This is a genomic window from uncultured Flavobacterium sp., from assembly GCF_963974175.1.
Classification (GTDB): Bacteria; Bacteroidota; Bacteroidia; order Flavobacteriales; family Flavobacteriaceae; genus Flavobacterium.
On record NZ_CAXBBR010000004.1, the window covers coordinates 1 to 115,343 of the forward strand.

Sequence of the window (115,343 nt, forward strand, 5' to 3'; positions counted from 1 at the left end):
TTCAAAATGACGAAAAAGAAAAACGCGCAGCTGAATTAGTTGTTGCTAATAAGGAGCTTGCTTTTCAAAATGATCAAAAAGAAAAACGCGCAGCTGAATTAGTTTTGGCTAATAAGGAACTTGCTTTTCAAAATGATCAAAAAGAAAAACGCGCAGCTGAATTAGTCATTGCTAATAAGGAACTTGACTTTCAACACAAACAAAAAGAAAAACGTGCAGCTGAATTAGTCGTTGCTAATAAGGAACTTGGTTTTCAAAATGATCAAAAAGAAAAACGCGCAGCTGAACTAGCCGTTGCTAATAAGGAACTTGGTTTTCAAAATGATCAAAAAGAAAAACGTGCAGCTGAATTAGTTGTTGCTAATAAGGAACTTGCTTTTCAAAATGAAGAAAAAGAAAAGCGTGCAGCAGAGTTAATTGTTGCCAAAGAAAAATCTGAACTTTATCTAGACATGGCCGGTAGTGCTTTTGTATCATTGGATCAAAAGGGTAATATCCTCTTAGTAAATCAGAAGTGTTTGGAAATCCTGGAGTATGATAAAAGTGAAGAATTGAAAGGTAAAAACTGGTTTGATACCTGTATTCCTTCTGAAATTAATAAGGAGGTAAAGGAAGACTATTCTAAAGTCATGAAGGGGAAGGTAGAATTAGTAGAGTATTTTGAAAATGAAGTTGTTACAAAATCAGGCAAGCGAAGATTAATTTACTGGAATAACTCGCTCATCAAAGACGAGGACGGTCAAATTAATGAATTACTTAGTTCAGGTATTGATATCACAGAGCGTAAGTATTCAGAAGAAGCTTTGGCTAAGATTAAAGATGAGTTTCACTTGTTAGCTGAATCAATGCCACAAATCGTATGGATTACTCTTTCTAATGGAATGAACATTTATTTTAACCAGCAATGGGTGGAATACACAGGTTTAACATTAGAAGAAAGTTACGGTGAAGGCTGGATTAAACCTTTCCATCCGGAAGACCAACAACGTGCATTCGATGCATGGCAGAATGCTGTTGTAAACAATGCCGAATATTCTCTTGAATGCCGTCTGCGTCAAAAGGACGGTGACTATTTTTGGTGGTTAATTAGAGCGGTACCTATTTTCGATAAAAAAGGAAATGTCATCAAGTGGTTTGGGACTTGTACAGATATACAGAACATCAAAGAAACAGAAATTGAATTATTAAAGGCAAAAGAAAAAGCCGAAGAATCAGATCGATTAAAATCTGCATTCTTAGCTAATATGAGCCACGAGATACGAACTCCAATGAATGGTATCCTAGGATTTTCAGAATTATTGAAAGAACCTGGATTAACGGGAGAAATGCAACAAGAGTATATCTTAATCATAGAGAAAAGTGGTGCTCGCATGCTCAATATTATAAACGATATAGTAGATATTTCAAAAATTGAAGCTGGATTAATGGAGGTTCATATAAAGGAATCGAATATTAACAAGCAAATCGAATTCATCTATGCTTTCTTTAAACCTGAAATTGAAGAAAAAGGATTGCATTTTTTAATTAAAACTACGTTAGCTGACAAAGAAGCATTTATAAAATCCGACAGTGAAAAGATCTATTCTATACTAACCAACCTGGTCAAAAATGCTATTAAATTTACTGACGAAGGAACAATAGAATTGGGGTATGCTTTAAAAACTAAAAAGGCGGTAGCTGAATTTGAGTTTTATGTGAAAGATATGGGTATTGGGATACCTAAAAATAGGCAAAAAGCCATATTTGAGCGATTTATTCAAGCTGATATATCAGATAAAATGGCACGTCAGGGAACAGGTTTGGGTTTGTCAATTTCTAAAGCGTATGTTGAAATGCTTGGAGGAAAAATATGGGTTGAAAGTGAAGAGGGGAAAGGTTCAATATTCTATTTTACTATTCCGTATCAGACTGAAGCAGAAGAACAAAATGGTTCTGATAAAGGTATATTGTCTGAAAAATTGGGCTGTGAGGATAATTCTAGTATTTCGAGACTTAAAATATTAGCTGTGGATGATAATAAAATATCGAGATTGTTGATATCTGCAATATTAAAAGAGAATAGTAAAGCATTGCTAGAGGCAAGTACGGGTATTGAAGCTGTCGATATTAGCCGCAACAATGCTGACATTGATTTAATTCTAATGGATATACAAATGCCTGGGTTAAATGGATATGAAGCGACGCGACAAATACGGGAATTTAACACAGATGTTATTATCATCGCACAGTCAGCTTTTGGTTTGTCTGACGACAGAGAAAAGGCAATATTGGCAGGTTGTAATGATTATATCTCAAAACCCTTTGTCAAAGTGGAATTACTTGCATTAATAAATAAGTATTTTTAGTAAATAAAGTAGTTGTTGTCGATTAAAAAACAGGAAATAAACTACTGATAGCAACGCTAGCGTGAGACTTGTTTTAGTGTAATTGCTTAGTCCCTCGCGATGACAAGATTGCGGAAAAGTTATTGTGAAAATTACCCGTGATTAGTAGCCCTGATGGGAGCGGCATCCTCGTAACGTAGAGGAGTGATACAGCGGACAGAAGAAGTATAAAATTAACAAAGGTGAAATGTACTGTTCATATGCTAACGAGAGTAAAAAATCACTATATTTACTCTTTAAAATAGAACAAAGGTAAATAATGCCCTTGTTCAAAAGGTATACGATGAGCAACAAAGCACTATACAATCCAGAAACACCTTATAATGATTTGCCATTATTGCCACCTATGGCACAAGTGGAGAATACGATTGTATTAAAAAAAACAATTAGTGCAAGTAGGGCTTTATCTGAATTGAAAGGTGCAATAACCAACTTGCCAAATCCCACACTTTTTATTGACACTATCAATCTGCAAGAAGCACAAGCCAGTTCTGCAATAGAAAATATAATTACTACTCAAGATGAATTGTTTAAGGCTTCGATAGCAGAAAAAAAGAATGATAATTGGGCTACAAAGGAAGTTATGCATTACAAAGATGCTTTATGGTATGGCGTTGGGCAAATTGAAAAACGACCTATCTTAAACACGAATTTATTTATATCATTAGTTCAAATAATAAAAGAAAATCAGTCTGGTATTCGGAATACTTCTGGAACACAATTGAAAAACCCAGTTACAGATACCGTTGTCTATACTCCACCTGAAGGAGAAAAAGTAATTAGAGATAAACTTAAAAATTTAGAAGATTTTATTCACGCAGAGGACGACTTAGATCCATTAGTGAAAATGGCAATTATTCATTACCAATTTGAAGCAATTCACCCTTTCTTTGATGGAAATGGACGAACAGGGAGAATTATCTTATTGCTATATCTAAAAATGACTGGATTACTGGATTTACCGGCTTTATATCTTAGCAATTATATTATAGAACATAAGAATGAATATTATGCTAATTTGAGAAAAATCACAGAGGAAGCAAATTGGCAAGACTGGATTTTGTACATGCTTGATATGGTGGAGCAGACTGCTTTGAAGGGAAGATCACAAATTACAGCAATCGAGAAACTGATGAATGAAATGGCGGTAACGATACAACAAAAACTACCAAAAATATATTCAAAAGACTTGATGGAAGAGCTATTTAGATTGCCTTATACAAAAAGAGGCCAATTAGAAAAAGCAGGTTTAGGAAATATAAAGACGGTGGGGAATTATCTAAAAGAATTAGAAAATCAAGGCTTCTTAAAAAGTGAGCAAGTAGGTAAAGAAAAGTTATATCTCAATTTTCGATTATTAGAGGTTTTAAAGTCAAATGGGCATTAGGTGTGACGTTATGTAATGTGTTGATTGCTAGTGAGAAAGTTATTATGAAAATTACCCGTGATTAGCAGCCCTGATGGGAGCGGCATCCTCGTAACGTAGTGGAGAGATACAGCGGACAGCAGGAGGAGAAGTTCTTGAAAACGGCTATCGTACTGCTCCTAAAAATAAAACCACTGATTTAAAGCTTTCTATAGAAAACGAATTGGTCTGAAGGTGTTTATGTTAGTAGTTTTCTTAAAATGATTGTAACACATTTTGATTTCTACACTCTTATTACAAAATCTAATATTAGGTATCTAAAATTATATACATGAAAAAAATTGTTTTAAGTGGTCTTGTACTTTTTTCTAGTTTGCTGGTTCAGGCACAGTCTATAGATAAAATTATTACCGTAAACAAGGTAACCGAGATTGAAAAAGTACTTGCTGCTGATGATATGCAAGGGCGCAGAGCCTTTACTCCTGGAATTGATAAGGCTTCGGGATATATTGAGTCACAATTCAAGAAAATAGGCTTGCAAACCTTTAACGGTGCGAAAGATTATAAGCAGGAATTTGCGATGACGGAGTCCAAAAGGAAGAGTCTGGAAGTTACAATTGACGGAAAAGCAATTGATGCGGGTTCGATGATTTCGTTCTCTTACCAACCTCAGGTTTCCTTTACGGAGAACAGTCCAGTTGCTGTAGTGAATATTAGAGCTGGAGATTCTTTTGGACCTAAGTTTTATGAGTATTACCAAAGCGATAAAAACCTACTGGTTCTTGTGGATGATTCGTTTAGAAAAGTAATTCCAAATATCCAACATATAGGGCAAATGGCCGCGACTCCAGGAAAAAATACGGTGGTGTTTGTTTTTGGTCCAACGGAGGCAGAACATTTTTCGATTGAAGCCACCAATACGATTACAACTAATAAACTAAATAATGTGGTTGGAGTTTTGAAAGGGAAAAGTAAACCGAACGAATATGTTGTGTTTTCTGGGCATTACGATCACCTGGGTGTGGGTTCACCTGCAGAAGGAGAGCAACACGATGCTACTGATTCTATTTATAATGGCGCCAATGATGATGCTGCGGGAACAACGGCCGTAATACTACTAGCGGACTATTTTAAGAAAATGAATAACAACGAGCGTTCAATCATTTTCACTGCTTTTGTAGCTGAAGAATTGGGAGGTTATGGTTCCAAGTATTTTTCGAAACAATTAGACCCAGCCCAAGTAATGGCGATGTTCAATCTTGAAATGATAGGAACGGAATCAAAATGGGGGAGGAATTCTGCTTACATTACTAGTTTTGAGAAATCGAATATGGGAGAAATTCTTCAGAAAAACTTAGAAGGTTCAGTTTTTAAATTTTATGCAGATCCGTATCCAGAACAGCAGTTGTTCTATAGATCTGACAATGCTACTTTGGCAAGATTAGGAGTTCCTGCACATACTATTTCGACATCTAAAATGGATAATGAACCGAACTATCATAAAGCAAGTGATGAAATTGAGACTTTAGACATGAACAACATGACCGAAATCATTAAGGCCATCGCAATTAGTTCGTCAACGATCATCAGCGGAAAAGACACGCCAACAAGAGTGGATACGGCTAAGTTGAAATAAGATTAAATTTTAGCCACATAGAGGCTTAAAAAAAAGGAATACATTGCACAATTCTTGTTTTTACATAGTTATGTTTTTTTTAATCCAAGTGAAACGCGATTTAGATAAAGTAAAATCTATGTTTCTATGTGTTTAGAAAAATAAATTTAAAAAATAATGGGTACTATTTTCACAATGATTGCGTGAAAGTAGTACCCATTTTTATTAGTGTGGATTGCTTTAGCTACTGTAATTCGATTTGTACTTTATATTTGTTTGAACTTACAATAGATTCAATAGACCCAAAGGAAGCGATGCTTTGATGTAGGTCTTTCTCTCTTTTTAAAGCAATTTGTTTTAACGCATTTTGAAACCGTACCACTTCTTTTATATTAGTTAAAATAAGTCCTGGAACCGCTGTGTTTTTACCGCTACCGTCTTTAGAAACCATTGTGAAATAAGAAGAATTACAATGATTCACTGTTCCTGTTTGAATATTTTCAGACTCTACACGAATACCCACAATCATAGAACTGTTTCCCACATAATTGACACTGGCTTTCATGGTAACTAATTCGCCCACTTCAATAGGTTTTAAGAAATTAACTGTATCAACTGAGGCTGTAACACAATAATTTCCGCAAAATTTAGAACCACAAGCAAATGCAATCTGATCCATTAAGGATAAAATATAACCACCATGAATTTTCCCGCTAAAGTTGGTATGTGAAGGCAACATTAGTTCAGAAATCGTGATGTGTGAAGAACTTACGGGTTTAAAAGTTGTATTCATGTTGCAATTTTTTTATAATATAAGGGATTATGAACCACCAAAAATAATTGTTTAATTTTGATAAAGTAGGAAGTAAATAGTAATTAAACTTAATTTCTTTCTTTTGTTTTAAAAGGTAGAAAACATCGACTCAAAATACAGAATAGCTTATAAAACCAGAAGCCATAAATTTTTCAGTACATATAGACATAGGAAGCAAAGGATGAGATAGAACAATTCTGTTTCTATGTAGTAAAAAATGCAGCTATAATTCAACTAACGCTTTAATCCCCATTCTTTCATTGTACTAAACAGCATCTAATTTTTCCCCTTTTAATTCGATATAATTGGCTTTTGGAGAATCGCATAAAGAACAACAATAATTTTCAGGCAGATCCTGAAACAGTACTCCTTTTTCAATTCCTTGAACAAGGTCTCCATATTCTGAGTTATAAACCGTAAGACAGTCTTGGCATTGATGTACCTCTTGCTGTACTTTTTCTTTTATCGCCATTGTAGTCGTTTCCTCTTGTACTGAATTCCCTAATTCGTCAAAATATTTTCGACTTAACTCAATCAATATAGTTGGCAACTCCAGTTTGTCGACATCTTGCGCATGAACAATATACTCTCTGCTGTTTGGGTCAAATCGTTTGGCGTATAAAACGTTAAAGGTGTCTCTGATTTTAATCGATTCTAAATCTTTAGGCAAGATATTTTTTTCGACTACAATCGAGGTGAAGTAATGCCCGGTACGGTTGTATTCAGAAATACCAAAAGTAAGTCCGTAGGTACTAATGTCAAATTGGTCTAAGGTACGAACCAAAAATGTTTTAAGATTTAAAGCCCATTCTACAGCTACTGGTAAATGCCAGTTTAGTTCTAAAAGGGAATGTCTGATATTGATTCCTTTTTTACCCAAGAATTTTTCCCAATCTAGTTTTCGGTCTTTTGGAATCCCTTTTACGATAAATGATTTCCAAGGCGTGATGCATATTTTACCTATTTTACATTCAAAACATAAATCGCACATTTCTTTTAGAAATTCTAAATCATACAGGTTATTTCTCCAATACAAACCCAACCAATATTGATCAATCCCCAATCGATTCATCCCTTCGTAATACGGGAAAGGGTAGAAGGGAATGTTCAACGGTTTGTCTATAGTTCTATTATTGGTGTCTAAAGCTTCACTGACCAAACTAAAAAGCATGTCTATTCCGTGTGATTCTTCTCGAACAATTTTTTCGATTTCGTAATAAATTTTGGAAATATCCCAGCTGTAGATTAATACCGGATATACTTCCATGCGTTCCCAATTAGGCATTCTGATGTATAAAAACCAATAGTCTTCATGCTCAGAAGCTATGAAGTTGATGTGCCCCGTAAACAAAGGAACTAACTGCTGTTTGGGATCTGTGATGTTGACTTTTAAATCGGGTTGCTCTTTAAATTGTTCTAATACATACAGGAATTTATTTCCAGTTAGCCAAGAGGTATTTCTGAAAATATCTGTCGAAACATAAGAAGACACAATGTTATTACCGCTTTTTTCATCTGGGAAAACAAAATGATGCTTGCTTGTTTTATCTGGATCAATATTTTCAAACCCTTTTGGAAAAATAATATCTTGTCTGGATCCAAAGGAAATACTATCTAAACCTTGCTCCGAAGCTAAATTTACAATATCACGTAATTCACCTGGTGAAATAACGCCTCCTTTTACTATTAATCTTGTTAGTTCCATTTTTTTTAGTTTACAGTATTCAGTAAATTAGTGTTCAGTTATTGCCTATAAACTGAATACCAATCACTGATCACTATTATTTACACTTAGCTAAAATTTCTTTTACTTCTGTTTTACAGCTTCCGCAGCCTAAACCAGCTCCTGTGGTTTTACATAATTCAGTGAAATTAGTTGTTCCGCTTTTTATAACTTCTTCAATGTTTCCACTACCCACTTGGCTACAAGAACAAACTAATCTTCCCAGAACTGGTTTAGCACTCGAAGTTCCTCTTAGTAATAAATCTCTCTTATCAGATAATTCAATTTTGCTTTCGATCATGGTTTTGAATTCGGCAAACTCATTTTTATCTCCCATCAAAATCGCGCCAACCAATAAATCGTTTTTGACTATACATTTTTTGTAATAGCGTTTCTTTAAATCAGAGAATACTATTTCCTCATAAGAATCGTCATTTTCAGGAATCTCCACTTGGCCAATACTACAAAGATTGATGTCTTCGAGTTTTAAAATATTCATCAAAACCGAACCTCGATAAAAACTGCTAATATCACCACCCAAATAGTTGGCTAATACATCGGCTTGTTCCTCGGCTGCTGAGGTGATTCCGAATAATTGATTGTTATATTCTGCTATTTCTCCAATGGCATATATGTTTGGATTTGATGATTGAAGATATTTGTTCACCTTAACACCACGACCGCAGGAAATACCGGCTTCTTTGGCAATTTCAATATTTGGAATGGTTCCAATAGTGTAAACGATGGCGTTAGCGGTGATGATTCGCCCACTTTTTAAACCAATTTCAATTTCGTTTTGACTATCAGTTTCGAATACTGTACTCACTTCATTGTCAAAATAGATTTGGATATCTCTTAGTTGTACTTCTTCGGCCAATAATTTACTGGAAATACGATCCAGTTGACGTTCCATCAATCGGGAGGCGCGCTGAATAATCGTAATTTTTACTTTTTTATGTTTTAGTGCTGCGGCTAATTCTAGTCCTAATAATCCGCCGCCTACAATGACAACATGTTGTTCCTGTGGAGCTAAATTAGTGTTATCTAAGTAGTTTTTAAGTCGGTCAGCATCTTCTTTTTTTCGAATAGTAAAACGTCCCGGTAAATGCAATTGTGCGTTTTCAGGAACAAAAGGTCTGCTTCCTGTAGCCAATATCAAAGAATCGAAAGAATGGACAACGCCATCACTGTCCAGAATTGTATTTTCGGAGGTATTGATAGTATCAATAGAAACTCCAGTTTTCATGGTAATATTTAACTTCTTTAAGGAGTCTTCTTTTATTTTTAAAAGTTGTTCCCATGAAAGCTCAGCTGTCACATATTCTGGTAATAAAACCCTATTATAAAATGGGTTTTCTTCATTCGAAAACACAATAATTTCATCAGTGGTATTGATTTCTCTATAGTTCTGAATAAATCGGAACGCTGCAGCTCCGGCGCCCACCACAGCAATTTTATCAAATGGTTTTACGTATTTTGCAACAGAAACAATGGTGTATTTAAAATCCGGTTCTTTAGACACGGGATCAACTATTGTATTGGTGACATTATTAGTTCGGTTTAAATCATTGTCCAATTGTTTACCCCAGTGCATCGGCAGGAAAACAACCCCCTCTTTTATCAAGTCGGTTACTTTTGCTTTTACGCGCACATTTCCTTTTGTACTGGTTACGACAACAATGTCACCATTTTTTATAGAAGATTTATACGCATCAATAGGATTTATTTCAAGAAACGGACTCGGGATATGCGTCATTAATCGGGACACTTTTCCAGTTTTCGTCATCGTATGCCATTGATCTCTTATTCTTCCTGTGGTCAGAATAAGCGGGAATTGATCGTTCGGTTCTTCGGATGTATTTTCTAATGCGGTTGGGATATTAAATATTGCTTTTTGCGAAGGCGTATAAAATTTTTTGTCGGTAAATAAACGCGGAGTTCCAGGATGTCCATAATCAGGAACGGGCCATTGAAAAGTACCTTCGTTTTTTAATCGATTGTAATTTAAATAAGAAATATCCATATTCGTGTTTCTTGTCATCTGACAATATTCCTTGTATACTTCTTCGGTATTATTGAAATTGAAACCGTTGAAATTCATTTTTTTAGCGAAACGGAGCAGAATCTCGACATCCGAAAGTGCTTCTCCAGGAGCGTTGATTCCTTTTGGCAAATAAGAAATCCTTCTTTCCGAATTGGTCATGGTACCTTCTTTCTCTAACCAACCCGCTGCTGGTAATAGTAAATCCGCATGTTTTGCAGTATCGGCATTATGAGATATTTCTTGAACGACAACAAATTTGGCATTTTGTAACGTTTTTTCCACTCTTCTAGAATCAGGTAAACTCACCAAAGGATTGGTACAAATTACCCAGATTGCTTTCATTTTTCCAGATTCTAAAGCGTCAAACATTTCAGTAGCCGTTAGCCCGGGTTTTTCTGAAATTTCGTCTACGCCCCAAAAATCAGCTACTTCTCGTCGGTGCTCCGGATTGGCTAAATCCTTGTGAACGGCTAGTAAGTTGGCCATTCCGCCTACTTCTCGTCCGCCCATAGCGTTGGGTTGTCCTGTCAAAGAAAAAGGCCCTGATCCAGGTTTTCCTACATGACCAGTTAATAAAGATAAATTAAGTAAAGCCGTGTTTTTATCAACCCCTACCGCACTTTGATTCAAACCCATTGCCCAAAGGGACATAAAGCCCTCTGATTTTCCTATCATATCGACGGCCAATTCAATTTGGCTTATCGGAATACCGCACATTTTTGATGCTTTATCTAACGAAGTAGCAAGAACAAGATCTTTGTATAAGTTATAATTTTCGGTGTGTTTTTTAATAAACTCGTCATCGCTATAGCCTTTTTCGATTATTCTTTTTGCCATAGCATGATAGAGAATAATGTCGGTTCCAGGAGTAATTTGTAAATGCAAGTCGGCAGCGACAGCGGTATCGGTTTTTCGCGGATCAATAACAATTACTTTTACCCTTGGATTTTTTTCTTTGTGTTGCTCAACTCTTCGATATAAAATTGGGTGACACCAAGCCGGATTTGCACCTGTAATTAGAAAAGTATCTGCCAGTTCAATATCATCATAGGCAATAGGAACGGAGTCCTCTCCAAATGTTTTCTTGTATCCTACAACTGCTGAACTCATGCATAGACGAGAGTTAGTATCAATATTGTTCGTTTTTAGAAATCCTTTTACCAGTTTGTTTACTAAGTAGTATTCTTCAGTAAGGCATTGGCCAGAAACGTAAAAACCTACACTATCAGGGCCGTGTTTTTTTATAATAGACGAAAATACGGCTGCGGCTCTATCTAAAGCGGTATCCCAACTCACGCGCTCCATGGGATGTGACTTGCTCCAACGCATCTCAGGATACAGAATTCTATCTGAAATGTCATTAGCCACATAATGCAGATTCATTCCTTTAGAACAGAGCATTCCCCTATTCACAGGATGGTCTTTATCTCCTTTTACGGTTACGCCATTTTTTGCATCAGTGGTAACTATAATTCCGCAACCAACTCCACAATAGGAGCAGGTAGTTTTGATTTCTGAATTTTGCATTATTTCATTTCTTTATTAGTAATAAAGTTGGCTTTTAGTTTTATCGAAACCAAGAACCTTTGAAACAAAAGTAAGTATAAATACGTAAAAACACGTAGTTTCAAATTGTTTTTTCTAAGTTTTATCAATTCGTAGAATCTGATGCTTTATACAGTAGAATTTATTGTAAAAGTGTAGTTTAATTGCAACATTAATAAATTGCACTTTATAACAAAAAAAGATTGAAGCTTTTTATGCTTCAATCTATGCACGTTTAGTTCTTGAATTGTGGGTTTTATTTTTAACCGCAGAATATACTGATTTTCACGGATTCTTTGTTGAAATTATACCGTCTGCTAACTCAATAATTAATTCATTTTAATTTGTGAAATTCGTATCAAAAATTTATGTTGTAAACAGGGATGTTTATTTTTAAAAAACTGAATTTTAGTGGTTTAAGTTGTATTTAGTTTCTAATGCTCCAAGAAATTAATCAGATGTTCACGATTATCATAGTAAGTAGGGTGTTCCAGAATTGCCTTTCTATTTCTAGGTCTTTCATAATTGATGTCTAGAATATCACCTATTTGAGCTCTTGGTCCAGATGTCATCATAATTACTCTGTCGGCTAGAAAAATAGATTCATCAACATCATGGGTAATCATTATTCCAGTCGTTTTTTCTTTGTCTAAAACTTCTAATAATACATCTTGTAATTCTCCTCGCGTGAGGGAATCGAGCATGCCAAAAGGTTCGTCTAACAGTAATATTTGTGGTTTTAGTGCCAAAGCTCTTGCGATGCCAACTCTTTGTTTCATTCCTTGTGAAAGGTCTTTTGCTTTTTTGTCAAAAGCGCCATCTAGCCCCACTTTGCTTAAATAGTATTTGCAAATGTCCAAACGTTGTTTTTTGCTTGCATGTGCAAACACCTTATCGACTCCTAATAAAACATTTTCTAAAGCACTCATCCATGGCAGTAAACTTGGGGATTGAAAGATAACACCTCTATCAGGACCAGGACCAGAAATAGGCGTGCCATCCAAAATAATTTGACCACCAGAAATGGGATTTAGACCTGCAATCATAGATAAGAATGTCGTTTTTCCGCAGCCAGAGTGTCCAATTATGGATACAAATTCGCCTTCTTTAATCTTTAAATTCAGATTTTCCAGTACGACAAAATCACCATTGGGAGTGGGATAAATTTTGGTTAAATTAGACAATTCCAACATGTATTTTTCAAACCCTTGTGGATCACGATTTATTTTGTCTTGTTCTAATATGGAATCTATCATAGTTTTTTCTTTAAATTAGTATGAATTTTTTAGTTGAATTTTTTCGGCACTAAATCGGGCAATTCATAATGAGTGATTTCTATTCCTGCCGTTCTTTCCTGTCCGATTTCCATTAAATATTCAATAATTTCGTTTCTCAATTTTTTGAAACTGTCTAAATGATTTAAGGCAATTTTATTTCTAGGTCTGTCAATTTTAATTTCAAATTTGGGGCCTAAAGTTGCTTTTGGTCCGGGGCGCAAAGGAATTACTCGGTCGGCCATAAAAACACCTTCATCGACATCATTGGTAATCAATAAGGCAGTTCGTTTGTCTTCACTCCAAATACTCAATATTTCTTCTTGAAGATTTCCTCTGGTCAAGGCATCCAAAGCTCCTAGAGGTTCGTCCATTAAAATCAACTCTGGTTTCATGGCTAATGTTCTAGCAACTGCCACACGCTGACGCATTCCTCCTGAGAGTTCTCTTGGTTTTTTGTGTGCCGCATGCGAAAGGTTTACTTTTTCAATAAAACCATTGACTTGTTCTTCAACTTGTTTCGCATTCCAGTCCTTATAAACGGTTTTGACAGCCATTGCAATATTGTCATAAACGCTTAGCCAAGGAAGCAAAGAATAATTCTGAAAGATAATTCCACGTTCGTGACTGGTTCCCTGAATGGGTTTTCCTTTGAATAAAATTTCTCCCGAATCGGGTTCTATTAATCCAGCGATTAGATTGACTAAGGTGGTTTTTCCGCTACCCGTAAAACCTACAATAGCAACAAATTCTCCTTCTTCTATTTTTATGTTTATGTTAGATAATACTTCGGTTTTATTTTTGCCTTCACCGTATGATTTACAAACATTTATTAGTTCTAAATATGCCATAATTTTTTTGTTTAAAGTTTAAAGCAAGAGGTCCCTACTACTAATTTTAATCAGTAAACGTTAGTAATTTTTGAAAAATCATCATGATGCGATCGAGCATAAATCCTATGATACCAATTACAAACATGGCAACAATGATTTTCGAATTGGAGTCACTGGATCCATTTTGGAATTCTTCCCAAACAAATGAGCCTAGTCCTGGGCTTTGCGCCAATAATTCAATAGCAATTAATACCATCCAGGCCACAGAAAGTGTAATTCGTAATCCTGTAAATATCATTGGAAAAGAGGAGGGAAGGATGATTTTAAATACTTTGCTAAAAGTTCCTAATTGCAACACTTTGGCCACATTAATATAATCTTTATCTACTGATGAAACTCCTACGCTGGTGTTTACAAGCGTCGCCCACATCGAGCATAGTCCTACGCTTATAAAAGAGATTACAAATGACTTTTCTACATCAACATCAGTTAATAAAGTTTTGACAATCATAGAGACTAGTAATAGCCATACTACCGGAGAAACGGGTTTGAATATTTGAACAATCCAGTTGAATGAAGTTCTTAGGGTTGTACTTAGTCCTAATAAAACGCCTGTAGGTACTGCAATAATTATAGAGAGTAAGAAACCTGCAAAAACGGTTTTTAAACTGGTTATAATCTGATCTACAAAGGAAGGACGGCCGGTATAAACAATCTCGATCTGCCCTTTCTCCTTACGTTCTTCATTTTGGGTTTCATATTTACTTATGAACTCCTGTTTTTTGGCAACCATAATTTTATGATCATCCCATAATTTTCCTAAAGCAGTATAAACCATGGCAGGTGAAGGTAAGGTATTTGGTTTGCAACTGATTTCCCCTGAAGCGATACAGGCTTCTAGTTTTTTAGCTGCTTCTGGTCCTTGATCTTTTAATGCTTTTTCGATTTTTATTTCCGACTCAACATTATTTAAATAATTAGAAAATGATTGCCATAACAAGATAAATAAAAGTACTGATAAAAGAGGAAAGAGAATTCTTTTGAATGCTTCTTTTCCGTTTTTTTTCAAATCTTCTCCGGTTAATAATCTAATAAGTGGCTCCAAATAACCTAATCCAATAAATTGTAGAGCTTTAATTATTTTAGTCTTCATATTTCTATTTTTATATATTTAAAATTGGTTGAAAGGACATTAATTGGTTTTGATTTAAAACTAATTTCTTTCCTAAGTAAAAAACCATTCTAAGGCACCGTTGTATTTGTAGTTTTTTAAATAAATAGTTGGGGATGCAACCACAACATCCCCAACTACATGATTTATGAATTAGCTTTTATTACCAATTTTTAAGCTTTTTATATATTCAAGTGGCATTTTTCCATCGTATTTCACACCGTCTATAAAGTCCGTCGTTGCGGGTTTATACCCATCAGTGGTTGGAATGTCTTTTGCAGATAAATTACCTTCTTTCAATAGAAGTTGAGCTGCTTTGGTCCAAATTTCGGGTTTATAGACTTCTTTGATTTTTGATGCATACCATTCAGCAGGTTTTGATTCTGTAATTTGTCCCCAACGTCTCATTTGTGTCATAAACCAAATTCCGTCAGAATAGTAAGGATAGGTAGCATTATTTTTGAAGAATACGTTGAAATCAGCTGCATCACGTTTGTCTCCTTTTTCATATTCAAACGTTCCAGTCATTGAATTTTTTAAGACATTTTCATCGGCGCCAACATAAGCAGGACTTGATAGAATTTTAACCGCTTCAAGTCTGTTTTTAGGTTCGTCTAACCATTTTCCAGCTCTGATTAAGGCTTTAGTGATTGCGATAGCTGTATTTGGGTTTTTGTCAATAAAGGCTTGCGTCATAACAAACACTTTTTCAGGATGGTTTTTCCAGATGTCACGGCTTGTGATTACAGGAACACCAATTCCGCTGCTTACTGCTTGTTGATTCCAAGGTTCACCTACACAATATCCATTTATTGTTCCGGCTTCAAGAGTAGCGGGCATTTGTGGTGGAGGCGTAACTGATAATAATACTTCGGCATTGATCATTCCTTGCGCATTGTCTTTGGTGTATTGTCCTGGGTTAATTCCTCCTGCAGCTAACCAGTAACGCAATTGATAGTTGTGCGTTGATACCGGGAATACCATACCCATTTTGAAGGGTTTGTTAGCATTTTTGTAATCTTTGATAACGGGTAACAAAGCGCTGGCACTAATAGGATGAACCGGTTTCCCATCTTTTAATGGTAATTGCGGTTTCATTTTTGACCAAACATCATTAGAAACGGTAATCGCGTTTCCGTTCAAATCCATAGAGAATGTTGTTACTAATTTAGCTTGTCTTCCAAAACCTACTGCTGCGGCGATTGGTTGTCCGGCCAACATATGAGAGCCGTCTATTTGTTCGTCAATTACACGGTCCAAAACATTTTTCCAGTTGGATTGCGCTTCTAGAGTAACAAATAGACCTTCGTCTTCAAAAAATCCTTTTTCTTTGGCTATAGCCAAAGGAGCCATGTCAGTCAATTTAATAAACCCTAATGTTACTTGTGGTTTCTCTAAAACTAATTGCTCCGTTTTTGAGGTTGAGGTAGTTTCATCTCCAGTTGTAACTTCTTTCTTGTCTTCTTTTTTACAGCTAATAACACTTAAAGATGTTATAACTAATAACGATAATCTAAACACTAATTTTTTCATGTTCTGTTTATTTAAGTAGTTGAATATTATTTTTTTGTTGAAAATATTTGTGGGTTGATGTTGATCATTATCCAAGCCCAATTGTTAGTTTTACTGGCATCACCAGATTTTAGAGTTTCTAAAGTGGAAGAACCAAACATTTGAGAATATCCGGCAACCATCATTACATCTTTATAAACTTTATATGCTGCTGTTAAATCCAGCTCTGTTCCTAAGTACGAGTCTTTTTCTACGCCTGCAGCTATTACTTTATTTGGAGCATAGAATACATGTGGTGTCAATGAAAATTTTACTTTTTTGATTCCGAAATCTAGTTTCAAATAAGCATCTTGCAATCCAACACTGTTTTTGTGATTTCCTACGTAGAAATAATCCATAAATCCATTAAAAGCATGGTTGGTTCCAAATAGTGGAGTAAATGATTTTATTTTAGTATTGGTATCATCTTGATCTTTTCCAGACAAGAATTCATATCCCAGAGTCGCTTTAAATTTAGGAGAAAGGGCATAACCCAAATTTCCTCCAGCGTTCATCGCACTTAAATCAGTACCGCTGCTTTTCCCGCATTGTCCATATACCCCTAAATCAAAGTCCCATTTTTTAGCTTTGTAAGTTATATAAGTACCATAGGTCTGAATGTAATCAGTCTGTGGATCAGTTGGTGTTTTTAGAAATTGGTAACCAGCGTTCAAAAGCAGGAAACTGGCATTTACTTTTTTAATATTGGTTTGATACCAAGCGTATTGCATTTCTTTATAGGTAGTAGCATACGCTGTTGCTGGTTCTAATAAGTTTTCGGCATTGGCATTATGGGCAAATCCTAAATCCAATTGGTTTTTCTTGTCTTTGTACGATATTAAAGCTGCGTCATGACTTTGTCCTTGTTGAATCCAGTCAATTGCTCCCATGATACGTTGGTTGTCATAAGATAATGTTTGACGACCAATGCGAGTACTCCATTTTTCATCAAAGCTATATTCAGCATAAGCTTCAAATACAGCAACTCCATTCTTGTCAGTAGTTGTAGTAGTAGGAACATCTCCCCAGGTACGAACATTTTGTAAGGATAATTTTAATTTTAATCTATCTTGTTTAAAATCTAAATTTAAACGAGAACGTTGCGATATAAATGATGTTGGGTTGTCTGTTGTTTTTAATAAACTTTTATACCCATTTCTATATTCGTATCGCGGTCTAAGTTGTAAATCGGCGTTGAATTCTTGTGCGTATGTACTAGCACTAATTAATCCTAATATTGAAAAAGCGATTGTTTTCAGTAACTTCATAATAAATAGTTTTATTTGATTTTGTTTTTAGTTCTAATTATTTACTCAGCAAATATACGTACGTAGTTTTACTTATTTACTGAAGTTTTTACATTGAATTTTAGCTTTTTTAACGGCTAATAAACGTGCAAAACACTTGATAAAAGCTGTTAAAAAACAGGTATGTTATTTAGTTTGTTCTTTTTTAAGATGTTAGGTTGGTGCGTATTGCAAAGTATTAGATGAAAAACACTTATGAGAATACGTAAGTTTCAGTTTGTCGCATAAAAAAGCCCAATTAATTGGGCTTTTTTATGGTTTATATAACTTTTATTAGATTGTATTTATCGCTTTCTTTTTAGCTACAGTTTAAACTGATTATTTTGTTTTGGGTGTGTATTTGGAAAGTAATCTTACTTATTTATTCTATTTAATACGATTGAAAACTATCGGTGTTCGGCGATTTCTTGTTTCATTTTTTCAACTTGTAGCAAGCTGATTTTCTTGCCTACAATTTTTATTAGTCCTTCTTTTTTTAGACTTGAGAATATACGAGTCACTTGTTCATCTGTAGTTCCTGCAAAATCTGCGATCTCTTTTCGGGACAAGTTGATATTTATTAAATCATTTGTTTGTCCAAATTTTTTGAGTAGATATAAAAGTGTGTCAATAAGTCTTTCACGTACATTCATCTGAGCGATTTTTTTCACATTGTTTTCGCTTTTATTGAGTTCCTCAGCATAAAATAGCATCATAGAATAGGTAAATTCAGGTATGGATTTCAGAATATCTTGCATCACTTCATTGCTAAAATTACAGAGAACAGTATCTTCAAGAGCCGATGCGCCTATCAGATATCTATTACTTGTACCGAAACCTCTAAAACCCACGGTATCGCCTTCTTGTGTCAATCTAACGATATGTTCTTTTCCATAGATTCCTGTTTTCAAAACTTTAACCTTTCCTTTATAAATAAAATATAACCCCTGCATTGGTGCTCCTTCAATCATGAACTGTTGTCCTTTTTTACATTTGTAATTGTTTTTTTGTAAAACAAAATCCTGCATTTTTTCCAGATGTAAATGTTTTTTTATAAAGCAATTAGTATTGATACAGCTCGAACAATCTGTATTTACTCCTCTCATTTTGTATCTTTTTGAATCTTTTGAATCAATTTTTATAGGATTGATCAATACGATTTAGATTAATTTAATTTCCTAGTTGTTGGTATCAAAATTAGAAATAAAAAATCGTAAGTAAGTATTTATACGTATTAATGTTTTTAATTTAATACGTAGAAAGATCTTTTTATGAATTTCAAAATCGAGAGCTATATTTCTGTTATAATAATAAAATTAGCATAGAAAACATATGAGATTCGGAGTCCTTTTTCTAGAATAAATGGGGTTTTAAACATTCGGCTTTCTATTTGGCTACTATTTAGCGAAATTTAAACCTTTATGGTTGAGGTTTTTACTCGTTTGCTTAAATGCATTGAGTAGAAGAGTCTTGTTTTTTGTTTGAATTAATATATTAGGGTACAAGCCGTGTATTTCATCGATCGGCTGTTTTGTTCTGAATTTTTAATTGTGCCAAAATTCTTTTTTTGTACCAATAAAAGAAACCTTATTGCAACAGCTTTAGCAAGTTAGCCATAGTATCAAAAACAGGGATTTCAAGTTGTTCTAAATGCGCTTGATTTGTTTTTTGGGCAAAGCCAAAAACATCAAAACCTCCTGATAAGGCGGCTTGAACACCTACGGCGCTGTCCTCGATAACGACACAATCTTTGACTTCATAACCCATAGTTTTTGCAGCATGAAGATAAAGTCCGGGATCTGGTTTAAAACTATTAATATCGTAAGCACTAAAAATATTTCCTTCAAATTTGTCAATTAATTCCGTTGCGGTTAAGTTGAGTCGTATTTTATTGGCGGGGCCATTAGAAGCGACACAAAACGGAACTTCGAGTTGGTTCAATAACTCATGAACTCCTTCAATAGGTTTTAAATCGGATTTAAAAGCTTCAAAAGAGCGTATTCTAAATTCTTCTTCAAAATTATCCGGTAGTTTTTTATCGCTATGGCTCTGGATGTAGTTGAAACAAAATGCTAATGATTTTCCTAAAAACAATCGCGTAGCACTTTCTTCATCGAGCTTAACTCCAATATTAGCTGCCATGGCAACCATTGTACCTATAGAGATTTTTTCGCTATCCACTAGGACACCATCGCAATCAAAAATAATGCATTTGTATTTCATATTTGAGGTATTAACGAGGCCTTTTTAAGATTGTAAAAATAGGTTTTTGGAAACGATTAGCTCTTATTGTTATGAAAGTTCCATTAGTGGAAATTACTGTTTGGACATTTCTAGGCGGTCGGGGGTTCTTATATCATCGCTGTCGGGTCAAAGCAGATTGATAATTAAAATAGTAATTAATTATTCTTTTATAGTTCCTGCTTTTTTTTGTCGACCATTTTCCGGTATTCTTCATAGAAATTTTTTCTATATGTTTTATTTTTCTTAATCAAATCAGAAAAATAATTGATTAGGTTTTCTTTTTCTAATGAATCATCAGTTATTAAGTCAATGTAGTTATTATCAAATACCATAACCGACGCGTAAATATGTTTCCATTCTTCCAATCCGGTTGTAAAAACATTATACTTTTTCCCATTCGAATACAAGTCAACATTTTCCCACAGTAGGATAGGAAGATTGCTGTTGTTTGGATAAATTTCTTTATCCCATTTGCCAAACTTGTCAAACATAACTTTATGAGTATATAAGGCCGAAAAGACGCATTCAAATCTTATTTCGTTAAATTTTATAGTATCATTATTTGAGATTGTCAAATATTTTTCAACAAGAATTTCAGTATAATTGGTTTTATAAATTTTGGGACACTTTTCCTGTTGAACTATCTTTTGTGCTTCCAAATTAGTTGAAAATAGAATAAAAAATAAAATTGTTTTTAAAATTGTTTTCATTGATTATTTAGTTCGTTATTTTTAAGCTTATGCTTGGTCACTTTGAGATGACATGTGATTTGTAATCGTTAATTTTTCCGATGAGCGAAAATTTGATGTTAAATGGTAATTCCACTAAACTCCATCTAGTTCAAAGCTGTTGGCAATAGTACTTTTACGATTGCCAAGTGCGTTCAATTTTTTTGATTTTCCATTTCTTATTTGTTTTCTCAATTATTATTAGGTATCCAATTCCGCATCTTGGTTCACAAAGATAATTTCCACACAAAATTCCAATTTGCTTTCGTTTATCAAAAATTATTTTAGAAAATGCAATTCCTCCAGAAAATTTAAAAGTTCCATCGTTATTTAGGATATTTGAACCGTCAGGGAATTCAGATAAATATTTAAATCTAAATTTATTATTATTTTTAAATTGCTCTAAATCAATTTTATTTTCGATAGAATTGCTAGTTGTATCAACTTGTAATTTCAATGTTTTAAAGTATGATTTTATACTTTTATATTCATATTCTGATTGTTTGTATATTTTTTCACTAACACCAATTACTAATTTAGATGTGTCTTTTTTTCTTAATTCTTCGTCACTATTGTACTTGATGATTTCAATTTTATATTCTGTTGAATCTATTCCAATTTGATTTCCTTTTTGGTCATAAATTAGATCCGGATTTGGAGGAAATGTTAGATAAATTCGTGGGTCTTTGTGAATTGAGTCCACCATTTCCACAAATAAATTGGTTATGATTTCTTTCTCAATGTCTACAATAGAATTTTTCTTTTCACAACTAAGAATCGTAAAAGAAATTATTAATGTAAATATTGTTTTTCTCATAGTATTATTGCCAACTTGTATGTAAAATCAAATATATACAAGTTTTTTGAGTTTTTGATAGTTATTGTAGCCGTTTTCGCTAGTTAAATTTTAGTAAAACATTCGTTTTAAGTGTACGTGATCCCTAGCCCTGATGGAAGCGGCATCTCCCGTTTTAGATAAACAAGGCGACAGCCGTAGTTTTTCAAAGCGGGAATACAGCGGATAGCAGGAAATAGCTCCAAAAGAAAAACCACCCTCTTATTTGCTAAATAAAAGGATGGCTCTTAGTGAGTATGATATGAACTTCGTTAGTTTTTAGTTTCTATTTGTTTAGATAAGATGGGTTGCCTGGCGTTCATCATTTTAGTGATTGTGATATGCATCCATACTAAACAGAGGCCCGAAAGGAGTAGTACAAATATCCATGAGCTTGACCATACGCCCGTGAAGGTTAGCAGGTAACTGAAGATGATGGGGCAAAAGAATCCGCCAAGACCTCCTAGTAAACCTACCATTCCTCCTACAACACCTACCTCTGTTGGGAAGTAATCTGGGATGTGTTTGTACACGGCTGCTTTTCCAATTCCCCATGAAATTCCGATAAGCACGACTAATATTAAATAAACACACATGTTTGCATCAAAATGGATGGTGGTTACTCCTTTTGCTAGTAATTCTTTTTTGGCTACTGATTGGTTTTGGGTAACTATTATTTTTTGCCAAGAGGTTTTTGTTGGGAATATAGCATTGTCTGTGCTTTTTTCTGCTTTGCCTGCAATAGGAAAATCAGTGTCTCCTACCTTAATATTTTCGGCAGTGATTGCCGTTACGATTCCTGCTTTTTTTGCCATTATTCCTGGACCAGCGGTGGTGATTTCCATTTTTGGGATCATCAATAAGGCACTTAATATTACTGAGGAACTCAATACCCAGTACATGACTTTACGGGCTCCAAATTTATCTGATAAATACCCTCCAAAAGCACGTATTACTCCTGATGGTAAACTGAACATGGTAGCAAACATTCCGCCCATGACCAGACTGGTTTGATAAACGTTCATAAAGTTAGGTAACAACCATTGTGAATACGCAACAAAACAACCAAATACTAAGAAGTAATACATTCCAAAACGCCATACTCGGGCACTTTTTAAGGTGGATAGCATTTCTGGGATTGTTTTGGGTTCTTTTTCTACGATTTTATTTTTGGCAAAAATGATGAATAAGATTCCGATAACAAGTAATGCGAAACCATAGATAATGGGAAGCATTTTCCAGCCGTTTTGAGGATCTTCTATTGAGAAGTAATTCAGTAGCGATGGCGCCATAAAGGTGGTGATTGCTGCTCCTGCATTTCCCATTCCAAAAATCCCTAAGGCTCGACCTTGCCATTCTTTTGGGTACCAAACAGAGGTATATCCAATTCCTACCGCAAAGCTGGTTCCTACAAGGCCAAAGAAGAAACTTAAAAGGGCAAACATAAAAAAGCTATCAGCAAGTGGCAAAAGAAACAAAGGAACGGAACAAAGTAGGAGTAGAGTGGAGAACACCACTTTTCCGCCTAGTTTATCAGTCAAGATTCCTATAGGCAAACGCATGATGGATCCTGTTAAAATAGGAATTCCTAGTAACCAACCTACTTGTACGACGCTCCAATGGAAGATTCCATTATCGACTAGAAAGGTGACTAATACACCATTTAAAGTCCAACACGCAAAGCATACCGTGAAAGCCAGTGTGTTTAAAAATAATATTTTATGGGACTTTGATAAGGAAGGAGAGTTGTTCATAGTACTTATATTTTTTACAAATATAAGTACTATTCGGTTTCTATACTTAGTTATAGTACGTATTAATACGTATTTATAGAAAGATTTTGGATATCAGTGTTTAAAACCCAATAAATTACTAATTTATTAAAAAAGGAAGGCTTTTTTTAAATTAGAAGTGGTTCGGCGATCACTAAAAACGTTAGTTTAGTTTATCTCAAACTTGTTTTCGGAAAAGTGTTTTTGTAAAAAAAAACTTCTCGATACATCACATAAAAAAGCTCGATAATCGAAGATTCGAATATCATAAAATAACTATTTCAAACGCGTTTAAAGTTATATTAAAGAATACTCTTTGGCTTTGTTTGAAAGTTCGATCAGGTTTTTAACTTGTAGTTTTTTCATTAGATTGAAACGATGCACTTCTGCCGTTCTTTTACTGATGTCTAATGCTTCGGCGATTTCTTTGTTCCCTTTTCCTGAAAGTAAGAGCGTAAGGATTTCTTTTTCTCTTTTAGTAATCATCATACTTTCGGTCAGGATCGCTTTCGGTGCAGCGGCTGGGGAACCATTTGTAAGTTGGTTAATCAATATAGAAGAGATATCGCCACTAAAATATTTGCTGCCGTTTGCCACCGTATGAAGTGCTTTAAGAAACTCTTCTTTACTAGATCCTTTTAATAAATAACCATCGGCACCGGCTCTGATTGACTTTAAAACATATTCTTCTGACTCATGCATGGAAAGCACGATGATTTTAACGGAATTGTTCTGACTTCTTAGTTTTTCAACTACTTCAATACCGGTTAAGTGCGGCATGCGAATATCTACAATTAATAAGTCTGGTTTTTTGTCGTTTACTTCTGTAAGCGCCTCTAAACCATCGGTTGCTTCGCCTACGACAATTATATTTTCTTCTGTTTCTAGTAACGATTTTATGCCATCTCTTACAAAAACGTGATCGTCTGCTAGTACAACTCGAATGGTATTGCTCATAACTTACTTAATTTTAGATCTAAATTTTACGTACATACACTTAATAGGTGGGCTAATATACGTATTCTATTCAAAATATTTATTTGAATAGTGCTTAAATGGGAATATTGAAAGTAATTCGGGTTCCTTCATTTGGTATCGAGTTAATAAATACGCGTCCATTGATGTATTGAATTCTTTCTTTCATGAAAAGTAAGCCCATTCCGGATTCACTATTTCTCTTTTTCTCAACGGCAACGGGATCGAAGCCTTTGCCATTATCGTCAATAATAATGCTTAAAATATTTTCGCTGTGCGAAAGCTGAACAATAATATGCGTAGAATCGGCATATTTAATTGCATTATTTATCGCTTCTTGAGTAAGACGGTAAATGTTTATTTCGATTAAAGAATCGAGTCTTTGATCAAAATCAGTTTTGTTGTAAAACAGAATGTTTTTACCGGTTAATTTGGACAATTCTAAGGTTAGTTTGGCAAGAGAAGAAACAATACCATGATCGCTCAGTTCTGGTGGCATCAAGTTGAATGTTGCGGTACGAACGCCTTTTATAATGTCCAAAGACAGTTTTTTCAAATATTCAATTTTCTGCGCTGATTTTTCTTTGTCATCCAGGTTTATGCTTTCCAGACTAAATTTGAGTCCCGTTAGCATTTGCCCTATTCCGTCATGAATTTCCTTGGCAATTCTATTTTGTTCGTTTTCTTGATTTTCGACAATTTTACTCGAGATCGTTTTTTGCTGATTCAATTTGTCATTAGTATGCTCTGTATTTAGGCGTTCGACTTCTTTTTCAGCTTTTTTACGTTCGGTGATATCAAAACAAATAATCAATAATTCTGATTCATTCTTCTTGATAATTACGGGAACGATGGATAGATCTAACCAAATCGTTTCGTTGTTTCTATTGGTAATATTTATTTCTCCCTGCCAGCCCGTTCTTTGTTTTTCCTTAATTATTTGGTCAATAGCTAGTTGTTCCTTTTCTATAGGAGTAAGTACCTGTGAAAACTTTTTATCAGAAACAAAGGGGTTGTATTGCAGTAGTTTTGAAAATTTTTCTCCAATGTGAATCACACTTCCGTCAGGAGCAACGCGGCAATAGAGTAGGGTGTTTTCCATTGCATAATTAAGCGATTTCAATTCCTTGACTGAGTTTTCTTTGACTTCGCTTAAAACCTCCGTGTCGTAGGCTAGTTTTATTGCCTTTTTTTCAGATGATAGAAGTTTAGAAATCAGTAGTTCAATTCGTTTATTAGTAGGTTTAAAAATAAATAAAAACTCTAAAAATAATACAAGAAGTGTAAATCCTAAAATAGCATATTCTGTATTGCGTTGTAGGGTTATTTTTTTGAGTGCTTCACGCTCATATTGCCCTACAATTTGGTTCATTTTAGTAAGAAACTGCCCTTCGTTATTAAGAATAGTTTGTGCTAATTTACGATTTTCATTTTCCAGTTTTAGCGTTGTATCAGTATCAATTAATAGGGTAGTGGCATTGACAATACTATCAAAGTAGGGTTTGATTTCCGAAAATAATTTGTTTAAAGCAATGCTTTTTTCTTTAGGAAAATAAAGACTGTCATTTCCTTTTTCTAATGCATTATGAGTAAATTTCCAAATTGATAGCGTTTCCCTTAGAGAACTGATTTCTTCAACTTTTTTACTTGAGTCGGTTGTTAATATCAAAACTTCTTTCGCCAGTTTTTGGCTTAACATCCTTTGTTTCCCCGAAATGTTTATCAAACGGGAATCGTTTAGCTGACGATTGATATTGTACTGGATCAACAATTGGCTTAGAAGTACAGTTATAGCAATAGTAATCAAAGCAAAAAGATACATTCGCTTTAATTTTTTAAAGTTAAGATTGTCATGAGATACTCTAGAGCCGTTTTTCATATCGAAAGAAAATTATACTAACTATAATTTTGTATAGTCTGTATTACAGTCCAATAGCCTCTTTTATCAGTTGAAGATTAGCCTCGCTGTATTTAATTTTTAAGGCTTGCTGATGACCTTTTTCAGACATTTTATTCCATGTTTTTAGAATGATATTCTTCAGTTTTTCAGCATCGTGTTTTTCAACAAAAGGTTCTAAATAATAGTCCAAGAAAACCAAACAAATGACATCTTCTAACAATTGGGTTTCTTCGTCTTTCTTAAGTTGTTTTTTCTCAATCAAGAACGAAACTCTATCAATAAACTCAGATTCGTAACCTACTTTTTCTAAAATAGCAGCAGTAGTTTCGGCATGAAATTTTTTCAAATCGCCTCTCCATGTTAAATAACCTACACGATCCATCGGGTAGGAGTCGCGTGCTATTTTCCAACGACAAATGTGTTGTGCTTTTGCAGCAATTTGAACTGCCTCAGAAGCATTTGGCTCAAATTCCATTAGTTTAATATACATTCTGTTTGAATATAATAGTTCTTTTGGATGGCTTTGTGATTGGGATATTTCGCTATTTGGATCTTGTGCATTTTGAGCATCAATTAACTCACTAGCGTTAAAAAAGGGTGTTTTTGTCATTTGAAAAGTATATTATCAAAGATACATATTTATTCTAAAAAGCCAATCATTACTTCACCTTCAACAATTTTCACTGGGTAAGTTGCAATCGAATAATCTTCACCGTTTAAATTGCTACCGTCAACAAGTGAAAAAGTTTTCTTGTGCATCGGACAGGCAATTTTAGGTACGTTATCTGCAGAACCAGTCATTCCTCTTGAAAGTACCATTTCCATTTTATGAGGACAAATATTTTGGCACGCATACCATTCATTTCTTCTTTCGAAGTTAAAAATAGCAATTTGTTTGTCTTTGTATTTAATACAACCACCTCTATTACTTGGAAAATCTTTGATAGTTCCAGCTTTAAACCAAATTTTCACATCTGCAATAGCAACAGTTTTATATTTATCTAATACATTTTCCATATTCTTAATTTTTTAGCTTGTGGCAAATAGCTTTTAGCTTAATTTATAACTTTTTTTAGTTCTAAAAATTCCAAGATTTCGGCATTTTTTGGTCTCTTACCGGTACGTATTCGATGTTATCATCTTTGTCATCAGAATTCACAAAGTGACTAAAACGCTGCATCAACCTTGGTTTTTCAAGTACTTGTTTCCATTCGCATTCATATGTTCCAATAAGCGCTTCCATTTCTGATTCTAATGTTTCACAAATACCAATACGGTCGTGAATGATTACTTCTTTTAAGTAGTCTAATCCACCATCTAGTTTTTCTAACCAAGTAGCAGTACGTACTAATGGCCCCGCCGTGCGTATGTAATACATTAAGAAACGATCCATGTATTTGAAAACAGTTTCTTTGTCTATTTGTTCTGCCAAAAGAACGGCATGTTTAGGATTTGCTCCTCCATTACCACAGATGTATAAGTTCCACCCACCTTCAACAGCGATTAGACCAAAATCTTTTCCTCTAGCCTCGGCACATTCTCTAATACAAGCCGAAACACCTCCTTTTAACTTGTGAGGAGAACGAATTCCTCTGTAACGGTTTTCTAATTCAATAGCGAAAGTCGTACTATCATCCATACCGTAACGGCACCAAGCGTTACCCACACAACTTTTTACAGCTCTTAATGATTTTCCGTAAGCATGTCCGCTTTCAAAACCATTATCGATTAGTATTCTCCATATTTCAGGAAGGTCATTTAAGGTCGCTCCAAATAAATCAATACGTTGTGCTCCCGTAATTTTTGTATATAAATCAAATTTCTTGGCTACTTCACCTATTACCATCAATTTTTCAGGAGTAATTTCTCCTCCTGCAATTCTAGGTACCACAGAGTACGTTCCGTTTCTTTGAATATTAGCTAAGTACCTGTCATTCGTATCTTGAGTAGTTACGTGTTTATTAGCCGTATCGTTATAAATACTAGAGAATATAGAGGCAACAACTGGTTTACAAACCTCGCAACCATCACCGTTTCCGTGATGATCCACCACTTCATAAAAATTCGTGTATTTGTTAATTTTTACAATATCAAATAATTCTTGTCTGGTATAATGAAAATGTTCGCAAATGCTTTCTTTCACTTCTTTTCCAATTGATTTTTGAGCCGCTTTGACAAGGTCAACTACCATGGGTTTACAACCCCCACAACCCGAAGTTGCTTTGGTTAATTTTACCACATCGCCTAAGGTTTCACATGTTGCATCGGTAATTGAACAACAAATTGCGCCTTTAGTTACGTTTTCACACGAGCAAATTACCGCTGTATCAGGCAAATCCATTGCGTTTCCAAGGGTAGAGCCTTCACCGCCTCTAGAACCAAGAATCAAGTCTTCCGGATTTGGAGGTAAGGCCATGGCATTACTATATATTTGGAACAAACCATTGTAGTCACTTGAATCTCCTACTAAAATTCCGCCTAAAAGAGTTTTTCCGTCTTTGGTAACGTTGATTCTTTTATAAGTTCCGTTGAATTTATTTTCAAAAATTATAGCAGTAACGTCTTCGTTTTCTATAAACGGATCGCCAAAACTTGCTACTTCGACACCAATCAATTTCAATTGAGTCGACATATCGATAGTGTCTCTCATTACTTTATCTGAACCTAAAATTTGCTCAGCAGCGACATCGGCCATTTCGTATCCAGGAGCTACAAGACCATATATCATGGCGTTATATAAGGCGACTTCACCTATTGCATAAATAGATGGATCTGATGTTTGCATTTTATTGTTTACCACGATACCACCACGAACACCAACTTCAAGTCCAGAAACTCTCCCCAGTTCGTCACGTGGCTTGATACCTGCGGATACAACTAACATATCCACTTTTAGTAATTCTTCTTCGGCGAACATCATTCCTGTTATGCTTTCTGCACCATCAATATATTGGGTGGCTTTATTTAAGTGAATACCTATGTTAAGTTCTTCAATTTTTGATTGCAGCATATCACTGGCGCCTTTATCCAATTGTCTAGGCATCAAACGGGGAGCAAATTCCACTACATGAGGATTCAAGCCTAAATCGCGAACTGCTTTTGCAGCTTCCAGCCCTAATAATCCACCACCAAGAACGGCGGCTTCTGTGGAGCCATTTGCTTTTATTTTTTTTGCATAAGACATTATAGCATCGAGATCCTCGATAGTTCTGTAAACAAAAACGCCTTCTTTTTCGACTCCTTTTATGGGCGGTACAAACGCTGACGACCCAGTTGCTAAAACTAAGTAGTCATAAGCATGTGTTGTTTGTAAGTGCGTATGTATTTTTTTATCTTCTCTATTAATATCTGTAATTAATTCAGATGTGTTTAGAATAATATTATTTTCAGTATACCAATTTGATGTTGACATAGATAAATCGTCAGCACTCTTCCCAGCGAAGTATTCACTGAGGTGCACACGATCATAGGCGCGTCTTGGTTCTTCTCCAAATACCGTGATTTGATATTTTTCCTGTCCAGATTTTGAGATAAACTTTTCACAAAATTTGTAACCTACCATGCCGTTTCCGACTACTATTATTTTAATCATACTATTATAAATTAAGTATTACGTTTCAAATATACGTATAACTACTTAATCAAACTACTTAATTTTTATATCTTGAAATTATTTGAGATATATTGAAAATGGAAGCTGTAAAATAGAGTATTGATAAAAAACAGTAGAATTAATCGGAAAAACGAAATGGGTTTGTTCAATTTTGGAGAACAAATTTGATGTTAGTTTTAAATAAGAATTGCTAAGTAATAGAACAGTGTACTTAACGGACTAATGTGCAATTTAGCCTCTAAAAAGAAATACTAGAAATTCCTAAATGAGATTTATCTATGATTAGATTGTAGTTGGTGGGGTATTTGACCGATTTATTATCGTTCATAAAAGTAAAATGCTCGTTTTTAAAATGTTATAATTTTAAGTGTATTATTTCTATTGCCACAAATTAAAAGGAACATTGATAATATATAATTTGCGGTTGACTTTTCAAAAGGCTTGGGATTGTCGGCCGTAGTGGTTTATTGAATTTTTAATAGCCAGGAGAACATTTTCTCAAAGGCAATTTCTCTTACTGGTTTTGGAGATAGAAAAATATCATGCAGCGCATTGTCAATTTTCAATAAGGTAACATCATCGCCAAGGGTGACCCCAACTCTTTTTATATCTTCAATATTCAATACGGTATCGTTAGTCATAGCCTCCTCAGAAAAAGTGGTAATCTTTTTGGAACCTGAAGAATGCATAACTAGAATAGGCACTTTTATATTAGAGTATGCCAGTTTTTTTTGTGCGATGCTTATCGCGACTACCCATTTAAAAAAGGTAGGGAATCCTTTTATTGGTTTCCAATCAAGATTATAATCCCACTCGCCTGAATAGTCTTTATATAAACTTTGTGCATAGACAGGAGGTAGCGCACCTTCAATTTTTGCATACGGAGCTATTGTGGAAATAATTTTCGAACCCCAATAGCTGAAGAACTTCTCAAAGCCAGATTGATAAAAGTCTAGAAAAGGCGAATTTAAAATAAGAGCATTTATACGGTTTCTTTCAGCCCCAGTATTCATATAACTACTTGCTGTCAATCCTCCAGTGGAGTGCCCTAACAGGTAAATAGGCTCTTTACTAAGGTCATTAATCTGTCGGATTACAATTGATATTTCCTCAAAGTATTCTTCAATGTCTTTACAATAATTAGGATGCTGCTTTGTCAGTAGAGATCTGCCATATTTCTGAAGATCAATAGCATAAAAATCAAAGTTGTTTTCGTTAAATTTTTCAGCCACATGAGCGTGAAAGAAATAATCATTATAACCATGTAAGTACAATACACTCTTTCTATTTCCTAGGTTCTGTTTTGAAGAGATTAACGTAGCAATCGCTTCTCCATCGTAATCAGGAGTTAGTTTAATGGTTTGAAAAGTAAAGTCTTTGTCGATATTCATGTCTGCTGTATTAAAATTATTAGCAACGCCTATAATGTTTTGAAATAGCGCAATAAGGGATGGGAGTTAATTGTTTTTTACTGAATTTATTTAATCCATTTTTTCTTTTTAAAATAAATTAAAGCGATTACAAAACTTATTACCATTAGTCCAATTGCTGCCGGATAGCCATAGTCCCACTCTAATTCTGGCATGTTTTTAAAATTCATTCCATATATTCCTGCAATTAATGCCGGTAAAGAGATACACACGGTTATGATGGTCAATGTTCTAAATATTTTATTTTGCTCTAAATCAATTTTACTATTTATATTGTCTTCCAAGTCATCAAGCCTTTCAAAATTAAATTGGATATGATCTGAAATTACGGCGATATCATCCAGTTCTAAGTTGATTTTAGTTGTTATCGTCTTTAGCTCAAATTTATTTTGAATCAGTAAATGCAGTATTCTTTGGAAATTACTTATCGATTCTTTAATCAATAGATTGTTGAAGTTAAGTATCATTATTAAATCCAGGTCTTTTTCATTGTACTCTTTAGACTGTAAAATGTTCTCATAAAAACGCTTTATCCTTCTGGATATTATTTCGGTCAAATCAGCATAATAATCGGAGATGATTCCTATTTGAAAAACAAAATGTTCTAAATGAGAGCCAAAATCGATACTCGTGAAATCATACCTTGTTTTGGTCAGCTTTAAAAAATCGTTATCAATATTAGAAGATAGAAAATAAAATACTAATTCGTTTTTAATAACTATAAATATTTCTTCTTCTTTAAAAAGGGTCTCCGAATTGTATTTTGGTATTGAAAAATTAAAAGACAATTGGTCATGTGATTTAAGGTAATGGGAACTTATTTCAATATCCTCTCTTTGTGTAAAAATGGATATGTCGATTCCAAATTTTTCAGAAACCTCATTTAGCGTACTGTCTGTAAAATCAATAATCCGAATATTAAACAGATCGACGGCTTCAATATTAATTTCGCTAACGAGATCAAATTTTTTTACTTCATTCGTCTTTAAATATAATTCTATCATGATGTTTTACAATATATTAGATGAATTTAGATGCAGTCACGTCTTGTGAACAATGAGCTGTATCCTCAAGCATAGGAGGGATTCTCACTCCCATATTATTCCGTCTTTACGAATATATGAATTAATATGATAAAATTACTAAAATGCCTAATCTTGAAAAAGGAGAATGTCTAGGTAGTTTATTCTAGTTAAAAACTAAATTATCCAGCGCGTCACAACCTAATGACGGTTGTAGAATAAATTGTATATCTTTAGGACTTATTAAACTGATTCCCAAATTATGAAAAGTAGAATAGTTAAACCCAGAATACTAGAGGCCTGTATACAAAAGCAGGATGAATTGATTGATAATTTTAAAAAGCGTGAAGCTGAAATGAATGACGATACCTTCAGCCAGAATGAATCACCGAGTCAGAGTGAAGATCGCCGTGCTGGAAAATATGAATTACTGAAAGCTATTGGTGATGAACTTGCTTTTGCCCAAAAAGAATTGGTGTATCTGAATTCACTTGACGTTACAACGGAAAGTACTCACGTTGGCCCCGGAGCAGTTGTTGTTACTGAGCAATTTGTTTTTTTTATTGGAGTATCCAGTGAAAGAGTGGAAGTAGATGGAGTAACAGTGTTTGGTATTTCAACCAAAGCACCCATTTATGCAAACATGAGAGGTTTAGAAAAAGGAAATAAATTCCAATTTAATGAAACTAACTACGTGATTGAAGACGTTTACTAGTACGTAAGAGTCACAGAAGTATCTTACTGAATAACATAAGAATTATAATCTTGAAAAGATAAAGCCGTATTATTCAAATAGTAAAATAAAAAAAACAGCCTTTATTCCAATCAGGATTAAAGGCTGTTTTTTGATTTTAGGAAAGGTAAATATCCTATGTGTTATGATACAGAAAAAGGTCTAAAAGTAGTACCCTATATTCATATTAAAACGCACTTCCCATTTGGCATCTGCAGTTCCGTTTGCCAATGCATTTTTCCAAACTGGTCCTAGCCAAGGTTGATCTTTACCAGCCGCTATATCAAAATACGTATATACATTTCCTGCTGAAACTAAAACACCAGTGACATTCATCGCCGAGTCTTTAAAATCAGAGTTTATTTTTTCCAAGTATCCATAATCATTATAGAATTGTAAGCTCGATACTGGACCCCATTTTACAGGTACTGTGTATTGCACCCCTAAAGTATAGGTGTTTCCTGCTGCTGCAACTAGGTATGGAGCGCCATAGGCTGTCATCGCTATAATTTCGTCGCTTTCTCCGTTAGGGTTTTTTGGACTTTTCTTGTAGGTGGACACTTGGGCTTTCACACCAAAGCGTTTGTACTTTAATTCATAATGCAAGGCTGCTGCATAATGCGATCCCATTTCTTCGGTATCTAAGTTATAAAGTCCGCCATATTGTACAGAGGTGCCTATTTTATGGTTGATACTGTCGTTTCCTATTGTATAGCTAAGCTTTCCATTAACTTGGTTTGTTTCTTTATTTCGTAAGTCCAAAACTCCATCACCATCTAAATCTATAGAAGCAACATCATAAGAATAACGGCTATCTGAAACATCAGAATTGCTACCAAATTTTAACTCTTCTGCATTTTTGAAAAAGGCCAAAGCGTAATTCCATTTTTTATCAGTATGTGTGAACTTAACACCCATATCATGATCATCTTCTAAGCCTATGTAATAGTTGATGCTAAAAAACCAGTTGTGGGAATTGTAAGTAGTAATTCCAAAAGGTACTTGGGTAAGTCCTACTTGAATTTCATTTTTGGCATCGAAATCATATGCTAGCCAACCTTGTTTTAGCATTCCGCCACCGAAACCTTCGGAATACAAACGGTATTCAGCATTTAGTTTAATTCCCTTATATTTTGCTTTAGCATTAATGCGAAAAACATCATAGCCAAAATCACCACCACGTTTTTTTTGTCCTTCTTTCCAGGAAGATAAATTATAGTTGAATCGTAAAGCACCACCTATGGTTACTTCAGGTTTGTCTTGGGCATGTATAGCTCCGGTTGATAATAGCAAAAAGCCTATTACCAAAGTAATTTTTGAAAACATAAAATGTTTATTGTAATTAAAAAATGAATAAAATAAGTGTAAAAAATGAGTTTTAAGCGGGGATTTGCTTTTTAGTCAAGAAAGAAAATAGGGAAGTACGACGTGATAAATCACTGTTTAGGTATTGTATGGTATTTTTTATTTGCATGCTGCAAAGGTACTCAATTATAGTTACTAGCCTATATTTTAGCGCATAGTCTTGTTTTGGTCCTTTTTTAAAGGGTCAATTAATGAGTTTGTAAAAAGTAAAAAACCAATTTGAAAGTGTTGCTATTGTTGCTAAATGTGGGTTATGTTAGTTTATCTTTTTTAAATTATTGGTTAGTAGATTGCTAATTTTAAAAAAAAAGTAATTTTTGTTGTCAGGAAAGTGATTTTGTTCCGTCATTTACAGTATGAATTGCAAAGATCCTCTTTCTTTATCTACAGCCGTACTTATTTTCGCATACGGCGATAAGGTACAAAGTACCTTGAAACCCATTGCTTACAATAGAAAGCAAAATGTGGTACTGTGGCATAAAATGAATGAAAGAGTTTTGACACTAGTTCAAAAAACAAAACTACCTTATTTTATTTCAGATGAAAATACGCAGCAAGGCGTTTCCTTTGGAGATAAATTGAGTCACGCCATTCAATCCGTTTTGGATAGAGGCTATGATAAAGTCATAGTGATGGGAAATGACAGTCCAGGACTGCGTTTGCCTCATTTGCAAGAAGCTTTTATGGAACTGCAGGATAAAAGTGTTGTACTTGGCCCTAATTTTAAAGGCGGTACCTACTTGATGGGGATTTCAAGAGTTTCATTTAATAAGGAGGCTTTCGCCAAAATTGATTGGCAAACCCCTACTGTATTAGAACAATTACAAGCGCTTTATTCGGCTCAAAATGTGGCAATCATGGCTCCTTTGGACGATTGTAATACTAAAAGTGATTTTGAAAAATTGTTGCACGAACTTCCTTTTTACAGTAGTTTTAAAAGTGTTTTTGCATCACTTATTTTTTACGTAGTTGCTAGATATTCTTTTTTAGACCACTACTATACGAATGCGATTATTGGGTTTAATTTTAATAAAGGCTCTCCCGTTTTGGAGTAATTCCCCAGTTTTTATTTTAAAATTTCTATCCAAAACTATACTTTAATGAAACAATTTTTCTTGTTTTTACTATTGAGTGTCACGACATTTGCTGTCGCTCAAGAAGACTTATCCGTCTCAATCATCGATTTTAATACTCAAAAACCAGTCGCTAATCTGGAGGTTTTATTAGTCAATAGTTCCCGTAATAGTAGCCTACAACAGATTTCTAACGCACAAGGGAAAGTAACTTTTAGAGGAATCCCTGCCTTAGATGGGTACCAAGTTGTTTTTGAAGGAACATTAATTTACGCTGCTCAAAAATCAGAATTAATTAGTGTGCGTTCGAATCAAGCGCCAAATGTTACTTTGGTATTAGCACCAAAAGAATCCAACGAGTTGAATGAAGTTGTAATTACTAAAGGCGCTACTGCCAAAATTAACCGTAGAGATGCCGAAGTTTCTTTTGAAATGAAAGCAGCTGAGATTCAAGAAATCCCTGTAGAAGGACGTGATATCACCAGAGTTTTGTTCCGATTACCCAATGTTTCGCAGGCTACAGGTTTCTACCCTGAAGCGGCAAATGTGAGTATCAATGGTGCGAGTTCCGGGTATACTTCTTACTTGATTGATGGTTTAGATAATAACGAGCGATTCCTAGGAGGACAAAAATTTGCTATTCCGTCTGGGTTTGTAAAAGACGTTACGGTTTTAACCAGTAATTTTTCGGCTGAATATGGTTTGACAGGAAGCGGAATCATAAATATCACGCCTCGTTCTGGATCTAATGAAACTACAGGAGAAGTATTCTTTATTACAAGACCAGGTCCTTCTATTGATGGAAAATCTAGTTTTGCGCAGAGAGATTTATCTGGTAACCAAGTTAAAAACGGTTTTGCTCGTTATCAAACTGGTGCGGGGATAGGAGGTGCTTTAGTAAAAGACAAAACATTCTATTATGTCAATTTTGAACACACAACTGATATCAAAGACAATTTATTAAATGTACCACAATTAGGCGTTACAGAAACCATAAGAGGTACAAACACATTCAATTATTTTTCAACAAAAATTGATCAGATTTGGAATCCAAATTTCAATTCTTCCTTGCGAGCAAACGTGGGCGTGATCGATATTGAAAGACAAGGTGGCGGACTCGAGGGCGGTTCTACTTTTAAATCAGCGGGAAATACGCAGCAACGTAATAGTATTTTATTGGCTTTAAAAAACAGCTATAAATTTGGAAATTTTTCTGGAGAAACAAATGTGCAGTACAGCCGTTTTAGATGGAATTATGCAAAACCATTCAATGATAATACTTCGCAAGTAACGATTTTGGGAGTAAATGATGAAACATTAGGAGTTATTGGAAATCCAGGCTATGTTTTTGATGCGATCGAAAACACAATTCAGTTGCAGCAAAAAGTAAAGTATTACACAGAGAATCATACCATTAAAGCAGGTCTTAATTTTATTAGAGGTGATCATCAATTATTTGGAGGTGGAAATCCAGTAGGTAATTACCGAGTGAAATTAAACCAAAACCAAATTGATGTTATTAAAAACAGTGGTGTAGGAGGAGATTTAAATGTAAATGATATTCCGCTTGATGCGCAGGTATTGAATTATAATGTAGAATTGCGACCTGCTTCTTTTGGAAAAAATCAAGATATTTATTCGGCTTATATTGAAGACTTATGGTCGGTTACTAATAGATTGAATCTTACTTTAGGTCTGCGTTATGACTATGATAATTTATCAAAAGGAGGAAGCGATAAAGGGGATTACAACAACTTAGCACCACGATTTAATTTCAATTATAAATTGGATAATTCAAGTAGTTTGCGTGGTGGTTACGGAATCTCATACGACAAAGTGAACTATGCTTTGTATAGTGATGCCTTGCAACAAAATACCACTTCTCAAAGCTATAAATTAGAGCTAGAAGAATTAAAAAGATTAGGAATTTTACCCGCAAATACGAATATTGACCGAATCACTTTTAATGGGAATTTAGGGGCTTCTGTTTCTGGAGTAAATTATTTACAAGGGCCGTCAGCTTCAGATTTACAAGGGCAGAGAGAGAATATATTTTCGAATGAACGCAGAATTCTAAATCCGAATGGATATAAAAATGCCTATAATCATGAATTTGCTTTAGGATACCAATTACAATTAACTGATGAGCGATTGTTTTTTGTAGATGTAGTTCATAATAGAGGAGAGAATTTAACGCGTTTACGCAATCTAAATGCAGCAGCAGAATATCCTATTGATCCTAAAAATGTAGTGATAAGAACTCCCGCTCAAGCGGATGCTTCAAGACCTATTCCTATAACAAATGGAGGTGCTACCATCAACGGACAAAGGGTTACCGGAATTGCTAGAAGTGTTATTGTAAGTGAAAACGAAGGAAAATCTAAGTATTATGCCATGAGTTTTAATTATCAAAAAGCAAGAGGTACTGATGACTATTCCTACCGATTGAATTATACCTTATCATCAAGTAAAAATGATACGGATGGAATCAACTTTAGAGCATCTGATGGGAATAATTATGCCAATGAATGGGGACCCTCTGTAAATGATAGAACACATAACATTAACGGGATTTATAGCTATTATCCTTTTAAAGGAACTACGGTTACACTGGCTGGTCTATTACAAAGTGGCCAACCTATTAATAGAATTCCACTTGGTTTTGGAACTACAGATTTGAATGGAGATGGCGCAAGTTTTTCAGATGCGTATCAAGGAAATAGTGACCGTTTTCCGGGAGAGAGTAGAAACAATGATCGTTTACCATGGAGTACTACTTTTGATTTAGGAATACAACACCAAATCACGATTGCTGGAAATAATAAAATAGAATTACGTGCTGATATTTTTAACGTATTGAATGCCGAAAATTTAAGTGGATATAGTAATAATGCGACTCAAAGTAACCAGATTCAAGGAGGCTCTAGTGCAAGTGGATTGTTTACACAAAGAAACGCTTCGCCACCAAGACAGTTCCAGTTTGGAGTGCGTTATTTATTCTAATAATAATCAATATCCTGCGAGTTGGTATGGCTTTGCAGGATGTTTTTAATTTGCGTTAGGGATAGGAGTGGTATCCTTTTGTGGAGTTTACGGAACAAAAGATATAATGGATAGCCCGACCCTTGTGGTAACGCCCAAATAAAATATAAAATATGTTTATACTAAATGCGAATGAGCCAAAGGAATTGGCTGCTTATTTACATCAACAAAGATGGCTAGGAAGTGACGAAACTATTGTTTCTATATCAAAACCAGGAGATGGGAATATGAATTGTGTATTGCGAATAGAAACGGAGACGCGCTCTTTTATCATCAAGCAATCGCGAGGTTATGTGGAGAAATACCCTCAGGTTCTGGCTCCTGCAGATCGCGTACTTACTGAAGGTGCTTTTTATAAAAAAATAGCAATTGTTAAAGGAGTACAGGAAATTATGCCTAAACTTTTAGGGGTTGATCGAGTGAATAATTTGATTGCTTTAGAAGATTTAGGGAAATCAAATGACTATACTATTTTGTACGATTTGAAACAAAAAATACAAGAAGGGGAGTTGCAGCAGTTGGTTAATTATTTGAATGGTTTGCACCAAAGCTTTCAGAAAACGGTTGTTGATGATGAGCTAGAAAACACAGAAATGCGAAAGCTGAACTATGAACATATTTTTGAATATCCTTTTAGAGAAGAAAATGGTTTTGATTTAGATACGGTTCAAGAGGGTTTGCAAGCTGTAGCGATGCCTTATAAAAAAGACTCCGAATTGAAACAAAAAATTGAGCGACTGGGTTCATTGTATCTGTCAAAAGGGAAGTACTTATTACAAGGTGATTATTATCCGGGGAGTTGGTTAAAAACGACGGAAGGAATAAAGGTTATCGACCCTGAGTTTTGCTTTTATGGCTTACGCGAATTTGATTTAGGCGTTTTTTTAGCACATATGTATATGACTCAGCAAAAGGAATCTACTATCGCTTTCATAAAAGAAAACTACTATTCTTATGAGGAATTAAACACAACCATTTTAAATGGTTTTATAGGAACAGAAATCATGCGTAGGTTAATAGGATTAGCGCAATTGCCTTTAAAAATGGAATTGAAAACGAAAGCAGCTTTATTAGCGTTTGCTCGAGATTTAATTTTAAAATAAAATAATATGAAGAATAAAATACTACTTTTTGCATTACTGCTTACAGCATCAGTCCAAGCACAAACTAAAGTATGGTTTGATACGGATCTTATGATTGGGATGCCTGATAAAACGCCCCGTGAGGTTGATGACGGAATTACCTTGATTATGGCTTTGAAGCAGCCTCAAATTGAAATTGTAGGAATCAGTTCGATTACTTATGTAGATTACAGCTATGATGTGATAAATAAAATCCTAAAATGGCATAACAAAGGTGTGGCAATTCCAGTTTATAAAGGATCGCCAAAAGCAGATGACTTGGGTGCTGAAAATGATGGAACGAGAGCGTTATATGAAGCTTTAAAAAAAGAGAAGTTGACTATTTTAGCATTAGGACCAATGACTAATATTGCGACATTAATTCAGAATCATCCCGATATTATTCCGCAAATCGAGAAAATTTCGATCTGCGCGGCCAGAACTCCCGGACTGCCTTTTAATCCCGGAAACGGCAAACTGAATGTTTTTGATTACAACTATGAGTTTGATTATAAATCTATGGATGTAGTCTTGAATTCGGCTATTCCGCTTGTTTTTGCGGGTTATGAGCCAAGTTCTTACACATTTATTGGTAATATTGATTTGGCTAGTTTAGATCAAAATCAAGAAGCTGATAAATGGTTGTTTGATGTAGTGCAGCCTTGGATGGAGAAAAATGAGAAGTATTTTGGTGTGAGAGGCTTTATTCCTTTTGACTGTTCGACTTTAGGAGTGATAACACATCCAGAATATTTTACATACTACAAGGATATTCCCATTAAAGTAAACTATAGAAAAAATGATGCGTTGCAAGTACAGCCAAATGTTCCTTTTAAAAATTTCTTAGAAGTATCCTATAAATACAAATCTAAAAAGAAGGTAGATTATGCGATCAGAGCGCTTCAAGGTTTTGAAGAAAAGATTTTAGAAACGTTGAGTGTGAAAAACTAACAAAACTTTAAGGTTTGTTTGAAAACCAAAAATATAAATCAGCCGTATATTACAATAGATTCAATTATGAAATGAGCAAGCCTATTATGGCTGGCAAAATCAATAATGATAACGGAGTTAAATAGATTCGATAAAACAAATAAATGCGAGCAAATGAAAATTAAATTAGCAAGTTACGTAGTCGTGTTGTTTACAATTTTAAGTTGTAATGCACAAACAAAGAAGTTGTCTTTAGAACCTAAAAACGGGAAAGCAATTGCTGTTTTTGCCGAGGGTTGTTTCTGGTGCAGTGAACACGTTTTTGAAGCTGTAGTAGGTGTAGACGAAGCGGTTTCAGGATACTCTGGGGGAACAATGAAGAATCCTTCTTATGAGGAAGTGGGGTCGAATAGAACAGGCCATGCTGAGGCTGTAGCCGTGTATTATGATCCTAAAATTGTTTCATTTAAGGAACTAGTCGATGTGTTTTTTGCATCACAAGATCCTACAACACCAAATCAGCAAGGACCAGACAAGGGTTCGTCCTATCGTTCTATTGCCTTTTACAAAAATGCAGCTGAGAAAAAAATAATCGAAGACAAAATTAAGGAGCTTACCGCCAATAAAGTATTTGCAAATCCTATTGTTACAGAGGTAAAACCAGTTATGGCCTTTTATGCCGCAGAGGATTACCACCAAGATTATGTCAAAATTAATCCCAATCAGCCTTATGTGAAAGGCGTTTCAGTACCGCGATACAACAAGTTTAAAAAAACATATAAAGAAAAGTTAAAACCTAATCATTAAAATTATGAAACGATACCAACAACTCTTAGTACTGCCCGTAATAGCCTTTGGCTTTATGGCATGTATGCAAGCAAATAAAAGTGAAAAAGTAATTGCAGCATCAACGGAAACAGCAATGCAACAGCAACCGGTTTTGTCATTGACAGATACCTCGTTGAAGAAAGTGGTGAAAACGGATGCCGAATGGAAGAAGGTACTTACAGACAATCAATATTACGTTTTGCGTAAAAAAGGAACCGAGCGTCCTTATCAAAATGAATTTAATGACAACCATAAAAAAGGAAACTATTTTTGTGCTGCTTGTAAATTGCCTTTATTTTCATCTAAAACAAAATTTAATTCAGGTACTGGTTGGCCAAGTTTTTATGATGTAATTAATCAAAATAGAGTAAAAGAAGTGGTTGATAAAAGTCTGGGAATGGTACGTGGCGAAATTGTTTGTGCACGTTGCGATGGACATTTGGGACATCTATTTGACGATGGTCCTAATCCTACTGGATTGAGATACTGCATGAATTCGGCAGCGATGCTATTTCAGGAATCAAAATAAATAGTGGTTAATTATTTAGTTCAATAAAAGGGCGTTAGTTTTATTTAAAACTAACGCCCTTTTGAGTTTTTATAAAACTGGATTATTCGGTATATGTCGCAACTAATTTTTCTGCCATCGCTAGAATATCATTAGCTACAAGATCAGGTTTACTGGATAAAGTATATAATGATTGCCCTTCACGAGCAATAAAACAAGTTGCTAAACCTGCATGTGACGCCCCAGCTAAGTCCCAGCCATGGGCTGCAATCATAAGCATTTCTTTGGCCTGTACGGCTAGTTTTTCTGCTGCCCATAAATAGGTTTCTGCTGCTGGTTTGTATTTTTCTATAGTATCAATACTTAATGCTTGCTCAAAATAATCAGTTAAATTGGAATTCTTTAGCTGCTCTTTTAAAGCACTAGGGGGAGAGTTAGTTAAGGTTATTAACCTAAAACCGTTCTCTTTTAAAAGCTGTAGCCCTTTGATTACGTCAGGGTAGGTTTGTAATGATTTTATAACTGATAATGTTTCTTTAATATCCTCTTCCGTTACTTTTTTATGCATAGATGTTGCAGCCATATCAAGTGTTACAGCTGCTATAGTGGTGAAATTATAGTATTCATTAATGCTGTTTGAAACTGTAGAATAATGCAATAACATTCCAAACCAGATGCGGAATCCTTGTTCTTCATTTAATAGCGCATTAACTGCTTTTTTCAATGGAGTCATGTCCAGTAAAGTTTCGTTTACATCAAAAACTAATACAGGTTTACTTTTTTGTATATTCATTTTTTCATTTTAAATTATTTATACCATTTTTTGATGGTTTCGAGGGCAGGCTTTTCCTGCGGAGTGTAATCAATACTATTTTTTTTCTCTTTATGATAATCATCAGCATACCATTTCCAAGCAAATCCTCCTGCAAACCAGGCTTTTTGAGTTAAGCTTTGAAATAAGGATTCATACGCATTGACTTGCGCTAAATTATTAATGTTATTTTGACTTTCAGTCCAAGGCTCTTTGGCCGCTTGGTCTGAGTTACGGTACCCAAACTCTGTAAAGAGTATTTTCTTGTTTATTTTCGCTTGAAGCTTTTCCATTTTTAGGATGTGTTGCTGCCAAGCTGTATTAAGGTCGGCTACTGCGGGTGTTGTAGCATCGGATAAAGGGAAATAGGCGTCAATCCCAATGTAATCTAACTGATTCCAAAAAGGGACTTTGTCAAAATCATCCCAGTTTGCTGCATAGGTTAGTTTGCCTGAGTATATTTTTCTAATTTTATGGATTAGCTGTGACCAGTATTCAGGGCGTTTTGCAACAGCGTTTCCTAATTCGGTACCAAAACAAAAGAGTTCTATGTTTTCATTTTGGGCTAGTTGTGCAAAGTCAAGAATATATTTCTCATAATCGGCTTCCCATTTTTTCCACTCGACATCAGTTGAAAAATCCAAATCTCCGGTATAGAAATTATGGTTTACCCAAAGATGAGGTTTTAGCATTACGGTCATTTTATAATCATGGGCAAGTTGATTACTGGCGATAATTCCTTCAGTTCTTTCGCCCCACCATTGTCTTTTGTTATTATAATGTACAGAGGCATCTTCTACATCAACAAAAGCGTACGGAATTAAAGATATCGAATTGATGTTATACGCTTTCAATTCCTCAAAAGTGGTGTTTTTTAATTCTTTGATGGGTGCGACTAAATTCATGCCTTTATATTCTAATTTAGCCACAGTAGGTATTTCAGTGACAGCATTGAAATGATAAAAAGAATATCCACTACCGATTATCAGTAAAAATGCGGCGAGTATAAAAAAGGTTTTTTTCATAACAGTAAAGTTACTTATTAAAAAAGGGGATACTAACTTCTATGAAAATTTTAAGATTTTTTTTCAGATTTTGAAGAGATTATATGAATTTTTCGCTTCTTAGACGAGATAACTAAAAGTCTATTACTGTGAAATAGCACTCTTTGTAACTCTGTGCAGGGATTCTAATTTGTTTTGCCACATTTTTGTAATTCGTTTTAAGATACTTCGTTTCAATAAACGGCCTAAGAATGTATATTCTAGATATAAACTAAGACTAACTTCAGTGGTATTTGAGTCTAGGGAGTGTAACTTTACGAGGTAGTAGAATTTTCGAAGCAAAATCATTCCTTCAGTTTTTTCACCATAAATCAAGCTGTCTTTTGAAGGTCGGCTAATTGTCTCAAATTTTAAAGTACCTAGTTTTAAAACACAATTGTGTTCTGTACCCACGCGATTGACTTCGTTTTCATCAAAATCAACTCTCATTACTTCTTTATCCCAGATATGCCGGTATTTTAATTCACTTAAGTAGCGGTGAATCTTTTGTATATTGGCATTAAATATTTTATTTATTATAACATCTGGAATGGTAATATCGTCGTTTTCTTCCGCCTCTTTCTCGGATTCTTCTTCTACTTTGAGTTTGATATTGTCTAAAATTTTGTAGAAATAATTTAAATTTTGGAAATCATATATCTCCGTTTTTTTTGTCCAACTTTCTATCATATTGTCCTGATACAACGTATACATGTTCTCAGTAAATAAAACATATTCTTGAACAGGTATTTGATTTTTTAGTAATCGATGAATCTGGATGACTTCTCTTCCATAAGGTTTAATAATGTTTTTGACTTTTATCATCGTTAGCTCGCCATAGTGAACTAAAAATTTAAGGTCTAAATCGATGGTAGTCTTACAGGAACCGCAAGTACAAATCCGTTTCGTATCGTACTCTTTTGTGTGTCTATGAAATTCTTCCAGCATTGTTTCTGTTTGTTGCATCAACTCTTTATAGCTGGGAATTTTTGTACTAAACATAAACAAGGCATCACCTTCGATTTCTACGAGCTGGAGTTCGAGAGGATTGTTATCAAGTAAAAGCTCCAACAATTCAGCTATTATATGAATGCTGTGTTCTATTTCTGTATCATTTACAAAATTCGAAAAGCCACTTATATCTGGCATAAAATAAAGTGCTTCTGCCATATTTTTTTATTTGAAGTTTAGCAATAGTAATTTAAGATTTTATTTACTTGTATTACTCTTTTTAACTAAATATTTTAATAGTAAAATACAATAGTTGTTTAACTCTAGGAGTGAATAGACATCCTGATTATTTTACGTATTGTAAAGACATACCTATCAAAATATAATATATTAAAAAACGATTACTTAGAACTTTCGTATAAGTAAGACCATAAGAGCAGATTAATATTTTGAAGAAAAATAGTAGATAAATAAAGCGCGACTGCCTAGTCGCGCTTTATTTAATATTATATTAAAAAATTATTTAGCCTAATTTAATCTTGCAATGGAATAAAATATTTGTTGAGTAAAAGAACCAACTCGTTTTTATCGATCGGTTTAGTAATATAATCATTAGATCCAGCCAAAATTGCTTTTTCTCTATCGCCGGTGAGTCCAAATGCAGATTGTGTTATGATTATAACATCACTGTTTAATTTTCGGATTTCTTTAATCGCTTCATAACCATTCATCTCGGGCATTTGAACATCCATTAAGATTAAATCAATATCTGAGTTTTCTTTAAGTTTTTCAACTGCTTCAAGTCCATTTTTGGCTTCAATTATTTCTTTTCCAAATTCATTTACCGACTTTGACATTAATTTTCTTGAAATGGCGTCGTCATCAGCAATTAGTATTTTTAGTTTTGAAATGAGATGAGATGCATTTTCATTTCCAATTTTTCTAATGATGCTTGTTTGTAATTTTTGTTCTTTGTTTTGTGTATTCAACGGTAATGTGAAATGAAAGGTAGTGCCTATTCCTTCTTGGCTCTCAAGCCAAATTTCACCGCCCAATAAGGTAACAAAAGCTTTTGCAATAGCTAGTCCTAAACCAGCACCATGACGCGCTTGGATATTGGTGATGTCAACTTGAATAAAACGCTCAAAAATGGCTGCATGCCTGTCTAATGGAATTCCAATCCCACTATCTTTTACAAAAAATTCTACCGTTTCATTTTTAATATTGTAACCAAATTCGATCGAACCTTTATCTGTATATTTGATTGCGTTTTTTACTAAGTTTGTTAAAATTGCATACAGTTTTTCAGGATCTGTGATTAAGTAAAGATCAGGAAACTCAATGCTTTTACATGTTAATTGAATTGATTTTTCTTCGGCATCTAATTTTAAAAGGTTAAAAACGAAACCTACTTTTTCATTAACATTTACTTGCTGTAGACTAATTTCCATCATTCCAGATTCGATCTTGGAGATATCTATAATTTCCGAAATAAGGTTTAGCATACGTGCTCCACTTACTTGAATAAGTTTTATGTATTCTTGCTGTTCTTCTTTTCCTAATCCAGGCTCACTCAACAATGATGAAAATCCTAGAATTCCATTCATAGGTGTTCGAATTTCATGACTCATATTAGCCAAGAATGCTGATTTTAGTCGGTCGCTTTCTACTGCTTTCTCTTTAGTTTTTATTAGTTCATCAACTATTTTTTTCTTTTCAGTAATATCTGATTTTATAGCTAAGTAATGTGTTATTTTTCCTTTGGAATTTTTTATTGAGGAAATTGAAGCTTGCTCCCAGTATAATGTTCCATCCTTTCGTTTGTTATGAAATTCACCTCGCCATTCTCTGCCAGAGGAAATGGTATTCCATAAATTTTCATACTCCTTAGCTGTTGTATGTCCTGATTTTAAGATTCGGGGATTTTTACCCACTACTTCCTCTAATGAATAGCCTGTAGTTTCAGTAAATTTTGGGTTTACATATTCAATATTCCCTTTCGTATCTGTTATTTCTACGAGAGTAGGACTTTGTTCAACGGCATGAGAAAGTTTAAGTAATTTCTCTGTAATAGCTTTACGGTACGAGATGTCTCTTGTTATAGTAAGAATGTGTGGTATATTATTTATTCCCAGTATAGCTGCAGACAAAAGGCCTTCAATGATTTGGCCGCTTTTCATAGTAAATTGTGCTTCAAAGTTTTCAACTTTTCCAAATTCGTTCAATATAGAAAGCATACGACTTCGATCTTTCAGATTAGTCCAAATGTTGATGTCGTTAGATGTTTTTCCTACTATCTCGTCTCGAGAATATCCTGATGTTTGTACAAAATTTTCATTGACATCGATATACGTGCCATTTTTCATTTGACTAATTGTAACAAGATCAGGACTTGTGAGGAAAATTTGTTTGAATTTTTCTTCGCTTTCAATTAATGCACTATTTGTCCTTGTTTGCTCAGTTATATTATGAGAATTATACAATATGTATTGACATTCACCCTGATCATTCATAATTGGAGTAATTGTTATGTCAGAAGTATAGATTTGGTCTGCAATATCGAGGTTTTCAGTAAAATTCAGTGATTTTCCGGTACGAGCAACTTCTTTGTATTTAGCTATTGTCATATTGTAATAATCCTCATTTAGACCAATTGCTTCATTCAATTGTTTTAAAGATTTGCCTATTACTGTGTCAATGTCAAGAGTAAGTCCAAAATTTTCTAAAGTTGTCACATACGGTTTATTAATGGCATCAACAGTATACTCATTATCATTTTTAATACTAGTTAATAATTGAAGATCAGTATGATTATTAAAGATAACAGAAAGTTTTTTCTCGCTTTCCATCAAGGATTTTTCAGCTTCTTTGCGTTCAGTGATATCTCTAATGATGTTTAAGAATTGATTATCGGCGATCATTTTTGTGCTTAGTTCAGTAGGAATGTAGCTACCATCTTTTTTGCGTAAGCGATATTGAGAGATAATCGTTTTCCCTTGTTGGAGTTGTTCTAGTGTAGTCGCATGATCTTTGTTTGCTAAATCTTCGCTATGAATGAATTCATATCCTTTTAATAAGAGTAACTCTTCACGACTATAGTCTAATATTTCGCAAATCTTATTGTTAAGTTCTAGAATTTCACTTTGCTCAGTCAACACTAGAATGCCATCAACTGAATTGTTGAACAGACTTTTATACTTGTTTTCACTCTTCGTGAGTGCTTCTTCTGCTCTTTTTTTCGCAGTTATATCAGTCGATATTCCTCCCACACCATGAATAACTCCATTAGTATCAAATAGAGGGAATTTTTGTGAAATATAAAAATGTTTCCCATCAGCTTCTATATTCTCTTCTTCAATGTCTATTGATTTTTTTAATTTTATAACTTCTATATCATTGTTACGGTGCTGCTCTGCTATTATTGCAGGCATAATCTCTTGGCGGTACTTTCCAATTATTTCTGTTTTGTCTAATTGAAATATTTTTGCAAATTTGTTGTTCGCTAACTTAATTTTACCATCAAGATCAGACACATATATTAAAGCAGGACTGTTATCAATAATATCCTCAAGAAACAATTTGTTTATGGTTAATATATGTTTCAAATTTACTTCCTTCATTTTATCAAAAGCCATTTCGAAAATATAATGAAGCGTTTCTATCAAAAAAGTCATTGTATTTTTAATTTCCGCCAAAGAAAGCACTGGCAGAAGGTTTACTGCATCACCATACTCTTTTTCATCAAATCCATATTTTTTTGCTTCTTTTTCTAAAAAAAGGGTATCAGGTTTTTCAAAAAAGAAATATCCAGAAAATAGGTTGGCAAAATGTTCTTCATTAACTAATATTGGTATAGTTACTTCAACTAATCCATTCGGGTTCTTGTGAAAATTGAATTTTTCAACCTGCGTTAATTCCAGTTTGATATTGGTATTCCATTTTGAAGTTTCTGGATTTTTAAGGTAGAAATCTTTCTGTAATTTTTTCCATTGAAATTGCGACAAAATAACCCCTTCAAGATCTACAATAGCAACAGCTAACCCAGTAGTGTTTTTGAACCCTTTAAGTAGAGTATCTATTTTTTTGAAATCGATAAATTCAAGTATACTATTTTCCATAAAGCTAATACTTAGAGTATCTGTTAACAATAAACATTAATACTTAATATAACGTAAAAAGTACTGTTAATATCTTATTTTTAAGTGCGGATTTTTACATATTTGATTTACAGTAAAATAGCAAGAAAATTCTAGATAAGTTGACTCTTTTTCAGCTAAAGATTTTAAAGCAAAATGTAATACTTGTTTAATTTTATCAGTTAAAATGTTCTGCTTGTGTTCTGCTATAAGTTTTTGATTAATCCTTGTCGCTACAGGATAAGGATATACTTTATTGACTATTTTACTGATCGTTAGTCCTGTAGTATTGGCTAAGATTAATTCTTGAATTAGTTTTCCCGCTTTTGGAGCTAACATTGTTCCTCCTAAAATAGGCTGCTTTTTAAACCAGTTTCCTGATTAGCTGTATTACTCATGACGTATAGGCCAATTGTCAAAAGGAATGGAAAAGACCTCAAGTAGCACTAGTAATTTTTCTTGATTAATGAGCCATCCTGCTATTTTATTAACTGTTGTTAATACAAAGTACTGGACTGAAATAATTTCTATAATAAATGAAATTGATGCCCAGTTTTCTTGTTATGATAAAATTTGTAAGCTGATAATGTTGATGTATCCTAAGGGTAAAAGCACCAATTAAACTAATTGAAAAACCCAGCACAAGCGGATTCTTTTTGGAAAGTGTAGCAGCAATCATTTTCATGTTTTTATACTCTGGTTTCTATTACAGGTATAGAAACGCTTAGTACTGATTCCTGACAAAATAAGTCGGATCAGATCTTTTTAATCTCTTCAATAATTCTGTTTTTTTTCTCCTCGTCTAACGTAGCGCTTTTTTTGGAGGAGTCAGCGGCAAACCATTTTCCTATGAGGGCATCAATTAATTTAGATTGGGCTTCATAGGCATTACAAGTTTGACACATGGCTTTATGAGCCTGTAATTGTATCTTTTCTTTTATCGTTAAAGGAGTAAACATTTGTTTGTCGATTAACTCTGTTGTCTTTTTACAGGGTCTCAACAATATTCTCATTACTGTATTCATTTTCTTCGAATATTAAAGTTTGATTAAACCCATTTTAATTCCAGACATTTTTTTAATAAAAGCTTGGATCTATGAACAATCTGCCAATAATTAGACGCAGTAATTTCTAATTCCTGACAAATAGCTTCTGTTTTTTTTTCGCTTAAGTATTTGGATGTTACGGCTAATTTCCATTTTTGAGGTAGGTCATCCATACACTCTTCCATGACCGTATTAAAATCAGGATTGTCTAGTAATTCCTGTTCTTGATCCCAAACGGCGTTGATATCATTATTTTTCCAGCATCCATAATTATTAAAAAGCCCGTCAGAAAGTTCATAACCACTATTTTCGGTTAAACTGAAGTTTTTCTTAGTGGTACGGGCACTCAATCGGTAATAATCAATCACTTTATTGTTGAGTATTGAAAACAACCAGGTTTTAGGCTGGCTTTTGCCTTGAAAACTATCTATTTTATGAAATGCAGCCAAAAAAGTGTCTTGTACTAGATCTTCGGCAACTTCTTTGGAGGAAGTTTTAAAAAATGCCCAAGAGTAGAGTTCATCACTAAATTGATTGACCCATTGCTCTAAAACGGATTTTGAATTTTCTTTAATCAAGCCCATGAATTTGCCTTTTTTATTTTAAAAATTCAAATATACTCTTTTTCCAGACCTTAAAATCTTACTTTTTTCATAAAAAAGAGTAAAGGATAGTCGTTAAATATTTGATAGTAATTAACTAATAATTTACACACAGTCTGTTTTAAAATAGGCGCTATTGCTTAGTCTGTAATACGGAGGATTTGTATCGTGTAAAAATGGTAATCAAAATCAGCTTAATAAGGTGCCATAGATCTACTTTATTGCAGTAATAGTCAAAGAGCTATATCAATGATAATATTTTAAAAATAAGTTGCTTTTTTCAGCTTCATTTCAGAAGTATGGAATGATTTATTAAACGATTGACTATTCGGGACTATGACTGAAGTTTGTGGGAGTTCTAGACTTTGCATATTCATAACCGTCTTTCCACCACTGAGTCATTTGGTCTGAATCAAAAATTAAGGGATTGTCGGTTAGGTGATCAGGTGTAAAGAAGAAGTTAATATTAATTTTTTTATTTATTCCAACGAGCTTTCCAATGATGATGTCTTTTGTATTATTAGTGTTTATCATAAATTGGAAGGTTCTGAACATAAGAGTAAAAGGATTGGTAATTACCTTTTGTGTTGTTTCGTTATTTTCACTTTCTAAAATAATAACGTCAATTTCGCAAGCTCCATTTTCAATGGCATGCATAATGGGAATAAAACTTCCAAATCCCCCATCTGCATATTGATGATTATTCTTGGTAATCAAAGACATAAAGGGCGTGTAATTTGAAGAAGCCCAAGTCCAATCACAAAAATCATCATAAGTACAATCATTAGAATTAAAATATTCAACCGTATTCAAAGTGAGATTTGAAACCGTTACAATTACTTTTTTATTATTGATTTTAAGTAGACTAAATTCTTCTGGAGTAATGCTTTTTCTAATTAGTTTTCTCAGATTATGGCTCTCTCCAAAAGTAGGGCATCCTTTTATAAATGTTTTAAGCGAATTAAAATGGTTAATACTCGTTTCAAACCCATTTTTTGATTTCTTGATATTAAAAGGATTTATATTAAAAATATCACGCTGTGTTACAGAAGTATAAATTTCTTTTATTTTGTCAATTTTGCCCAAAGCGAGATGGGGGAGTAATAAACTACCTGTTGAGCTACCTACAAACAATTCATACTGTTTACCACTATCGTTAATAAGGTATTCAGCAACACCGCCTGCATAAGCTCCTTTACTACCACCGCCAGAAATTACTAGTGCTTTCATAAGTTTTTTATAATTAGCTGTTAGGATTTAAGGCAAATCAATAATACATTTAAATTATAAGTGATACTTTATTAGTGATTTGCAACTTCTTTTTCTGTTGTAAATTTTTAAATTTTTCCTTAAATAAATATCATGCTAAAGATATTAAGCAATGTTTAGAGCCCCATATCTTTGCGCAAATGTTCATCAATTAACCCTTTCTTTTCCCAATATGGGCTAAGAATACTCTTGATAAGAGTCCCTGTAGTAGTCATCATTTGTTTGTTTTTAAAACCATCAGGATATGATTCTTCGAATTTTACAATGCGGTACGGAAATTTATTTTCAAAATATATTTTTAATTTTCGATTCAGTTTTTTGTAATCTAGGGTGTAGCAAGAGGTATCATTTTGTTGCTTTTCTCTTGACGCTACTACATTTTGGAATTCCATGTTTTGATGCGTCAAGCGCAGATAGAAAAAAGAGGGTAGCATCTTCATTTCTCCAAGGGGTAATTTTTCAGGATTCATTCTGATTAGTGACCAAATTTCATCTTCAAGATGTTCTTTTGGGAGTGTTAGTTTTTGTTCACCTTCGCTTTCAAAGTAAGAATGTATTTGGATGTCAAAAGCATTTCGATTTTCTAGCTGTACAAACACCTGTCCACACCATTCTTGAATGCTTGTCACTATTTTTAAGGCATGCTGATTTTCATATACAGGTAAAAAAGAACTGGTCATCATGGAGTAGGGATAAATTCCCGTTATAAAATTCTTGGTAAAGTTAAGTTTTAGAACTGAAATATCTTTTTCTGTTGGCTGATCTGCTTTGACTAATTTTGTTGTAGAAAACGGTTCGGTTACAAAAATCATAACTGCTTTTCCTTCGCGTAATTCACCATATCGAGCTTGGGTAAGTTGGAAACTTGATAACTCAGCCTCACCGTTGAACCAATATTCTTTAAAGTCTTGTGAAATTTCCCTTTTATCAACCAGATCTCGTTTTTGAGATTTACTGCAAGCCGTAATGCAGAGGGCAGCAATGGTGCATATAATTGTTATTTTGAGTTTCATCTTTTTTTAAAGTTAAAGGATTCGAAATAGGTTTTCTTGTATCAATTTAGTTAGGTGTCTTGGGTTAGCTTTACAATAGTATAGGAGTTAACTTAATATCGAATATAGATAGTGCTTTTACATTCGATACTTTATTTTTATCTCTACTAAAAATGGCAACTTCAATATGTACTAAAATAAGCATTTTAAATTTAAGAAGCTATATATAAGTACTTTAGTAGACGGAGTATTTACGATTTCCTGACAGAATTCCTATTTAATTCGGTTTTTTTTGTTTTATAAGGCTAATTCTTTTTTCCTTTTGAAAAGTCAAAGGGTATCGTATGTATTTTCCAAGTAGTTAAACTATTAGTGTGGATTGATCTTCAATAGTTTTAAGTATACTGTTTTCTGGAGGAAAGATAGTTCCGTTTTTCATAAATTATAAAAGCGAAGACTATAAAATATTCTAAACCGATGAGCCAGAAGTTCTCTTTGAATTCAGGATTTATATAAGCGCTGTAGCTCAAAATCACTGTCAAACTCCAGATAAGTGGGAATTTGTATTTTGTGAATACTCCAATAAGAATAAGATTGATTATATACCATGGATGTACTGTAGTTGAACTTAGAAAATATAATGTTAAAACAACAAGAAAACTTTTGAATAAATCAAGTGTAGTTTTATTTTTTGCATTAAAGCTTTGGTATAATATGAAAAGTAAAATTAGTACAGGAATAATTCTTCCCGTGATATGAATGATGTTGTATCCGGTAATCCAAAATCCAATCTGTCTAATGATGTAATAAATACTGGCGTTGAATTCAAAATTAGTGAACCACAGGCCTATGGTTTCGCTATAATTCTGAATTAATTCCTTCGAAAGAAAGGGGAGGAAGAGCAATACATTTACACCCATTACAATGGTGTAAAATGAAACCGCTTTTTTCCAACCTAATTTTTTTAAGAATAGCGGTAATAGCAATAATGGTAATAATTTGACAGAAATAGACAACGTCAAAATTAAGGCAGCTAATTTCCATTTATTTTGCTCTAGAAGATACATTGCCCAAACAAAAAAGAAGAGCATGATTCCTTCAAAATGTAAATTTCCAGTTAGCTCAATAAGTACTAATGGATTGAGTACATACCAGAAAATACGATGCTTATCCATTCCTAAACGGAGAAGTAATTTACCACCAAAGTAGAGTGTTCCAAAATCTGCTGCAATAATAAGCAATCGCATCCCCATTGCTGCTCCTAGTATAGATTGTGTACTAAAAAAGGCAGCAACAGCAAATAAGAATTGGTTTACAGGGGGATAGTTGGAGTAATGTCCAGCGCTCAAACTTCCCATTCCGTTATACAAATCAGAAGCGTTTGGAATAACAAAGTTGTTTTGGTTAATAAGGTCTTTTGGCAGCTGTAAATACGGATTTATATTTTCGAGGATAAGGTTCCCATCCCATATAAAGCGAAAATAATCTTGAGACAAATTAGGTAACGCCACTAGAAAAACCAATCGAAACAGTAGTGCTGCTCCAACTAAAAAAGGGATGTTATCTTTTTGCAGTTTTATAATTTGATAAAAGCAGACAAACAGAAAGCTATAAGAAATAACTAAATGTAGAAAATCAGCTCTATTTAAAACATAAGCGATATAGGCATAGATAATTAGGCTTAGTATAAGAAAACCATAGGACTTCATGCTCTTTGAAGCGTTCCAACTCATTTATTAATTTGTATTGATTTGACAAATACAAAACTAAAACCAATGAAAAGCATTAAATGCAAGGCAATCAAGCTGTAGTCATTCAGTAGAAAAGCACTATACATAGCAAAAACAAAGTAAAGGATTAATATACCTTCAACTATGATGTTTTTTGAAATCGTATGTGAAAGATAACTATTCTGTTTCCATTTTTCTTTAAGTGCCTCGATATTCAATTTTGGAGTACGCACGAATTCACTTTTCTTCCCCCACAAACCTTCTAGCACTGCTATGGTGTTGTGAAATGAGAATCCCATTGCAATGGTGTAAAAGGTGATAAATAAAGTAATGTATTTTAAGAAGTTCTTAAAACCTCCTCCATGAATACTCTTGTAAGTTGCCCAATAGCTAATAAAAAAAAGGATTGAAGTAATAACAAAAAAGATTAGTAAGTCAAATACTTTTTCAAATTCAGCAAACTCATTCTTGATGTATAACATGGGAACACTTAAGATTGCCATTGTAAAAATCGCCAAAAACATGGTACTATTCAATAAATGCAACATTCCATGAGCTTTTGTCTTGAACCCAATAGATTCTGATTGTAGTACTCGAATCGCGTTTTTGCTGAAATTTTCGGCGCCACCTTTGTTCCATCTAAATTGCTGGGAACGTGCGGCACTTATAATTGCAGGCAATTCAGCAGGGGTAACGACATTTTCGAGATATTTGAATTCCCAGCTTTTTAACTGAGCGCGATAACTTAAATCTAAGTCTTCGGTAAGGGTATCACTTTCCCAGTTCCCCGCATCGAGAATACATTGCTTTCTCCATACTCCGGCAGTTCCATTAAAATTGATAAAATGCAATTTAGAATTCCGACCTACTTGTTCTAAAGTGAAATGGGCATCTAAGGCAAAAGCCTGAATTTTTGTCAATATCGAATAGTTACGGTTCAGATGGCCCCATCGGGTTTGAACCACTCCAATTTTTGGATTTTTAAAATAAGGGATCGTTTTATAGAGCCAGTCTTTTTGAGGAACAAAATCAGCATCAAAAATAACGATAAACTCTCCTTTAGCAGTAAGTAAACCTTCCTTCAAAGCACCTGCTTTAAACCCCGTTCGATTAGTGCGTTGAATGTGTTTTATGTCTAGTCCTGACTTTGCAATTTGGCCTATTAACTCTTTCGTTTCCAGTACGCTATCATCAGTACTGTCGTCAAGAACTTGAACTTCAAGTCGGTCCTTAGGATAGTCCATTTGTGCGACGGTAGTTAATAAGCGTTCCACTACATATTTTTCATTATAGATAGGAAGCTGTATAGTTACGAAGGGAATTTCATTTGGTTTTGAAAGGTCAAATTGTACAGACTTATCTGTACGTTTTTTACTTTTTAAATAATTCAGCAGTAAGTTAAAATGGGCTAAACTATAGAAAAATAAAAGCAAAATCGAAATGCTGTATAGAATTACAATGATATATGAAAGTAGTAACATGATATTATTTAAAGGTGTATTTGAAAATCCATCCTATTATTTTTATTCCCGCCATAACGCTTCCTTTTACAGTTCCTGATACTTTTGAAATTCCTATTCTATTTTTATAGCGAACAGGGATTTCTACGTAAGTCATTTTTTGTTTTAGAACTTTAAGTTGCATTTCGACCGTCCATCCATAGGTTTTATCTTCCATATTTAAAGCGACTAACTTTTCATATTTTATGGCTCTAAAAGGACCTAAGTCTGTAAATGTAGCATTAAAAAAGCTTTTCATTAAAGTTGTTGCCAGCCAATTTCCAAAAACTTGTTGTGGCGTCATCGAATGTTTTTCCCGTAAATGTGCTACTCTGGCGCCAACAACAAAATCAATATTATCATCCAGTATCGGAGCAATAATTTGGGTCAAGTCCTGAGGATAATCAGAATAGTCTCCATCTAGAAAAACGACAATATCAGGCTTTGCTTCTAGCTGCCCAATGTATTCCAAGCCTTTCAGACAAGCATAGCCATAGCCTTTTCTGTTTTCAGAAAGAACAGTTGCACCGGCATTCTTAGCTACTTGAATCGTATTGTCTGTAGAATTATTGCTGATAACAATAACTTCCGAAACGCTGGAGGGAATATCTTTAATGACATGCCCGATGGCTTTTTCTTCGTTGTAAGCAGGAATAATTACTTTTATTTTACTCATTAGAAGCTTATTTTATTGTCTTTTTTGAATTCACTTATCGAATTCCATTCTTTAATTTTGTTACCCATAGAATATTTTTCAGCTTTAACGAGTTTATTTTTTTTGTAAAATAATGAATAACCATTTAATTGATCGTTTTCAAATTCACTTTTTTTATTGATTGCCTCATTTGATTTGTAAAAAATCCACCACTTGCATTTTTTATTAGCGGTGTAGTGACCTTCTTCTTTCTTATTTCCATTTTCGAAATAATAAAACCAGTAATCTACTTTTTGATTTTGGTTTAACCAACCCTCTGATTGCAATTGTCCGTTTTTAAAGTAGCTTTTTTGATAGTTTCTTTGAGCGGAAGCTTGAAAAAAAGTAAATATAATCAATAGGTAAATTACGCTCTTCATGTTATTTTTGGTTAATTAAATCCATTAAATCAACATCGTTTCCTAATAAAATTTCGTTCGAATTGATTCGGCCAGCCGGTGTGTCATTTTCTAATTTCAGTACTCCTCTGGGACACACGGCTGCACATATACCACAACCTACACAGGAAGAACGTACAATATTTTCTCCTTTTTGAGCATAACTACGTACGTCAATTCCCATTTCGCAATAAGTAGAACAATTCCCGCAAGAAATACATTGGCCACCATTAGTAGTAATTCTGAATTTTGAAAACAATCTTTGTTGTAACCCTAAGATTGCGGCCATAGGACAACCAAAACGACACCATACACGATTTCCCATGATAGGATAGAAGCCCACGCCCACAACGCCACTAAAAGCGGCACCGATAGCAAAACCATACCATTCTCTTAACGAGTTACTATCAATAAAAAGAATATTTTGATTCCCTGAAAAATAATTAATAAACAAAGAGATGATAATAATCGCCACTAAGGAAAGCATAGTATAAACAGCGTCTGTATCTAATTCTTTACGTTTAAATATATATAAGGTTCCTGTGAAAACGACAAGGAAAGCTATTATACCCCAAATAAATTGGTCTCTGGTGATAAAGCTCATTTCAGGATTATTAGATAGGAAAGTAAAGATAACAGCAATTGTCATTACAAATGAAAATACTAATACTGAGTGGATCATCCAACGTTCAATTTTCCACGCGGTTTCGGTTTTGTTTGACAAGTGTCTAAAGCTGTCTCCGGCAGTTTCAGCCAGGCCACCACAACCACAAACCCAAGAGCAATACCAACGTTTTCCGTAAAAATAAGTTAGAATAGGGGAGATAATGAATATCATCGCTATTCCAAAAAACAACATGAACATTCCTAAATTCCCTCCTTCAAACATGTTCTTTAAATGCCACTCATTAAAGAAATAATAATTTAGCGGCCACATATTCTTCAAATCCTTTGCAAAATAGGCTTTCTCAGGGTTCAATTTTTCGAGTATTTCAGGGATTAAAAAAGCAAATCCCAACTGAAAAAACATCACTGAAAGCGTACGTACTAACTGGTATTTATTGTGACGGTATTTTAAAATAAATTTATAACCCAGACCTAGAATGGCAATGGTGTATAATGTTCCATATACAAACCATTGGCTAGCTGCTTTTCCGTTTAAAATATAACTAAAAGGATCAAAAAAGCCCACAATTCCCGTGTTTGCACCACCGTCTTGATTTAGTCCCAAGTATTGTGGAAACCAGTATAAAACAATATAAAAGGAAGTCAGTATAATACCCGTCATCCAAGCCCAAGTCCCTTTATTAGTAAAATCCTTATGCCACAGGCCGTTGTTTTTTATTCCTTCAGGCTGGTTTAGATAGGTTCTATTAGCATAGACTACAATTCCCGTGAAAATGGAGACGATAGATCCTGCTAGCCAAATCCCTTTGTTAGGGAAGGAGACATTCAATAAGGCTAGTGTCATAATAAACAGACCTAGTAATCCAAGTGTAATGCCTAATTTCTGGATTCCATCCATCTGCATGTTTTCATGAGAGGCGATCGATATATTTTTAACTGATTTACTCATGTTATATTGTTTTTACACCAACGAATTGGCTAATGAATTGCTTTTGGATTTCTTGATTATGGGATGTATATAATTCGGGATCAAAATTAGCTTCAGCTAGATGATGAATGACATAATCGACTTTTTCTTTTTTAGTCAAAACGGTATCAAAGAACTCATGGCGCATGCGTATCCCGAAAGTATTGATGCCTAGAAAAGTGCGGTCATTTTTATCAAATGAGATTCGGATTGCTTTTTTGCCCGACTTATGTTCCCAGTAAAACTGTTCCTCATCGTCTTTGGCTGTAGCCCAAACCCATCCGTAGGTTTGATATTCAATGTCTAAAAACTTGGCCGAATTGAACCAATGTCCGGGCTTGTATGCGGTAGGCGCTCCAGTTAATGTTTGTGCTAATACTTCTCCCATCATACGACCAGTATACCAAACGGCTTCTATTGGTCTACGTAAATCAATGGCTTCATGCTGTTCAGCACAGTCTCCAATGGCATAAATATCCTTAATATTCGTTTCTAAGTAACGGTTCACCTTGATTCCTTTTCCCAGTTCTATTCCGGAGTCTTTTAAGAAATCAATATTTGGAGAAACACCAGCAGTCAAGCCAACGATTTCACATTCTATAGTCTCTCCTTTATCGGTAACGACTGCTCTAGCATGTCCTTTTTCATCTGAAAGAATTTCTACTAAGTTAGTGTCTAATCTTAAATCGATATGGTGTTCTTGTATGTGGCGGTTGATCATTTGGCTTTCGCCGAAAGGCAAAACACCACTCCAGAAGCTTTTTTCGCGAACCAGAAAAGTAACTGGTATATCGCGAGAACGAAGCATTTCGGCTAGTTCGATACCAATTAAACCACCACCTACTATTACAGCACGCTTTGTTTTAGGCGCCCAGTTCTCCAAAGCTTCTAAATCCTGTTTGTGATAAAGTCCGGTAACACCTTCTAAATCTTGCCCAGGCCATCCGTATTTATTAGGTTTTGATCCTGTCGCGAGCACTAATTTATCATAAGCTATCTTTTCATTGTTTGATAAGATAATTTCTTTTGAAGTAGGAATTACTGCTGTAACTAATCCTTGAACCAGATCAATCTTGTTTTTTTTCCAAAAATCATTTTCATAAGGCTGCATGTGCTCAAACTTCATATGTCCCATGAACACGTACATCAAAGCAGTACGAGAAAAGAAAAATTCATTTTCAGAAGAGACAATAGTAATTTTTGAATCTGATTTTTTTCGAATGTGACGCGCTAGAGTAACTCCCGCAATTCCGTTACCTATGATGACAATATGTTCCATATAAAATGAATTTGTTTGTTGTTTTTTCAATAAAAAAGACGCTACTGACCTTTAAAGTTAGGTATTTAGAATCAAAAGATTCTATTTTGTTTTAAAGTCAGCTCCAGCTGTAAAATAGTCAGTATCTGCTTTAACGAATTTGATATCAGTTAGCGTTGCATGGCCTATTTCATCGGTAAACCCTTTTCCTTCTTCCCATCCCCAGAAAACCCATTTTGTAGCCATAGGAATACCATCAACTGCTTTGTATTCTAAATATTGAATCGCATGTGGATTCTTTTCGGCTGCTTCTTTACCTCCATTTATACTAACTATATAAGCTGCTTTCTCAAGTAAATTTGTTGTTTTATCAGCATAAACTACGTACCAATCATCTGGTGCTTCTCCCGTTCCTGATTTAAAGCTTAGCTTTTCAGTTAGGTAATTTTCTTTATCTTTTTCTTTATTATCATACGCATTCCATATCGTTCCTGGATCAGATAATTTATAAGGGAATAGGAAAAAATATTCCCAGGTGAAAGCATCAAAACGAACCGATTCCTCACTTGGAATTGTAGAAGAATAGAACACTTTATCTTTATTAAAAATAATTTTAGCCCCATTTTTATATTCAATAACTCCTTTAGTTGAGTTGGTAAGAATTGTAAATTTGGCATCTATTCTTTCTTTTCCGCCAAACTCTAATTTTAAATCAAACTGTACTGCTTCTTTAGCTAAAAATTCTTGTTTATGATGTGCTTTTTCTACTTTGTCTGTAAATTTTAAGTTTTCTTCATTCGATTTACATCCTACTGCGGTAAGAATGATCGCTGTTAAAGCTAGAGCAATTTTTTTCATTATGAATTGTTTAATTATTGTATTGATTATTTTTAAGATGTCTAATTTATAATCACTAGACATTATTATCAGTTACTAGATGTTTTGCTTCCATGTATCTTTATAAATGGTAACTACTCATTATAACTCTCTATTGATTTAAATATTTGTCTTAAGCCCTTCAGGGAATAGGGTTGTATTGTGCGAATGATCGTGAAACTATTAAAACTGGTTGTGCTTAATTGATTATTTTAAAATATAGCTCTTAATCCTAAATTAAATGATTGCCCTAAACCGCTATCGTTACCTCTAATAAATTTGCTGTACAATGTTTCAATATTTAAACTTTCTGACAATTGATATTTTGCACCTAAACCTAAAGCGGTATAATTTTGTGAAAATTTATTATCAATTTCGATAAGTTGAGCATGTTGTGCAAAAACCAAAGTTGTAAATTTTGAACTTGGAAAATAACTAAGAAATATACCCGGTGCTAACTCAACGCTAGAATTGGCATAACCGCCATTTGGGTTAATCGTTCCATCTGCGTTTTTATTTTTTTCTCCAAAGAATAATCGAGTTCCTAATTCTGAAAACAATTGAAATTTAGAACCAGGAAAACTATAATCATAAAAAAAACGATTTTGCCAGATATAGCTATTGTTTGCTAAATATCCATTTTCATTACTTTCATTGCTAAATAACGGAATAAATATAGAACTTTGCATAGAAAAATTGGGTAATGAACTAAATGGTGCAATCTTAACTGAAGGTGCAATATGTGATAGCCCTGTTCTTGATTTCCCAATTTCGTTATTAAACGATAAAGGACTTGTAGCACTTTGATTTCCGAATGTATTAGAGCGATATTCTATAATTAATCCAGCATTAAATTTTTTACTCTCTGAAACACCAGTAAAAACTTCTAATAAGGTGGTGAAAAAGTTGGAGCGAGGCACGTCTATCGTAGTGCCGTTTACGTCAGCTTTCGTTTGTGTGTAGAGGTTATTAAACCATTTAACATCCCACTTTCCATTTTCTAAAAGTTTTGAAGGTGTATAGTTTTGAATATTAGAGGTCTCGTTTTGTTCTTCTCCTTGAGCATGTGTTACTGTAAAAGCAAGAATGAATAATAAGTAAAATAGAGGTTTTAACATTTTTTTCGAATTTATTAATCAGACGGACCGTTTCAGTATTCCTGACAAATATTTTTAATTTTTTTTAAAAAGTTTAATACTACATTAGCATTCCAAATATTTATATAAATAATATGAGGTTTATTATTCTTTTTATGCTTTTTTCGGTTACGATTTTTTCGCAAGAAAAAAAGGTGTCCGAAATCGTAATTAGTAATACTAAAAAAATGAATTCCGACTTTATTTTGAAAATCATCGAAACGAAAGTAGGAAGTCCGCTTGATAGCTTGAAGGTAGAAAGAGATATTGTTATCCTCACTCGATTAAATGGTGTTTCAAAAGTTGAATATCAAATTGATCTTTTGACCAATTCAAATTACAAACTAACTCTAAATTTTACAGAAAGTTATACAATTATACCGTTGTTAAATATTTGGACGACAGATGGATTTGGTTCCTATAGACTTGGTTTGTATGAGTATAATTTTCTTGGGAGAAATACGGTCTTAGGAGGATATTATCAGTATAACGAATTCCACTCTTATGGAATAAATTTTTCTTCACCTAGTTTATTTTCTGCCAATGTTGGAGCGGAAGCCAATTTTCAAAAATGGAATAGTAAAGAGCCTGTTTTTATAAACAGCAACAAAGCAAATTATCAATATACGAATACTTCTATTGAGGTGTTAGGAATATATAAGTTTGATTTTCAAAACCTTATAAAGTTAGGGGTTGCTTTTTTTAATGAAAAATATAATTATATTGATGGAGCAACTGCTACAGATATTCCTCAGAATTTAGATGTAAACAAGCAATTGTATAAATTGCAATATACTTTTGATAATTTGAAGTATGATTATTTTAAAATTGATGGACTTAAAAGCAATTTATATCTTCAATATGTAGTTTCCCAAAACAATTTTCAAGATAAGTTTGTAATTGGCTGGAATGATTTAATGTATTATAAATTAGTTGGTGTTAACGGGAATTGGGCTTCTAGACTGCGACTGGGTTTGGCATCTAATAGTAAGAGCCCATTTGCACCTTTTGCGGTTGATAATAATATAAATCTAAGAGGAGTAGGAAATATCATTGATAGGGGAACAGGAACAGTAGTTTTAAATTCAGAGTACCGACATACATTATTCGAAAAAAATAAATTGGCTATCCAAAGCAATTTATTTGTAGATGCAGGAACTTGGCGAAGCCCGGGAGGAAATTTAGATGATTTATTTAGTTCAAATAACATAAAGGTGTATCCTGGTTTTGGTATTCGATTTATCCACAAAAAAATTTACAATGCTGTTTTCAGGATTGATTATGGTTATGGTATTACTAAAAATGCTAACAATGGAATTGTATTTGGAATTGGCCAATATTTTTAAGAGGCTTACTGAACATATTTTTTATAATAATTCAACATGCTTTCCACAGAATGTCCTAGTTTACGTTTAAGATGAATTACTGTAAAATGGTATTGTAAACGCCAAACTCCATTCTTTTGATACCTTCTGGCCGATGTAATTACGTAATCAGGAATAACGACAAATTGGTTTTTGGCGTAAAGCCTTGAAATAATTTCATTATCCTCATAAATGATATACTGCTCGTCAAAACCGTTTATTTCTTTAAATAATTTTTTGGTAACAAATAGCGATTGATCTCCGCCGCGGCAGGAAATATGATTGAATCGAGTGAACCATTGTGAAACGATTAAAACGGGATGCCTGTAATCAAATTTCATTCTGAAACAGCCAGCGAGACTTCCTTTTTGAGCTTGTTTAAAAACAAGTAAATCAAAATTATAAGGAGGATAACTATCACAATGCAAAAAGTACAAAATTGTTCCAGAAGCGACTCTCGATCCAGCATTCAGTTGTATTGCCCTTCCTTTTTCTGACGAAATTAAAATGGTATTACCGTGTTTCAAAACCTCCTTTTGCGAACCGTCTATACTGCCGCCATCCACTATAATTATTTCGTAGTCTATTGTTTTGGAAATCGAATCTTCTATATGTAACAGAAGTCGAGCAATAGCATCGACTTCATTAAAAATTGGGATTATTATCGAAATTTTATTCATTCAAACTCCAGTTGTACTCTTTGTAATTTACTTTTGCTTTACTACTAATTTTGACTGTGCTGTATTGATTTAAAAAATCAATAACAGAACCTTTACTCTTAAAATCACCGGCGAACCAATCAAATATTTTTGAAATTTCAATTTTATTTGCTGTTATTGTATTCTTAGTTTTATCGTTAATAAAACTTTTTGCCACAGCTTCTAGTTGTTTGTCTAATTGTGCTGCAGTATAGGCTTCATTTAGTAAATTCGGGCAAGAAAAAGAAGCGCAATTGATGGCGAAATGGATTCTTGGTTCGTCCATTTTGCGAAGTATTTCATGTTCTATTTCTTCTAAGCTGTATTTTTTGTTCCCTAAGGAAAAGAATTTTTTACCCCAAGGATCATTAATGTCTTTAATACTTTTAGTTGGATAATTGTCTAAAATTAATTTTACGGTGTAAGCGTTATATGCATTTATCCAATAGGCAAGTGTAGCATTTTTAGACCATGTTTTTGTAGGGACATTTGACGATAATTCATTAAGGTAGGCCTGTAATTCTTTACTGTCTTTTTGAAATCCCTTGTAATTTACATTTCCGTTTTTAGAAACGTTTTTCTGTAATAACGTATTCCATTTAGCATGATTTATAGTCTGCGCATCTGCCGTAGTAGTAGTTTGGTATGCTGCAGTTGGAATTTCATTGTTGTCTTTATTTTTTCCACAAGAAAGCAGTGGCAATAGAAGTAGTGTTAAAAAATATGTTTTCATATCGTTCTTATTTTAAAATTATACAAGTATAGACAGTGATACAAGTCATTCCTGACAAAAAAAAGAGATTATTTCTTAAACGGGTAGATTTCCTGTTCAATAAAATCATTAGGAAACTCATTTTCATCGTCAAAACCAAGTTCGATATCTCTACCATCACTAGGTATGTAGTTGGTTTTAAAGATATAATCCCACAAGCTTAATGAAATTCCAAAGTTGACACCATATTTAATAGGTATTTTTTTACTGTGGTGCCAAATATGCATTTTGGGGTTATTAAAGATGTATTTTAAAAGACCGTAGTCCCAACCTATATTAGCATGGTTTAAATGGCCTATAGCAATCGAGATGAAATGTACAATAAAGACATCCTCAAGGTTTACACCTCCCACAAGAATAATAGGAATGTACAGTATGGATTTGTAAACCAATGGTTCCATCCAATTGTATCTAAAATGGGCAGCAAAACCCATTTCTTTTACGCTGTGGTGGGTTTTATGAATTTTCCATAAAAAAGGAATTGTGTGCAGTAAACGATGCACGTTCCATTGCAGGAAATCGCTAATGAGGAAGAATAGGAATAAAGCCAACGGTTTAGATAGCGCAGATATAGAAAACAGCTGAATAGACATTAATTCGAGTCCAAATACATGGAGTACGTCATTAAGAAACTGTTCCATTACATTAGATAATGCAATGAGAAGAACTAAATTGAGTAAGAAAAAATTGAAAAACAGATAGAATAAATCCAACCAGAAATCTTTACGAAAAATAGCTTGTTGTTTTCTCCAAGGAAAAATAAGCTCAAGGATCCATACGACCAAAGAAATGGCAATCAATCCATAAAAGTAGTTGTCCCACTTCCAGTATAAAATTTCGTTCTTCAGGTAATTAAAATAACCGCTGTAGGAATTTAGTAGTATGTCAATGTATTTTTCCATTTTTTTTTGCAATGCGTATTTTAAGGTTAAATGAGTTTTTTTGTCTCTTTTATTTATGCAATGAGGTTTAAAGCAGCTATGTCATAGGAGCTTCGTTCTAAATCTTCAAAGGTATCGATATCATTCAAAGTGTCTAAAAGGCCTACTTTCTTATTCTCTAAATCTCTCATGGTCGCTTTAAAAACACTAGCCGTTCCCCAGTCTTTATTCTGGAAGATAGCGTGGTCGTCTTTTTTTAATCCTAATAAATAATAACCACCATCTTCTGCAGGACCAATTACTACTTCATGATTTAAAAGTTTCTTAAAAGCAGTTTCAATAATAATCGCTTTTAAGTCAAATAGGTCACTACCTACAATAATACAATTTGAGTACCCCATTTCAAAAAGGGTTTTAAAGGCATCGTGCATCCGTTGGCCTAAATCACCATTAGATTGTAGCTTTTTTTGATAAGATGTGCCAGACCAAATGTCGTTTTCTACAATTTCGGAGTCATAAAATACAAATTTATCGCAGTCGATAGCCTGAGTTTCATTCCTGGTGTGCAGTAGCAAATCTTTGTAAACGGTTAAGGCCTTTTCGTTACCAATTGTTTTTGCTAGTCTAGTTTTTACTTTTCCTAATTCAGGATTACGAGTAAAAATGAGTAGAGCATCAGTCTTCATATACCTTAATTCCTTTGGTTAAATAAACACTCCATGCTTTATTATAAGCGTGTACGCTGTCTGTCACTTTATTTTGATTGTTCACCACTTTCCCGCCATTATTCTTATATTCAAATATGCCTCCGTACAAATTGTAGACATTTTTGTACCCTAATTTTTGTAATTTTTCACCTATTTGCTCACTTCGCACACCAATGGAGCAATAGACAATTATTGTGGCGTTCTTGTCTTTGACCTTTGCAGTAACATTGTTAGATATAAAATGATCGAAGCCTACGGGAATGGCTCCTTGAATGTGACTTACTTTGTATTCTTTTGGTTCTCTGGCATCCAAGAAAACTAGATTTGCTTTCTCTTTCAATTCATTGACTTTAATATAGGGAACAGTTTCTTTATTCAGTTTTTTCAAAACTTGAGGAATGCTGTTCTGTGCAGAAAGCATTATTGAAAAAAAGAAACTAATAAAATAGATATAGAGACGCATGGTAATTTTTTATAAAGGTATTTAATTAATTAGACGTCTAAAAACTTATTTCCTGACAGTTTGAATTTTAAATACGATAGAATAAAAATAGAGAGCTAAGGTGATTCCATTTAAAACTTACCAACTCTTTACTTATGAATTAGGATATAGGTTGATATAGCTATAGTTGGCAGAGTGTATTATTTTTAAGACGATATTAAATACGGTTTAGATAGAATGCAATTGTGTTTAAATTATTGTAAATAGTAGGGAGTAATTTATATAATCTATTGCATACCAATATAGATAAAAGCAAACTTGGTTATTTTAATAAGGTATTTACCCCTAAAATTTTATAGAGAATCTTTATAAATGCAATTTATTTATTCGTAAATTAGCAATGGCTATTGCCAAAATTATTAACTAATAGATACTACTATGAAAAACCTAGGCCTTTTTTGTTTGCTGTTAACTTGTATTGGACTCGAAAGTTGTAAAAATAATCAAAGTGAAAAACTCATTAAAGCTAAGGAAGCTGTAGAGATAGTAAGCGTACAGTGCTATAAAGCGGTTTATGAAGAAGATACGCTTGATTTGAAAATTAATACTTTCAAAAATGGAGAAATAACAGGTGATATGGATATGGCTATTGCTAATATGCCGAAGAAGGTTGGTGAAATCGCCGGAGAATTTCGTGGCGATACATTATTTGCCAGCTATACCTTTACCCAAGGTGGGTATACGGAGAAAACGTATAAGAATCCAATGGCATTTCTAAAGCGTGGTGACGAACTCATTTTAGGAAATGGGCAAATCCAAATTACGTTGGGAGCTTCTCATTTTGTTAAAGGAGAGCCTATCGATTTTGAAAAAGTAAAATATAAATTTACCGCTGTTGACTGCGTTGATAAATAATCACTAAAAAGGGGAGAGCAATCTTCCCTTTTTTTATTTATTACGCACATTAACTCTCGTGGAGATATTCGATAAAAACTCAAAAATTGACTTTACCATATAATTTCATCTGTGTTTTATAGTTAAGCAAGATATAAATGGCAAAAGAAAACGCCATCCCAAAAAGGATGTATTGAGCCCTATCTAAAAGCAGAGACACTGCAGTTATCAAAAGCACGATCAAGGTGTTTATTATTCTGTATTTACCGTTTTCAGGGGTATTGATGGCATATGCTGTTTGTTTTCCAATATATAGAAGCAGCATTCCTGACATGGCCATAATTCTAAAATCAAATAGGTTTAGATCGTTGAGGATGGCATGTCTTATTGTATTTGCAAGTATCGCAAAAGACATATATACTAATAACTGAGAGTAAATAATACCAGTTCCATATTTATCTCTTTTACTTTCAATCAAAAAATTTAGCGAGTCGAAATAAATCCACCAGATCATGGCTATTATCGAGAAGCCTACCATTCCCGTAGCCATAGTTAATATTGTCCAATCTACATCAGTAAGGCCAGATGTCAAGGAAGCTATAGACTCGCCTAAAAGAACAATGGCTAGCAGCCCGATGCGTTCTACTAAATGTTCTTTATCTACAGGTTTAGTTGAGTTTTGCGTATTTAGAGCGGTCTGGATGATAATAATTTCTATAAAAATACTAGTGGTTAGTAGTACAGCTGCTATTTTGTACGAAAAAAACAAACCAGATACAGCAAGGAGGGTTCCAATTATTAGCACCCAAATAATCCTTTTGTTTATTGATCTCCCCTTTATCTTTTGGATATCCTTAGCGTATAATCCCGCCGTAATTAGTTTGGCTACACCGTAGACTAACAAAAAAATAGCGTAGTTAGTTTCTATTCCAGAGTCGATTGTCGTGGATAAAATGATAAGGACAAACATAATCAGCAGCGTGAAAACTCTATGGAACCTACTGTCATTGTCAAATCTATTAGAAAAGGAGGTATGTAGTACCCAAATCCACCAAAAAGGTAAAAATAATATAGCAAATGATAAGTATACATGACTGTGTAGTTCATAATTATGGGTGTATGCTAATAGATGAGTTACCTTACCCAATGCCACAACAAAGATTAAGTCAAAAAAGAGTTCGAGCCAGGTTGAGTGGCGATTTTCCATTAAATACATTGTATTTTTCATAGGCTTTAATGCAAGTCTAGTTAGATAAAATAGGAAGCAATTTTTCTCATTTTTTCCGTGAGGAAAAAACTAAGTTATGAAAATTATTGTTTCTTTTACGACAAAGACGCAAATGGCAGGCAACAACTCTTCAAACTCTAATCATAGTTTGACGATCAATTTCCATTTTTCTGTTTCGGCAAATTCTTTGATGGTTTTATTCCTTTTTTCAAGAAGATTGATCATGTATTTTTTTAAGAATAATTTGTCGGCGCAAATTCCAACGAAACCTAGAGGAGATTCATATTCAAAAATATCGGTCATTAAAGTTCCGTTTTTAGTATCAACGAAAATATGTTTGTGTCTAAACCATTTAAAAGCGCCATTTTCCATTTCATCAATAAAATAATTCGGACTTTCAAATTCGGTAATCTTTGAAGTTAAAAGTTGGTAAACTCCAAAATGTTTAGCTTTCCAGGTGACACTTTCATGTAGTTCAATTAGTCCAGTTGTTTTTCCGGCGACCGCTTCTTCATTAGTATGTTTTGTAGAAATTTTATGTAAATCGATACTTCGAGAAAGATCAAAAACAATTTTCTTGTCAGCCTTTATTTCAGTTGCTAATTCAATTTTTGGCATGATGTTGAAGATGTGAGGTCTAAGGTACTGTCGCTTTAAGACTTTTGTTTTGGTCGATGCGAGTGATTATTGCTGGAAAAGGGGATATAGTAAAAGTGCGATCTCCTAGTGTTAAGTACTACAAAAACCTACTAATTTATACGGTTTTGTAAAACGTATTTATTACATTCCGTAAGGTTTTGAGGGTAATTCGTCCAGCCAATCTTTTCCATATTTTTTATTTAAATATTCTGAAATCATCTGATTATTTTTAGTCGCTCTTTTAAAGGAAAATGGGTCGATTGCACAATTTTCTATAATCAGTCCAATTCCGTATTTCTCTTTGAAATTTAAATATTCTCGCGGTATTTTATTATCAATTCCGTGAATAATAAAATTTAAATTTCCATCGATATCGTATAATCTCGCTGTTTCATTTACATTGTTAAATGTGTCTACATCCATTTTGTTACCTTTTTCATCGTAGCAAGAAATAATTCGAGTTAACTTATCATTATCCCATTCCTTTTCGGCATGAATTGAACCGTTAGTGTGATATGATTTCCATATTCCAGCCTTCTTGCCCTGGATAAAAGTCCCAATTTGTTCTCGATTACCATTTTCATAGAAAAGTTGGCATTTCCCATGTTTTATATTATTAGTAATTTTTCCTTTAGCTTTTAGGTTTCCATTTTGATAAAAGTCCTTTTGTATAGTGCAAGAAATCAATGTCAAAATTGTTATTATTATAAGAAACAGTTTTTTCATAATTTTTTATTTAAGATTAATCTTGAATGTTTACTAAATATACGATGTAAAAGGGTTCGAAATCCAGCTAGCTCAATTTGGCGGTTGTATGCTGTTTTTATATTTACTCTAATGCTTTAATAAATTGTTTCATTTCTTTCATTGTACCAATTGTAATTCTCGACCATTTCCCCTTTTCTTCATAAATTTTAGTTCCTAGAATATTATTCTTTTTTAACTGCTCAAAAAGGTCTTTGTTGTAATTCTCTAATGAAAAATAGACAAAGTTTGTGTGGGACGGAATACAACGTATTTTTAGATTCTCCAATTGATCAACTGTATATTTTCTTACTTCATTGTTAAATGTAATAGTATCAGTTACAAATTTATCATCCTTTTAATGATGCTAAAGCTCCTGAAGCCGAGACAACACTTACACTACCATTTGTGGCAAACTGCAATTGACTTATTTCCTTAATAGTTTCAGGATGTGCTATTGCATATCCAACACGTGAACCTGCTAAGGCATATATTTTTGAAAAGGTTTTGGCAATAATTAAGTTTTTATTCTCCGTTACAAGATTTGCAAGTGAGGGTTGGTCGGTAAAATCTAGGTAAGCCTCATCTACTAAAATTTTCGTTCTTTTGTGGCTTCATTTATGAAATTTAGAAGTGCTTCACTTGCACAAATTGTCCCAGTTGGATTATTAGGATTACATATATAAATCATTTTGGTATCAGTGTCAATAGCATTTAGCATTGCAGATAAATCATGCTTTTTATCTGCTGTTAATGGGATTGCAATTTTTTTAAGACCTGCATTTTCCGCTGTTATAGTCCAATAATCAAACGTAGTTTCCGCAATAATTAAATTTCCTGATTTTTTTGAGCAAAGCAAAGCAACTAAATTTAAAATTTCAGAAGAGCCCGCACCTAGTAATATGTTTTGATCAGTTAAATTATGTTTTTGGGCAATTTTTCCAATTAGTTCGTTAACAAATCCCAATTATAGCGATTGCTGGCACTTACACTATCACTCATCGCATTACTTGCCAATGTTGATGGACCATAAGGATTTTCGTTTGACCTTAACCGAATTAGGCTTGTGCTTTTTTCTTTAATGATGTTTTCCTTTGTTGGAATTGCAAAACTCTCAAACGGAATAAAACCTAAACCTACAATACCTAAACTTGTTTGCTTTAACCAATTTCTTCTATTACTCATAGTACATTTTTTTAAATGTTGTAAAATTTAAAGTTTCAATTTAGTATTGATTTCCGGTTTTAGCTCGGCAAAACATTCTGTAACGTCTAGGCTATGGTTAGTACGGGAATTAAAATTATTGAATTTCCGATTAAGCACTTAGCCAAAACTTTTTATTTTGTTTTTATCTTTTTTGTTCTAAAGCCAAATCAAAAGATTTGAAGGAATTATAAAAATACACTAACTTTTGGATAAAACATCAAAACCCGTATTAATTATAGCTTTTGTTGGCAGTAGTTTTTATCTATGTAATTAGGTATTATATTTTCAGTAAAACAGTTTATTGCTACAATTAGTTATTTGGTAAAAATGTGACTTATTAACCATGGAGGAATGTACTTATTAGTACCTTCAAAAATAATTTCATTTGTTCTATCATCACATTCAATAGAGACTCTTGTTTGAGCGCTTTGTTAATTGTAACTAAAGTAATAATTACAATTCATTGTCTTTATTTAGATAATTTTATACATTCGTTTTTAAGTAAAGATTTTTTGGTTTAAGTGATGTATGATTAATTTATGAAGTATTTATTTGGCGTTACTATTATCTGAGCTTTTTCGTTTAGCTTAATTGGTGTATATCTTTCGGGGTCTGTTGATCCATGGTTTTCAGTGTTGATGCGTATCGGTATCGCTACAATGATATTTTTGCCTTTTTTAAGGCTGAAGGAAATTAAAGCAGAAACAATTTTCAGACTTACCGCAATTGGTTCGGTTCAATTAGGTTTGATGTATTGTTTTTACTTTCAGTCGTTTCAATTTCTTACTGTGCCTGAAGTGTTACTTTTTAGTGTATTGACACCAATTTACATTACTTTATTAAATGACATTTTAAGTAAGCGATTTCATAAAGGGCATCTACTTACTGCTTTAATAGCTGTTATAGGAGCTGCTTATATTCAATACTCAAGCATTAGTGAAAATGTGTTTTTAGGTTTTTTGATCACGCAAGGTGCCAATCTTTGCTTTGCTGTTGGTCAAGTTGCTTACAAGTATTTATTAAAATCTACGCCTGAATTAGAAAGTACACCTAAGCATACTATTTTTGGATTGTTCTTTATTGGTGCGTTTTTAGTAGCACTAATTGCTTTTTCCATTCTTGGCTCAACAGAAAAGATGCCAACTACATCAGTTCAGTGGGGAATATTAATATACCTGGGTGCTGTAGCTTCAGGTGCAGGTTATTTTTTTTGGAACAAAGGTGTTGCTAAGGTAAATACAGGATCATTAGCGATTATGAATAATGCGTTAGTTCCATTAGGATTAATTGTCAACCTAGTTATATGGAATAAAGAGGCAGATATTAAGAAGATTATAATTGGTGGAAGCCTTATTTTCGCTTCCCTTGTACTTAATGAATATATAATAAAAGGAATCAAAGAATAGCTAAGTTCTTGATCATTAACTTCATAAAGGCTTATTTAGTTTGAAAATTACAGTCTTGGCTAAATTCTAGTCAGCTAGCTAAATATTAGTTGTTACTTTTTTTATACTTATGTAGTAGGTCTAAAGGAATGTGGCAATAATAGTAGTCATTTGGGTGCAAGGTTAATCTATCTTGATGTTCTTCATCACTTGGGATAAAATTTGTTAAAGGAAGCACTTCAATAGCTATTTTTTTTATTGTTTTATTTTCATGGTTTAGTGTCTGTTCTATTTCCTTAATACAATTTTTGGCCTTTAACAGGTGATTTTGATTATCGCTGTAGATACCGGTGCGATATTTTTCTCCTATATCGTTTCCTTGTTGGTTGATACTATAAGGGTCAATGATTTCTCTAAAGTAATGTATTAAATCTTCAATCGAAACAACCTTAGAGTCAAAGGTTGTTTTGACACATTCTGCATAACCATCATAGGCTGTATTAGTGGATTTCGTAAAGCCATTAGCTCTGCCGGCTTGGGTCTCAAGTACGCCAGGTAGGTGTTTTAAGAACTCTTGTACGCCCCAAAGGCAGCCTCCTGCAAAATATATCGTTTCAATTAATTGTTCTTTTTTTGTCATTTTTATTTCGGAGTAACGTTTCTTTATGTTTTTGTTTAGTGGGTTTTAAATTATTCAATTTTTTCTGTAAAACGTTACCTTAAAGTAATTTTTTTTTTGGAGAAGAGAGGAATTGCTGCTAACGTTTCGCCACTTTAAGATAGCTAGAAATTTGTAACCGCTCAATTTTCGGCTTAACGGAAACTAGCTGCGAAAAGATAATTTCACTAAACTCCCGCTACTGAAAATGGCTGTTAGATACAATTATTCCTACCATTTTGTAAAATCGGAATCAGGTCTTTTAAATGGTTTTTCTAAAAATCTATTCACGATTTCATTAAATAATTTAGGGTTTGACGCTGGTGCGAAATGTGTTTCTCCTGGCATTATACATAATTGAGCTTTTGGGATATTTTCATACATTTCTAAACTATGTTCGCTTCTAATAATATCTTCATCGCCAGCGATTATTAATACTTTTGTCTTTATTTTGGATAAATCTTCAATTGGAATATTTGGCTGATCACCCAAAAGGCCGAGAAGTTGCTTTCGTAAATTCCAATTTGCAGTAGTGTCTTTTTCTTGAATTTTTGAGTTAATCATTTTTTTAGATTGTAAAACTTCTTTAACAGCCCAAGAGTTGACAGCCGTTGAATCAGGTCTTAAATTTGCACCCATTGCTACAAGCTTCTTTATTTTTGATTTGCCTGAAATAGCCATTTCCAACCCCACAATCCCTCCATCGCTCCATCCAACAATGCTAATGGAATCTAATTTTAAGTAATTAACTAAGCCCTCCCAATCTTTTGTGATTTGAGTATATGTCAAAGAATCTGTTTTCATTTCAGATTTACCTTGCCCTCTATTATCAGCGATGATAACTCTGTATTTAGTTTTGAAATAATCGATCTGATTTCCCATCGATTCAATACTACCACCATTTCCGTGAATAAGTAACAACGGTTCGCCTTTTCCATATTCCTCATAGTAGATTTTAGCACCATTTATGGCAATATATTTCCCTACAGATTCATTGTTTCCATAAGGAGTATCAAATTTAAAGTTCATTTGAACTTGAGCATTTGTACTACTCCAAATCAAAGAGAAAAGAAAAAGTACTAGTAGTTTCATGGTGTTTTTCATTTTGGTTGGTTTTAAATGTAGCTGCTGTTATGCGCTCCCCTGTTATTCGGTCCAAGTAGCATTTTTTTTAAGTCCGCACAGCGGTTGTTCAATGAGATTTTCATTCGTTTTACTAATGTTTGAAGTCTGAATAAAACTTTCACTTTCCAACGCGTTGGTGTTTCTTTCATTATTAAACTCGCACATCAATGATTATTGTTTCCTTTTTACTAATTCCACTATTTTACTATATAGTAAGTTTTCGTTAATAGGTTTGGGAATATAATCGTCCAGACCAAATTCTTTGCATTTGGAAACATCTGCTTTGGTTACATCTGCTGTTAAAGCAATTATTGGAATTTGAGATTTCATTGTTTTGCGTATGTAATCTGTTGCCTCAAATCCATTCATTTCTGGCATCTGCAAATCCATCAAAATAATATCGTAGGTATTGGTTTTCAATTTTTCTATTGCAATTTTTCCATTTTCTACTATTTCATGTTCAAATCCAAAATCACTTAAAATAATTTTGATTAATAATTGATTTAATGCAACATCTTCGGCAACTAATATTCGCAGATTTTTAATTTCTGAATCCTGTTGTAGTATTTCTGTTTCTTCTTCAGGTTTCACATTTGTTTTTCCAAAAGGCAGGGTAAAACTAAATGTTGAACCTTTACTTAGCTCGCTCCTTAAGCTAATACTTCCTCCTTGTGCTTCTATTAGTTGTTTAACAATAGCGAGCCCTAATCCCGTTCCTCCATAGCAATTCGCTGTGCTGCATTCAGCCTGTTCAAAAACATTGAAAATTGAAGTTATTTTGTCAGCAGCAATGCCAATTCCTGAATCAGTAACAGCAAATTCAATAGTCACATTTTCTTTGTCTTCGTTTAGTAATTTGACGCTTAATAAAACTGTTCCTTTGTGTGTAAATTTTACGGCATTGCTTATTAGGTTTAAAATAATCTGATTTAATCTTAATGAATCGCCTAAAAGCATTGATGGTATTTTGCTGTCGTATTCGTTTACAAGATCTAAATTCTTTTGTTTTACTTTCAGGTTGAAAGAATGTAGTATTGTATTTAATGACTCCCGTATTTCAAACGGTTTTTTTTCAAATGTCATTCTACCTGCATCTACTTTTGCCAAATCAAGGATATCGTTTATGAGCAGGTTTAGAGACTTGCCACTTGTTTTTATCGCTTGCACATATTCTTCTTGTTCATTGCCTAATTCGGTTTTTAATAACACATTTGTAAATCCTAAAATCGAATTTAAAGGTGTTCGAATTTCATGGCTCATGTTTGATAAAAACTGTTGTTTGGACAGCGTAGCATGTTCTGCAGCTATCTTTGCGTCCATCAATTCATTTTCAAACAGTTTCTGTGCTGTAATATCAATGCTGACTCCGGTAAGCGTAATGGGTTCTCCGGCATCATTATAGAAATACTGACCAGTTGATTTTATCCAGCGTATATTTCCATTATCGGCGCGCTTTATCCGATAGCTCACTTCATACAAAGTTTTTGTTTTAAGAGCCTTTTCTACTTCAGCAAATGCAGTTTCTTTATCTTCTTCAACTATCAGTTTATGCCACTCTTCGTAGGTAAGTTTTTTTTCCAGATTAGTATAGCCCCACATTTTTTTATGTAAACTAGACCACTCCAATGTTTGATTAGCAATATCCAACGACCATATACCTACTTCGGCTGCAGTTGTGGCTATCTCAAAATGTTCTTTAGTTTTTCGTAATTGTTGTTGGCTTTCTTCTATTTTTATTTTTGCATTTGCTTGTTCAGTAACATCTGAAATGGCAAGTAAAATTAACTCTTCATGATTCATTTTTTGCAAAATGCGTCTTGCGTTGAGCACCATTGTTTTTTCTCCAATGAGTGGGAAAGTATGTGTAATTTCAAAATCATGGAAGTGAGAGTTTTTTGGAAGTAAGTTTTCCAATAGTTCACGTAGGCGCGGAATATCCCATTGCTTGTTTCCTAAATCATACAGCAGTATACCTTCTGTCTCTCCTTCTTTAACATTAAATGTTTTATAGAATGTTTTGTTAGCTGATTTTACACGAAGATTTTTATCTAACACTAGCATAGGTTCGTGTATAGTAGCAAATAAAGCTTCAGAATAATCGTATGCTTCGTTGAGTAGATCGTTGCGTGTTTGCAGCTCCTGATTAGTGGTAGTGAGTTCTTCGTTGGCAGATTCTATTTCTTCTTTTGAAGTTTCTAGTTCCTCATTTACAGTTTGCAATTCTTCGTTGCTTGATACTACTTCTTCATTGGCACTTTGCAATTCTTCGGCAAAAGCTTCCTGTTCTTGTGCAATTGCAAGTGCATCAGCGTGTGCTGCTGCCAATTCCAGTTCTAATTTTTTTATCCTTCGGTCTTTTGCAAGCGAATTGCTTTTTCCACCTTCATCATTGTGCGAAAAAATCTCTGTTGGTTCCTGCTCTGTAAAAAGAACTAAGAGTAGTGGTTCATCCCATCCAATAGTTATCGGGTCAATTTTAAGCGGAACAATTTCCAAACTTATAATTTTGACTTCGGAATTTACTTTCATTTCAATTCCGGTTTTGCGAATGCTTTGCTTTGATTTTATGACTTTTGAAACTGCATTGCGCAATTCAAAAGCAATTTCGGGTCGTGCCATTTTTAAAATATTAAAAGTGGCTTTGCCTTTTGGATGTGTGAGAAATAAATCGGTTGTACCGCGAAACTGCACAATTTCCATTTGGTAATTGATCACAACGCTCGCAGGCATAAAATCAGAAACAAGCACGGCATCAATGGCGTTGTCAAGTTTGTTGTGATTATCAGAAATAATTTGTTTTGTTTTACTTTTATTCATTACAGGAAAATTGTTATCGGAAAAAGCTTGTTGCTCATAGCGTGGTAATAGAGCAGGCAGCGAGCGTGTGCCCGAATTTATTTTACGTGAAAATATTTTATAGTTTTTATCAAAGTCCGCAAAAAGATTTGCAGAGTGACTGATGCTTTCTGATTTGCCAAGCATCAAAAATCCATCTTCATTTAAAGCATAATGAAATGTATTGACGGCTTTTTTTTGTGCGGGGTTATCAAAATATATAAATAGGTTGCAACAACTAAGGAAATCGAGGCGAGAAAAAGGAGGGTCACGTAAAATATTATGAGTAGCAAATACGCACATATCGCGTAGGGCTTTGTTCACCTGGTATCCACGAGCTCCTTTGGTAAAGAATCGGTCTACGCGTTTTGGTGAAACATTTTCTAAGTCATGTTCGGTATAATTGCCAGTACGTGCCTTGTTTATTGCCTGTTCACTAAGATCTGTTGCAAAAATATGAACGGGTATATTAGTTGTATTCCTTTCCTGAATTTCAGTTAAGATCATTGCAATGGAATACACTTCTTCGCCTGTGGCACAGGCGGGAATCCATATGCGCAGTGACTCTCCAGTTTTTTTTCTTTTGAGTAGCATTGGGAAAAGATTTTCTTTTAAATATTTGTAGGTTTCAGCATCACGAAAAAAACTAGTTACATTAATCAATAAATCTTGGTAAAGAATATCAATTTCTTCTTTTTTTTGTGAAAGCAGATTTGCATATTCATTAAGTTGCGTTATTTTATACAACAACATTCTGCGAATGATCCGCCTCTTGATCGTGTTCATTTTATACACGCTGAAATCAACACCGGTGGTTTTGTGTAATAGATTTAGAATGATTTTTAAATCGGGATTGCTGTTTTCAATTAAATCTTCTTCACCACTTTTCACTCCAATGGCTTTTATAAGAGGATGTTTACTTAGCCGCGCTAATTCGAGTGCAATATCTTTTGGCGACAAAATAAAATCTGCGGTACCTGCCGCAATTGCCGAATGAGGCATACTGGTAAATTTTGCACTATCGTCTTGGGCAAAAGTTAAGCCACCCTCGTGCTTGATAGCTTGCATACCTACTGTTCCATCGCTTGCGCTGCCGCTAAGAATAATTCCGATGACTCTTTCTTTTTGTGCTTCGGCAAGTGAGGAGAAAAGAATATCAATTGAAATTGCTGTACTACTTTTTGAACGCGGAATTAATTTTATATGACCGTCAGTTACTTCAATTCCTTTGTTGTATGGAATAACAAAAACATTATCGGGCTGTATTAGATCCATGTCATCAATCTCCTGGACTATCATCTTTGTTTTCTTGGACAAAATTTCAGTCAACATGCTTTTGTGATCGGGGCTAAGGTGCTGCACATATATATAGGCCATGCCCGTGTCGGCTGGAAGATATTTTAATAACTCAATCATAGCTTCTAATCCACCTGCCGATGCGCCAATAGCAACTACTGGAAAAGAATTTTCTTTAACTTCTGCTTTTGCAGGCGATTTAGTTTTGGTTGAATTTGCTTTCATATCAAATAAGAATATTGAGATTATCTGAAATTATTTGACTAAGTTAGTCATGTAAGTACTCAATAGCTATAAATAATAGTAATTATGTTTAATCGAAGGTGATGAGGCAGGCAAAATAAAATGTGAAGTAAGTTTACGTTAGCTTTTGTGCGGTTGAGTTGCTGCTCATTTTATTTTGCGAAGGATGGCAAAAAAGGCTTGTCCCTCCTTGCACAAAGCCAGTTTCACGCAGGAAGTTTGAAGTCAAAGTCTCGTCATAAGGTTGCGCATAACGTTATGCCACTTAGCGAGGTCGTGGACTTTTGAAAACGAGAACTTTCGGTTAAACGTAAACGTCATTAAAAACGGAAATTGCACTAAATTCGCAATCTTGCCAAACGGCTGATAGCGGTTCGTTGTTTTTCTCATCTATTAATTGTTTCATTATTTATTTCTAATTTCCAATTGTATAGCGTTTCTGTTTCTCCATTTTTAGTGAAATTATTTTTTTGAAGAACTTTGAAAGATGCCGTATTTGTTTTGTCTGTCGAAGCAGTAATTGATTTTACAATTGTTTGCTTTTTAGTCCATTTAATAATTCCGCCTACAATTTCTGTCATAAATCCTTTTCCTTGAAACTCGTCATAAGTTCCGTAACCAATTTCTATTTCTCCATTCTTATTTGGTTCTCCAACAATAAGTAAATCTCCTATCATTTTGTTTTCAGCTTTTGAAATAGCTGTCCAAAGTGTCGAATATAAAAAGTCTTTTGTTTTATCCGTCACGTTTGGCAAAATTGTTTGTTCAAATGCTTCTTTTAATTCAGGTGAAATTATTCTTGAAGTTTTATTCAAGTTAAGTTCTTCTTCCAAAGAATTGTCGCATTTTGTATATTTTACTAATTGATCGTATGTCAATGGTTTTAATATTAGTCTTTCTGTTTCTATCATTTACTTGATTTTGTTTTTTTTATTTTCCCATTCACTAGAATTTATTCTATAAATGGTTACTGACATTCCTTTAAATTCGGTAGTTTTATCTTTTCTCATTCCGTTTCTGCTTGCAACTTTTTCAGAATTAATATTTTCAGTATGAATTATTGAAATTAAACTTTCAGTAAATTTATTTTCAAATGCAAAATTTTTACATTTTTCAGTTGATTCTGTTGGAAACCCCTTTTTTCTGTATTCTGACAAAATTGAATATGCAATTTCAATTTCTTGTTTTCCTTCAATTTCTCTTACTAAAAGTCCACTTTGTCCAACAATTTTATTTGTATTTTTTTCTATCAGTATATTTTGTCCGCCTAAATCATTTTTATATCTATCAAATGTCATTTCAAACCAAAGTTTACATCTTTCATTTGGAGTTTCAACTTTGTCAACTCCTAAAAAACGACAAACTTCATTGTCTTTGAACAATTCTATACAATCATCAAAATCCTCAATATTTAATAGCCTAAATTTTAACCTTTCCGTTTCTTCTCCTTCTAATGTATATTTCATTCCGTAATTCTTATTCTACAATTTATAAAAGTATAAATTTATTTTTTTGGTTTCGTTTTTTTTAGTTAATAGTATTGATAAACGTTTCGCCACTTTGAGATGGCTGGAAGTTCGTAACCGCTCAATTTTCGGCTTAACGAAAACTTGATGCGAAACGGTAATCCCACAAAATGCCAGCTATATCAAAACAGCGGTTCGTGGCTGTGTTTTTATTCAGCTGTTATAGTAAGTTCTTCTGTTTCAGTATTAAATTCTTCATCAAATTTGTGTTGTTTCAGTTTCCATAACCAGTAAATTCCACCTAATGGAATTCCAAAAGTCCAAACTGAACCCATAAAACCCATAAAACTAAAACTAATTCCAAAGAAAAATTGAAAATTTAGAATTTTATATGAAAGTCCTTCGACAGCAGAATATGTAATAGTTGGAACGTTGAAAAATAATACAGCTAGATATTTCAACCATTTTTTTGATAATGTACTTTTCTTAATTGCTCGTATTGCATAAATATTGAATAATAGAACAGCTAATGGTAGCACTCCGAAAAACCAAAAAAGAATCATATTCGGTATGGGTGCTTTTACATCTAAGGTATTTATATTAATTATCTTTTTTGAATTGTCATCAAACAAAACCTGAAAAACTCCAAATTCTTTTTCATTTGTAAATTCAATTAATGCAAGTGTAGTATTTGGTGGTGTGTTTTCACTTTCAATTGTTGAACGTTTTTTCTCAGATTTCATAAGTGAATACTCAAACTTATCTCCAAAGTTTCGTTGTACTAATCCTCGGAATTGCTCCAAACCCAATTTTAAAGTGTCAATGTTTGTGTTTTTACCCATTTCACTTTCTAAAGCCATTTGAGTAACACATTTATCATAGTCCTTTTTCATTAATGTTTCCACAAACTCTTTTGTCTTATCTTTAAAAGTAAAACTATCTTTAACAAAATCACAACTTACAAAAAGTGAAATTGTTAAAAGCAAAATTGAAATTCTAATTTTATTCATATTTTCTATTTATTCAGTTTTAAAATAGACACCAACGTTATGCCACTTTGAGATGAATGGAAGTTCATAAATGCTAAATTTTCGGCTTAACGAAAACTTGATGCGAAACGGTAATTAATTCAAAAAAAATACTGTTGCCGTATTTTTCGTTAGCAAATTAGCGAACTGTTATAAGTCCAATAAGTATTGTCTTTCTATTATTGATTATTTCAAATTTCGCACCTTCAAAAGTTCTTCCAAGTCTTTACTTCTTTTGTTTTTAGGGTCATTAACCATTTTGTAGATCAAATACAAAGGGATTAATGTAAGCATTCCCCAACTGTTTTTAACAATACTGTAAAATATTATTCCGAATAAAACCCCAATAATCAAAGCATTAGCGATTGAAAATGATCTCATTTTTTTTGCTTCATCTAATAATTCTTGGTCAGTTAATTCTGAAAGGTCTTTGTTTGTCATTGTTTATTTTGTTTGATGTTATTTATTGAGCAGTCGGCAGCGTAATAGAAGCCAACGTTATGACACTTTGAGATGGATGGAAGTTCGTAACCTCTCAATTTTCGGCTGAACGAAAACTTGATGCGAAACGTTAATTCCACTGAACTCCAGCTAGCTCAAAATAGCTGCTGCCATTTCGTTGTTTATTGCACGTTCGATTAAATTACGATTTGTACTTTTCAGCGTTTAAAATTCGGTAAGCTTTTAGTAACAATACTTCTAATTTTATTAATTCCGTATCTACGGAAATTCTTGATACAGTTCGGCTTCTACTTTCAATTCGGCAAATAAGTAATTAAATGAGCTTATATATTCATTCTTAATTTGAAAGAGAGACTAACCATATTTATAGTTTTACTCGTTAAAAAAATGTGTTTTCGATTCTATATGTTTTTCGAATTCAGATTTAATCATTTTTATTTCTATTTATTTTTTGCTTTATTTGAAAGTATTCCAACGAATACAATAGCTAAGCCAAAAAATATTACTGCAAACCCCGTCCAGAACAAAATTCTATTATTGTTGCGACCGTAAAACATAAATCCAATTCCAAAGCATTGTATAGCAATTCCAATTATTGATAAAGTGTGTTTTTTCATTTTTAAAAAAATTAAGGTTTTATTGTTTATTAATTAGTAAAATTTATTTTTTGTTGCGTCACATTCTTCACTCTGCGCCACAATGAATGGCTGTTAGCAATAGTTTTTTATATTATTAGTTTATAAGCAATAATAATTAAAAATGGTAAACTATTATTTAATGCGTGAAAAAAATAAGAATAAAAAATATTATATTTTCGGGTAATATAACAGAAAAATAAACCAGCAATTATTTTTTCTGTTATGCCTAATAAATTTATATATTCAAAATCATGGAAGTTTGATAAGTGCATAAGACCAAAAATAATTGAAGAAATCCAGATTAAATATTTTAAATTTTCATTAATAAAAAGCAAAAATTTTTCATAGAGTTGATTTTGAAAGTAAATAAAGCATGTTAAGATTATTAATACTATTATCGATGAGTTTCGATATATGTCGACTTTGATAAATGTTGCTAATAAAATTATTACAGCGATGACACTAATTATAAAAATCTTTTTGTTCTTAAATCTCAAAAATCCTCGATAACTAAATTCTTCAATCAACGGAATTAAAATTAGATATGGAAAAATTTTTTCCATATTATATAATGTTAAATCACTTTCTTCGATAAATGGTTCATTAGTATAAAAAGATTTGATAAATAAAACCAAGAAATTTAAAACTGTAAGAAAAATAAAAATTATAAAATCTTTTCTAAAATTTCTACTGCTCTTTTTGTAGGGATTATTTATAAATTTTAAAAAATCATTTTTTGTTATGCATTCAAAAAGATTCGTCATTCGATATTGGCAGTTATTATTAAAATTATGGCTAACGTTATGACACTTTGAGATGGATGGAAGTTCGTAACCTCTCAATTTTCTGCTTAACAAAACTTGATGTGAGAAGATAATTCTACTAAACTACAGCTAGCTCAATGGCTGTTAGCAGAATTTTTTTATTCACAATCACTATTATATGCTTTTACAATTTTTTCCTTGTCAGATGTTTTATAATTTTCTGTTTCATTCCAATCTTTTAAAAGACTGGGGCAATCACTTATTAATTCTGCAATTCTATTTCTTGGATTTAATACATTTAAATAAAAAATTTTATCATTTTTAACCATCACGGGTAAAATTCCATTATAACCATTACTTGTATAAACTTTATAAAATGATATTTTTCCTATAATATTTACTTCATAGAAGTTATTTAAATCATTTTTTAAAATAGTAAAGGTTCTATATCCATTAGAGGTATATGATGAAAAAGATTTAATTAGCTTTGGACTCAAACTCATTTTTGTTCCGTTTGCAATTACATTTACCCTTTTATTAGAGAAATTAATAATTTCACATTTGATAGTATCATTTTTATTATTTACATAAAATTGATCATATTTTTTTTGAGCAGACATTAAATTTCCTAAAAATAATAAGGAAAAAAGGAAAATTTGTTTCATTGTTTTTATTTGTAATTTTGTTTTAAAATTTCTGCTAACTTTAAAGCGTTCGCAAGTTTCGGTTTTTCAGTTTCCACTTTTCCAACTTCTGTTGGAAGTTTTCAACTTTCGCCTTTCTGCATTATTTAAGTAAAATCAAACTGCGAATATTATAATTATTTTCAACTGTGTCTTCTCGGCACAAGTAGCATATAACGTTTTACCACTTTTAGATGGCTGGAAGTTCTTAACCGCTCAATTTTCGGCTTAATGAATACTTGATGCGAAACGATAATTCCACTAAATTCGCAAATGGCGCAAGACGTGTGTTATGGGTTGTTAATGTATTTAATCCTTAATTTCATTTGAAACACTTTCAATTAAATTTGCACAGTTTAAAACAAAATCATCATCTACTTCTATTAATGTGTTAATTTCAGAAACGTCACCTTCATCAAAGAAATTTTCACCATGCAATTTTATTTTAAATGGGAGAAATTCAGATTTTGAAACTAAAGTTTCATAACTTCTTCCTTCTCCATGCTTTAAAACATTGATGGCACATATAAATTCATCAAAACGATTGTGAAGTTCTAAATTTTGTTTCTTCTTAAGAATATTTTTGGCTTCTTCAAATCCATTGCTGCATTCTAATTGATCCTGTAATATTGCATCAAACATCGAAAACATTCCAATCGCAAATATTGTTTTTTGAAGTTGTATCATTTGAAGATTTTTTACATGAATTGTCGATCCACTTGTTTGGAGTACTTCAATAATTTTTGAATTAGCTTCTTCTAAAGTTGCCAATGTAAAAGATGTACTTTGGTATATTAAGTCTTCAAATGCGTGCATATTTTCGTTTTTTGTTAATAACCCATAACGTGTCGCTGCTTTGAGATGGCTGGAAGTTCGTAACCGCTCAGTTTTCGGCTTAACGAAAACTTGATGCGAAACGGGAATTCCACTAAATTCCAGCTAGCTCAAAATGGCTGTTGTATGCTGTTTACTTTCGTCCAATAGTTTTATGTCTCCACACTTCAAATAAGTAACAATCTGCGTGATGTTCTTCAGGATTATTTTTAATGAGTTCTATTTGAACTTTTTTTGCTTTATCGTAATCTGAAATTAATCCGTATTGATTTAGTTCTTGAGGTAAAAATGTTTCATCAAAACCTCCACAATTTGTTAGTGCACTAATATCTCCATCTTTTTCTACCAAATCATAACCTATAAAATCAAATTCAGAACTCAAATTAGCATTCTCGCTTTTCGGTTCTTTAATGACAGCCAATAAATTAAAATATTTTAAGTCTTTTACTTTTTCCAAAACGTAATCAACAGAATTAAAAAATACTGTAACCACATTTTGGTCAGTTACAATATATTTCCATTCAGTTTCAGAATCAAAATCAGGTGTGAAGGATAAATCATTTAAAATTCCATCTAATGAAACTAATTCTTTCAGTTGATAAAGTTTAGACCATTTCAAATATTCTTCCCAACTGAATCCTGAATTATATTCTGAATCGTAAGTATTTCTTGCTGTAAATAAAATTTCTTTTTCCATTCAGGTTTTCATAAATAGCATACAACTTGTATATAGGTCTGATAACATCAGACCTATCACCCCACATTAGGGTAGATAGGTCTGACTAGAGTCAGTCTAATCTACTATCAAATATATAATAATTATCTTATAAATCATCAAATGCAATTTTTATTTGTTGCAGGCTTTTCGTACATAGATGGGTGTAGATTTCGGTTGTTTTACTGCTGCTATGACCTAATAATTCCTGAATGTAGCGTAAATCAGTTCCACTTTCTAATAGATGTGTGGCATAGCTTTGCCTAAGCCAGTGCAAAGCGACTGGTCTTCTTACAGCTTTTTTTATAATGCTTCAGAATACGTTTTTCTCCAATTGTACCGCGATTCTGTTTTCGTCTCGATGTTTTTTCAATTTTGCAGTCCAGTTCATAATGTGTTGATCTACTGATTTAAAGAGAGTACTATTTTGTTTTTAACCTCTTTTTAATCAGGTAATACGATTATTTGCAGCTTTGTTTTTGCGTAAGGGATAGCAGTGGAAATCCTTTTTACTTTATACAGCGATAGCGGAATAAAGTAAAAAGATTGTAACGAATAGCCCGACCCCGCTGCAACGGAGTGGAAGCGGGGATACGCCATAATAATCAAGCCATAAAAAAATCCGATTAGCGTTGACCAATCGGATTTTAGTAATGTAGAATTGATTCTTATTTTGTAAGTGGTAACGCCTAGCAATGACGATCTATAGATGTATCGCTTTGCGATTCCTGTTAGAAACTATTTTAAGGGCTTTAGTAGCTTATAGTAGGCTGATAGTGAATCGTTTATCAGAGCATGCAGTTCTGTGTTTACATAAGTTTTCCTTCGGCAAATAGTCTTCTAATCTCTTTTTTGTCAAATTTGCCAACGCTTGTTTTAGGCACTTCAGTTATATAAACATAGTCTTTAGGAATCTGATATTTTACAAAGTCTCTCGATAAGAATTCAATTAATTCTTCATCTGAAATTGTATCTTCAGTATTCGCTAGAACTATGGAAGCCAAAGGTTTTTCTACCCATTTTTCGTCTGCTATTGCAATTACAGCAGCTTCTCTAATTTTAGGATGCGCCATTAATGCTGATTCTAAGGCAACGCTTGAAATCCATTCGCCACCACTTTTTATAAGGTCTTTTGTGCGGTCTTTAATTTCCATATAACCATCGGCATCGATGGTGCTAACATCACCTGTTTTAAACCAACCATCGTCAGTAAAGTTTTCCTGATTATTCGTTTTAAAATAGGAATTGATAACCCAAGCGCCTTTTATTTGTAATTCTCCCATGGTCTTGCCATCTGCGGGTGCCAGAGTGCCCTCATCGGTCATAATTCGTATTTCTACACCTGGAAAAGCAGTTCCTTGTTTGGCACGAATGTTTAGTTTTTCATTTTCTGATAAATTAGCATGCACTGGTTGTAATCTAGAAACGGTACCTAAAGGAGATGTTTCTGTCATTCCCCAAGCTTGAACTCCTTTTATCCCAAAATCTTTTTCGAAACCTTCAATAAGGCTTTTAGGTAGGGCAGATCCGCCTACAATGTATTCTTGAAGTGCTAGTTTTTCTTTTGGTGGGTTTTCCTTCATGGCGTGATAAACTCCTAGCCAAATCGTGGGAACCCCATTTGCTTTAGTTATTTTCTCTTCTTGTAGAATTTTAATAATAGCTTCTGGTTGTAAGTTAGAAGATGGCAGCACCATGTTTGATCCTGACAAGAGACATAAATACGGAAACCCCCAAGCCATTACATGAAATTGAGGGACAATCAATAAAAGGGTATCTAGATTGCTGTAATTCCCTGCATTGGGTGATATAATGTTAGAAGCATGCAAATAGGTTGATCTGTGGGAATATAAAACTCCTTTTGGCAAACCGGTTGTTCCGCTGGTGTAACACATTCCGCAAGCATCATTCTCGTTTAACGTGGGCCATTCATACTCTTCAGATTGGTCTGCTAGTAAATCTTCATAATGTATCGTGTTTAGCAAAGAGGTTTTAAAATCCTTAGGCGCGTTTATTAAGACATAGCATTCTACAGTTTCTAGTAGGGGAGCGATTTTTTCTAATAGTGGGACTAAAGTAGCATCTACAAAAATCACTCTGTCTTCAGAATTGTTGATTATATATTCCGTTTGATGGCTTGTTAGTCTAATATTTATAGGATGACAAATGGCTCCAATACCTGAAATACCATAGTACAACTCTACATGTGGTGCATGGTTCCATGCAAAAGTACCCACCATGTCTCCGTTATTAATTCCTAATTTTTTAGTTAATGCATTAGCTAACTTTTTACATCGTTTATACAGATCACCAAAACGATATTCTTCTCGCGTTCCATCTGGTAAATAGGTTATTATTTTTTTATTACGATAGACGCTGTTTCCATATTCAAGAATGGTAGTTGTTGTGAGTGGATAATCCATTATTAAGCCTTCCATACTAAAAAATTTAAATTGTTATTTAATTCTATTATGTTACTTGTTGCGGAATATTAAATGAGGTTTCTTTTAGTAGGTCGTGAAATACCACACTTTTATTTTACATGAATACCAATGTCATAGTAACCCTAAAACCACTTTTGTAAGCCTTAGCTAATATATGGCTATTTTATTGCAAATCATGATAAATGAAACATTTCGTCCGTTGTCTTTTTTGAATAGCGGTCTCGAATAAGTGCAGTTAGCTGAGGCAGGACTTAGTTTTAGAGGTAGATGTAAAATTGAAAATTTGGGAGTGTTTAAAGTTGGGAGGGAGCGTTTTAATTATTTGTGTGCATGATAGTATTTTTAGTAAAAAAAACAAAGGACAGCAAATGGAAATACCGTCCCTAATTATTCAATTTTTCTAAGTATCGATGTTTGCTAAGCGCAAGTCTTATTCTATTTCAATTTCATTATATACAATCCATCGCTTTAGGTTGCCTACAAACCTTTTTAAGTGGTCTTCATTCAAAAAGATATTGGTCCAATAATCATATCTGTCGCATTGTATACTGATATAATAGGTCATAATTGTTAAACAACCGAGCGGTAGAAGTCGTTTTTCTTCCTCGCTAATTTTAGTTATCGTTTCGTAACCTTCAAGAAAACTTGCTGCTTTGATTTTGTAATCATTCTCGTTTAGATTTGTAGAAAATAGCTGAAATAGAAAATAAGAAATGTCTAAACACAACCAGCCATTACCACAGAAATCAAAATCAAAAAGGGTTACTTTATTGCCTTCATTAAAGTGCATATTATCAAACCATACGTCGAGATGAACGGCTCCAAATCGGATTTGTTCCTTATCTACAGTATTAAATTCCTGTTGTAGAAAATGAGCCATTTTTTCTAAAAAAATCGTCTCCTCAGTTTCTTTTGTAAAGAATTCCCGTGTTCGTTTAACGGAATCAATTAGCAAAACTTCGTTGTCGTATGTGATTCTGTTTAATGCAAAATCTTCTGTCTCTTTGTGGACTTTGGCCAAAGCTTGTCCGATACAAAAGCTAGTTTCAGCTGTAAATTTTGCTGATTTTGTACCTTCTGCAAACGAAAATAATACAGCATACCGTAATCCTTCAGGTGCGTTTAATTCTTGAATGTATTCGTTTAAATTATCAGTAATGGGGAAGGAAACAGGAGTTTTGTTTTTGTTCAAATGGATAAGTAGTCGTACTTCTTCGGCAACTTCTTTTTTTGTTCTCCAATTAAAAGTATAGACCCGAAGAACATATTTGGTATTATTATCAGTAACGATGTAAACGTGATTCATTCCGGCTCTGAAAAGCTTGCATTCCGTATTCTCACTTAAATCATATTTATCTTGTAATAATTCCCCAAGTTTAGTTGCAGAAAGGGTTGAATTTGTAACTGGAAATTCTTTTGTCATCTATTCTTTTATTTTTAGAATGGCTTACTATTTTTATTTTGCTTTGCGAAAAAGGGGTAATCGAAAAAAGCTCAAGATTTTTAAGGTAAATTAGGACAGATCATTACTTATCGCAAGCGCTGGGCGTTTGTTTTTTTATTAATGCCATTATTTCAGTATGCACTTTAAAGGTCTTTTTGAAATCATCTAAATTATTACCCGTGTTTTCCAAAATGATTAAGTTCATATTTGTTTGAGGATAAAAATAACAAGCAGAAACGAAACCTGGAGCATAACCTAAAGCACCAATTTGTAAATTTTGTTCACCGTCTTTAAACAGTAATCCATATCCATAGTCGATGGTGTCAAAAACAGGATGGATACGCGTAGCATATTTTGTTTCCATTAGTTTCAAGGTCTTTTTTTTGACAAGCTTTCCGGAGTAGAGTAGGTGGTTCCATTTATTTAAATCGGCAACGTTAGAGATAAATGCACCTGCTGCGGTATAATTAGATAAACTATTGGGCGTGAATTCTAAAACCCCATTTTCATTTTCCTCATATCCTTTTACCAGATGTTTATACCTTTTGTTTTTAGGGTGGAAGGTGTTTTTTAATTCATATTCGTTAAAGAGTTCTGTTGCTAGCTTTTTGAATGTTTTACCCGTTACTTTTTCAAGAATTTGTGCAAGTATTTCATAGCCTAATTGCGAATAATGAAATTGCGAACCTTGTTTGAATTCTAATGGTGCATCTAAAGCTACAATTCCGTGAGTGTGCGTAAGCAGTTGATGAATAGTGACTTCTTTTGACCAGGGTTGTTTACTATCGATCAGATATTCATTTATTTTATTGTCGAGTCTAATTTTGCCTTTTTCATATTCTCTCAGTACTAATACGGCTGTTATTTGTTTGCTTATTGAGCCAATTACAAATTGATCGTTAATGTTAAGTGGCGTTTTCTTTTTTAAATCAGAATAGCCAATGGATTTAGTGTATATCGCCTCAGAATCCTTCGTTAAAAGGACAATTCCATTAAAGCTATTATTAGCAATAATGGAATTGATATTTGCCGTTAAATCTGGGTAATCTGTCTTTTTTTGCTGTCCAAATGCTTGACAAGAGGTTAAAAAAGCAAATGCTAAAATTAGAATACTAAATTTCATTAATTGTATCTGGTTTTGAATGAAGACTCACAGTTTTGGGTAGGAAAGCTGCGTTTTTAAAAACATAACTTTCTACTATTTAAATTGAGATCTTAAAAATATTCTTTTTTATACAATTAAGCAATCTTTTTTACCAGCTGTTGTTTGACCTATTTTTAAATATCCATCTTAACCACGGTTCTTCCTTTTAATTTTCCTTTAAGCATTAAATCAATTTTTCCCTCTAATTCATTTAACGTTATTTCAGTACAAGTTTCAGTTAATGTATTTGTTTTCCAATCGTTGGATAATTTGTCCCATACTTTCTCTCTATAATTCATTGGATAATTTTGAGAGTCGATACCTATCAAGGATATCCCTCTTAAAATGAACGGAAATACAGTCAAATCAAGTTTTGGAGAGGCTACATTACCACAGCAAGTAACCACACCCATAGGACTAATGGATTTTATAATATTTTCGAGAATAACTCCACCCACGGTATCAATAGCTCCGGCAAAAGCTGGTTTTAACAAAGGTCTTTTCTCTGGTTCTTCAAAATCTTTTCGCATAATAACTTCATCTGCTCCAAGTTTCACTAAAAAGTCACGCTCTGTTTCTTTACCTGTGATTGCCGCTGTTTTATAACCTATTTTTTTTAAAATAGCGATACTTAAAGATCCCACACCACCAGTAGCACCAGAAACAACTATTGGTCCATCTTCAGGTTTTACAGTTTCGCTCAGTCGTAATACAGAAATACCTGCTGTTAATCCCGCTGTTCCAATAATCATTGCTTCTTTCATGCTTAGGTTTTCAGGTAGCTTCACTGCCCAGTCTTCTGGAACTTGGATGTATTGCCCAAAACCTCCATCAGTATTCATTCCTAAATCATAGCTTGTTACAATAACTTTGTCTTCAACTTTAAATTTATTTGATTCAGACGAAACGATTGTTCCAACAGCATCAATACCGGGTGTATGTGGATAATTTCTAGTTACCCCTTTATTTCCACTTGCAGATAACGCATCTTTGTAGTTCAATGAGCTGTAATGTACTTTGATAAGTACTTGGCCTTGAGTTAAAGTATTAAACGGCATTTCCTTAATTGTAGAAATATAATTGCCGTCTTTTTCTTCTATTCGAAAAGCCTTAAATGTTGATTGATTATTCATTGTATGTGTTTTATATGATTTGATTACTTTTGTACCAAATTTCGATTAAAATATATTGATATACAATAACTTACAAATAATTCACATACGAACATTTTGTGCTGTTTTGTATATTCATTAGCTATTTAAACAAAAAAAGATGAAAAAAAGTTACTGCCCGATTGATACTTTTATAAATGCCATTAAAGGAAAACGAAAAGGTACCATTATTTTACATCTTTATCAAGGCAATAAGAGATATAGTGAATTAGTAAGGCTAATGCCTGATATCAGTGAGCGTATGATTACTAAACAACTTAAAGAGTTAGAGAAAGATAGTTTGATTAATCGCGAAGTATTTCCAGAAGTTCCGCCTAGGGTAGAGTACAGCTTAACCGAATTAGGGAAATTAATACATCCTTTTTTAAAAGGAATGTATAAGGGAGGATTGCTTTTTGAAAATGTTATTGATAGTTTAGAAAGCTGATTATTCAGGGAGTTTTTATTTTGTACTAAGATACAACGAACAGCATACTTGCGGTCGCAGGAGTTATGCTCGCAGCAGCGACGGAGCTTTTCATTGTTGCACCAGTTAATGTTATTTTAACTCTATTTTGTCTATCAAGAGTTTGAATTTTTCCGCTTTTTTGTTCCCTATTAAAAAAGCAATTTCTTCAATATAATCTTTGTTAAAATTAGGTTGGTCAAGTCTTCTTCCTCTGAACGAAGGGTACATGTCTTTTATAGGAATTTCTATTTCTTGCCATTCACCTGAGGTAGAAAAGGGCGCTATGTAGGAGTAGTAATCTCCAGAAGTAGCTTTCATTCTGAATTGATATTTTTTACCATCACCTTTAAGTTTAATAAGTATGGTGCTGTATTCTTTTACTATTATTTTGGGGAATCGATAGCGCAAAGAAGAAAATCCTCCATTGTTGTCCAGTGATATGTTTCCTTCGAAAACACCAAAACCCTCAGGATTTAATTTAAAAGTCCCAGCTGATTCTCCTCCCATTACAACATCATCTAAAATCATCCAGTCTCGAATATCTGAATTTTTGTTAAAATCAAAAATTACTTTTGGGGTCATTGCAGAAAATAATAGTATCATATAAATTAAGTGTTTCATAGTAACTCGGCTTTTAATTTTTTTGCAAGGTCTAGTCGCGAAACCTAAGTTGCAGAAGTCGTAGTTTGGTTCAACTAAGATAAGTGTTTTTGCTAAGAAAAAGTTCGATTTTATCTAATTATCAGCAGCTTTAATTTAAAGAGTTATTTCTAAGAGTCCAACGAATAGTATTAATGATTGCACCCTAAGAATGAATTTGTAATCCTTTATTTTATTGAAAGTAAATAAATATTTAGCGCATTGTGCATAAACAGATGTAGTTGGGTAAAAAAATAAAAACGGCGGTTAATAAATTGTTTTTCATATCTTTAAAATCAAATCGAATCATTATGAAAAAACTATTACTTGTATTTCTAGTACTTTATACCACTATTTCAGTTGCTCAGGACAGCTATATTCAATGTGGCAAAATTATAGATACCAAAACCGGAAAAGTACTTGCCAATAAAACCATTATAGTTTCGAATAAAACCATAAAAGCCATTCAGGATGGTTTTATAAACCCCACGAACCCCGCAGATAAAATAATCGATCTAAAAACCAAAACCGTTATGCCTGGTTGGATCGACATGCACGTGCACTTAGAAGGGGAAACCAGCCCAACGGAATATATAGATGAATTCACCCAAAATGATGCCGATATTGCATTCAACTCAATAGGTTTTGCCAATAGTACGCTTATGGCGGGCTTCACCACTGTACGCGATCTTGGTGGCTCGGGTATAAACGTCTCGCTTAGAAATGCCATTAACCAAGGTAAAGTAGTAGGACCACGAGTACTCACAGCTGAGAAAGCATTAGCTTCCACAGGAGGACATGCCGACCCAACAAATGGCTATCGCAAAGACTTAATGGGTAATCCAGGGCCAAAAGAGGGTGTTGTTAATAGCATAGAAGATGCCCGACAAGCGGTACGACAACGTTATAAAAATGGAGCCGACTGGATTAAAATAACCGCCACAGGAGGTGTTTTATCAGTAGCCAAAAGCGGAAGCAATCCGCAGTTTACCCAGGAAGAGATGGAAGCTATCGTAAGTACTGCCAAAGACTACGGAATGCAAGTAGCAGCCCACGCTCATGGCGACGAAGGGATGCAACGAGCGATTAGAGCGGGTGTGAAAACCATAGAGCACGGAACTGAAATGAGCGAGGCCACTATGGATTTAATGATAAAATACAATGCCTACTATATCCCAACACTTTCAGCAGGAAGCTTTGTGGCAGAGAAAGCGCTTATCCCTAATTATTATCCTGCTATAGTAGTACCTAAAGCCTTAGCCATAGGGCCAAAAATTAAAGCAACCTTTACAAAAGCGTACAAAAAAGGAGTGCCTATTGGTTTTGGAACAGATGCTGCGGTATTTCCTCATGGTGATAATGCCAAAGAGTTTATCTATATGAAAGAAGCAGGCATGCCAATAATGAAAGCTATCCAAGCGGCCACAATAGTTAACGCTAAGATATTAGAAATGGATCAAAAAATAGGCAGCTTAGAACCGGGCTATTTAGCAGATATTGTTGCAACGAATGATGACCCAACCGAGAATGTCAATACTGTAACCAATGTTGTATTTGTAATGAAAGAAGGAGTCGTTTATAAGCAATAACTACAAATGCTTTTCAAGTTCCAATAGCTATTTTAACTTAATTAAGTATGAATATTTTCATATGCGAGTAAGGTAAACTTAAGCTATTATCAAAACGATGCTGAATCACCAGTTATTGAAAGTGTTCAAAAATAATATAGAGAATTAGTCTGTACAATTTTTGATTAAAAGATCTGGTGTTTAAATCATTGTCACTGGTTTGAATACAGCAGGTTTAAAAGTGCAATACACCTATTTGTTATTTAACTTATTTATCCATTTTTAAAAAGGCAAGTACTGGTTTTAGGCTTTCCATTGGGCTTTCTTCCATTGGAGTATGGCCATTATTATCCAGAATAACTAAAGTATTAATGGGTAAATCTTTATGAAATTTATTGGCGTTTTCTACTGGGATTAATAAATCGTTCGCTCCCCATAATATAAGTGTAGGTTGTTGAATGTGTTTTATGTTTTTATAAGCACTCGTATCCTTTGCCATCTTGAATCGATCTACAAAGGCTTGACGATTACCTTCTCTAAGCGTGAGTTCAAAGTAGCGATCAACTAAAGATTCAGTTACTTTCGACTTATCGAAATATACATTTTCAACACTAGCTTTCACTATAAAACGTGGAGTTATGTAGGTAAGGACCTTATTTAGCACCGGAGTTCTGCCTATTTTAAAGGCAACTGGCACACTCTTAGAACTTATGGGATATCCTGCGGCATCTATTAAAATCAATTTTCTCACCATTTGTGGTTGCTCTAGTGTAAAGTTCCATGCTATCTGTCCACCTAAAGAATTGCCTGCCAGCACACATTGTTTAATATTTAAAGCTGTTAAAAAGTTTTTTAAGAATTCTGTGTAATGAGCCATCGAATAATTTCGATCAGGAAAAGGACCCGTTAAGCCATAAGCAGGAAGATCCATTCTAATTACTCGATTTGTTTTTTTCAAGCTATCTGTCCAGATGTCAAAAGTATGCAAACTGGATGCTGTGCCATGAATAAGTACGATGGGAATCGTGTCGGTTTGGTTTCCTTCATCACGAAAATGAACATCCATTCCGTCCACTGAAACGAAAGAAGAAGCCGTATTGGTGTACTTTGCTCTTAGTTCATTCAATGGAATGTCTCGATGTCCAAAGAAAATTATAATACCTATTGTAATTAGTGCAGCACAGCTTAAAATAATTTTTAAACTTTTAGATAAGTATTTCATTGACATATAGTATTTGTTTTAATCTTCGAAAGTTGTTTTAGCAGGAATTTGATTCGTAGCTCGCTCTGCAATGGCAGTTATTGATAAGGATTAATTGACTCCTAGATTTGCTGAAATCATGGAACCATCGATAATATGAAAATTCTCGTATCCAAAAAATTTATTGTTTACCACAAAACAATAAATAGCTTATAACTGTTATTAAAATGCCTGTTTTATTTCAGCTCTCCCTTTTCATTTAGAAAAGAGAAGATTTTTTTATCAACTTCAGAAATGATATCAAGGTCGTTATAATTCAGCCATTTAATTTCTTCAATTTCGCTATTTGCTTTTAAAGTCCCAGAATATTTTGCTTTGTAACACGTCATAATCACATTTATTCCTTCTTTTTCTCCGTCAGATTGTGCTGAAAATGTTCCTATATATTTAGCCGTATTTGGGATTATAGCAACGCTTAATTCCTCTGCTATTTCTCTTATCAGCGTTTGCTCGTCACTTTCTCCATTTTCACGCTTTCCTCCAGGAATGTAATATTTAGTTTTTCCTTTGGATTTTGTACTTAATATTTTCCCTTTTTGGATTTCAATAAATGCTATTTTGTCGATTTCTTTCATACTTATGATTGTGTTTGGTCAAATAGATTGCTGTTGTGGGCTTTGCCTAACCATTATCTTTTAATTTAGATAGTCTTAAAAAGACTAATATAAAGAAGATAAAAAACACCCAATCATTGATTCCGTAAATTGAGTAAAATACTCCAGCCATTAGGTCTTTTTCATAAACCTCAGAAATAGTATTATTTAGGATCCAATTTATCCAAACACATCCATAAATGAATTTTTCAATGGCAAATATTCCAATAAGCCATTTTACTTTATCATAACTTTTTGCAACAGAAATATACGCTAATCCCCAAATAAGAATCATTAATAAGCCAAAATTAGACATTACGTTTGGGTCAGATTCGGGAATTGTTGAATTAGTAAATAGCCTCGAGAAAATTAAAACTGATGCGTTCATTAATCCAGAAATAATAAACCCTTTTGTAATTGTTGTATTTTTTACTTTCATATTTTGATTAAGTTTTTGTCAGTATCTATAAATTCCGAGTTATAAAGTATGCACAGCGTCCTTGCATTTTCCAGTGTTATGAAACCATGAGTTTTCCGTTGTAGAAAAAACGAAGTTATGAAAATCACTATTTATAGCCACCACAAAATTACAAATGGCTTGAAACGACTGTCTGTGTTGCCTATTACTATTTACAAAAATACTTTTCAGTTATTCCTTTACCAGTATCAGAAATTGTGATTTGAAGTGGAAATCCTTTTTTTTATGGAGCGGGAGCGAAATTTAAAAAAAGATTGTAATAAATAGCCCGACCCCGCTGAATCGTCACGATAGTTATCGTCACGTTTTAGCGGGGATACGCACTTATGATTTAAGATTTTAGAGTAAAGTTTGTTGATTTTAGATTGAGGATCAACTGAGTAATTCCAGTATTAGCAATCAGACATGTTCACCGCTACGGCGAGTCCGCCCTCAGAAGTTTCTTTGTATTTGTTGTTCATGTCCTTTGCCGTTTGCCACATTGTATCTACTACTTTGTCCAAAGGTACTTTAGCGTTCTTAGGATCAGTCTCCAGCGCTAGTTCAGCAGCATGGATGGCTTTTATTGCGCCCATAGTATTGCGTTCGATACAAGGAATTTGCACCAGGCCACCAATAGGGTCACAGGTCAATCCCAGGTGATGTTCCATGGCAATCTCAGCAGCCATTAAAACCTGTTCTGGAGTTCCGCCCATCAACTCACACAGTGCTGCTGCAGCCATCGAAGACGAAACGCCTATTTCTGCTTGACAACCACCCATTGCGGCTGATATCGTTGATCCTTTTTTGAAAATACTTCCTATTTCGCCTGCAACTAGCAAGAATTGCTTGATCTCCTTTTCGCCTGCTTGATGGTTTTCAATCACTAAATAATACATTAACACGGATGGAATTACTCCGGCGCTACCATTAGTAGGTGCGGTTACAATTCGTCCCAAAGCGGCATTAACTTCATTTACGGCCAAGGCAAAACAGCTTACCCATTTCAGGATTTGGCGAAATTTTACTTCGGTTAGTCTTATTTGTTCGAGCCACGTTTGTGGGTCGCTGTAATTTGATAGTCCAATTAAATTTTGATGCATGTCAAAAGCCCTACGACGAACATTCAGTCCACCAGGAAGGATTCCTTCTGTATGGCAACCAATGTACATACATTCTAGCATGGTGTTCCAGATGCGCATTAACTCATGGTCTATTACTTCTGGGGTACGCATGGATTTCTCATTTTCGTAAACGATTTCAGAGATCTTCTTGTTTTCGGATTTACAGTAGGCTAAAACGTCGACTGCTTTATCTATAGCAAATGGGAAAGCGCATTTTATTTCGATTTTCTTTTTGGCATTCAATCGTTCTTCTTTAACCACAAATCCACCACCGATGGAGTAGAAGGTAGCAATATGTTTTTTTCCATTTGCTAGAAAAGCGGTAAATCTCATTCCGTTAGAATGAAAAGGAAGAAATTTTTTGTTGAAAACGATATCTTGTGAAAAGGAGAATGGAACTAGGAACTCATTTCCTAAATGGATTTGGTTTTCCTCTTTGATAGTCTTTATAATGCCATCAATATTTTCTACTGGAATGTATTCTGGATCCTGACCGCTCAATCCGAGCATAACTGCTAAATCAGTAGCATGGCCTATTCCTGTTAAGGAAAGGGAGCCGTATAGATCTGTTTTTACTCTTACAACAGACTGAATCAGGTTTTTCTTTCTCAGTTCTTCGAGAAAGCGTTCTCCTGCACGCCATGGTCCAAGGGTATGGGAACTAGATGGGCCAACGCCAATTTTTAACATGTCAAAGACAGAGATACATTCTTCCATAAATAGAGTAGTTTATGCCACAAATATAACCGAAATTAGCAATGATTTAGTCCAAAAGGCAACTAATGTTAGTTATATGATAGCATTTAGCATTATAATTTAATTATTCTGCAATGAAAAGTAGGATTGTAATTGTTATATAAATTATAATTCCCTTATACACAGTGACTCTCTGTTTCGAGTCCAAAATAGGAGTAGGGATTTAGATTGAATTACATTTATAAACTTCTAAAAAGGATATCCAATAGCTAGATTAAAAACTAGATTTTCATTTCGCCACGAACTATTTCCAAAATTCACTTGATCCAATACCCAACGGTTGCCTTCCGGTAAATATGGTTTGCGGATAGGAAAAGCGAGATCTGTTCTAAGTACCAGAAAAGAGAAGTCAAAACGCAATCCAGCACCCACACCTACTGCAAACTCTTTTAAGAAATCTTTAGAGAACTTCGCTCCAGGTTTATCAGGATTGTCTTTTAGCAACCAGATGTTTCCAGCATCTACAAACAAGGCACCTTTTACAATATCATAAATTTTAGCTCGGTATTCTGTACTGAATTCTAGTTTTAAATCTCCAGATTGATCTGCAAGAAACGTATTGGTAGTCGTTGTGCCATTAAAGCTTCCAGGACCTATAGATCGTGCACGAAAAGCCCTGATACTATTAGTTCCGCCGTTAAAAAACTGTTTTATAAATGGCATTTCATTCGAATTCCCATAAGCGAATCCAGCACCAGCAATAATTCTACTGGCCAATTGTCTTTCGCCACCCAATTTTAAATAGTGTCTAAACTCATTCTCTACTTTTACAAATTGGCTGAAAGGCACACTAAAAACTTTTATAGTATCTCCTTTTTCCAAATTTGCTCCGGTCGCTAATCCGGCAATATTTCCTGCTAAGTCTAAACCTGCCTTATAATAGAAAGAGTGTATCCTTCTTTTTTCCATGGTGTTTGTATACGTATAGGAATAGGTAGGGCCAAAAATCAATTGCTTTTCGATTACTTTTCCAAGTGAGGGATTAGCATTTATTTGTTCTTGGTATAAAGGCGTCACATTTTGCGGACTGGCGTACGTAATTTCAGTAATATTGAACTGATGTTCTTTGCGTTCATTTTCTTTCCATAAATAGCCAAATGACCCTTTGAATGTTTGTAGTGAATACAGCTTGGTTCTGTTTTGGAACTCATAACCTAATGTAGCTTTGGTCTTTGGGACAAAACCACCAGAGGACTCAAAATGAAATGGTGTTATGAGTCGGGGCCAAACTAAATTTGCTTCTGTACCAAAACGGTAAACATTAAAACCGTTATTTACACCTGAAACTTGTACTTCCAACCCACCAAAGGCTGAGATAGTAAGTAATTCAGCACCTTTGAATACATTTCTATTGCTCCAGTTTACATTGAGCTCTGTACCCGTATAATTACCCGAATTGGTTTTGGCCAATACTTCTACACGAATGGATTTTTTGGGTAGTGGGGTGAGGTAATAATACGCATCGAGATAATTGCCGATGGTATCAGCCACTTTAAATTCATTTTTCACAAACTTAAATGTTCCTAAATTGACTAATCGGTTTAGGGATAGATTATGATTAGTACGGTTGTATAAATCATCTTTTTTGAAATATAAAGTACGATCAAAAATTCTAGGTTTAAACAAATTTTCATTATCGATAATCGTCATGTCGTTGTGCTTTACGAACGTATCCGTAGCGGTGACGAGACTATCTGCATTTATGGAGTAATTAGGATATACGATGATATCGTTTATTCGGTATTGCGTTTGCGACAGTTCAGGAGTTTCCTCTTTTACTTTGACAATTAAATCGACCTGATGGTCTGCAACCGTGCTGTCTACCTGAACTTTTAGGTAGTCTGGGTTGAAGTAGTAGAATCCTTTTTCCTTAAGCCGTGCATCAATGCGCAAGCGTTCTTCTTTAATGGTAATAAGACTGTAGCCTTCGTCTTTTTTTAACAAGGTTCTGTCTTTAGTGTCGCGTACGGCGGTAGAAAGGATAGTCGAATCTTGTGGAAATTTAATTTCTCTAATACGGTATTGCCTTTTAGGGATTACGGTATAGTTAGCTTCTGCTTTTTTGCCATGACGAGTGGAATCAGCCGCGGTTCTGGTGTTGAAGTAGCCGTTGTTTTCTGAATGGTTTTGTAAAACTAATTTGTTGTATTCCAAATCTACTTTACTGTAATAGACTGGCGCTTCTCCGACTTTAGTTTTTAGCCAGTAACGAAATCCTTTTTGCTTCTTAGGAGTACCGGCAATTTTATAAATAAATAATTTGGGTCTAAAGCCCAAAAAAGAAGAGTTGGGTTTTGGTCTTACAATCGCTTCAAATTCTGCTTTTAATGCTTTGCGTTCTTTTTTTGGAGTTGCATCCCCTTCCACTTTTACTTTGGCACCCGTATACAAGAGCTCGCCTTCGGGTAGATTTTTTGTACCACTGCAGGCTCCAGCAAACAATAGTACAAAAAGGAGATATAGTATGGAGTTCTTATTCATCAGACTTGCTGTTTGAAATGTTCTTTATTTGACTTTGTTTTTCTTCTTTTCCGCTTTGACTTTTTGAAATAACTCTTTAAATTCATTGTAATCTAAAGTAATTACAAACGCAACTCCGGTTTCAACTACCTGGCCTTGAAGCGCCACTTGGTATTTGTTGATGCGATACGCCTTTAATTTATATCTTCCATCCTTAGAGAGTTGATATTCTATGGTAACGTCACCAGCTATAGTGTTAGTGTCTTGGTTTTGTTGTTGTGGTCCTTCTAGGCCAAAGCTGCTTCCTACGGTAACCTTCAATCGGTCATTCAGTAGTTTTTTAGAAATTCCAACATTTAAATCGGTTTTATTTTCTAGTTGGCCCGTGGTATAATCCTGCGAGGAAGCTAAATCAAAATTCAGCTCGACACCGCTTATTAAATCACCTGCCAAATTATTAAGTTGTTGCGACAGGATTTTACTGGCACTTTCTCTGGCTAGAGACGAAACCGTAGTTCCTCCAGATTCGCTGGCGAAAGGATTTTCACCTATAAAACGGTTCAGTAGGAGTAGAGCAAACACTTGTTTGTTCGACTCATCTGGCTGCTGACGCAATTGAGTCAGTTTAGCTTGGGTGGTGTTGATAATTTCTGTAGAAACACTATTGTTTCCTTCCGGTAAGATGATATCAAAAGAAATACTAGGCTTCATCAGTTCACCTTTCATTTTCAATTCCGTTTCAAAAGGAATTTTTTGTTTGTAAGTGTTTCTCACATAAGCCGTCACATTGGATAGCTGGTCGCCCACAAGATCAATCGGTGCAGCTTCGTTTTTATATATTGCTGTGATATTGATATCAGCAGCCGTTGGCTCACCGGTCCATAGAATATAACTTCCGCTTTTGATGTCAAATTTGCGTTTGATCAAATTGAAATTCATTTCATAAGCTCCTTCTTTCAATTCATACCTTCCGGTTAAAGTTGTTTTTCCAGATGCATCCACACCACCAGTTAATTGGGCTTCGCCTTTTAACTTTAAAAAATCACCATTGGCTTTATCAATGACAATTGATAATTCAGCGTCCTTATCCACTTCAATATTTACAGACGCATTGATGCCTGTAATTTCTAGATTACTTAATGCTTCATCTGCTCGTAGCTTCGTTTGAATCATCGGTGGATTGTCTTGGTCGATAAATTCAACAATACCTTCTCGATCTGCTATAGAAGGATCAGACTGTGGCATTACAATCGTGAACTTAGTGTCTTTGTTTACTTTGATATTCCCGTCTACGACAGGGTTGTTAAAAGTACCGCCAATTCTTAAATGATTGTCAAGATACATTTCGCCATAATATAAATCATTGTCTTTTTCCTGCGAATTGATGGCTTTAAAATTTACTGCATCCAGCGTTAAATCATAACCAATATTGCTGATGTTTTGAGTATTGATTTTTCCGTTGATGTCTAAATCATTGTCTTTTTCATCTTTTATGATAAAATGATTGAAAGTGATAGTATTACCGGTGAATACAATTTTATCATTTAGGGATTTAAAGGTAGAATTGAGCTGGGTTACTTTGAATCCAATGTCATTGAAAAGTAAATCACCAACAACTTTTGGCTGGTCTACATTACCTGAGATTTTAAAATTCCCGCTAAAAAAACCAGTACTTTCTTTTAAGTTATCCAATGTGAAACCCTGGATACTTTTTAGATTTAATCTTGAAATATCCAAATTCATATCTAAATTTCCGTCAGCTATTTTGTAAGTTCCATTTAAATCGACAAGATTGTCTTGTCCGGTGAGAGAAACTCTGGTATTGTAGGTGTTAGCCACTTTGTTGTCAATATGTATGGTAACGGTACCAACGGTGTCTTTCTTGAATGAAAAATTATCTACAATCAAATCAGAAGTAAAAATAGGGGATTGATTCAGGTTCTTAACGATTGCATTACCATTGATGTTTCCACTTATTTCGATATCTCCTTTTACTGCAATATTGCTGATGGTCTCTATTTTAAAATCTTTGAAGTCAATTGCCAAAGGGGAATTTGCTTGTTCAGACTGTGATTGTATGCTGATACTGCTTTGCGCTTTGCTTAACTCAAAGTTATTAGCATAGATTCCTTTATCTCCAAAACGTACGACGTTATTAGAATCCATTTTCCAAGACTCATAATTGAGTAGTAGATTTTTCGGGTCAAGCCAAAGTTCGTTATTTCCCGCCGATGCTTTTAGCGTTCCTGAGATTAGGTATCTTTCTTTGTCCTTTAAATCTTTTAATTGCAAGGTATAGTTGGCGGTATTGTCTTGCACTTTCCCAGAAATAGAAGTGTAAGGCAATTGGAATTGGCTGTTTTGAATATCATCAACCACAAGATTGTAAACTAAAGCATTGTCTTTTGTGTCTATATTTAGAACTCCATTTGTTATTGTATTACCACCATAGACTAATTTAGGAATAGCACCATTCAAGATTATAGAATCATTAACCGTATTGTATCTTCCGGTTATGGTAATAGGCTCAAGACTTTTTAGTTCTGGAATAAACTTCACAAAAATAGGACTGTCTGAAATTCCAACTTTAAATTTCAGTTGTTGCTTTTCAGCAGTACCTGGTTTGCTAGACTGACTTGGATTGTAATAATTCGCTATTGAATTTGATAAAGCATCTGCTATAGTTGACAATTTGTATTTTCCTTCTACTTCCGCATTTAAAAATTGGGATTTAAACAGCAGCTCATTTTTGTCTGCTGCAGAAGTCACGATCATAGTAATAGAATCCATCACAAACTGCTCTTTTTCATCGGCAATAGTTAGATTAACGATGTTAAATTTCCCGTTAAGATAATCGAGATCAACAGACTGAATATCTGCGTCTAACACACCTCGTATCTTCATAGGTCCAGCATGTAGATTAAGTTTCTCGAGGTCGGCAACATCGACATTTAACTTTATTTTTCCAGTAGGGTATTTGTCTTTAAAACTTCCGCTGCTCACTAAGTCAAACGTTAAATTAGGATCGTTACTATCGGCAATGGCTTGAAACAGACCGTTGTTAATCGTTCCCTTAAGATCGAGATTAGTATAGTTGTATTTATTATAATTGATTTTCCCTATGGTTCCTTTTATAGAAGCATCAGCTGTTTTTGGATCTAATCCAATTCCTTTTAAAGTTGCATTTAAACTTAATTTTCCAATTGAATTATTTTTGATCAGCTTTCCTAAATCAAAATTTTCGAGTTCTGTTTTGACATCGTATTTTTCTTTGTTTTTTATTCTTTGGTCAAATAAGGCGTTGATTTTGGCTGGACCAAAACTACTTTCCGATACCAAATTAGTAGCGAAATTATTGAGTGTTCCTTTAAAAGTTCCAATGGCAGTAAATGCTGCAGGTAAACTAATTGAATTCGGAATAGTTTCTTTTGGAAGGAACGCATTAAAATCCTTTGCGGTAGATGCAAATTCTTTTATGTCCAAATCAAAATAAGCTTTTTGAGTATCAGGCAAACCAGTTATGGTTCCGCTACCCACAATTTTTGTATTACCTATGCCGCTAATTTCTAAACTCGGAATTTCAATTGCTCCTAACTTACCAAACACCTTGCTATTTACCTGAAGTATTGCATTTGGATTGTCCTTAAAAGGTACTGTATTGGCTAAACTAGGAACAAAAAGTAAAATGTCTTTAAATCCTAGGCTACTTTTTTTCAAAGTGGCATTAATACTTAATTCTTCTAAATTATCGCTAATAGCTGCAATAGATGGATAACCGATAAGGATTTCGTCTTTTACTAAAGTTTGAGGCGTTTTTAAATATAAATTTTTAAGAAATGAATTCGTTTTTCCATAGAAAAAATCCGCATTAAAAGACTGAACGTCTAGACCGCTCTGTTCTTTTGCTTTAAAGGCACTTATTTTCCCGGAGGTGCTAACAGAACTGTAGTGGATGTCCTGGGCATCTATGCTCAGTGATTGTAATTTTAAATGGTTGTAATCAAATCCTCTTGGTATCGCAGCAATATTGTTATTGTCATAGTTGAAGTCAACCCTTTTGATATTGGATTCCCTGACTTTAAAATCCCAATCCCTGCTCGCAGTTTCGGCCGATTCTTTTTTTACGAGTTTTTTTTCTGATTTACCAAAGGCAACTTTTCCATTTGCATCTGATAAATTGAGGACATCAATAAGGAAAAAATGGTTGTAAAAATCGGTTTTATCAAACTTAACTAGTCCCTTTTTTAATGAGATAGTAGCGTTTAATTTACTGGCATCGTCCTGATAATCGACCGCAATTTTAGAAAGATCAATTTCGCCTAATAGAAGTTTGTACGTGCTTTGAGGAGCATTATCAACCTGAGTCGTTGTTTGTGTTATACCTTGTTTGAATTTAAGGTTCAGTCCTTTAATCTTAATTTTGGGCACTTCAAAGTCCATCTCCTCTAGATCAAAAGTTTTGATGCGGGTTTCTAAATGCTGTAGTTTGATATACAGATCATTTTTTGAAAAGGCATCTGTATATTTTAGGTTTATTGTATCCAGATTAATTTTTTCCAGTGAAAATGTCATCGGAGTTGTGTCTGGATCTTGGTTGTCTGGGGATGAGAACGCGTTTATGATGTAGTCAAAGTTAAATACGGAGGTAGAATCCCTATTGATATTTACCGTTATTCCCTGAAAATCGATTGAGTTGATTTCAATTTTATTATTGATCAATTGAAACATGCTAATGTCAACGGCGAGGGTATGAGCACTTAATAGTGTGTCCTTTTTTTGACCTTCAAAATATACACCCTCCAGTATTACTTTTTTTGGAAAGCCAATGTCGATTTTAGCTATAGTAACCTTAGTTTTGATTTTATTTTGAATGTAAACTACTGCTTTATCCTTTGCAAAATTTTGCACGTATGGGATTTGGATAAGCACTAGCAGCAACAGGAATAATACGATGATTGTTCCTACTGTCCACTGGAAAATTTTTAAACCTTTTTTTAAATATTCTTTCAAATGGTGCTATTTTTTATCAAAAAACTCAATATCTGCCATAATTCAAAATTGAATTAACTACAAAGATGAAAATTTATATCCGCACTCTTTTATAAAAAAGTAAGTTTATATTATAAAATTATTGGATTTGAATCATAGCAAATGCATTTTTCCTTTTGTAGGTTTTTTTCGCTAGTTCAAAACGATTGAAAAGGATGGCACTAAGCCTCTACTTTCCTACGTTTTATAGACAGGAACTTCATTGAATTCCTGAGCTTGTTTTTCTTTTAATAAAAAATCTTTTACGGACATCAACATCGCTTTGTTAGAGGTAAATAGTTCTCTGTTGAAATTGATGACCGTGGTAATGTCAATTTTTTCTAAAGCTGCATTTTGTGCTTCTGTATAGAAATTGTTGAGTGCTGAAGTATAATTGCTCTTTATGATATTAAAAACATCTTGTAGATTTTCAAAACTAGCGGGTATTTCTTGAGTGATAAGGGCATTAAACTGGCGGTACAAAGCTTCTGTTTCTTGTTTGTGGTGGATGAAAAAATTGTACTTGATATCTTTTGATGAATGTCGGAGATTAGTAATATTAGTGCCAATATCCTTGACACTTTTTACCGAGTGTAAAGAACTGCGCACCGCAGAAATTAATTGGTTAACATTTGAATATTCCTCTGATTGTAATTTTGGCCTTAATTCTATATAAAACACCTGTAGCTCGCCTTGTAACTGCTTCAGAAAATCATATTTTTCTTCTATTGTATTAATGAAAAAATTATTCTTTTCGTTAATACTTTTATAGTCAGAATTTTTACTGATGTAACGTGTGTCAATTTTAAAGAGTTCTAAATTGAATAACATAGAATTGTGTATGAAATAGTTGGTTTCCCTCTTAAATAAGTCTAATGCTGTCATGGGCTCCGCTGTTGTAGCATGCCCGATAAAAGCAGTTACAGATCTATCAGACTCTTTGAAAAAACGCTCTAGAAAATGAGTAAATTTATCTAGTAAGGGTAAGAAGATGATAATGGAACCTAGATTAATTATGCTAGAGAAAATAACCAAACCGACGAGAGGGTCTTTGACACTAAAAACATCAGTAATTAGTAATAGAATAGGAGATAATAGTAGGTAAGCAAAAAGGGTGACAAAGACATTGAAAAGGAAATTCCCTAATACGATTCGCTTTTTTGAAGCGCTACCATTGATAGCGCCTAGCATTATTTTAATGGTGGTTCCAGTTTGCGAACCTAATATTATAGCAGCAGCAATTGGAAGACTGATAGCCCCAACATGAAGCGCACTCAGTGTAAGTGCCATTGTTACCGAACTGGATTGCACCAATACGGTGATGATAAAACCAATGAGTAAAAAAACGGCCAATGACATCGAAGCATATTGTGAAAAATCAAAAACTTTTACCTGAGCTTCCATGGATGTTTTCATAAAGGAAAGCCCAATAAATAACAAACCAAATCCAAAAAGAAAATAGGAAATATATCTATAGGTTTTTTGGCTTCCAAACAAAATAAGAAGAACACCTCCAGCACAAACAGCGGGATAGGAAACTACTTCTATATCCATTTTAAATCCAAGTGTAGCGACTACCCAGCTGTCAAGTGTCGTTCCTAGATTAGCTCCTAGAATAATAGCCATCGCATTTCTCATGGTAAATACACCTGCGCCCACAAAAGCCAGCACCATAAAAGAAACCATAGAACTACTCTGAAGAACACCCGTCACGATAGCTCCACCGGTTACTGCACCAATCTTGTTCTTGGTAATGCGTTGTAAAAAGAGCTTGAAACTCCTTCCAGAAAGATTTTTTAAAGACTCCTCCAGTAAATACATTGCAAATAGAAATAGGCCAATACCTGCACTGAGTTTAAGTATATGATAGAATGTATCCATAGTAGAAAATGTACTTAAAGGTAAGTGAAAATTCTTCGATATGAAAACAAGAAAATAATTTACATTTATAACTAATAGATGGGCTTACAATTTTAAGTAGTTGTTGAGTGTTGTAAATACCAACTTTGTATAAAGCTATTTTTATATGGTAGTGCTTAATTTGTAAACATATAGCATTATAGGGAGACTACGGAGCTTTTTAAGGACCATAGAATTGCGAGGACATCTTTTTTAGATTCTTCATCAATTTGTTTTTTTTCCAAAACTCCTAGTATATCATCAATGACATGTGTAAATTCTCCTCGGCTTATATTCATTCCGGTATGTGCAGTAAGCATATCTTTTCCGGAGTAGGTTTCCGGGCCTCCACTTCCAGCACTAAAAAATTCAATAGTGTGTTTCGTGATTGATGCTAAATGTTCTGGTTGTTCTTTAAGAGGAAGAAACCGTGCATTTATGGCAGGATTATTCATATGCGCCTGCACAACTTCGTTTACAATTTGAGTTATTCCTGCGGAGCCTCCTAAACGATCATAAAGTAATTTATCCATGATATTTGATTTATAAGATTAAACAAATAAAAAGTATTAGTTTATAAATTAAACACTAATACAGCGGTAGGAAGTAGAAAAACAGATTGGAGCTAATTTTTAGTAGATTACTAATTTACGACTATTTTTTGAATAGATGTCAAAGGAAGTGCTTTTTTATGACTATAAAATAGCGTTTACTACTCTCTTTTTTAGTGTTTTAGGTGCTAATAATAAAGTAATTGACAAGGATACTTTTATACTATTTATAAATCAAACCCTTTTTTAAGTAACTTTAACGTTACGTAGAAGTAGAATAATTGTTTAATATTTTAAATTATTTAAATATGTCAGGAGAAAGTCTTTTAGTGTGGTTACTTTTAGGGGTAGTTGCAGGATGGTTAGCCGGTCTAGTTATTAGCGGTGGCGGTTTCGGTATTATCGGCAACATAATTGTTGGCATAATAGGTAGTTTTTTAGGAGGCTGGCTTGGCGCAAAACTAGGGATTTCCGGTGCCGTAGTGGGAGGTTTTAGTGTAGCAAGTGTAGTTACCGCTGTTTTAGGAGCTGTCGTACTGCTATTTGTTGTCAGTTTAATAAGAAGGGTCTAGAAAGTAATAGAACCAATAAAAAAATCAAAAAGTTAATAGTTTTCTATTGACTTTTTTTTATGGTGTTTTGTAATTTTATTTTAATTGTTTCATCGCTTCAGCAACATTAGTAGTTTTATTGATTCCAATACATCACAATGATAAATAAGATTATTGCAAAAATTCCAACTAGGGAACTAATGAAAAAATTATCAGCCAATTTTTCAAGCCGGATTTCTTTCTCTAATTTCTGCGTTCGTATCGAAAAAAAAGACAAAAGTGACGAAATGGTTAATGCTAAGGCAACAATAGAGGTGAACTCATCGATAAGGCTGTCTTTTGAGGTATCAGTCATGTGTAGTGAGGTGATTACAAACAGACAAAAACCGAGTAGGTTAGCCGATGTACTTAATATATGCTGGGAGGTTTTGTTAGCCAAAATCATATTGGTTTAAAGAAGTGATTAGTATGATTTGAGAGTAATGAATTTAATCTTAAACTCAACAAAGTAAAGCTTAGGTTATTTCAGCTGGGTGCTTCTCTTTTTTTAGTAAAATATTTGGGTATTGATTACAATCGATTATAAAAGTATAAAAAAACTACAACCTTTGATGATTGTAGTTCTCTATTTTAAACTTGGTAAAAATCACAAAGCAACATACCAAAACAAGTTACCGGATTTATTAATTTCTTTTAATGCTCTTGCATCTCACTTTTACGCTTTTTTAATTGTACTTCTAGATCTCTAACAGTTTCTGCAACTGCAGCTTCAAAGCTATCTTCATTAGATGAGGCAAATATTCGCGGACCAGGGCAGCTCAACATAACTTCGCATATCTTGCCTTTCCCATAAGTGACTTTTTCTTCTTTAAATTTAACATCAGCTCGAATTATCCAATCATAGTGTCTAGCTAATTGTTCTAATTTTTCGGACACTAAAGCATCTGCTGTATTTTTTGTTTCTGCTTGTACAAATTGAGTGTTTATTTCCATGGTTACTATTTTTTAAGGTTAGTATTATTGAAATTGAATTTTTAAAATAAAAAAGCACTGCTATAAAAGGCATTTTAATTGCGCAAAATGTGCAATACTAAATTCGAGAAGTACTCAAATTTACACATTAAATTTATAAAAGTAAAATTTTGAGTGTTAAACAAATTAAAAAAATAAACAGTAATAATTAACCTTAAAATAATTGTCCTTGAAATCTAAAAAGCAATATAGGCAGGCTGAATATTTTTATGACATCTACATATCAAGGTCTAGTTCTTTTATTTGTTTTTCGAAAGTCAGTGCATATTGATAACCATAATCATAAATCTCATCCGATTTTTTTAGGTTGAAAAGACTAAATTGGCTCATGTTTGGTGGCTCGATGTATAAAGTGCAACTGTCTATTTTACTTTGAACAGAACCTTTCATAGCCAAATGAAAACAGCGGTCAACGATGTTGTTCATATGAACTTGATCTAACTCTTTCTTGACTGAATTAACATAACTACCTATGATAATATCACATTGACCGGTTAAAGGTTCAGTGGGGAAATTATTAAGTACTCCACCATCCACAAACACACTGTCGTTGTAACTTACAGGTTGGAAAATTAAAGGAATACAAGAAGAAGCCATTAACGCCTGAGATAAATTTCCTGAAGAAAAGTAAACAAGTTCTCCTTTCAATATATCAGTAGCGGTAACATACAAGGGTATGTTGAGGTCCTCAAAAGAATTATTTGGGAAGCATTCCCGATAGATGTCATTAAACCCTTTCATAGCAAAGAACCCTTGTCGCTTTATTAGAATATTAGAAAAATTAAAAATTTGTCCCTTTTTTAAGATCGCTACTATCTCAGGGATAGAATAGCCTGCAGCGTAAAATGCACCTGCAATTGCCCCTGCGCTAGTTCCTGAAATATGAGTGGGTATAATTCCAAATTCTTCTAACGCTTTTAGAATGCCTAAATGGGCAATACCTCTAGCGCCACCTCCTGATAATGCAATACCAATTTTACGTTTCATTTGCCAGTGTTAAAGGTTATAGTAATTTGTTTCATTACTCTAATCAGTTGTGGGGATGAGTGATTAAGGTCATTTCTATACAATTGAACTAATATAAATAAAAATGACTAATTATCAGTGCAAAACATTGATAATTAGTCATTTTGTTGTTATTTTTAACCGTTTAATTCCATTCTTAAATTAAGAATACAATTTGCAGGTTTTGGAATCTCAATAATTTAAAGAGCAATAAAGTCTTCTGTTTTAGGAATCCTATTCATGGCTTCCATTGCTATTTCAGGAGTTGGATTGGCTATTTTTCGAAGCTTTGTATCCATCCAAGCACCGTCAACAGTTATTGTAGCACACAATTTATCTTCTTCATTCTTAAACTCATGCACAATAGACCAACGGGAAGCATCGGGTCTCATTTTAGAAATTTTAGTATGCATAAATATGGTGTCCGAAAGTCCGATTTCTTTTCTGAAAACGCATTCTTCTCTAAAGAGTATTGGACCAAAATGATTGGTTTGTAAAACTTTCATGGTCAAGCCAAGACTTTCCAGAATCTCGATACGATGCTGAGCACCAAAATCGTAATACGCGCTGTGGCGCACATGAAAATTAGGATCTAAATCTGACCAACGAAAGGATAATTGTTTACTAAAAGATGCCATTGTAATTTTAAATTAAAAGTTTAACTTGTTTTTATTAGTTGAGGTTGAGGCGCTTTCGTCGAGATGTAGTGCAAGGGATGATTTTTAACCGTTTTTTGTAGAAAATAGTTATAGAAAGTCACTTTATTGCCATTACATGGTGTTCGGTACCTATGCAGCTACTGCTCGATCAAACGAATGTTCCGTAAGCGTAAATATAGGAAAAAACGGGAGTTTTTATAAAATAGTACTGTTGTATTTAAACAGTATTATTTAATTTTTTAATAATATAAAATTGTCCTTGTCGGAGGAAGATAATTTCGGAAAATTGACCAATTTATATACTCTTTTTGCGCTGTTAGTACTATCATAAAAAAAGCGAGTACGGAAAAGATATTAAAACTATATTTGCGCCCTTGGTATTTTAGCCAAGATTGACCCCGTTTTTTATGATGACGAAAGATGAAATAGTGCCTAAGACCGCAATAACTTCAGATGAAATTGATAGATGCATCGCCATATTGGCACAATTAAATTCGAATACCGACGAGATATTCGATATTGAGAAAGACCAAAGGACGGCTTTAATCAAAGCGGCTGGAATGTTTTCTAGACCAGATAGAGACGAACTTTCCCGACGTAAAAAAGACGGAAGGTTAGTTGCCAAACGTAAAAAGGAAAAGCAAGACAAAACCGCCCGTAAAGAAACTGGAATTCGTCATGCTAGGGAAGCAAGTATATTTGTTGCGCCAAAACTTTTGGCTTATAACGATCTTGCTAACAAAGAACAGGTAGAACTGGAAACGCCCAGAAATTGTTACGTATGTAAAACGCCATTTACTAAAATGCACCACTTTTATGATACAATGTGTACTGATTGTGGAGATTTTAATTATGCCAAACGTTTTCAAACTGCGGATGTAAAGGGACAAATAGCGATTATAACTGGTTCCAGATTAAAAATAGGATATCACATTACCTTAATGCTTTTGCGTGGTGGAGCAACCGTTATTGCAACGACACGTTTCCCCGTGGATTCAGCATTGCGTTTTTCTAAAGAACCCGATTTCATGGATTGGGGACACAACTTGAAAATTCATGGATTGGATTTACGACACATTCCTAGTGTAGAGATTTTTTGCAATTTTATTGAGCAAAAATACGAGCGTCTCGATATTCTTATCAATAATGCAGCACAGACGGTGAGACGACCGGCTGGATTCTATACCCATTTAATGGCAAACGAAGAGAGACCGATAAGTGCGTTACCAAAGCAGGCACAGGATTTATTACTAGATCATACCGATTGTTTGCAGGAATTAAAAGTATTGACCACAGGAGCTTCTTCTAATCAAAATATGCCGGTTACTTGGCATGGGCCGGAACCTGGAATAGGTTTACGGGCTTCCGCCAAATTATCTCAGATTCCGTATAGTTTTGACAATACGCTTGTAGCAAATGAAGTGTTCCCAGAAGGAGAGTTGGATGCCGATTTACAGCAAGTAGATTTAAGAAAAACGAATAGTTGGCGTTTGCGATTGGGACAAATTGAAACGACAGAAATGATTGAAGTGCAACTGGTGAATTCAGTAGCGCCATTTGTGTTGTGTAACCGCCTTTCGGAAATAATGAAGAAAGACAATACTGGACAAAAACACATCATCAATGTTTCGGCAATGGAAGGAAAGTTTCATCGCTTTTTTAAAGAAGCTCGTCATCCCCATACTAATATGGCCAAAGCGGCTTTAAATATGCTTACGCACACCGCCGCAGGGGAATTGGCAAAAGACGGAATCTTCATGAATGCAGTTGATACGGGTTGGGTAACCGACGAAGATCCTGCAGAATTAGCAAAAAAGAAACAAGAGCTTGAAGATTTTCAACCCCCTTTAGATATTGTGGATGGTGCAGCACGGGTAATGGACCCTTTGTTTGACGGTATTAATACAGGAAAGCATTGGTGCGGAAAATTCTTAAAAGATTACAACCCTATTCCGTGGTAATAAACATTGCTTTCTCTTTTTTAGCGAAATGCGCTATGTATCAAAGACACTAAATAGTTTTTATAATAAGGGAAGTTTAGCCGGCTACTTCATCCGGATTGATTTAAACTATCCTACTTACTATCGCATAAAAAGTATTTTTTTATGCGATTTTTTTTTGCCGTAAACTAAACCCAAGATTATGAGGATGAATCATTTAGAATCCTTCTGTTATGAATATAAAAATAGAGCAGAATGGAGGAACTAAACTTAATTGCCTTTTTAATCCAATAACGTGAAATTTACATACCATTCTGCAAAATTATAAGGACTATTTAATTTGAAAAATAGCAACGTTTGTAAGGGTTTTATATAAAAAAAAGCCGAAATGTGATATTTTTAATTTTTTAAATAAATATATCATTTCATTAGGGTTTCTTTAACAAAAATGGATAGCTTTGTTCTCTAGTTTATAAAAAAAACAAAAAAAACTATTTATGAAATTTAACCATTTTTTATTAGGCATATTATTTATGATAATAGGCCCCGCAGTTATGAATGCCCAAACAATCAAAGGGGTTGTGATGGATGAGAATGGGCAAGCTTTGCCTTATGCTAATGTTGTCGATAAAGTAACTTCTTCTGGAGTTACCACAGACGGGAACGGTAATTTTGAAATTAAGGTAAAAGGTTTTCCGGTTACTTTAATCGCTAAATATGTGGGATTTCAAAATAAAAGTATTGAGGTAACTAGTGCTAGTGCTGCCATTATTTTCAAATTAGATCCTAATAACAGTTTAGATGAGGTTGTTGTTACAGGAAACAGATCAAAAGTGAGAAGTGTATTAAACTCTGCTGTGCCTATTGATAAGTTGTACGCTGAAGATCTTAAATCAAGCGGACAGGTGACTTTTGATAAAATGTTAGCCTATAAAATCCCTTCATTTAATTCAAGTACTCAAGCTATTTCTGATGCAACAGCGCATTTTGACCCAGCAGATTTACGTGGATTAGGGCCAAGCCGTACCTTAGTTTTGGTAAACGGAAAAAGAAAAAATCAAAGTGCATTAGTGTACATAAACGATACTCCAGGTAAAGGAGAGGTAGGAACAGATATGAAAAGTATTCCGTTCTCTGCTATCGAAAGAGTAGAAGTACTGCGTGATGGAGCTTCATCTCAATACGGTTCAGATGCTATTGCAGGAGTAGTGAATATTATCCTTAAAAAACAAACTAACTTTACTGAAGTTAGTCTTACTTCAGGAGTAACTTCTCAAGGAGACGGTTTCAATTTTGGAGCGGATTTAAATTCAGGATTTAAAATTGCTGATAAAGGTTTTGTAAATTTTAATCTTTCTTATTTAGATCAAAATAAAACGAACAGAGCAGCAAAGCCTGGTAAAGATGATTTATTTGGTGTAGCTGCAAACGATCCACAATGGGGAGACTGGTTGAGTAGAAATCCTGATTTAGGGATGACTATTGGACAACCTGATTCTAAAATGGGAGCTTTAGTAGTGAATGCCGAATACCCACTTTCTGATAATACAACATTGTATGCGTTTGGAGATGTAAATATTAGAAAAGGAACTAGTTTTGCTTTATACAGAGCACCTTACTGGGTTTCAGATCCAAATAATTTATTACACGATGCAGGGACTACTTATAATGGATTCCAACCTACATTTAATACAGATGTAT

The 115,343-nt window shown here is 33.9% G+C and carries 95 protein-coding genes and 1 pseudogene (1 of these 96 running past the window's edge); 18 read left to right on the plus strand and 78 right to left on the minus strand.

The features are described 5' to 3' along the window. The 3 genes from AAC069_RS07425 to AAC069_RS07435 form a co-directional block, all read left to right on the plus strand. Nucleotides 1-2,345, plus strand: a 2,345-nt coding sequence (locus tag AAC069_RS07425; RefSeq protein WP_339919843.1) for a PAS domain S-box protein, incomplete at its 5' end; no start/stop codon positions are given. 322 nt (nucleotides 2,346-2,667) lie between these two features. Continuing rightward, nucleotides 2,668-3,771, plus strand: coding sequence for a Fic/DOC family N-terminal domain-containing protein (locus AAC069_RS07430; RefSeq protein ID WP_339919844.1), 1,104 nt, complete (start codon nucleotides 2,668-2,670; stop codon nucleotides 3,769-3,771). Nucleotides 3,772-4,081: 310 nt separating this feature from the next. Then, nucleotides 4,082-5,386 (plus strand): M28 family peptidase, encoded by a 1,305-nt coding sequence (locus AAC069_RS07435; protein ID WP_339919845.1) that lies wholly within the window; start codon nucleotides 4,082-4,084, stop codon nucleotides 5,384-5,386. Nucleotides 5,387-5,609: 223 nt separating this feature from the next. Here the strand turns inward: AAC069_RS07435 and AAC069_RS07440 are convergent, their stop codons facing one another. From AAC069_RS07440 to AAC069_RS07535, 20 genes are all read right to left on the minus strand, one after another. Continuing rightward, on the minus strand, nucleotides 5,610-6,158 hold the full coding sequence (locus AAC069_RS07440) for an acyl-CoA thioesterase (protein ID WP_339919846.1): 549 nt from the start codon (nucleotides 6,156-6,158) through the stop codon (nucleotides 5,610-5,612). Between the two features lie 286 nt (nucleotides 6,159-6,444). After that, complete coding sequence (locus AAC069_RS07445) at nucleotides 6,445-7,884, minus strand: rubredoxin (protein WP_339919847.1); 1,440 nt, start codon at nucleotides 7,882-7,884, stop codon at nucleotides 6,445-6,447. Nucleotides 7,885-7,960: 76 nt separating this feature from the next. Further along, entirely contained in the window at nucleotides 7,961-11,473 is a 3,513-nt protein-coding gene (locus tag AAC069_RS07450; protein ID WP_339919848.1) for a molybdopterin-dependent oxidoreductase, read from the minus strand. Between the two features lie 452 nt (nucleotides 11,474-11,925). Continuing rightward, nucleotides 11,926-12,747, minus strand: coding sequence for an ABC transporter ATP-binding protein (locus AAC069_RS07455; RefSeq protein WP_339919849.1), 822 nt, complete (start codon nucleotides 12,745-12,747; stop codon nucleotides 11,926-11,928). A gap of 29 nt (nucleotides 12,748-12,776) precedes the next feature. Beyond that, on the minus strand, nucleotides 12,777-13,616 hold the full coding sequence (locus AAC069_RS07460; RefSeq protein ID WP_339919850.1) for an ABC transporter ATP-binding protein: 840 nt from the start codon (nucleotides 13,614-13,616) through the stop codon (nucleotides 12,777-12,779). Nucleotides 13,617-13,662: 46 nt separating this feature from the next. Continuing rightward, nucleotides 13,663-14,751, minus strand: coding sequence for an ABC transporter permease (locus AAC069_RS07465; RefSeq protein WP_339919851.1), 1,089 nt, complete (start codon nucleotides 14,749-14,751; stop codon nucleotides 13,663-13,665). A 171-nt stretch (nucleotides 14,752-14,922) separates the two neighbouring features. Continuing rightward, nucleotides 14,923-16,302, minus strand: a complete 1,380-nt coding sequence (locus AAC069_RS07470; RefSeq protein ID WP_339919852.1) for a CmpA/NrtA family ABC transporter substrate-binding protein — start codon at nucleotides 16,300-16,302, stop codon at nucleotides 14,923-14,925. Between the two features lie 26 nt (nucleotides 16,303-16,328). Further along, on the minus strand, nucleotides 16,329-17,588 hold the full coding sequence (locus AAC069_RS07475; RefSeq protein ID WP_339919853.1) for an alginate export family protein: 1,260 nt from the start codon (nucleotides 17,586-17,588) through the stop codon (nucleotides 16,329-16,331). A gap of 425 nt (nucleotides 17,589-18,013) precedes the next feature. Then, entirely contained in the window at nucleotides 18,014-18,712 is a 699-nt protein-coding gene (locus tag AAC069_RS07480; RefSeq protein WP_339919854.1) for a Crp/Fnr family transcriptional regulator, read from the minus strand. Between the two features lie 481 nt (nucleotides 18,713-19,193). Beyond that, the gene (locus AAC069_RS07485) at nucleotides 19,194-19,829 is read right to left on the minus strand and encodes an HAD family hydrolase (RefSeq protein ID WP_339919855.1); all 636 of its coding nucleotides are present in this window, start codon (nucleotides 19,827-19,829) and stop codon (nucleotides 19,194-19,196) included. A gap of 188 nt (nucleotides 19,830-20,017) precedes the next feature. Next, nucleotides 20,018-20,560 carry a hypothetical protein gene (locus AAC069_RS07490; RefSeq protein ID WP_339919856.1) on the minus strand — a complete coding sequence of 181 codons (543 nt, stop codon included), beginning with the start codon at nucleotides 20,558-20,560 and terminating at the stop codon, nucleotides 20,018-20,020. Nucleotides 20,561-20,714: 154 nt separating this feature from the next. Next, nucleotides 20,715-21,395 carry a hypothetical protein gene (locus tag AAC069_RS07495; RefSeq protein ID WP_339919857.1) on the minus strand — a complete coding sequence of 227 codons (681 nt, stop codon included), beginning with the start codon at nucleotides 21,393-21,395 and terminating at the stop codon, nucleotides 20,715-20,717. Nucleotides 21,396-21,685: 290 nt separating this feature from the next. Beyond that, the gene (locus AAC069_RS07500; protein WP_339919858.1) at nucleotides 21,686-23,167 is read right to left on the minus strand and encodes an MFS transporter; all 1,482 of its coding nucleotides are present in this window, start codon (nucleotides 23,165-23,167) and stop codon (nucleotides 21,686-21,688) included. A 315-nt stretch (nucleotides 23,168-23,482) separates the two neighbouring features. Beyond that, nucleotides 23,483-24,142: a response regulator transcription factor gene (locus AAC069_RS07505; protein WP_339919859.1), complete on the minus strand. Its 660-nt coding sequence runs from the start codon at nucleotides 24,140-24,142 to the stop codon at nucleotides 23,483-23,485. A gap of 94 nt (nucleotides 24,143-24,236) precedes the next feature. After that, on the minus strand, nucleotides 24,237-26,039 hold the full coding sequence (locus AAC069_RS07510) for an ATP-binding protein (RefSeq protein ID WP_339919860.1): 1,803 nt from the start codon (nucleotides 26,037-26,039) through the stop codon (nucleotides 24,237-24,239). A 43-nt stretch (nucleotides 26,040-26,082) separates the two neighbouring features. Further along, entirely contained in the window at nucleotides 26,083-26,670 is a 588-nt protein-coding gene (locus AAC069_RS07515) for a DUF4202 domain-containing protein (protein WP_339919861.1), read from the minus strand. 29 nt (nucleotides 26,671-26,699) lie between these two features. Beyond that, the gene (nirD, locus tag AAC069_RS07520; protein WP_339919862.1) at nucleotides 26,700-27,077 is read right to left on the minus strand and encodes a nitrite reductase small subunit NirD; all 378 of its coding nucleotides are present in this window, start codon (nucleotides 27,075-27,077) and stop codon (nucleotides 26,700-26,702) included. A 61-nt stretch (nucleotides 27,078-27,138) separates the two neighbouring features. Then, complete coding sequence (gene nirB / locus AAC069_RS07525) at nucleotides 27,139-29,652, minus strand: nitrite reductase large subunit NirB (RefSeq protein WP_339919863.1); 2,514 nt, start codon at nucleotides 29,650-29,652, stop codon at nucleotides 27,139-27,141. A gap of 485 nt (nucleotides 29,653-30,137) precedes the next feature. Beyond that, nucleotides 30,138-31,064 (minus strand): alpha/beta hydrolase, encoded by a 927-nt coding sequence (locus AAC069_RS07530; protein WP_339919864.1) that lies wholly within the window; start codon nucleotides 31,062-31,064, stop codon nucleotides 30,138-30,140. Nucleotides 31,065-31,150: 86 nt separating this feature from the next. Then, a complete protein-coding gene (locus AAC069_RS07535; RefSeq protein WP_339919865.1) occupies nucleotides 31,151-32,107 on the minus strand; it encodes a CorA family divalent cation transporter in 957 nt (318 codons plus the stop codon). A 373-nt stretch (nucleotides 32,108-32,480) separates the two neighbouring features. Here AAC069_RS07535 and AAC069_RS07540 point away from each other — a divergent pair, with 373 nt between their 5' ends. Beyond that, nucleotides 32,481-32,840: a hypothetical protein gene (locus tag AAC069_RS07540; RefSeq protein WP_339919866.1), complete on the plus strand. Its 360-nt coding sequence runs from the start codon at nucleotides 32,481-32,483 to the stop codon at nucleotides 32,838-32,840. 180 nt (nucleotides 32,841-33,020) lie between these two features. On the opposite strand, the gene AAC069_RS07545 is transcribed toward AAC069_RS07540, so the two are convergent. Then, nucleotides 33,021-34,184 carry a hypothetical protein gene (locus AAC069_RS07545; protein ID WP_339919867.1) on the minus strand — a complete coding sequence of 388 codons (1,164 nt, stop codon included), beginning with the start codon at nucleotides 34,182-34,184 and terminating at the stop codon, nucleotides 33,021-33,023. Between the two features lie 395 nt (nucleotides 34,185-34,579). On the opposite strand from AAC069_RS07545, the gene AAC069_RS07550 reads away from it, so the two are divergent. The 6 genes from AAC069_RS07550 to msrB all read left to right on the plus strand — a co-directional run bounded on the left by AAC069_RS07550 (nucleotide 34,580) and on the right by msrB (nucleotide 41,746). Further along, entirely contained in the window at nucleotides 34,580-35,278 is a 699-nt protein-coding gene (locus AAC069_RS07550; protein WP_339919868.1) for a DUF2064 domain-containing protein, read from the plus strand. A 45-nt stretch (nucleotides 35,279-35,323) separates the two neighbouring features. Next, nucleotides 35,324-38,299 carry a TonB-dependent receptor gene (locus AAC069_RS07555; RefSeq protein ID WP_339919869.1) on the plus strand — a complete coding sequence of 992 codons (2,976 nt, stop codon included), beginning with the start codon at nucleotides 35,324-35,326 and terminating at the stop codon, nucleotides 38,297-38,299. A gap of 152 nt (nucleotides 38,300-38,451) precedes the next feature. Then, complete coding sequence (locus AAC069_RS07560) at nucleotides 38,452-39,441, plus strand: aminoglycoside phosphotransferase (RefSeq protein WP_339919870.1); 990 nt, start codon at nucleotides 38,452-38,454, stop codon at nucleotides 39,439-39,441. A 6-nt stretch (nucleotides 39,442-39,447) separates the two neighbouring features. Continuing rightward, complete coding sequence (locus tag AAC069_RS07565) at nucleotides 39,448-40,410, plus strand: nucleoside hydrolase (RefSeq protein ID WP_339919871.1); 963 nt, start codon at nucleotides 39,448-39,450, stop codon at nucleotides 40,408-40,410. A gap of 153 nt (nucleotides 40,411-40,563) precedes the next feature. After that, nucleotides 40,564-41,196: a peptide-methionine (S)-S-oxide reductase MsrA gene (gene msrA, locus AAC069_RS07570; RefSeq protein ID WP_339919872.1), complete on the plus strand. Its 633-nt coding sequence runs from the start codon at nucleotides 40,564-40,566 to the stop codon at nucleotides 41,194-41,196. 4 nt (nucleotides 41,197-41,200) lie between these two features. Next, nucleotides 41,201-41,746 (plus strand): peptide-methionine (R)-S-oxide reductase MsrB, encoded by a 546-nt coding sequence (gene msrB / locus AAC069_RS07575; protein WP_339919873.1) that lies wholly within the window; start codon nucleotides 41,201-41,203, stop codon nucleotides 41,744-41,746. A gap of 82 nt (nucleotides 41,747-41,828) precedes the next feature. Here msrB and AAC069_RS07580 read toward each other — a convergent pair whose 3' ends face one another. The 16 genes from AAC069_RS07580 to AAC069_RS07655 all read right to left on the minus strand — a co-directional run bounded on the left by AAC069_RS07580 (nucleotide 41,829) and on the right by AAC069_RS07655 (nucleotide 61,742). Beyond that, nucleotides 41,829-42,518 (minus strand): haloacid dehalogenase type II, encoded by a 690-nt coding sequence (locus AAC069_RS07580; RefSeq protein ID WP_339919874.1) that lies wholly within the window; start codon nucleotides 42,516-42,518, stop codon nucleotides 41,829-41,831. 14 nt (nucleotides 42,519-42,532) lie between these two features. After that, entirely contained in the window at nucleotides 42,533-43,561 is a 1,029-nt protein-coding gene (locus tag AAC069_RS07585; protein ID WP_339919875.1) for a hypothetical protein, read from the minus strand. A 123-nt stretch (nucleotides 43,562-43,684) separates the two neighbouring features. Continuing rightward, entirely contained in the window at nucleotides 43,685-44,749 is a 1,065-nt protein-coding gene (locus tag AAC069_RS07590) for a DUF2652 domain-containing protein (RefSeq protein WP_339919876.1), read from the minus strand. 314 nt (nucleotides 44,750-45,063) lie between these two features. Then, nucleotides 45,064-48,648 carry a PAS domain S-box protein gene (locus AAC069_RS07595; RefSeq protein ID WP_339919877.1) on the minus strand — a complete coding sequence of 1,195 codons (3,585 nt, stop codon included), beginning with the start codon at nucleotides 48,646-48,648 and terminating at the stop codon, nucleotides 45,064-45,066. A 773-nt stretch (nucleotides 48,649-49,421) separates the two neighbouring features. Beyond that, nucleotides 49,422-49,691, minus strand: coding sequence for a hypothetical protein (locus AAC069_RS07600; protein WP_339919878.1), 270 nt, complete (start codon nucleotides 49,689-49,691; stop codon nucleotides 49,422-49,424). 23 nt (nucleotides 49,692-49,714) lie between these two features. Next, nucleotides 49,715-50,296, minus strand: a complete 582-nt coding sequence (locus tag AAC069_RS07605; protein WP_339919879.1) for a sigma-70 family RNA polymerase sigma factor — start codon at nucleotides 50,294-50,296, stop codon at nucleotides 49,715-49,717. Between the two features lie 342 nt (nucleotides 50,297-50,638). After that, complete coding sequence (locus tag AAC069_RS07610) at nucleotides 50,639-51,544, minus strand: patatin-like phospholipase family protein (protein WP_339919880.1); 906 nt, start codon at nucleotides 51,542-51,544, stop codon at nucleotides 50,639-50,641. A 155-nt stretch (nucleotides 51,545-51,699) separates the two neighbouring features. Further along, nucleotides 51,700-52,596 (minus strand): septum formation inhibitor Maf, encoded by an 897-nt coding sequence (locus tag AAC069_RS07615; RefSeq protein ID WP_339919881.1) that lies wholly within the window; start codon nucleotides 52,594-52,596, stop codon nucleotides 51,700-51,702. A 374-nt stretch (nucleotides 52,597-52,970) separates the two neighbouring features. Next, nucleotides 52,971-54,308, minus strand: coding sequence for a glycosyltransferase 87 family protein (locus tag AAC069_RS07620; RefSeq protein ID WP_339919882.1), 1,338 nt, complete (start codon nucleotides 54,306-54,308; stop codon nucleotides 52,971-52,973). After that, nucleotides 54,305-55,786 carry a cellulose synthase family protein gene (locus tag AAC069_RS07625; protein ID WP_339919883.1) on the minus strand — a complete coding sequence of 494 codons (1,482 nt, stop codon included), beginning with the start codon at nucleotides 55,784-55,786 and terminating at the stop codon, nucleotides 54,305-54,307. The genes AAC069_RS07620 and AAC069_RS07625 overlap by 4 nt, the downstream gene beginning before the upstream one ends. A gap of 4 nt (nucleotides 55,787-55,790) precedes the next feature. Continuing rightward, a complete protein-coding gene (locus tag AAC069_RS07630; RefSeq protein ID WP_339919884.1) occupies nucleotides 55,791-56,480 on the minus strand; it encodes a glycosyltransferase family 2 protein in 690 nt (229 codons plus the stop codon). Then, on the minus strand, nucleotides 56,480-56,878 hold the full coding sequence (locus tag AAC069_RS07635) for a hypothetical protein (RefSeq protein ID WP_339919885.1): 399 nt from the start codon (nucleotides 56,876-56,878) through the stop codon (nucleotides 56,480-56,482). Before AAC069_RS07635 ends, AAC069_RS07630 begins: the two co-directional genes overlap by 1 nt. A 1-nt stretch (nucleotide 56,879) precedes the next feature. Further along, on the minus strand, nucleotides 56,880-58,472 hold the full coding sequence (locus tag AAC069_RS07640; protein WP_339919886.1) for a 4Fe-4S dicluster domain-containing protein: 1,593 nt from the start codon (nucleotides 58,470-58,472) through the stop codon (nucleotides 56,880-56,882). A 1-nt stretch (nucleotide 58,473) separates the two neighbouring features. Then, nucleotides 58,474-59,769, minus strand: a complete 1,296-nt coding sequence (locus AAC069_RS07645; RefSeq protein ID WP_339919887.1) for an FAD/NAD(P)-binding oxidoreductase — start codon at nucleotides 59,767-59,769, stop codon at nucleotides 58,474-58,476. Between the two features lie 81 nt (nucleotides 59,770-59,850). Further along, nucleotides 59,851-60,606, minus strand: a complete 756-nt coding sequence (locus tag AAC069_RS07650; protein WP_339919888.1) for a hypothetical protein — start codon at nucleotides 60,604-60,606, stop codon at nucleotides 59,851-59,853. A 230-nt stretch (nucleotides 60,607-60,836) separates the two neighbouring features. Then, nucleotides 60,837-61,742, minus strand: a complete 906-nt coding sequence (locus AAC069_RS07655; protein ID WP_339919889.1) for a hypothetical protein — start codon at nucleotides 61,740-61,742, stop codon at nucleotides 60,837-60,839. A gap of 206 nt (nucleotides 61,743-61,948) precedes the next feature. Between AAC069_RS07655 and AAC069_RS07660 the strand changes: the two genes are divergently transcribed. Further along, nucleotides 61,949-63,106 (plus strand): outer membrane protein assembly factor, encoded by a 1,158-nt coding sequence (locus AAC069_RS07660; protein WP_339919890.1) that lies wholly within the window; start codon nucleotides 61,949-61,951, stop codon nucleotides 63,104-63,106. Nucleotides 63,107-63,111: 5 nt separating this feature from the next. Here the strand turns inward: AAC069_RS07660 and AAC069_RS07665 are convergent, their stop codons facing one another. The 5 genes from AAC069_RS07665 to AAC069_RS07685 form a co-directional block, all read right to left on the minus strand. Further along, complete coding sequence (locus tag AAC069_RS07665) at nucleotides 63,112-63,804, minus strand: TIGR04283 family arsenosugar biosynthesis glycosyltransferase (protein ID WP_339919891.1); 693 nt, start codon at nucleotides 63,802-63,804, stop codon at nucleotides 63,112-63,114. Further along, nucleotides 63,797-64,555: a DUF547 domain-containing protein gene (locus AAC069_RS07670; RefSeq protein ID WP_339919892.1), complete on the minus strand. Its 759-nt coding sequence runs from the start codon at nucleotides 64,553-64,555 to the stop codon at nucleotides 63,797-63,799. The genes AAC069_RS07665 and AAC069_RS07670 overlap by 8 nt, the downstream gene beginning before the upstream one ends. Nucleotides 64,556-64,623: 68 nt before the next feature. After that, nucleotides 64,624-65,496: a sterol desaturase family protein gene (locus AAC069_RS07675; RefSeq protein WP_339919893.1), complete on the minus strand. Its 873-nt coding sequence runs from the start codon at nucleotides 65,494-65,496 to the stop codon at nucleotides 64,624-64,626. Nucleotides 65,497-65,549: 53 nt separating this feature from the next. Beyond that, complete coding sequence (locus tag AAC069_RS07680) at nucleotides 65,550-66,161, minus strand: TIGR04282 family arsenosugar biosynthesis glycosyltransferase (RefSeq protein WP_339919894.1); 612 nt, start codon at nucleotides 66,159-66,161, stop codon at nucleotides 65,550-65,552. Beyond that, nucleotides 66,151-66,603 (minus strand): rhodanese-like domain-containing protein, encoded by a 453-nt coding sequence (locus AAC069_RS07685; protein WP_339919895.1) that lies wholly within the window; start codon nucleotides 66,601-66,603, stop codon nucleotides 66,151-66,153. The genes AAC069_RS07680 and AAC069_RS07685 overlap by 11 nt, the downstream gene beginning before the upstream one ends. Nucleotides 66,604-67,062: 459 nt before the next feature. On the opposite strand from AAC069_RS07685, the gene AAC069_RS07690 reads away from it, so the two are divergent. After that, on the plus strand, nucleotides 67,063-67,539 hold the full coding sequence (locus AAC069_RS07690) for a hypothetical protein (protein WP_339919896.1): 477 nt from the start codon (nucleotides 67,063-67,065) through the stop codon (nucleotides 67,537-67,539). A gap of 79 nt (nucleotides 67,540-67,618) precedes the next feature. Here AAC069_RS07690 and AAC069_RS07695 read toward each other — a convergent pair whose 3' ends face one another. The 7 genes from AAC069_RS07695 to AAC069_RS07725 form a co-directional block, all read right to left on the minus strand. Further along, a complete protein-coding gene (locus tag AAC069_RS07695; protein ID WP_339919897.1) occupies nucleotides 67,619-68,746 on the minus strand; it encodes a low temperature requirement protein A in 1,128 nt (375 codons plus the stop codon). 141 nt (nucleotides 68,747-68,887) lie between these two features. Next, on the minus strand, nucleotides 68,888-69,364 hold the full coding sequence (locus AAC069_RS07700; protein ID WP_339919898.1) for an SRPBCC family protein: 477 nt from the start codon (nucleotides 69,362-69,364) through the stop codon (nucleotides 68,888-68,890). A 162-nt stretch (nucleotides 69,365-69,526) separates the two neighbouring features. Further along, nucleotides 69,527-70,111 (minus strand): hypothetical protein, encoded by a 585-nt coding sequence (locus tag AAC069_RS07705; protein WP_339919899.1) that lies wholly within the window; start codon nucleotides 70,109-70,111, stop codon nucleotides 69,527-69,529. A 103-nt stretch (nucleotides 70,112-70,214) separates the two neighbouring features. Further along, on the minus strand, nucleotides 70,215-70,418 hold the full coding sequence (locus AAC069_RS07710) for a hypothetical protein (RefSeq protein WP_339919900.1): 204 nt from the start codon (nucleotides 70,416-70,418) through the stop codon (nucleotides 70,215-70,217). A 61-nt stretch (nucleotides 70,419-70,479) separates the two neighbouring features. Beyond that, nucleotides 70,480-70,725: an aminotransferase class I/II-fold pyridoxal phosphate-dependent enzyme gene (locus AAC069_RS07715; RefSeq protein ID WP_339920262.1), complete on the minus strand. Its 246-nt coding sequence runs from the start codon at nucleotides 70,723-70,725 to the stop codon at nucleotides 70,480-70,482. Next, a complete protein-coding gene (locus AAC069_RS07720) occupies nucleotides 70,719-71,096 on the minus strand; it encodes an aminotransferase class I/II-fold pyridoxal phosphate-dependent enzyme (protein WP_339919901.1) in 378 nt (125 codons plus the stop codon). The genes AAC069_RS07715 and AAC069_RS07720 overlap by 7 nt, the downstream gene beginning before the upstream one ends. Beyond that, nucleotides 71,075-71,314 carry a hypothetical protein gene (locus tag AAC069_RS07725; protein WP_339919902.1) on the minus strand — a complete coding sequence of 80 codons (240 nt, stop codon included), beginning with the start codon at nucleotides 71,312-71,314 and terminating at the stop codon, nucleotides 71,075-71,077. Before AAC069_RS07725 ends, AAC069_RS07720 begins: the two co-directional genes overlap by 22 nt. A gap of 611 nt (nucleotides 71,315-71,925) precedes the next feature. On the opposite strand from AAC069_RS07725, the gene AAC069_RS07730 reads away from it, so the two are divergent. Further along, nucleotides 71,926-72,741 carry an EamA family transporter gene (locus tag AAC069_RS07730; protein ID WP_339920263.1) on the plus strand — a complete coding sequence of 272 codons (816 nt, stop codon included), beginning with the start codon at nucleotides 71,926-71,928 and terminating at the stop codon, nucleotides 72,739-72,741. A gap of 85 nt (nucleotides 72,742-72,826) precedes the next feature. Here the strand turns inward: AAC069_RS07730 and AAC069_RS07735 are convergent, their stop codons facing one another. The 16 genes and pseudogenes from AAC069_RS07735 to AAC069_RS07810 form a co-directional block, all read right to left on the minus strand. Continuing rightward, nucleotides 72,827-73,360, minus strand: a complete 534-nt coding sequence (locus tag AAC069_RS07735; RefSeq protein ID WP_339919903.1) for a peptide-methionine (S)-S-oxide reductase — start codon at nucleotides 73,358-73,360, stop codon at nucleotides 72,827-72,829. Nucleotides 73,361-73,609: 249 nt separating this feature from the next. Continuing rightward, the gene (locus AAC069_RS07740) at nucleotides 73,610-74,470 is read right to left on the minus strand and encodes an alpha/beta hydrolase (protein WP_339919904.1); all 861 of its coding nucleotides are present in this window, start codon (nucleotides 74,468-74,470) and stop codon (nucleotides 73,610-73,612) included. A 204-nt stretch (nucleotides 74,471-74,674) separates the two neighbouring features. After that, nucleotides 74,675-78,859 carry a chemotaxis protein CheB gene (locus AAC069_RS07745; RefSeq protein WP_339919905.1) on the minus strand — a complete coding sequence of 1,395 codons (4,185 nt, stop codon included), beginning with the start codon at nucleotides 78,857-78,859 and terminating at the stop codon, nucleotides 74,675-74,677. A 404-nt stretch (nucleotides 78,860-79,263) separates the two neighbouring features. Further along, the gene (locus AAC069_RS07750; RefSeq protein ID WP_339919906.1) at nucleotides 79,264-79,788 is read right to left on the minus strand and encodes a GNAT family N-acetyltransferase; all 525 of its coding nucleotides are present in this window, start codon (nucleotides 79,786-79,788) and stop codon (nucleotides 79,264-79,266) included. After that, nucleotides 79,789-80,343 (minus strand): GNAT family N-acetyltransferase, encoded by a 555-nt coding sequence (locus AAC069_RS07755; RefSeq protein WP_339919907.1) that lies wholly within the window; start codon nucleotides 80,341-80,343, stop codon nucleotides 79,789-79,791. It abuts the gene before it with no gap. A gap of 209 nt (nucleotides 80,344-80,552) precedes the next feature. Then, the gene (locus AAC069_RS07760) at nucleotides 80,553-81,353 is read right to left on the minus strand and encodes a hypothetical protein (protein ID WP_339919908.1); all 801 of its coding nucleotides are present in this window, start codon (nucleotides 81,351-81,353) and stop codon (nucleotides 80,553-80,555) included. A 204-nt stretch (nucleotides 81,354-81,557) separates the two neighbouring features. Beyond that, nucleotides 81,558-81,812 (minus strand): FUSC family protein, encoded by a 255-nt coding sequence (locus AAC069_RS07765; RefSeq protein ID WP_339919909.1) that lies wholly within the window; start codon nucleotides 81,810-81,812, stop codon nucleotides 81,558-81,560. Between the two features lie 745 nt (nucleotides 81,813-82,557). Next, a complete protein-coding gene (locus AAC069_RS07770) occupies nucleotides 82,558-83,235 on the minus strand; it encodes a CPBP family intramembrane glutamic endopeptidase (RefSeq protein ID WP_339919910.1) in 678 nt (225 codons plus the stop codon). A 158-nt stretch (nucleotides 83,236-83,393) separates the two neighbouring features. Further along, the gene (locus AAC069_RS07775; protein WP_339919911.1) at nucleotides 83,394-83,900 is read right to left on the minus strand and encodes a hypothetical protein; all 507 of its coding nucleotides are present in this window, start codon (nucleotides 83,898-83,900) and stop codon (nucleotides 83,394-83,396) included. A 327-nt stretch (nucleotides 83,901-84,227) separates the two neighbouring features. Then, on the minus strand, nucleotides 84,228-84,734 hold the full coding sequence (locus AAC069_RS07780) for a hypothetical protein (protein WP_339919912.1): 507 nt from the start codon (nucleotides 84,732-84,734) through the stop codon (nucleotides 84,228-84,230). A 151-nt stretch (nucleotides 84,735-84,885) separates the two neighbouring features. Next, complete coding sequence (locus AAC069_RS07785; protein ID WP_339919913.1) at nucleotides 84,886-85,449, minus strand: hypothetical protein; 564 nt, start codon at nucleotides 85,447-85,449, stop codon at nucleotides 84,886-84,888. Between the two features lie 127 nt (nucleotides 85,450-85,576). Further along, nucleotides 85,577-85,750 (minus strand): annotated as a pseudogene (locus AAC069_RS07790) (tyrosine-type recombinase/integrase); the annotation flags it as partial. A 526-nt stretch (nucleotides 85,751-86,276) separates the two neighbouring features. After that, on the minus strand, nucleotides 86,277-87,905 hold the full coding sequence (locus tag AAC069_RS07795) for a long-chain fatty acid--CoA ligase (RefSeq protein WP_339919914.1): 1,629 nt from the start codon (nucleotides 87,903-87,905) through the stop codon (nucleotides 86,277-86,279). 436 nt (nucleotides 87,906-88,341) lie between these two features. Next, nucleotides 88,342-89,334 carry a phosphotransferase gene (locus AAC069_RS07800; RefSeq protein WP_339919915.1) on the minus strand — a complete coding sequence of 331 codons (993 nt, stop codon included), beginning with the start codon at nucleotides 89,332-89,334 and terminating at the stop codon, nucleotides 88,342-88,344. 103 nt (nucleotides 89,335-89,437) lie between these two features. Continuing rightward, nucleotides 89,438-90,478 carry a serine hydrolase domain-containing protein gene (locus tag AAC069_RS07805; protein WP_339919916.1) on the minus strand — a complete coding sequence of 347 codons (1,041 nt, stop codon included), beginning with the start codon at nucleotides 90,476-90,478 and terminating at the stop codon, nucleotides 89,438-89,440. Nucleotides 90,479-90,633: 155 nt separating this feature from the next. Next, nucleotides 90,634-91,632 carry a YhdH/YhfP family quinone oxidoreductase gene (locus tag AAC069_RS07810; RefSeq protein ID WP_339919917.1) on the minus strand — a complete coding sequence of 333 codons (999 nt, stop codon included), beginning with the start codon at nucleotides 91,630-91,632 and terminating at the stop codon, nucleotides 90,634-90,636. 139 nt (nucleotides 91,633-91,771) lie between these two features. Here AAC069_RS07810 and AAC069_RS07815 point away from each other — a divergent pair, with 139 nt between their 5' ends. Continuing rightward, nucleotides 91,772-92,098, plus strand: a complete 327-nt coding sequence (locus AAC069_RS07815) for a helix-turn-helix domain-containing protein (RefSeq protein WP_339919918.1) — start codon at nucleotides 91,772-91,774, stop codon at nucleotides 92,096-92,098. Between the two features lie 111 nt (nucleotides 92,099-92,209). Here the strand turns inward: AAC069_RS07815 and AAC069_RS07820 are convergent, their stop codons facing one another. Then, entirely contained in the window at nucleotides 92,210-92,740 is a 531-nt protein-coding gene (locus tag AAC069_RS07820; RefSeq protein WP_339919919.1) for a CIA30 family protein, read from the minus strand. Between the two features lie 329 nt (nucleotides 92,741-93,069). Between AAC069_RS07820 and AAC069_RS07825 the strand changes: the two genes are divergently transcribed. Continuing rightward, on the plus strand, nucleotides 93,070-94,347 hold the full coding sequence (locus tag AAC069_RS07825) for an amidohydrolase family protein (protein ID WP_339919920.1): 1,278 nt from the start codon (nucleotides 93,070-93,072) through the stop codon (nucleotides 94,345-94,347). Nucleotides 94,348-94,594: 247 nt separating this feature from the next. Here AAC069_RS07825 and AAC069_RS07830 read toward each other — a convergent pair whose 3' ends face one another. The 8 genes from AAC069_RS07830 to AAC069_RS07865 all read right to left on the minus strand — a co-directional run bounded on the left by AAC069_RS07830 (nucleotide 94,595) and on the right by AAC069_RS07865 (nucleotide 108,437). Continuing rightward, on the minus strand, nucleotides 94,595-95,554 hold the full coding sequence (locus tag AAC069_RS07830; protein WP_339919921.1) for an alpha/beta hydrolase: 960 nt from the start codon (nucleotides 95,552-95,554) through the stop codon (nucleotides 94,595-94,597). Nucleotides 95,555-95,763: 209 nt separating this feature from the next. Then, nucleotides 95,764-96,162, minus strand: coding sequence for an NUDIX domain-containing protein (locus AAC069_RS07835; protein WP_339919922.1), 399 nt, complete (start codon nucleotides 96,160-96,162; stop codon nucleotides 95,764-95,766). 46 nt (nucleotides 96,163-96,208) lie between these two features. Further along, the gene (locus tag AAC069_RS07840) at nucleotides 96,209-96,619 is read right to left on the minus strand and encodes a hypothetical protein (protein ID WP_339919923.1); all 411 of its coding nucleotides are present in this window, start codon (nucleotides 96,617-96,619) and stop codon (nucleotides 96,209-96,211) included. A 431-nt stretch (nucleotides 96,620-97,050) separates the two neighbouring features. Next, nucleotides 97,051-98,478, minus strand: coding sequence for an L-serine ammonia-lyase (locus AAC069_RS07845; RefSeq protein WP_339919924.1), 1,428 nt, complete (start codon nucleotides 98,476-98,478; stop codon nucleotides 97,051-97,053). A gap of 228 nt (nucleotides 98,479-98,706) precedes the next feature. Further along, on the minus strand, nucleotides 98,707-100,998 hold the full coding sequence (locus AAC069_RS07850; RefSeq protein WP_339919925.1) for a BamA/TamA family outer membrane protein: 2,292 nt from the start codon (nucleotides 100,996-100,998) through the stop codon (nucleotides 98,707-98,709). A 24-nt stretch (nucleotides 100,999-101,022) separates the two neighbouring features. Next, nucleotides 101,023-105,987 carry a translocation/assembly module TamB domain-containing protein gene (locus tag AAC069_RS07855; RefSeq protein ID WP_339919926.1) on the minus strand — a complete coding sequence of 1,655 codons (4,965 nt, stop codon included), beginning with the start codon at nucleotides 105,985-105,987 and terminating at the stop codon, nucleotides 101,023-101,025. Between the two features lie 216 nt (nucleotides 105,988-106,203). Further along, nucleotides 106,204-107,886: a Na/Pi symporter gene (locus AAC069_RS07860; protein WP_339919927.1), complete on the minus strand. Its 1,683-nt coding sequence runs from the start codon at nucleotides 107,884-107,886 to the stop codon at nucleotides 106,204-106,206. A gap of 176 nt (nucleotides 107,887-108,062) precedes the next feature. Beyond that, nucleotides 108,063-108,437 carry a group 1 truncated hemoglobin gene (locus AAC069_RS07865; RefSeq protein WP_339919928.1) on the minus strand — a complete coding sequence of 125 codons (375 nt, stop codon included), beginning with the start codon at nucleotides 108,435-108,437 and terminating at the stop codon, nucleotides 108,063-108,065. Between the two features lie 326 nt (nucleotides 108,438-108,763). Here AAC069_RS07865 and AAC069_RS07870 point away from each other — a divergent pair, with 326 nt between their 5' ends. Beyond that, the gene (locus AAC069_RS07870) at nucleotides 108,764-109,027 is read left to right on the plus strand and encodes a GlsB/YeaQ/YmgE family stress response membrane protein (protein WP_074724659.1); all 264 of its coding nucleotides are present in this window, start codon (nucleotides 108,764-108,766) and stop codon (nucleotides 109,025-109,027) included. 115 nt (nucleotides 109,028-109,142) lie between these two features. On the opposite strand, the gene AAC069_RS07875 is transcribed toward AAC069_RS07870, so the two are convergent. The 4 genes from AAC069_RS07875 to AAC069_RS07890 form a co-directional block, all read right to left on the minus strand. Continuing rightward, a complete protein-coding gene (locus AAC069_RS07875) occupies nucleotides 109,143-109,445 on the minus strand; it encodes a hypothetical protein (protein WP_339919929.1) in 303 nt (100 codons plus the stop codon). Nucleotides 109,446-109,699: 254 nt separating this feature from the next. Beyond that, nucleotides 109,700-109,999 (minus strand): ribosome-associated translation inhibitor RaiA, encoded by a 300-nt coding sequence (raiA, locus tag AAC069_RS07880; protein WP_339919930.1) that lies wholly within the window; start codon nucleotides 109,997-109,999, stop codon nucleotides 109,700-109,702. Nucleotides 110,000-110,254: 255 nt separating this feature from the next. After that, nucleotides 110,255-111,025, minus strand: a complete 771-nt coding sequence (locus AAC069_RS07885) for a patatin-like phospholipase family protein (protein ID WP_339919931.1) — start codon at nucleotides 111,023-111,025, stop codon at nucleotides 110,255-110,257. Nucleotides 111,026-111,243: 218 nt separating this feature from the next. After that, nucleotides 111,244-111,681, minus strand: coding sequence for an acyl-CoA thioesterase (locus tag AAC069_RS07890; protein WP_339919932.1), 438 nt, complete (start codon nucleotides 111,679-111,681; stop codon nucleotides 111,244-111,246). Between the two features lie 431 nt (nucleotides 111,682-112,112). Here AAC069_RS07890 and AAC069_RS07895 point away from each other — a divergent pair, with 431 nt between their 5' ends. Both AAC069_RS07895 and AAC069_RS07900 read left to right on the plus strand, forming a co-directional pair. Further along, complete coding sequence (locus AAC069_RS07895) at nucleotides 112,113-113,663, plus strand: SDR family oxidoreductase (protein WP_339920264.1); 1,551 nt, start codon at nucleotides 112,113-112,115, stop codon at nucleotides 113,661-113,663. 476 nt (nucleotides 113,664-114,139) lie between these two features. Beyond that, nucleotides 114,140-115,343, plus strand: the 5' end (the start) of a protein-coding gene (locus AAC069_RS07900) for a TonB-dependent receptor (protein WP_339919933.1). It continues 1,415 nt past the right edge of the window; 1,204 of the gene's 2,619 nt are visible here — the first part of the coding sequence; it begins with the start codon at nucleotides 114,140-114,142; its stop codon lies beyond the right edge, outside the window.

Excerpts from the sequence above, each read along its gene's own strand:
- AAC069_RS07605 (WP_339919879.1), bottom strand. The coding sequence starts at position 50,296 with ATGGGCTTGATTAAAGAAAATTCAAAATCCGTTTTAGAGCAATGGGTC.
- AAC069_RS07560 (WP_339919870.1), top strand. The coding sequence starts at position 38,452 with ATGTTTATACTAAATGCGAATGAGCCAAAGGAATTGGCTGCTTATTTA.
- AAC069_RS07515 (WP_339919861.1), bottom strand. The coding sequence starts at position 26,670 with ATGACAAAAACACCCTTTTTTAACGCTAGTGAGTTAATTGATGCTCAA.
- AAC069_RS07475 (WP_339919853.1), bottom strand. The coding sequence starts at position 17,588 with ATGAAGTTACTGAAAACAATCGCTTTTTCAATATTAGGATTAATTAGT.
- AAC069_RS07795 (WP_339919914.1), bottom strand. The coding sequence starts at position 87,905 with ATGGAAGGCTTAATAATGGATTATCCACTCACAACAACTACCATTCTT.
- AAC069_RS07530 (WP_339919864.1), bottom strand. The coding sequence starts at position 31,064 with ATGAATATCGACAAAGACTTTACTTTTCAAACCATTAAACTAACTCCT.
- AAC069_RS07585 (WP_339919875.1), bottom strand. The coding sequence starts at position 43,561 with ATGAAAAAAACCTTTTTTATACTCGCCGCATTTTTACTGATAATCGGT.
- AAC069_RS07680 (WP_339919894.1), bottom strand. The coding sequence starts at position 66,161 with ATGAAGACTGATGCTCTACTCATTTTTACTCGTAATCCTGAATTAGGA.
- AAC069_RS07505 (WP_339919859.1), bottom strand. The coding sequence starts at position 24,142 with ATGAGCAATACCATTCGAGTTGTACTAGCAGACGATCACGTTTTTGTA.
- AAC069_RS07895 (WP_339920264.1), top strand. The coding sequence starts at position 112,113 with ATGACGAAAGATGAAATAGTGCCTAAGACCGCAATAACTTCAGATGAA.
- AAC069_RS07695 (WP_339919897.1), bottom strand. The coding sequence starts at position 68,746 with ATGAAAAATACAATGTATTTAATGGAAAATCGCCACTCAACCTGGCTC.
- AAC069_RS07890 (WP_339919932.1), bottom strand. The coding sequence starts at position 111,681 with ATGGCATCTTTTAGTAAACAATTATCCTTTCGTTGGTCAGATTTAGAT.
- AAC069_RS07645 (WP_339919887.1), bottom strand. The coding sequence starts at position 59,769 with ATGGAACATATTGTCATCATAGGTAACGGAATTGCGGGAGTTACTCTA.
- AAC069_RS07455 (WP_339919849.1), bottom strand. The coding sequence starts at position 12,747 with ATGATAGATTCCATATTAGAACAAGACAAAATAAATCGTGATCCACAA.
- AAC069_RS07540 (WP_339919866.1), top strand. The coding sequence starts at position 32,481 with ATGAATGACGATACCTTCAGCCAGAATGAATCACCGAGTCAGAGTGAA.
- AAC069_RS07535 (WP_339919865.1), bottom strand. The coding sequence starts at position 32,107 with ATGATAGAATTATATTTAAAGACGAATGAAGTAAAAAAATTTGATCTC.
- AAC069_RS07805 (WP_339919916.1), bottom strand. The coding sequence starts at position 90,478 with ATGAAATTTAGTATTCTAATTTTAGCATTTGCTTTTTTAACCTCTTGT.
- AAC069_RS07845 (WP_339919924.1), bottom strand. The coding sequence starts at position 98,478 with ATGGAAGAATGTATCTCTGTCTTTGACATGTTAAAAATTGGCGTTGGC.
- AAC069_RS07610 (WP_339919880.1), bottom strand. The coding sequence starts at position 51,544 with ATGAAAGCACTAGTAATTTCTGGCGGTGGTAGTAAAGGAGCTTATGCA.
- AAC069_RS07810 (WP_339919917.1), bottom strand. The coding sequence starts at position 91,632 with ATGAATAATCAATCAACATTTAAGGCTTTTCGAATAGAAGAAAAAGAC.
- AAC069_RS07865 (WP_339919928.1), bottom strand. The coding sequence starts at position 108,437 with ATGGATAAATTACTTTATGATCGTTTAGGAGGCTCCGCAGGAATAACT.
- AAC069_RS07620 (WP_339919882.1), bottom strand. The coding sequence starts at position 54,308 with ATGAGTTGGAACGCTTCAAAGAGCATGAAGTCCTATGGTTTTCTTATA.
- AAC069_RS07815 (WP_339919918.1), top strand. The coding sequence starts at position 91,772 with ATGAAAAAAAGTTACTGCCCGATTGATACTTTTATAAATGCCATTAAA.
- AAC069_RS07565 (WP_339919871.1), top strand. The coding sequence starts at position 39,448 with ATGAAGAATAAAATACTACTTTTTGCATTACTGCTTACAGCATCAGTC.
- AAC069_RS07615 (WP_339919881.1), bottom strand. The coding sequence starts at position 52,596 with ATGAAACTCAAAATAACAATTATATGCACCATTGCTGCCCTCTGCATT.
- AAC069_RS07580 (WP_339919874.1), bottom strand. The coding sequence starts at position 42,518 with ATGAATATACAAAAAAGTAAACCTGTATTAGTTTTTGATGTAAACGAA.
- AAC069_RS07480 (WP_339919854.1), bottom strand. The coding sequence starts at position 18,712 with ATGAGAGGAGTAAATACAGATTGTTCGAGCTGTATCAATACTAATTGC.
- AAC069_RS07775 (WP_339919911.1), bottom strand. The coding sequence starts at position 83,900 with ATGAAACAAATTTTCCTTTTTTCCTTATTATTTTTAGGAAATTTAATG.
- AAC069_RS07675 (WP_339919893.1), bottom strand. The coding sequence starts at position 65,496 with ATGGAAAAATACATTGACATACTACTAAATTCCTACAGCGGTTATTTT.
- AAC069_RS07840 (WP_339919923.1), bottom strand. The coding sequence starts at position 96,619 with ATGAAAGTAAAAAATACAACAATTACAAAAGGGTTTATTATTTCTGGA.
- AAC069_RS07725 (WP_339919902.1), bottom strand. The coding sequence starts at position 71,314 with ATGAGTAATAGAAGAAATTGGTTAAAGCAAACAAGTTTAGGTATTGTA.
- nirD (WP_339919862.1), bottom strand. The coding sequence starts at position 27,077 with ATGGAAAATGTATTAGATAAATATAAAACTGTTGCTATTGCAGATGTG.
- AAC069_RS07670 (WP_339919892.1), bottom strand. The coding sequence starts at position 64,555 with ATGAAAACATATTTTTTAACACTACTTCTATTGCCACTGCTTTCTTGT.
- AAC069_RS07460 (WP_339919850.1), bottom strand. The coding sequence starts at position 13,616 with ATGGCATATTTAGAACTAATAAATGTTTGTAAATCATACGGTGAAGGC.
- AAC069_RS07740 (WP_339919904.1), bottom strand. The coding sequence starts at position 74,470 with ATGAAACTACTAGTACTTTTTCTTTTCTCTTTGATTTGGAGTAGTACA.
- AAC069_RS07500 (WP_339919858.1), bottom strand. The coding sequence starts at position 23,167 with ATGAACAACTCTCCTTCCTTATCAAAGTCCCATAAAATATTATTTTTA.
- AAC069_RS07555 (WP_339919869.1), top strand. The coding sequence starts at position 35,324 with ATGAAACAATTTTTCTTGTTTTTACTATTGAGTGTCACGACATTTGCT.
- AAC069_RS07595 (WP_339919877.1), bottom strand. The coding sequence starts at position 48,648 with ATGGAAAATAGTATACTTGAATTTATCGATTTCAAAAAAATAGATACT.
- AAC069_RS07490 (WP_339919856.1), bottom strand. The coding sequence starts at position 20,560 with ATGAAAACAATTTTAAAAACAATTTTATTTTTTATTCTATTTTCAACT.
- AAC069_RS07870 (WP_074724659.1), top strand. The coding sequence starts at position 108,764 with ATGTCAGGAGAAAGTCTTTTAGTGTGGTTACTTTTAGGGGTAGTTGCA.
- AAC069_RS07550 (WP_339919868.1), top strand. The coding sequence starts at position 34,580 with ATGAATTGCAAAGATCCTCTTTCTTTATCTACAGCCGTACTTATTTTC.
- AAC069_RS07770 (WP_339919910.1), bottom strand. The coding sequence starts at position 83,235 with ATGACGAATCTTTTTGAATGCATAACAAAAAATGATTTTTTAAAATTT.
- AAC069_RS07835 (WP_339919922.1), bottom strand. The coding sequence starts at position 96,162 with ATGAAAGAAATCGACAAAATAGCATTTATTGAAATCCAAAAAGGGAAA.
- AAC069_RS07820 (WP_339919919.1), bottom strand. The coding sequence starts at position 92,740 with ATGAAACACTTAATTTATATGATACTATTATTTTCTGCAATGACCCCA.
- AAC069_RS07510 (WP_339919860.1), bottom strand. The coding sequence starts at position 26,039 with ATGAAAAACGGCTCTAGAGTATCTCATGACAATCTTAACTTTAAAAAA.
- AAC069_RS07780 (WP_339919912.1), bottom strand. The coding sequence starts at position 84,734 with ATGCACGCATTTGAAGACTTAATATACCAAAGTACATCTTTTACATTG.
- AAC069_RS07800 (WP_339919915.1), bottom strand. The coding sequence starts at position 89,334 with ATGACAAAAGAATTTCCAGTTACAAATTCAACCCTTTCTGCAACTAAA.
- AAC069_RS07440 (WP_339919846.1), bottom strand. The coding sequence starts at position 6,158 with ATGAATACAACTTTTAAACCCGTAAGTTCTTCACACATCACGATTTCT.
- AAC069_RS07445 (WP_339919847.1), bottom strand. The coding sequence starts at position 7,884 with ATGGAACTAACAAGATTAATAGTAAAAGGAGGCGTTATTTCACCAGGT.
- msrB (WP_339919873.1), top strand. The coding sequence starts at position 41,201 with ATGAAACGATACCAACAACTCTTAGTACTGCCCGTAATAGCCTTTGGC.
- AAC069_RS07590 (WP_339919876.1), bottom strand. The coding sequence starts at position 44,749 with ATGGCAGAAGCACTTTATTTTATGCCAGATATAAGTGGCTTTTCGAAT.
- AAC069_RS07430 (WP_339919844.1), top strand. The coding sequence starts at position 2,668 with ATGAGCAACAAAGCACTATACAATCCAGAAACACCTTATAATGATTTG.
- AAC069_RS07600 (WP_339919878.1), bottom strand. The coding sequence starts at position 49,691 with ATGAATACAGTAATGAGAATATTGTTGAGACCCTGTAAAAAGACAACA.
- AAC069_RS07650 (WP_339919888.1), bottom strand. The coding sequence starts at position 60,606 with ATGAAAAAAATTGCTCTAGCTTTAACAGCGATCATTCTTACCGCAGTA.
- AAC069_RS07860 (WP_339919927.1), bottom strand. The coding sequence starts at position 107,886 with ATGGATACATTCTATCATATACTTAAACTCAGTGCAGGTATTGGCCTA.
- raiA (WP_339919930.1), bottom strand. The coding sequence starts at position 109,999 with ATGGAAATAAACACTCAATTTGTACAAGCAGAAACAAAAAATACAGCA.
- AAC069_RS07635 (WP_339919885.1), bottom strand. The coding sequence starts at position 56,878 with ATGAAGAGCGTAATTTACCTATTGATTATATTTACTTTTTTTCAAGCT.
- AAC069_RS07640 (WP_339919886.1), bottom strand. The coding sequence starts at position 58,472 with ATGAGTAAATCAGTTAAAAATATATCGATCGCCTCTCATGAAAACATG.
- AAC069_RS07765 (WP_339919909.1), bottom strand. The coding sequence starts at position 81,812 with ATGACAAACAAAGACCTTTCAGAATTAACTGACCAAGAATTATTAGAT.
- AAC069_RS07665 (WP_339919891.1), bottom strand. The coding sequence starts at position 63,804 with ATGAATAAAATTTCGATAATAATCCCAATTTTTAATGAAGTCGATGCT.
- AAC069_RS07465 (WP_339919851.1), bottom strand. The coding sequence starts at position 14,751 with ATGAAGACTAAAATAATTAAAGCTCTACAATTTATTGGATTAGGTTAT.
- AAC069_RS07700 (WP_339919898.1), bottom strand. The coding sequence starts at position 69,364 with ATGCCAAAAATTGAATTAGCAACTGAAATAAAGGCTGACAAGAAAATT.
- AAC069_RS07735 (WP_339919903.1), bottom strand. The coding sequence starts at position 73,360 with ATGACAAAAAAAGAACAATTAATTGAAACGATATATTTTGCAGGAGGC.
- AAC069_RS07785 (WP_339919913.1), bottom strand. The coding sequence starts at position 85,449 with ATGGAAAAAGAAATTTTATTTACAGCAAGAAATACTTACGATTCAGAA.
- AAC069_RS07660 (WP_339919890.1), top strand. The coding sequence starts at position 61,949 with ATGAATTCCGACTTTATTTTGAAAATCATCGAAACGAAAGTAGGAAGT.
- AAC069_RS07495 (WP_339919857.1), bottom strand. The coding sequence starts at position 21,395 with ATGAGAAAAACAATATTTACATTAATAATTTCTTTTACGATTCTTAGT.
- AAC069_RS07545 (WP_339919867.1), bottom strand. The coding sequence starts at position 34,184 with ATGTTTTCAAAAATTACTTTGGTAATAGGCTTTTTGCTATTATCAACC.
- AAC069_RS07450 (WP_339919848.1), bottom strand. The coding sequence starts at position 11,473 with ATGCAAAATTCAGAAATCAAAACTACCTGCTCCTATTGTGGAGTTGGT.
- AAC069_RS07630 (WP_339919884.1), bottom strand. The coding sequence starts at position 56,480 with ATGAGTAAAATAAAAGTAATTATTCCTGCTTACAACGAAGAAAAAGCC.
- AAC069_RS07760 (WP_339919908.1), bottom strand. The coding sequence starts at position 81,353 with ATGAATAAAATTAGAATTTCAATTTTGCTTTTAACAATTTCACTTTTT.
- AAC069_RS07755 (WP_339919907.1), bottom strand. The coding sequence starts at position 80,343 with ATGAAATATACATTAGAAGGAGAAGAAACGGAAAGGTTAAAATTTAGG.
- AAC069_RS07850 (WP_339919925.1), bottom strand. The coding sequence starts at position 100,998 with ATGAATAAGAACTCCATACTATATCTCCTTTTTGTACTATTGTTTGCT.
- AAC069_RS07470 (WP_339919852.1), bottom strand. The coding sequence starts at position 16,302 with ATGAAAAAATTAGTGTTTAGATTATCGTTATTAGTTATAACATCTTTA.
- AAC069_RS07825 (WP_339919920.1), top strand. The coding sequence starts at position 93,070 with ATGAAAAAACTATTACTTGTATTTCTAGTACTTTATACCACTATTTCA.
- AAC069_RS07625 (WP_339919883.1), bottom strand. The coding sequence starts at position 55,786 with ATGTTACTACTTTCATATATCATTGTAATTCTATACAGCATTTCGATT.
- AAC069_RS07885 (WP_339919931.1), bottom strand. The coding sequence starts at position 111,025 with ATGAAACGTAAAATTGGTATTGCATTATCAGGAGGTGGCGCTAGAGGT.
- AAC069_RS07435 (WP_339919845.1), top strand. The coding sequence starts at position 4,082 with ATGAAAAAAATTGTTTTAAGTGGTCTTGTACTTTTTTCTAGTTTGCTG.
- nirB (WP_339919863.1), bottom strand. The coding sequence starts at position 29,652 with ATGATTAAAATAATAGTAGTCGGAAACGGCATGGTAGGTTACAAATTT.
- AAC069_RS07830 (WP_339919921.1), bottom strand. The coding sequence starts at position 95,554 with ATGTCAATGAAATACTTATCTAAAAGTTTAAAAATTATTTTAAGCTGT.
- AAC069_RS07745 (WP_339919905.1), bottom strand. The coding sequence starts at position 78,859 with ATGAAAGCAAATTCAACCAAAACTAAATCGCCTGCAAAAGCAGAAGTT.
- AAC069_RS07690 (WP_339919896.1), top strand. The coding sequence starts at position 67,063 with ATGAAAAACCTAGGCCTTTTTTGTTTGCTGTTAACTTGTATTGGACTC.
- AAC069_RS07750 (WP_339919906.1), bottom strand. The coding sequence starts at position 79,788 with ATGATAGAAACAGAAAGACTAATATTAAAACCATTGACATACGATCAA.
- AAC069_RS07485 (WP_339919855.1), bottom strand. The coding sequence starts at position 19,829 with ATGAAATACAAATGCATTATTTTTGATTGCGATGGTGTCCTAGTGGAT.
- msrA (WP_339919872.1), top strand. The coding sequence starts at position 40,564 with ATGAAAATTAAATTAGCAAGTTACGTAGTCGTGTTGTTTACAATTTTA.
- AAC069_RS07655 (WP_339919889.1), bottom strand. The coding sequence starts at position 61,742 with ATGTTAAAACCTCTATTTTACTTATTATTCATTCTTGCTTTTACAGTA.
- AAC069_RS07705 (WP_339919899.1), bottom strand. The coding sequence starts at position 70,111 with ATGAAAAAACTGTTTCTTATAATAATAACAATTTTGACATTGATTTCT.
- AAC069_RS07685 (WP_339919895.1), bottom strand. The coding sequence starts at position 66,603 with ATGCTTTCTGCACAGAACAGCATTCCTCAAGTTTTGAAAAAACTGAAT.